Source organism: Komagataeibacter europaeus (assembly GCF_002173515.1).
GTDB classification, from domain to species: domain Bacteria; phylum Pseudomonadota; class Alphaproteobacteria; order Acetobacterales; family Acetobacteraceae; genus Komagataeibacter; species Komagataeibacter europaeus.
Map to the genome: position 1 here is coordinate 3,163,358 of NZ_CP021467.1, position 115,343 is coordinate 3,278,700.

Annotated in this window: 94 protein-coding genes and 1 tRNA gene (2 of these 95 running past the window's edge); 58 read left to right on the forward strand and 37 right to left on the reverse strand. The window is 63.9% G+C overall.

The annotated features are described in order from the left end of the window. Together S101446_RS14580 and S101446_RS14585 are read left to right on the forward strand one after the other, a co-directional pair. Positions 1-285 carry the 3' portion of an Hsp20 family protein gene (locus S101446_RS14580; RefSeq protein WP_010507718.1) on the forward strand. It extends 192 nt beyond the left edge of the window, so only the last 285 of its 477 coding nucleotides appear in the window; its start codon lies off the left edge, out of view; the stop codon is at positions 283-285. Between the two features lie 84 nt (positions 286-369). Further along, complete coding sequence (locus S101446_RS14585) at positions 370-624, forward strand: DUF1150 family protein (protein WP_010507717.1); 255 nt, start codon at positions 370-372, stop codon at positions 622-624. 111 nt (positions 625-735) lie between these two features. Here S101446_RS14585 and hpf read toward each other — a convergent pair whose 3' ends face one another. From hpf to S101446_RS14625, 7 genes are all read right to left on the reverse strand, one after another. Continuing rightward, a complete protein-coding gene (gene hpf / locus S101446_RS14590; protein WP_087608658.1) occupies positions 736-1,362 on the reverse strand; it encodes a ribosome hibernation-promoting factor, HPF/YfiA family in 627 nt (208 codons plus the stop codon). A 282-nt stretch (positions 1,363-1,644) separates the two neighbouring features. Continuing rightward, positions 1,645-2,424 (reverse strand): LPS export ABC transporter ATP-binding protein, encoded by a 780-nt coding sequence (gene lptB / locus S101446_RS14600; RefSeq protein ID WP_010507714.1) that lies wholly within the window; start codon positions 2,422-2,424, stop codon positions 1,645-1,647. Beyond that, positions 2,421-3,716, reverse strand: coding sequence for an LptA/OstA family protein (locus tag S101446_RS14605; protein ID WP_087608659.1), 1,296 nt, complete (start codon positions 3,714-3,716; stop codon positions 2,421-2,423). The genes lptB and S101446_RS14605 overlap by 4 nt, the downstream gene beginning before the upstream one ends. Then, the gene (lptC, locus tag S101446_RS14610; RefSeq protein ID WP_010507711.1) at positions 3,716-4,453 is read right to left on the reverse strand and encodes an LPS export ABC transporter periplasmic protein LptC; all 738 of its coding nucleotides are present in this window, start codon (positions 4,451-4,453) and stop codon (positions 3,716-3,718) included. Before lptC ends, S101446_RS14605 begins: the two co-directional genes overlap by 1 nt. Then, complete coding sequence (locus tag S101446_RS14615) at positions 4,450-5,502, reverse strand: KpsF/GutQ family sugar-phosphate isomerase (RefSeq protein ID WP_010507710.1); 1,053 nt, start codon at positions 5,500-5,502, stop codon at positions 4,450-4,452. The genes lptC and S101446_RS14615 overlap by 4 nt, the downstream gene beginning before the upstream one ends. A gap of 52 nt (positions 5,503-5,554) precedes the next feature. Further along, on the reverse strand, positions 5,555-6,202 hold the full coding sequence (locus S101446_RS14620) for a ribonuclease D (protein WP_019084716.1): 648 nt from the start codon (positions 6,200-6,202) through the stop codon (positions 5,555-5,557). A 250-nt stretch (positions 6,203-6,452) separates the two neighbouring features. Then, positions 6,453-6,539: transfer RNA gene (locus tag S101446_RS14625), tRNA-Leu, on the reverse strand. 223 nt (positions 6,540-6,762) lie between these two features. Here S101446_RS14625 and S101446_RS14630 point away from each other — a divergent pair. The 13 genes from S101446_RS14630 (at position 6,763) to S101446_RS17785 (ending at position 25,763) form a co-directional block, all read left to right on the forward strand. Then, positions 6,763-7,656 carry a complex I NDUFA9 subunit family protein gene (locus tag S101446_RS14630; protein WP_019084718.1) on the forward strand — a complete coding sequence of 298 codons (894 nt, stop codon included), beginning with the start codon at positions 6,763-6,765 and terminating at the stop codon, positions 7,654-7,656. Between the two features lie 166 nt (positions 7,657-7,822). After that, positions 7,823-9,277, forward strand: a complete 1,455-nt coding sequence (locus S101446_RS14635) for an NAD(P)-dependent oxidoreductase (protein WP_087608660.1) — start codon at positions 7,823-7,825, stop codon at positions 9,275-9,277. 2 nt (positions 9,278-9,279) lie between these two features. Next, the gene (gene gltB / locus S101446_RS14640) at positions 9,280-13,812 is read left to right on the forward strand and encodes a glutamate synthase large subunit (protein WP_019084720.1); all 4,533 of its coding nucleotides are present in this window, start codon (positions 9,280-9,282) and stop codon (positions 13,810-13,812) included. A gap of 194 nt (positions 13,813-14,006) precedes the next feature. Further along, positions 14,007-15,860, forward strand: a complete 1,854-nt coding sequence (locus S101446_RS14645; protein ID WP_087608661.1) for a M3 family oligoendopeptidase — start codon at positions 14,007-14,009, stop codon at positions 15,858-15,860. Beyond that, positions 15,841-17,232 (forward strand): ABC1 kinase family protein, encoded by a 1,392-nt coding sequence (locus S101446_RS14650; RefSeq protein ID WP_010507702.1) that lies wholly within the window; start codon positions 15,841-15,843, stop codon positions 17,230-17,232. The genes S101446_RS14645 and S101446_RS14650 overlap by 20 nt, the downstream gene beginning before the upstream one ends. 70 nt (positions 17,233-17,302) lie before the next feature. After that, complete coding sequence (gene uvrB, locus S101446_RS14655; protein ID WP_087608662.1) at positions 17,303-19,549, forward strand: excinuclease ABC subunit UvrB; 2,247 nt, start codon at positions 17,303-17,305, stop codon at positions 19,547-19,549. Between the two features lie 46 nt (positions 19,550-19,595). Next, a complete protein-coding gene (locus tag S101446_RS14660) occupies positions 19,596-20,492 on the forward strand; it encodes an aldose 1-epimerase (RefSeq protein ID WP_087608663.1) in 897 nt (298 codons plus the stop codon). Then, positions 20,486-21,022: a transcription elongation factor GreB gene (greB, locus tag S101446_RS14665; protein ID WP_048849332.1), complete on the forward strand. Its 537-nt coding sequence runs from the start codon at positions 20,486-20,488 to the stop codon at positions 21,020-21,022. Before S101446_RS14660 ends, greB begins: the two co-directional genes overlap by 7 nt. A gap of 112 nt (positions 21,023-21,134) precedes the next feature. Next, complete coding sequence (gene gshB, locus S101446_RS14670; RefSeq protein WP_087608664.1) at positions 21,135-22,145, forward strand: glutathione synthase; 1,011 nt, start codon at positions 21,135-21,137, stop codon at positions 22,143-22,145. Between the two features lie 224 nt (positions 22,146-22,369). Next, entirely contained in the window at positions 22,370-23,083 is a 714-nt protein-coding gene (locus S101446_RS14675; RefSeq protein WP_010507696.1) for a class I SAM-dependent methyltransferase, read from the forward strand. 171 nt (positions 23,084-23,254) lie between these two features. After that, positions 23,255-24,619 carry a cbb3-type cytochrome c oxidase subunit I gene (locus S101446_RS14680; protein ID WP_244184284.1) on the forward strand — a complete coding sequence of 455 codons (1,365 nt, stop codon included), beginning with the start codon at positions 23,255-23,257 and terminating at the stop codon, positions 24,617-24,619. A gap of 2 nt (positions 24,620-24,621) precedes the next feature. After that, complete coding sequence (locus S101446_RS14685; protein WP_087608666.1) at positions 24,622-25,581, forward strand: heme o synthase; 960 nt, start codon at positions 24,622-24,624, stop codon at positions 25,579-25,581. Positions 25,582-25,616: 35 nt separating this feature from the next. Next, entirely contained in the window at positions 25,617-25,763 is a 147-nt protein-coding gene (locus S101446_RS17785; RefSeq protein WP_010507692.1) for a hypothetical protein, read from the forward strand. A gap of 230 nt (positions 25,764-25,993) precedes the next feature. Here S101446_RS17785 and S101446_RS14690 read toward each other — a convergent pair whose 3' ends face one another. From S101446_RS14690 to S101446_RS14715, 6 genes are all read right to left on the reverse strand, one after another. Then, a complete protein-coding gene (locus S101446_RS14690) occupies positions 25,994-26,968 on the reverse strand; it encodes a Tim44 domain-containing protein (RefSeq protein ID WP_087608667.1) in 975 nt (324 codons plus the stop codon). Positions 26,969-27,257: 289 nt separating this feature from the next. Further along, positions 27,258-28,598, reverse strand: a complete 1,341-nt coding sequence (locus S101446_RS14695) for a TldD/PmbA family protein (RefSeq protein WP_010507690.1) — start codon at positions 28,596-28,598, stop codon at positions 27,258-27,260. Beyond that, positions 28,595-29,860: a M16 family metallopeptidase gene (locus S101446_RS14700; RefSeq protein ID WP_087608668.1), complete on the reverse strand. Its 1,266-nt coding sequence runs from the start codon at positions 29,858-29,860 to the stop codon at positions 28,595-28,597. Before S101446_RS14700 ends, S101446_RS14695 begins: the two co-directional genes overlap by 4 nt. A gap of 79 nt (positions 29,861-29,939) precedes the next feature. Beyond that, positions 29,940-31,346: a threonine synthase gene (gene thrC / locus S101446_RS14705; RefSeq protein ID WP_019084731.1), complete on the reverse strand. Its 1,407-nt coding sequence runs from the start codon at positions 31,344-31,346 to the stop codon at positions 29,940-29,942. 77 nt (positions 31,347-31,423) lie between these two features. Continuing rightward, positions 31,424-32,575 carry an L-dopachrome tautomerase-related protein gene (locus tag S101446_RS14710; protein WP_087608669.1) on the reverse strand — a complete coding sequence of 384 codons (1,152 nt, stop codon included), beginning with the start codon at positions 32,573-32,575 and terminating at the stop codon, positions 31,424-31,426. Positions 32,576-32,773: 198 nt separating this feature from the next. Beyond that, positions 32,774-34,294, reverse strand: a complete 1,521-nt coding sequence (locus S101446_RS14715; RefSeq protein ID WP_087608670.1) for a carboxypeptidase M32 — start codon at positions 34,292-34,294, stop codon at positions 32,774-32,776. Positions 34,295-34,392: 98 nt separating this feature from the next. Here S101446_RS14715 and S101446_RS14720 point away from each other — a divergent pair, with 98 nt between their 5' ends. Further along, positions 34,393-36,378: a tetratricopeptide repeat protein gene (locus tag S101446_RS14720; protein ID WP_087608671.1), complete on the forward strand. Its 1,986-nt coding sequence runs from the start codon at positions 34,393-34,395 to the stop codon at positions 36,376-36,378. A 50-nt stretch (positions 36,379-36,428) separates the two neighbouring features. On the opposite strand, the gene S101446_RS14725 is transcribed toward S101446_RS14720, so the two are convergent. From S101446_RS14725 to tsaD, 6 genes are all read right to left on the reverse strand, one after another. Further along, complete coding sequence (locus tag S101446_RS14725) at positions 36,429-39,338, reverse strand: [protein-PII] uridylyltransferase (protein WP_087608672.1); 2,910 nt, start codon at positions 39,336-39,338, stop codon at positions 36,429-36,431. An 84-nt stretch (positions 39,339-39,422) separates the two neighbouring features. Beyond that, positions 39,423-42,032, reverse strand: a complete 2,610-nt coding sequence (gene mutS, locus S101446_RS14730) for a DNA mismatch repair protein MutS (protein WP_087608673.1) — start codon at positions 42,030-42,032, stop codon at positions 39,423-39,425. 59 nt (positions 42,033-42,091) lie between these two features. Further along, positions 42,092-43,654 carry a murein biosynthesis integral membrane protein MurJ gene (gene murJ / locus S101446_RS14735; RefSeq protein WP_087608674.1) on the reverse strand — a complete coding sequence of 521 codons (1,563 nt, stop codon included), beginning with the start codon at positions 43,652-43,654 and terminating at the stop codon, positions 42,092-42,094. 36 nt (positions 43,655-43,690) lie between these two features. Beyond that, on the reverse strand, positions 43,691-44,176 hold the full coding sequence (locus S101446_RS14740; protein WP_010507681.1) for a glutathione peroxidase: 486 nt from the start codon (positions 44,174-44,176) through the stop codon (positions 43,691-43,693). 105 nt (positions 44,177-44,281) lie between these two features. Then, positions 44,282-45,253, reverse strand: coding sequence for an NAD(P)H-dependent glycerol-3-phosphate dehydrogenase (locus tag S101446_RS14745; RefSeq protein WP_087608675.1), 972 nt, complete (start codon positions 45,251-45,253; stop codon positions 44,282-44,284). Between the two features lie 247 nt (positions 45,254-45,500). After that, the gene (gene tsaD, locus S101446_RS14750; protein ID WP_087608676.1) at positions 45,501-46,616 is read right to left on the reverse strand and encodes a tRNA (adenosine(37)-N6)-threonylcarbamoyltransferase complex transferase subunit TsaD; all 1,116 of its coding nucleotides are present in this window, start codon (positions 46,614-46,616) and stop codon (positions 45,501-45,503) included. Positions 46,617-46,687: 71 nt separating this feature from the next. Between tsaD and hemC the strand changes: the two genes are divergently transcribed. Next, positions 46,688-47,770 carry a hydroxymethylbilane synthase gene (gene hemC, locus S101446_RS14755; RefSeq protein ID WP_010507677.1) on the forward strand — a complete coding sequence of 361 codons (1,083 nt, stop codon included), beginning with the start codon at positions 46,688-46,690 and terminating at the stop codon, positions 47,768-47,770. Continuing rightward, the gene (locus S101446_RS14760) at positions 47,757-48,500 is read left to right on the forward strand and encodes a uroporphyrinogen-III synthase (RefSeq protein ID WP_087608677.1); all 744 of its coding nucleotides are present in this window, start codon (positions 47,757-47,759) and stop codon (positions 48,498-48,500) included. Before hemC ends, S101446_RS14760 begins: the two co-directional genes overlap by 14 nt. 124 nt (positions 48,501-48,624) lie before the next feature. On the opposite strand, the gene secB is transcribed toward S101446_RS14760, so the two are convergent. Continuing rightward, on the reverse strand, positions 48,625-49,146 hold the full coding sequence (secB, locus tag S101446_RS14765; protein ID WP_010507675.1) for a protein-export chaperone SecB: 522 nt from the start codon (positions 49,144-49,146) through the stop codon (positions 48,625-48,627). Positions 49,147-49,350: 204 nt separating this feature from the next. Between secB and S101446_RS14770 the strand changes: the two genes are divergently transcribed. The 5 genes from S101446_RS14770 to S101446_RS14790 all read left to right on the forward strand — a co-directional run bounded on the left by S101446_RS14770 (position 49,351) and on the right by S101446_RS14790 (position 54,499). After that, positions 49,351-50,037, forward strand: coding sequence for a Tim44/TimA family putative adaptor protein (locus S101446_RS14770; protein ID WP_026018418.1), 687 nt, complete (start codon positions 49,351-49,353; stop codon positions 50,035-50,037). Between the two features lie 56 nt (positions 50,038-50,093). After that, entirely contained in the window at positions 50,094-51,320 is a 1,227-nt protein-coding gene (mltA, locus tag S101446_RS14775; protein ID WP_087608678.1) for a murein transglycosylase A, read from the forward strand. Positions 51,321-51,355: 35 nt separating this feature from the next. Further along, positions 51,356-52,246, forward strand: a complete 891-nt coding sequence (locus tag S101446_RS14780) for a DNA-methyltransferase (RefSeq protein WP_010507672.1) — start codon at positions 51,356-51,358, stop codon at positions 52,244-52,246. A gap of 82 nt (positions 52,247-52,328) precedes the next feature. After that, positions 52,329-53,741: a cytochrome-c peroxidase gene (locus tag S101446_RS14785; protein ID WP_208620522.1), complete on the forward strand. Its 1,413-nt coding sequence runs from the start codon at positions 52,329-52,331 to the stop codon at positions 53,739-53,741. Between the two features lie 146 nt (positions 53,742-53,887). Further along, positions 53,888-54,499: a Smr/MutS family protein gene (locus S101446_RS14790; RefSeq protein WP_010507670.1), complete on the forward strand. Its 612-nt coding sequence runs from the start codon at positions 53,888-53,890 to the stop codon at positions 54,497-54,499. Between the two features lie 26 nt (positions 54,500-54,525). Here the strand turns inward: S101446_RS14790 and S101446_RS14795 are convergent, their stop codons facing one another. Next, the gene (locus S101446_RS14795; protein WP_087608680.1) at positions 54,526-55,617 is read right to left on the reverse strand and encodes a hypothetical protein; all 1,092 of its coding nucleotides are present in this window, start codon (positions 55,615-55,617) and stop codon (positions 54,526-54,528) included. Between the two features lie 99 nt (positions 55,618-55,716). Further along, a complete protein-coding gene (hemF, locus tag S101446_RS14800; protein WP_010507667.1) occupies positions 55,717-56,625 on the reverse strand; it encodes an oxygen-dependent coproporphyrinogen oxidase in 909 nt (302 codons plus the stop codon). Between the two features lie 175 nt (positions 56,626-56,800). On the opposite strand from hemF, the gene S101446_RS14805 reads away from it, so the two are divergent. Together S101446_RS14805 and S101446_RS14810 are read left to right on the forward strand one after the other, a co-directional pair. Beyond that, positions 56,801-57,622, forward strand: a complete 822-nt coding sequence (locus tag S101446_RS14805; RefSeq protein WP_010507665.1) for a cytochrome c1 — start codon at positions 56,801-56,803, stop codon at positions 57,620-57,622. Next, entirely contained in the window at positions 57,612-58,517 is a 906-nt protein-coding gene (locus S101446_RS14810) for an S-methyl-5'-thioadenosine phosphorylase (protein ID WP_019090548.1), read from the forward strand. The genes S101446_RS14805 and S101446_RS14810 overlap by 11 nt, the downstream gene beginning before the upstream one ends. 52 nt (positions 58,518-58,569) lie before the next feature. Here S101446_RS14810 and S101446_RS14815 read toward each other — a convergent pair whose 3' ends face one another. Continuing rightward, a complete protein-coding gene (locus tag S101446_RS14815; protein WP_087608896.1) occupies positions 58,570-59,232 on the reverse strand; it encodes a dienelactone hydrolase family protein in 663 nt (220 codons plus the stop codon). 478 nt (positions 59,233-59,710) lie between these two features. Between S101446_RS14815 and groES the strand changes: the two genes are divergently transcribed. The 3 genes from groES (at position 59,711) to S101446_RS14830 (ending at position 62,210) form a co-directional block, all read left to right on the forward strand. Further along, the gene (gene groES / locus S101446_RS14820) at positions 59,711-60,001 is read left to right on the forward strand and encodes a co-chaperone GroES (protein ID WP_010507662.1); all 291 of its coding nucleotides are present in this window, start codon (positions 59,711-59,713) and stop codon (positions 59,999-60,001) included. Positions 60,002-60,063: 62 nt separating this feature from the next. Beyond that, a complete protein-coding gene (gene groL / locus S101446_RS14825; RefSeq protein WP_010507661.1) occupies positions 60,064-61,713 on the forward strand; it encodes a chaperonin GroEL in 1,650 nt (549 codons plus the stop codon). Positions 61,714-62,006: 293 nt separating this feature from the next. Continuing rightward, a complete protein-coding gene (locus S101446_RS14830; protein ID WP_010507660.1) occupies positions 62,007-62,210 on the forward strand; it encodes a cold-shock protein in 204 nt (67 codons plus the stop codon). A 41-nt stretch (positions 62,211-62,251) separates the two neighbouring features. On the opposite strand, the gene S101446_RS14835 is transcribed toward S101446_RS14830, so the two are convergent. After that, positions 62,252-65,191, reverse strand: a complete 2,940-nt coding sequence (locus S101446_RS14835; protein WP_087608681.1) for an ATP-dependent DNA helicase — start codon at positions 65,189-65,191, stop codon at positions 62,252-62,254. Between the two features lie 132 nt (positions 65,192-65,323). Between S101446_RS14835 and S101446_RS14840 the strand changes: the two genes are divergently transcribed. From S101446_RS14840 to S101446_RS14850, 3 genes are read left to right on the forward strand one after another with little or no spacing between them, the layout of a single operon-like run. Then, positions 65,324-66,931: a lysine--tRNA ligase gene (locus S101446_RS14840; RefSeq protein WP_048849768.1), complete on the forward strand. Its 1,608-nt coding sequence runs from the start codon at positions 65,324-65,326 to the stop codon at positions 66,929-66,931. A gap of 10 nt (positions 66,932-66,941) precedes the next feature. Continuing rightward, positions 66,942-69,041 (forward strand): lysylphosphatidylglycerol synthase domain-containing protein, encoded by a 2,100-nt coding sequence (locus S101446_RS14845; protein WP_087608682.1) that lies wholly within the window; start codon positions 66,942-66,944, stop codon positions 69,039-69,041. A gap of 36 nt (positions 69,042-69,077) precedes the next feature. Next, on the forward strand, positions 69,078-69,818 hold the full coding sequence (locus S101446_RS14850; RefSeq protein ID WP_087608683.1) for a MarC family protein: 741 nt from the start codon (positions 69,078-69,080) through the stop codon (positions 69,816-69,818). Here the strand turns inward: S101446_RS14850 and S101446_RS14855 are convergent. The 5 genes from S101446_RS14855 to thpR form a co-directional block, all read right to left on the reverse strand. Beyond that, a complete protein-coding gene (locus S101446_RS14855; protein ID WP_087608684.1) occupies positions 69,805-70,434 on the reverse strand; it encodes a uracil-DNA glycosylase family protein in 630 nt (209 codons plus the stop codon). The genes S101446_RS14850 and S101446_RS14855 overlap by 14 nt on opposite strands. 7 nt (positions 70,435-70,441) lie before the next feature. Beyond that, positions 70,442-71,146 carry an NAD-dependent deacylase gene (locus tag S101446_RS14860; RefSeq protein WP_019084751.1) on the reverse strand — a complete coding sequence of 235 codons (705 nt, stop codon included), beginning with the start codon at positions 71,144-71,146 and terminating at the stop codon, positions 70,442-70,444. A gap of 141 nt (positions 71,147-71,287) precedes the next feature. After that, complete coding sequence (locus S101446_RS14865) at positions 71,288-72,694, reverse strand: c-type cytochrome (protein ID WP_019090543.1); 1,407 nt, start codon at positions 72,692-72,694, stop codon at positions 71,288-71,290. 53 nt (positions 72,695-72,747) lie between these two features. Continuing rightward, positions 72,748-74,967, reverse strand: coding sequence for a PQQ-dependent dehydrogenase, methanol/ethanol family (locus S101446_RS14870; RefSeq protein WP_026019545.1), 2,220 nt, complete (start codon positions 74,965-74,967; stop codon positions 72,748-72,750). Positions 74,968-75,429: 462 nt separating this feature from the next. Then, on the reverse strand, positions 75,430-75,981 hold the full coding sequence (gene thpR / locus S101446_RS14875) for an RNA 2',3'-cyclic phosphodiesterase (RefSeq protein ID WP_019090542.1): 552 nt from the start codon (positions 75,979-75,981) through the stop codon (positions 75,430-75,432). A gap of 194 nt (positions 75,982-76,175) precedes the next feature. On the opposite strand from thpR, the gene S101446_RS14880 reads away from it, so the two are divergent. The 5 genes from S101446_RS14880 (at position 76,176) to cyoD (ending at position 81,465) form a co-directional block, all read left to right on the forward strand. Then, on the forward strand, positions 76,176-76,952 hold the full coding sequence (locus tag S101446_RS14880; RefSeq protein WP_010507648.1) for a Bax inhibitor-1/YccA family protein: 777 nt from the start codon (positions 76,176-76,178) through the stop codon (positions 76,950-76,952). Between the two features lie 652 nt (positions 76,953-77,604). Beyond that, positions 77,605-78,531, forward strand: coding sequence for a ubiquinol oxidase subunit II (cyoA, locus tag S101446_RS14885; RefSeq protein ID WP_026019544.1), 927 nt, complete (start codon positions 77,605-77,607; stop codon positions 78,529-78,531). 5 nt (positions 78,532-78,536) lie between these two features. Beyond that, positions 78,537-80,531 carry a cytochrome o ubiquinol oxidase subunit I gene (cyoB, locus tag S101446_RS14890; protein ID WP_010507646.1) on the forward strand — a complete coding sequence of 665 codons (1,995 nt, stop codon included), beginning with the start codon at positions 78,537-78,539 and terminating at the stop codon, positions 80,529-80,531. Further along, positions 80,531-81,136: a cytochrome o ubiquinol oxidase subunit III gene (gene cyoC, locus S101446_RS14895; RefSeq protein WP_010507645.1), complete on the forward strand. Its 606-nt coding sequence runs from the start codon at positions 80,531-80,533 to the stop codon at positions 81,134-81,136. Before cyoB ends, cyoC begins: the two co-directional genes overlap by 1 nt. Beyond that, on the forward strand, positions 81,136-81,465 hold the full coding sequence (cyoD, locus tag S101446_RS14900) for a cytochrome o ubiquinol oxidase subunit IV (protein WP_026018424.1): 330 nt from the start codon (positions 81,136-81,138) through the stop codon (positions 81,463-81,465). The genes cyoC and cyoD overlap by 1 nt, the downstream gene beginning before the upstream one ends. A 122-nt stretch (positions 81,466-81,587) precedes the next feature. Here cyoD and fdxA read toward each other — a convergent pair whose 3' ends face one another. The 3 genes from fdxA to S101446_RS14915 form a co-directional block, all read right to left on the reverse strand. After that, positions 81,588-81,920, reverse strand: a complete 333-nt coding sequence (gene fdxA / locus S101446_RS14905) for a ferredoxin FdxA (RefSeq protein ID WP_010507641.1) — start codon at positions 81,918-81,920, stop codon at positions 81,588-81,590. Positions 81,921-82,109: 189 nt separating this feature from the next. Then, positions 82,110-82,403, reverse strand: a complete 294-nt coding sequence (locus tag S101446_RS14910; protein WP_019084760.1) for an RNA-binding S4 domain-containing protein — start codon at positions 82,401-82,403, stop codon at positions 82,110-82,112. A 5-nt stretch (positions 82,404-82,408) separates the two neighbouring features. Then, complete coding sequence (locus tag S101446_RS14915) at positions 82,409-85,021, reverse strand: helicase-related protein (RefSeq protein WP_087608685.1); 2,613 nt, start codon at positions 85,019-85,021, stop codon at positions 82,409-82,411. 131 nt (positions 85,022-85,152) lie between these two features. On the opposite strand from S101446_RS14915, the gene S101446_RS14920 reads away from it, so the two are divergent. The 3 genes from S101446_RS14920 (at position 85,153) to S101446_RS14930 (ending at position 87,675) form a co-directional block, all read left to right on the forward strand. Continuing rightward, entirely contained in the window at positions 85,153-86,592 is a 1,440-nt protein-coding gene (locus S101446_RS14920; RefSeq protein ID WP_087608686.1) for a leucyl aminopeptidase family protein, read from the forward strand. A 160-nt stretch (positions 86,593-86,752) separates the two neighbouring features. Continuing rightward, positions 86,753-87,169 (forward strand): MarR family winged helix-turn-helix transcriptional regulator, encoded by a 417-nt coding sequence (locus tag S101446_RS14925; RefSeq protein ID WP_019090537.1) that lies wholly within the window; start codon positions 86,753-86,755, stop codon positions 87,167-87,169. Positions 87,170-87,189: 20 nt separating this feature from the next. Next, positions 87,190-87,675, forward strand: coding sequence for a hypothetical protein (locus tag S101446_RS14930; RefSeq protein ID WP_010507636.1), 486 nt, complete (start codon positions 87,190-87,192; stop codon positions 87,673-87,675). A 65-nt stretch (positions 87,676-87,740) separates the two neighbouring features. Here S101446_RS14930 and S101446_RS14935 read toward each other — a convergent pair whose 3' ends face one another. Next, complete coding sequence (locus tag S101446_RS14935) at positions 87,741-88,775, reverse strand: glycosyltransferase family 4 protein (RefSeq protein WP_244184289.1); 1,035 nt, start codon at positions 88,773-88,775, stop codon at positions 87,741-87,743. Between the two features lie 103 nt (positions 88,776-88,878). Between S101446_RS14935 and S101446_RS14940 the strand changes: the two genes are divergently transcribed. The 5 genes from S101446_RS14940 (at position 88,879) to S101446_RS14960 (ending at position 93,553) form a co-directional block, all read left to right on the forward strand. Then, positions 88,879-90,813: a polysaccharide biosynthesis protein gene (locus S101446_RS14940; protein ID WP_087608688.1), complete on the forward strand. Its 1,935-nt coding sequence runs from the start codon at positions 88,879-88,881 to the stop codon at positions 90,811-90,813. Further along, a complete protein-coding gene (locus S101446_RS14945; protein ID WP_010507632.1) occupies positions 90,810-91,946 on the forward strand; it encodes a DegT/DnrJ/EryC1/StrS family aminotransferase in 1,137 nt (378 codons plus the stop codon). Before S101446_RS14940 ends, S101446_RS14945 begins: the two co-directional genes overlap by 4 nt. Before the next feature lie 15 nt (positions 91,947-91,961). Then, complete coding sequence (locus S101446_RS14950) at positions 91,962-92,450, forward strand: hypothetical protein (RefSeq protein ID WP_087608689.1); 489 nt, start codon at positions 91,962-91,964, stop codon at positions 92,448-92,450. Then, positions 92,447-93,034 (forward strand): HAD family hydrolase, encoded by a 588-nt coding sequence (locus S101446_RS14955; protein WP_087608690.1) that lies wholly within the window; start codon positions 92,447-92,449, stop codon positions 93,032-93,034. Before S101446_RS14950 ends, S101446_RS14955 begins: the two co-directional genes overlap by 4 nt. A gap of 249 nt (positions 93,035-93,283) precedes the next feature. Continuing rightward, the gene (locus S101446_RS14960) at positions 93,284-93,553 is read left to right on the forward strand and encodes a hypothetical protein (protein WP_087608897.1); all 270 of its coding nucleotides are present in this window, start codon (positions 93,284-93,286) and stop codon (positions 93,551-93,553) included. 497 nt (positions 93,554-94,050) lie between these two features. On the opposite strand, the gene S101446_RS14965 is transcribed toward S101446_RS14960, so the two are convergent. Next, positions 94,051-95,175: an AI-2E family transporter gene (locus S101446_RS14965; protein WP_010507628.1), complete on the reverse strand. Its 1,125-nt coding sequence runs from the start codon at positions 95,173-95,175 to the stop codon at positions 94,051-94,053. Between the two features lie 283 nt (positions 95,176-95,458). On the opposite strand from S101446_RS14965, the gene S101446_RS14975 reads away from it, so the two are divergent. Further along, complete coding sequence (locus S101446_RS14975) at positions 95,459-96,601, forward strand: MFS transporter (RefSeq protein WP_087608692.1); 1,143 nt, start codon at positions 95,459-95,461, stop codon at positions 96,599-96,601. A gap of 88 nt (positions 96,602-96,689) precedes the next feature. On the opposite strand, the gene S101446_RS14980 is transcribed toward S101446_RS14975, so the two are convergent. Then, positions 96,690-98,576 (reverse strand): ABC-F family ATP-binding cassette domain-containing protein, encoded by a 1,887-nt coding sequence (locus S101446_RS14980; protein ID WP_087608693.1) that lies wholly within the window; start codon positions 98,574-98,576, stop codon positions 96,690-96,692. A gap of 160 nt (positions 98,577-98,736) precedes the next feature. Here S101446_RS14980 and ndk point away from each other — a divergent pair, with 160 nt between their 5' ends. Further along, entirely contained in the window at positions 98,737-99,159 is a 423-nt protein-coding gene (gene ndk / locus S101446_RS14985) for a nucleoside-diphosphate kinase (protein WP_010507624.1), read from the forward strand. Positions 99,160-99,382: 223 nt separating this feature from the next. On the opposite strand, the gene purN is transcribed toward ndk, so the two are convergent. Together purN and purM are read right to left on the reverse strand one after the other, a co-directional pair. Further along, entirely contained in the window at positions 99,383-100,006 is a 624-nt protein-coding gene (purN, locus tag S101446_RS14990; RefSeq protein WP_087608694.1) for a phosphoribosylglycinamide formyltransferase, read from the reverse strand. 8 nt (positions 100,007-100,014) lie between these two features. Beyond that, complete coding sequence (purM, locus tag S101446_RS14995; protein ID WP_019084771.1) at positions 100,015-101,115, reverse strand: phosphoribosylformylglycinamidine cyclo-ligase; 1,101 nt, start codon at positions 101,113-101,115, stop codon at positions 100,015-100,017. A 136-nt stretch (positions 101,116-101,251) separates the two neighbouring features. On the opposite strand from purM, the gene S101446_RS15000 reads away from it, so the two are divergent. From S101446_RS15000 to S101446_RS15045, 12 genes are all read left to right on the forward strand, one after another. Then, on the forward strand, positions 101,252-102,025 hold the full coding sequence (locus S101446_RS15000) for an HdaA/DnaA family protein (protein ID WP_010507621.1): 774 nt from the start codon (positions 101,252-101,254) through the stop codon (positions 102,023-102,025). Positions 102,026-102,235: 210 nt separating this feature from the next. Continuing rightward, the gene (locus S101446_RS15005) at positions 102,236-104,389 is read left to right on the forward strand and encodes an RNA degradosome polyphosphate kinase (RefSeq protein ID WP_231289830.1); all 2,154 of its coding nucleotides are present in this window, start codon (positions 102,236-102,238) and stop codon (positions 104,387-104,389) included. A gap of 45 nt (positions 104,390-104,434) precedes the next feature. Beyond that, positions 104,435-105,931: a Ppx/GppA family phosphatase gene (locus tag S101446_RS15010; RefSeq protein WP_010507619.1), complete on the forward strand. Its 1,497-nt coding sequence runs from the start codon at positions 104,435-104,437 to the stop codon at positions 105,929-105,931. Between the two features lie 5 nt (positions 105,932-105,936). Then, positions 105,937-106,101 (forward strand): hypothetical protein, encoded by a 165-nt coding sequence (locus S101446_RS18085; RefSeq protein WP_167376446.1) that lies wholly within the window; start codon positions 105,937-105,939, stop codon positions 106,099-106,101. Positions 106,102-106,107: 6 nt separating this feature from the next. After that, the gene (locus S101446_RS15015) at positions 106,108-107,505 is read left to right on the forward strand and encodes an amidohydrolase family protein (protein WP_087608695.1); all 1,398 of its coding nucleotides are present in this window, start codon (positions 106,108-106,110) and stop codon (positions 107,503-107,505) included. Beyond that, a complete protein-coding gene (locus tag S101446_RS17790) occupies positions 107,486-107,692 on the forward strand; it encodes a hypothetical protein (protein WP_157684855.1) in 207 nt (68 codons plus the stop codon). The genes S101446_RS15015 and S101446_RS17790 overlap by 20 nt, the downstream gene beginning before the upstream one ends. A 128-nt stretch (positions 107,693-107,820) precedes the next feature. Continuing rightward, positions 107,821-109,269: a xanthine dehydrogenase small subunit gene (gene xdhA, locus S101446_RS15020; RefSeq protein ID WP_244184293.1), complete on the forward strand. Its 1,449-nt coding sequence runs from the start codon at positions 107,821-107,823 to the stop codon at positions 109,267-109,269. After that, complete coding sequence (gene xdhB, locus S101446_RS15025; RefSeq protein WP_167376447.1) at positions 109,262-111,625, forward strand: xanthine dehydrogenase molybdopterin binding subunit; 2,364 nt, start codon at positions 109,262-109,264, stop codon at positions 111,623-111,625. The genes xdhA and xdhB overlap by 8 nt, the downstream gene beginning before the upstream one ends. A 5-nt stretch (positions 111,626-111,630) precedes the next feature. After that, the gene (gene xdhC, locus S101446_RS15030; RefSeq protein WP_048851766.1) at positions 111,631-112,485 is read left to right on the forward strand and encodes a xanthine dehydrogenase accessory protein XdhC; all 855 of its coding nucleotides are present in this window, start codon (positions 111,631-111,633) and stop codon (positions 112,483-112,485) included. Beyond that, positions 112,482-113,438, forward strand: a complete 957-nt coding sequence (locus tag S101446_RS15035; protein WP_010507613.1) for a LysR family transcriptional regulator — start codon at positions 112,482-112,484, stop codon at positions 113,436-113,438. The genes xdhC and S101446_RS15035 overlap by 4 nt, the downstream gene beginning before the upstream one ends. A gap of 171 nt (positions 113,439-113,609) precedes the next feature. Next, positions 113,610-115,067, forward strand: a complete 1,458-nt coding sequence (locus S101446_RS15040) for an NAD(P)-binding domain-containing protein (protein ID WP_087608698.1) — start codon at positions 113,610-113,612, stop codon at positions 115,065-115,067. Positions 115,068-115,110: 43 nt separating this feature from the next. Continuing rightward, a protein-coding gene (locus S101446_RS15045) for a DUF4089 domain-containing protein (RefSeq protein WP_010507611.1) crosses the window boundary here: on the forward strand, positions 115,111-115,343 show its 5' portion. It continues 4 nt past the right edge of the window; the window shows 233 of its 237 coding nt (coding positions 1-233); its start codon is at positions 115,111-115,113; its stop codon lies off the right edge, out of view.

The following is a 115,343-nucleotide window of genomic DNA, read 5'->3' on the forward strand; positions in this document are numbered from 1 at the left end:
CAGAGCGACGACGGGCAGGGACGGATCTTCCTGCACCGTGGCATTGCCGCCCGCCAGTTCCAGAAGGCATTCGTCCTGGCCGAGGGAATCGAGGTCGGTGGCGCGTGGATGGATAACGGCCTGCTGCATATCGAACTGGCCCGCCCGCAGCCGGAAGTCCGTGTGCGCAAGATCGAGATCGGTCGCGCGCCCGCAACCCCGGCGTCGCGCGATCGTGTGGCGCCGGTGGTGGACGTACCCGCCGGACGCAAGCAACGTGTCGTGAGGGTCATTGACGAGGAATAACAGCGTACGCCGTAATGTAACGGCCCATATTGCGATGCGGATGGGAAGGGACGACCGTCCCTTCATGATGCAGGAGATAACGCGATGAGAGTCACAACACAGAATGGCCGGGTGCTGCTGCAGAATGATGTGGTGAATGCCGCACCGGTCATCAGCACCTCGGAACTGCGCGGTCTGGGTATGGAATCGGTGGCCTACATCCGCGCGGTAGAGGTCGAGGGCGAAGCCGGATTTGCCATCCATGCCGCCGATGGCACGCCCATGGCGGTGACGGAAGACAGGGAGACGGCCATAAACGCCATCCTCCAGCACGAAATGATGCCGGTGCCGCTGCACTAGGCACGACGTTACACCAGATAAGGCAATGGCCCTGTCCCGGTTTGCGGGGCAGGGCCATTTGCATTCGTGATGCTGCCAGTCCGCGCGGGGGCGGCGGACTGGCCTGTCGTGTCAGCTGGCCTGGCGCAGGGATGGGTCAAGCCAGCCGATATTGCCGTCCGGCCGACGGTACAGCACGTTGATGGTATCGGTCTTCGTGTTGCGGAAAAGCTGGATCTGGCTATCCGCCAGGTCAAGACGCATCACGGCCTCGCTCACGCTCAGGGCCGGGATCTCGGTCGGGTGTTCGGCAATGATGGTGGCATAGGGACCGGCGGGCGGCAGCGCCGCGTCCTCATCCTCGGCCACGCCGTCTTCCTCGGCGGCGGCAGGCGGCTCGGCCATGCCGGGACGCAGCACATAGCCACGACCGATTTCGGGTACCTGCTGGCGGACCTTGAGATGGCCGTGATTCGTGGCCTTGCGGTGATAGCGGCGCAGGCGCCGGGCAATGTGTTCGGCTGCATCGTCAAAGGCGGAATGGGCATCCGCCGCCTCGCCTTCACCGCGCAGGGTCAGGCCGCGCGTGGCGTGCAGGTTGATGTCACAGGTAAAAAACGAACGTGCGCGGCTGAAGGTAACGCGGGCCTCCATGGCCTGCCCGAAATACTTTTCCGAAATGCGGTCCAGATGGGCGCTTACCCGGTGTTTCAGGGCATCGGACAGGTCGATCTGCTTTCCGGCAACACTGATGTGCATAAGGGGTAACTCCTTACATGATCACAACGCAGTCGCATGCGGGAGACGGAATACGGTCGTTTCAGTCAATGGTCATGAAATAAGGGGGACGATCCTGCTCCCATGCGGGCTGCGTGCTGGTGGCGGTTGCGTTGTGCCTGTCGGGCACATGGTCCCGAACGGGTACATTTGGGCATGGTTGCACCGTTGCTGTCCATGCCTTCCTTGCATAAAAGACCACAGGTTTTTCCATGGCCTTCCCCTTGCACATGCATCCTGTCACACAGGGGCGCGCGTACGGGCCTACAGCGTGAATTTTTCACCCAGATAGACACGGCGCACGTCTTCGTTCGCCACGATTTCCTCGGGCCGTCCCTCGGTCAGCACCTGTCCGCTGTGCATGATGTAGGCCCGGTCGATCACTTCCAGCGTCTCGCGCACGTTGTGGTCGGTAATCAGCACCCCGATGCCACGATCCTTCAGGTGGGCGACAAGGTCACGGATTTCGCCCACCGCAATGGGGTCAATACCGGCCAGCGGTTCGTCCAGCAGGATATAATGCGGCTGGCTGGCCAGCGCGCGGGCGATTTCCAGCCGCCGCCGCTCCCCGCCCGACAGGGCGAGGGAGGATGAATGCCGCAGCCGGGTAATGCCGAATTCCCCCAGCAGCCCGTCAAGCATCGTCTGCCGCCGGTCCCGGTCGGGTTCCACGATCTCCAGCGCCGCCATGATGTTCTGTTCAACATTCAGGCCACGGAAAATGCTTGATTCCTGCGGCAGGTAGCCAATGCCCATGCGGGCGCGGCGGTACATGGGCAACTGGGTGATATCCGCGCCATCCAGCGTGATCGTGCCCATGTCGGGCCGCACCAGTCCCACGATCATGTAGAAGCTGGTGGTCTTGCCCGCGCCATTCGGCCCCAGCAGGGCCACGGCCTCGCCACGCTGGACCTGTAGCGAGACATCGCGCACGACCTGCCGTTTCTTGTAGCTCTTGCCGATGCCGCTGGCGATCAGCCCCGCTTCGGCTGCGGGGATCGGCTGTTCGGTGGTGGCCTGGTCCGCCGGGGATGTCGTGTTCATCTTGCTGATCCCTTGTCACCTTTGCCCGCCTGGTTCGGAATGACCAGGCCGCTGACACGTGAGCCGGGGTTATCGGTCAGCGTCGCGATATCGGTATGCATGTTCACGATGGCCGACGTGCCGCTGACCTGATTTTCCCCACGGGTGATATGCACGTTGCCAACCAGACGGGCAATGCCCGTATCAGGCACATATACGCCCCGGTCCCCGGTTATGGTCTCCGTGCGGGTGCGGATCACGATATGGCCGAAGGCATCGACATGGTCGATCGTCCCGGCCCCGGGTGACGGGCGATCGTCAGCACTGGTGGCGTCCGTCCGGGTTTTGCCATCGGGGTGGCTCGCATCCCAGTCGTGGCGCGGGTTGCTGCGCTGTGCCTTTGGCCTGTCATACCCGACCAGCACATCGGCGCGTATCTGCCGTCCGTCATTGGTGGTCATGGTGGCGTTGCCACGGGCGACCGACATGTGTTCGTGCGAATGGTATTCCAGCACGTCGCGCGCGGTCAGGATATCCTGTGGCGTGGTCATCTTCAGGTGCTGGCCGGTCATGACCAGGATCGCCTGATCCACGTCATACACCGCATGGTCGCCCCATGCCTGGTCATTCGTGTTGAAGGAATGGACGTGGCCGATCGCTTCCAGCCGGTAGACCTCGCTGGCTCCGCCAGATCCGTCGCCGCCACCCGCGCCATTTCCCGTGGCGGTGCCGGGCTGGCCACCGGGAACGCCTGCAGGCGCGGGGGCATCGGGCGTGGGCATGTCCTGCGGCAGGGTATCGGATGTCGTGGCCAGGCTGGTGTCCACATCGGGATCGGTGCCGATGGGGGCCGCTGGCGACGGTGTCGGTATTGCCGGCGTGGCCTGCGATGGCGTGGCGGGCGGGGTATCGCCCGCCGCCTGCGGGGCATTGTCCGTTATGTGGGGGCGGCGGGTTTCCAGCGGGGGGGCAACGCCCAGATGGGCCGCCAGCGGCGCATCGGCCCCTGGCGGCCCGGATGCCGCGGCCCGTGGCGTGGCGGGGGACGTGGTCTTTTCCGGGGTGGTCGCGGCCTTCTTGCGGTAGAAGGCGACCAGTTTGTCCGCCCGCACGGTCACGTCGCCACGGATGGCCTGCGCGCGGTCATAGGCGGTGACGGTCTGCGCGTTCTGGTCCCAGTCGAAGCCACCTGCGGCGGTGACATTGATCTGCTGGCCGTGGGACATGTCCAGTCCCTGCGCCATGACGGGATGTGCCGCCACCAGTCCCACAAGGACGCCGCCAAGCGGCAGGCGGAATGTTGCGCGCGCCATCAGTTCGATCTTTCCGCTGCGTTGAGGATCATGCGGCCCGGCCCGCGAAACAGCATGATGCCACCGCGTGTGTCCAGCATGCCGCCCTGTACGTCAATCTGGCCTATGGGACCCTCGGCATGGATCCAGTCATCGGATACGACGATGTTGTGACGCATGTCCATATCGGCCGAGGGGCTGAGCATGAGGGTCCCGTCATTGCGGTACAGCGTGACATCATGCATCAGGTCCAGGATCTGCGCATGCTGGATATAGACGCCGTCATGCGCGGTGACATACAGCCAGTTGCCGTTATCCATCAATGTGTCGGCGGCCGGGTTGCTCAGGTCAATCCGTTCGGACGAGATCTGGCGCGCCTCGTCCGCGGTGATCATGTAGGGGCGGCCATGGTCATCCAGCCCGCGATAGGTGGGGTTGAGCATGCTGCCGCTTTTCACGCGCACATGGCTCATCTGCGCCATGGTGCCGGTATGCATGATGACCGCGCGCTGCACCGCGGGCCATGCGGCGATGGAACCCAGCAGGATGAGCGCCAGAAGCGGCAGCATCCACTTGGCCGACCGCAGGATGGTCTGCCGCCGCGCCAGGTCGGCGGCATTGGGCAGCAGGCGCGTCCGTGTGGACTGGTCGAATATGCTGCGCTGGCGTTCGATGTCGGCCGCGCTGCGGGCGTAGTCCTCACGCTGGATGTGGTTGGGATCGGTCCCGTCGTCCCTGTCGTCCGGCTGTTCGGTCATGCAACGCCAGCACGCAGCAGGTCATGAAGATGAAGGATGCCGACAGGGTGGTTTTCATTATCCAGCACGAAAATGCTGGAAATGGGGCGGGGACGGTCATTCATGATGCGTAGCGCCTCTGCCGCCAGCATGTCGGGACCAATGATCTGCGGTCTGGCATTCATGATGTCGGCGGCACAGGTATTGTCCAGGTCCTGCTCCAGCGCAAGACGCAGGTCACGGTCGGTAATCAGCCCGGCCAGCCGGTTTTTCGCATCCACCACGCCCATGCAGCCAAAGGCCTTGCGGGTCATTTCCATGATGACCTGCCGGACCGGCATGGTGGGGGGACCCAGCGGCATGCTTTCGCCCGTATGCATGAGTTCACGCACCCGGCGCAACTGCGTGCCCAGTCGGCCGCCGGGGTGGAAAATGCCGAAATCGCTGGCGCTGAACCGACGGCGCTGCAGCAGCACGATGGCCAGCGCATCCCCCAGCGCAAGCTGCATGGTGGAACTGGTGGTCGGCGCCAGCCCGTTGGGGCAGGCTTCGGGCGCATGGGGCAGTGGCAGCACGATATCGGCCGTGCGGGCCAGCGTGGATTCCGGGCGCGATGTCATGGCGATCAGCAGCATGCCAAAACGGCGTGTATGGGAAATCAGGTCGGCCATTTCCGCCGTTTCGCCGGAATTGGAAATGGCGAGTACCGCATCCCCGCGCTGCAGCATGCCCAGATCCCCGTGCGAGGCTTCGGCCGGATGCACGAAAATGGCGGGCGTGCCGGTGGAGGCAAGGGTCGCCTGGATCTTGCGCCCGATATGCCCCGACTTGCCAATGCCCGTTACCACCACGCGCATGTTGTCCGCCAGAATGCGCTCGACCGTTTTGACAAAGGCCGGGCCCAGCCCCTCCTGCCCATCGGGACCGGACGTTTCCATGGCGGTAATCATGGCCTGAAGGCCCGCGGATTCGGTACGCAGCACGCTGCAGGCTTCATTGAGCATGCGGGCCTGTACCTGCGGCACGCTTTCTTCAACGACGGGGAGGGTGGGGGAAAGGCTGCTGTTCATGCCAGGTCTGTATTGTCGTGAAATGGTTTCCGGTCAAACGCCGGAACCATTATCAGGCTGCGCGATGCGCGAAAATGTCCGGATCCACGTAGCCAAGGATATCCAGACGGGCGCGGGTCGGAAGGAAATCGTAACAGGCCTGTGCCAGTTCGCGACGGTTTTCACGGTGCAGCAGCGCCTCCAGCTTTGCCCACAGGGCATGCAGGTACAGTACATCGGATGCGGCATAGGCCCGCTGTTCCGGTGTCAGTTCGGGCGCGCCCCAATCGGAACTCTGCTGCTGCTTGCTCAGTTCCACCCCCAGCAGTTCACGACACAGATGGGCCAGCCCATGGCGGTCGGTATAGGTCCGCACCAGCTTGGAGGCGATCTTGGTGCAGATGTTCGGCGCAACCGTGATGCCAAGGGTATGCTGCAGGATCGCCACGTCAAAGCGGGCGAAATGCATGAGCTTGGGCAGCGTGGGGTCGGTCAGCACGCGCACCAGGTTGGGGCAGTCCGCCGCCGTGACGCCTGCGGGCACCTGAACCAGATGGGCATGCCCGTCCCCGCCCGAAAGCTGCACGAGGCACAGCCGGTCCCGGTGCGGGTTCAGGCCCATCGTTTCCGTATCAACAGCCACGGCGCCAGTGAACGTGACCTCGGCCGGCAGGTCGCCGCGATGGAAATGGATGGCGTCAGGGGCCGGGCTTGCAGCCATATGGAAAATGCTCCGTCACGATATTCGGTTTCACGGTGGCAGGTCTGGAACGCAACCGCAAGGAAAGCCATCCGTTATGTCACGATCCCGTCCCGGTCGGGGCGACGCGTGTGGACCTGCCTGTAAAATGGGTATTCGTGGGCGGTTTACACCAATTTGCGCAGGGAAACAGACAAAAAGATAACGGGGCAGTCCCCAAGAGGGCTGCCCTGACCGTCCCCGGAGGGGAGTTTTACCAGTTTTTGTGTGATGGTGCCCAGAAGAAGACTCGAACTTCCACGACCTTGCGGCCACAGGTACCTGAAACCTGCGCGTCTACCAATTCCGCCATCTGGGCTCAGAGGCTCCCCAGCGGAGGCCGCCGGGGTGGTGTGAGGGGTGTTTAGTCCGGCCCGGCGGTACGGTCAACAGGGTAAATGCATTTTTTTGAAAACAGGCGCATTTTTTCTTTCTTCCCGTCCGGGCGGGTGGCCGTGCAGGGCAGAATTGACTGTCTGCGCGGCAGGTAAAATGGGAAAACGGTGGGCGGCGCAATCATGCGCCACAGGTGGGGACTGGCTATGACACGCAAGGTCGCGACGGTTTTTGGTGGTTCGGGATTCGTGGGGCGATCCGTGGTCGGGCGGCTGGCGCGGGCGGGGTATGTGGTGCGGGTTGCCGGGCGCACGGCCACGGATGCGGCGACACTGCGGATGCTGGGGGATGTGGGGCAGGTGGTGTCCGTCGTCGCGTCCATCACGGATGAAAAGGCATGCGTCGCCGCGATCGAGGGCAGCAGCCTTGTCATCAACCTGGTGGGAATCCTGGCCCCCCACGGCGCCGATACGTTCACGGCCATCCATGTCGAAGGGGCCGCGCGCGTGGCAAGGCTGGCCGCGGCATCCGGGGTCGAGCGCCTGATCCATGTCTCGGCGCTCGGCGCACGTGCCGACAGTCCCTCCGCCTATGCCCGCAGCAAGGCGGAGGGCGAATGCATGGTCGGCCGCGCGATGCCGGAGGCGGTGATCATCCGCCCCTCGCTGATATTCGGGGTGGATGGCGCTTTTCCCGCCATGTTCGCGCGCATGGCGCGGTTCCTGCCGGTCATGCCGGTCTTTGGCGCCACGACCCGTTTCCAGCCGGTCTGGGTGGGCGACGTGGCCGATGGCATGGTCCGCATTGCAACGGGTGCGGACATGGCGGGGGCCATTTTTGAATTCGGCGGCCCGCAGGTACTGACCATGCGGCAGATCGTGGCATGGGCGGCGCGGTGGGGCGGGCATCCGCGCCCGTTATTCGTGGTGCCGCGCTGGCTGGCGACCGTTCAGGGGATGGTGCTGGAACACCTGCCTGGAAAGATGCTGACGCGCGATCAGGTCAGGCTGCTGTATGTGGACAATGTGGTTGCCCCCGGGGCGCGTACGCTCGACATGCTGGGCATTGCACCATCCCCCATGGGGCTGGTGATGGGGTAGGCGGCCCGGAACTTCGGATTTTTCGGGCATTTCTGGTGTTTTCTTTGAATAAGGTCAGTAATGCTGTCTTTTATTCGTCCGGGGTGTTGCGTAGGTCTGTTCCTCGCTTCGGGCGCCTGTCGCGCGCCCGGGACGTCCTTCCATTATGCAGACCAGGGGCAGACCGATGGCCGAGCGCATGCTGAAATTCGTCTCTGTGGCGCAGGAGCAGCCGGACAAACGGCCTGCCGAGGCGCGCCGCAGGGACTTTAACGAGATTTATGCCGAATTCGTGCCCGCAAAGGCCGAAACGCAGGCCTCGCGCTGCTCGCAGTGTGGCGTGCCGTTCTGTTCGGTGCACTGCCCGCTGGGCAACAACATCCCCGACTGGCTGATGATGACGGCGGCGGGCCGGATGGAGGAGGCATACGAACTGTCATCCGCCACCAACACCTTCCCCGAAATCTGTGGCCGCATCTGCCCGCAGGATCGCCTGTGTGAAGGCAACTGCGTGATCGAGGAAGGATTCGAAAGCGTCACCATCGGCGCGGTCGAACGCTACATCACCGACACCGCTTTCGATAATGGCTGGGTCAAGCCGGTGAAGCCGGTGGCCGAGCGTGACGAGAGCGTCGCCATCATCGGGGCAGGCCCCGGTGGCCTTGCCGCAGCCGTGCAACTGCGTGAGCAGGGCTATCAGGTCCATGTCTATGACCGTTACGATCGTATTGGCGGCCTGCTGATGTATGGCATCCCCGGCTTCAAGCTGGAGAAGGACATTGTGCTGCGTCGCCACAGGCTGCTGGTGGAATCCGGCGTTCAGTTCCATCTGGGCAAGGGCATTGGCGATACCGATGGCGCGGACAGCATCGCGTTTTCCACCCTGCGCGCGCGCCATGACGGCGTGCTGATCGCAACGGGTGTGTACAAGTCGCGTGATATCGGCGGCCCCGGCGCGGGACTGAATGGTATCGTGCGCGCGCTGGATTACCTGACGGCGTCAAACCGTGTCTCGCTGGGTGATAAGGTCGCGGAATATGACAATGGTGAACTGAACGCGGCAGGCAGGTCGGTTGTGGTGATCGGCGGTGGCGATACGGCCATGGACTGCGTGCGCACCGCCATCCGGCAGGGTGCGAAGTCGGTGAAGTGCCTGTACCGCCGTGACCGCGCCAACATGCCCGGCTCCGTGCGTGAGGTGAAGAACGCCGAGGAAGAGGGTGTCGAGTTCGTCTGGCTTGCCGCCCCGCAGGCATTCGAGGGCGATGGTCACGTGACCGGCGTGCGCGCCAGCCGCATGAAGCTGGGCCTGCCCGATGCCAGCGGCCGCCAGTCGGTCGAACCGGTGGAAAACAGCACGTTCACGCTGGAAGCCGACCTGGTGGTCAAGGCGCTGGGCTTCGATCCCGAACCGCTGCCCACGCTGTGGGGACAGCCGGAGCTGGAGGTCTCGCGCTGGGGCACGCTCATGGTTGATCGCAAGACGTTCATGACCAGCCTGCCCGGCGTGTTTGCCGCGGGCGACATCGTGCGCGGGGCCAGCCTGGTGGTGTGGGCCATCCGCGATGGCCGGGACGCGGCGGCGCGGATGCACGCATGGCTTGAGGAAATGACGGCCGCGCAGGCCGAGGTGGCGGAGTAAGCATGATGGATCAGTTTGAAAACCAGTCCACCGATTTCGTTCAGGAATGGCAGGACAACGCGCAGGCCATTTCCGGCCTGTACAGCCCCGCCGATGAACATGACGCCTGTGGCGTGGGCATGGTCGCGGCCCTTGATGGCAAGCCGCGCCGCGACGTGGTGGAAGCCGGCATCGCGGCGCTGAAGGCGGTCTGGCACCGTGGCGCGGTCGATGCCGATGGCAAGACCGGCGACGGCGCGGGTATCCATGTCGAGATCCCGCAGGACTTCTTCGCCGATGCGATCCATGCCGGTGGCGCGGAAAGCGGCGTGGACAGCCAGATCGCGGTGGGCATGATCTTCCTGCCCAAGACCGATATCGCGGCACAGGAACGCTGCCGCCAGATCATTGAAAGCGAGATCCTGGCCTTCGGCTACAGCATCTATGGCTGGCGTCAGGTGCCCATCAACACCGACTGCATCGGGGAAAAGGCCAACGCCACCCGCCCCGAGATCGAGCAGATCCTGATCCGCAACCTGCCCGGCAGCACGGAAGACGAATTCGAGCGCGACCTGTATGTGATCCGCCGCAGGATCGAAAAAAGCGCGATCGCCAATCAGGTTGACCTGTATGTGTGTTCGCTGTCGTGCCGGTCGCTGATCTACAAGGGCATGTTCCTGGCCGAACACCTGACGGAATTCTATCCCGACCTGCTCGACCCGCGTTTCGTCAGCCGCTTCGCCATCTATCACCAGCGGTACTCGACCAACACCTTCCCGACATGGAAGCTGGCGCAGCCGTTCCGCAGGCTGGCCCATAATGGTGAGATCAACACCATTTCGGGCAACGTCAACTGGATGAAAAGCCACGAAACCCGTCTGGCCGATCCCATCCTCGATCCGTACATGGATGACCTCAAGCCCGTGGTGCAGGCGCAGGGGTCGGACACGGCGTGCTTTGACAACGTGTTCGAACTGCTGACCTTTGCCGGTCGTGACGCGCCCATGGCGCGGTGCCTCATGATCCCGGCAAGCGTTGGCGGCAATTCCGCCATGCCGCAGCGCCACAAGGACATGTATTCCTACTGCAACGCGGTGATGGAACCGTGGGACGGCCCGGCCGCCCTGTGCGCCACCGACGGGCGGTGGATGGTCGCGGGCCTTGACCGTAGCGGCCTGCGTCCCCTGCGCTACACCATTACCGAAGGCGGCCTGCTGATCGTGGGGTCCGAGACCGGCATGGTGAAGGTGCCCGAGGCCGAGATCGTCAGCCGTGGCCGTCTTGGCCCGGGGCAGTCGCTGGCGCTCGACCTCAAGACCGCGAAGCTGTACAGCAACGAGGAACTGCTTGATGAACTGTCCGGGCGGCAGGATTTTTCCGCCTGGGTCAAGCGCACGCAGGAAATCTCCAGCATTGTCCGCCCCGATGGCAGCGAACCCGTGCTGTATGACGCCGGGATGCTGCGCCGCCGGCAGCTGGCCGTCGGCCTGACGCTGGAAGACCTTGAGACCATCCTGCAGCCGATGGTGGAAAACGCGTCCGAAGCCATCGGGTCGATGGGGGATGATACGCCGCTGGCGGTGCTGTCCACCCGTTATCGCGGGCTTGCGCATTATTTCCGGCAGGCGTTCAGCCAGGTCACCAATCCGCCCATCGACAGCCTGCGTGAAACGCGGGTGATGAGCCTCGTGACCCGTCTGGGCAACCTTGGCAACATCCTCGAGGAAAACGAGAGCCAGTGCGACCTGCTCCAGCTTCCCTCCCCGGTGCTGACCACGGGTGAATTCCAGGCGCTGGTTGATTTCTGCGGCAGGAACGCCTGCATCATTGACTGTACCTTCCCCGCCGCCGACGGGGAGGCGGGCCTGCGCGCCGCCATCGCCCGCATCCGGGCCGAGGCCGAGGACCGCGTGCGTCAGGGCTGCACCCACGTATTCCTGACCGATGAACACCAGTCCGGTGATCGCGCCTATATCCCCATGATCCTGGCGACGGCGGCGGTGCATACGCATCTGGTGCGCCAGTCGCTGCGTACGTTCACCTCGCTCAATGTCCGTTCCGCCGGTGCGCTGGATGTGCATGCGATCGCGGTGACGATCGGGGTGGGGGCCACCACGGTCAACCCGTACCTGGCGCAGGAAAGCATCGCCGACCGCCAGCGTCGTGGCCTGTTCGGGAAGCTGACGCTGAGCGAATCGGTGGAGCGATACCGCAAGGCGGTCAACAAGGGCCTGCTGAAGATCATGTCCAAGATGGGTATTTCCATCGTGGCGTCGTATCGTGGCGGCTATAATTTCGAGGCCATCGGCCTGTCGCGTGCCCTGACGGCGGAATTCTTCCCCGGCATGCCATCACGCATTTCCGGCATCGGCCTGACCGGCATCGCGCGCAATGTCCTGAGCTTCCACCACAAGGCGTGGAACAGGCAGGTGGAAACGCTGTCTGTTGGCGGCCGCTACAAGCTGCGCCGCAGTGGCGAAGTACATGCGTTTGACGGCAACCTGATCCACATGCTGCAGACGGCGGTCTCCACCGGCAGCTTCTCGGTCTATCAGCGTTATGCCGATGCGGTGCGTCGCCTGCCGCCGGTCGCCCTGCGTGACCTGCTGGACTTCCGTGGCGGGCGCACGGCCATTCCCGTGGAATCGGTCGAAAGCATCACGGAACTGCGCAAGCGCCTGATCGCGCCGGGCATCTCGCTGGGCGCGCTCAGCCCCGAGGCGCATGAAACGCTGTCCATCGCCATGAACCGCATCGGCGCCAAGTCCGATTCGGGGGAGGGCGGCGAAGACCCGGCCCGCGCGAAGCCGCGCCCCAATGGCGACAATGCGTCGTCCGCCATCAAGCAGATCGCGTCAGGCCGTTTTGGCGTGACCGCGCAGTATCTGAACGACTGCCGCGAGATCGAGATCAAGATGGCGCAGGGTGCGAAGCCCGGTGAGGGCGGGCAGCTGCCCGGTTTCAAGGTGACCGGCCTGATCGCGAAGCTGCGGCATGCGACGGAGGGCGTGACCCTGATCTCGCCCCCGCCGCATCACGACATCTACTCGATCGAGGATCTGGCCCAGCTGATCTACGACCTCAAGCAGATCAACCCCGAGGCCACCGTGACCGTGAAGCTGGTCGCCCGTTCGGGTATCGGCACGATTGCGGCCGGTGTGGCGAAGGCCAAGGCGGATGCGATCCTGATTTCGGGTCATTCCGGTGGCACCGGTGCCAGCCCGCAGTCCTCGGTCAAGTATGCGGGCATGCCGTGGGAACTGGGGCTGGCGGAGGCGCATCAGGTGCTGATGCTCAACCGCCTGCGCCACCGGGTGAAGCTGCGCACCGATGGCGGCCTGAAGACCGGCCGTGACGTGGTGATCGCCGCCATGCTGGGTGCGGAGGAATTCGGTATTGGCACGGCCAGCCTGGTGGCCATGGGCTGCATCATGGTGCGCCAGTGCCATTCCAATACCTGCCCCGTGGGCGTGTGCACGCAGGATGACGAACTGCGCCGCAAGTTCGAGGGCACGCCGGAGAAGGTCATCAACCTGTTCTCCTTCATTGCCGAGGACGTACGCAACATCCTTGCCTCGCTGGGCTTCACCTCACTGAACGAGATCATCGGCCGCACCGACCTGCTGCATCAGGTGCTGCGCGGGGCCGACTATCTGGATGACCTCGACCTCAACTCGCTGCTGGCGCAGGCCGATCCCGGCCCCTATGGCCGCTATTGCACGCGTGAAGGCCGCAACGAGGTGCCCGAGACGCTGGATGCGCAGATGATCGCCGATGCGCGCCCGCTGTTCGATCATGGCGAGAAGATGCAGTTGCAGTACAACGTGCAGAACACGCATCGCGCGATCGGCACGCGCATCTCGTCCCTGATCGTGCGGCAGTTCGGCATGACCACGCTGGCGCCGGGGCACCTGACGGTGCGGCTGCGCGGTTCGGCGGGGCAGTCGCTGGGCGCGTTCGCGGTGCAGGGCCTCAAGCTCGAGGTGCTGGGCGATGCGAACGATTATGTCGGCAAAGGGCTGTCGGGGGCGACCATCGTGGTGCGGACCTCCCCATCTTCCAGCCTCGTGTCGAATGAAAACGCGATTGTCGGCAATACCGTCCTGTATGGCGCGACTGCTGGCGCGCTGTATGCGGCGGGGCAGGCGGGCGAACGCTTCGCGGTGCGTAACTCGGGTGCGACTGCGGTGGTCGAGGGCTGCGGGTCCAATGGTTGTGAATACATGACCGGCGGCACTGTGGTGATCCTGGGCGAGATTGGTGACAATTTCGGCGCGGGCTTCACCGGTGGCATGGCCTTTGTCTATGACGCCAGCGGCACGTTTGCCGAACGGGTGAACCCCGATACGGTCATGTGGTGCCGGGTGCAGGACCCGAAATGGGAAGCCATGCTGCGTGAACAGGTGGAAACCCATGCCCGCGAAACCGGCAGCCGCTATGCCGAACTGCTGCTGCATAACTGGGACAAGACCCTGCCGCGTTTCTGGCATGTCGTGCCTACGGAATATGCGCGCGTGATCGGGTTTGAAGCGCCCGCCATGGCGCGTGGCGCCTGAATGCAGGGCTGATTTCACTGTTGTCGTGCAGGGTGGGGCCGGGCAGGAATGTCCGGCCCCATCTGTATTCAGGGCAGAATATCGACGGGCGGGGTCGCGCGTCGCGCCGGGACGCACTAGATTCACGACATGGGAATCGCGTCGCAGGCGCATGTGCGCAGGCTTCGCCCGATCTGATGGTTGGTGCTCGATCTATGTCCAAAGCGTATTTTTCCGCCCCCCGGGCCGGTGCAGCCGGTCTTTCCCCCGTGCATGGGGATGCAGGCCAGTCATCAGGCGGCGCATCCGCACTGGCCGGGTTGCCGCGCTGGGACCTGTCAGACCTGTATGACGGGCCGGATTCGCCGCAGCTTGCGACCGACCTCGATCAGGCGGATGAGGACGCGCAGGCGTTCGCGCGCGCGTGGCAGGGGCGGCTGGCCAGTGTGCCGGGTGGTGAACTGGCGCAGGCCATTGCCGAATACCAGCGTATTGACGAAGTGCTGGGCCGGGCGGGATCGTATGCGCAGCTTCTTTTCGCGGCCAATACATCGGATTCCGATGTGGCGCGGTTCGCGCAGTCGGTCAATGAACGGCTGACCGCCATTTCCACGCATCTCCTGTTCTTTACGCTGGAAATCAACCGCATTTCCGATGACGGACTGTCCGCGCAGCTGAGCGATCCGGCGCTTGCGCACTGGGCGCCTTTCCTGCGTGACCTGCGGGTGTTCCGGCCCTACCAGCTGTCTGACGAGGTCGAGGCCGTCCTGCACGAAAAATCCGTCACGGGGGCCGCCGCGTGGAACCGCCTGTTTGACGAGACGATGGCCAGCCTGCGGGTGCGCGTGGGGGGCGAGGACACGACGCTGGGCAATGCGCTGGATACCATGTCCAGCCCTGATCGCACGGTGCGCGAACATGCCGCCCACGCCATTGGCGATGAACTGGGCCGCAACGTGAAGCTGTTTTCGCTGATCACGAACACGCTGGCCAAGGACAAGGCCATCGTGGACGGGCTGCGCCATTACCCGCGCCCGACTTCGGCGCGCAACTGCGCCAACATGGTCGAGGATGACGTGGTCGATGCGCTGGTGCAGGCCGTGACCGAGGCCTATCCCCGCCTGTCGCACCGTTATTATGCGCTCAAGGCCAAGTGGCTGGGGCTGGAAAAGCTGGAATACTGGGACCGTAACGCCCCGCTGACCACGCAGGATGAACCGCTGATCCCGTGGACGGAGGCGACAAAGCAGGTCATGGCCGCGTACGAAGGCTTCGACCCGCGCATGGGCACGGTGGCGAAGCAGTTTTTCGACCATGCCTGGATTGATGCGCCGCCGGTGCCGGGCAAGGCCTCGGGCGCGTTTGCCCACCCTACCGTGCCATCGGTGCATCCCTACCTGCTGCTGAACTATCGTGGGCGCACGCGCGACGTGATGACGCTGGCGCATGAACTGGGCCATGGCGTGCATCAGGTGCTGGCGGGAAAGCAGGGTTACCTTATGTCCAGCACGCCGCTGACACTGGCGGAAACCGCCAGCGTGTTTGGCGAAATGCTGACCTTCCGCGCGCTGCTTGATGCCCAGACCGATCCCGCGCGCCGCAGGCTCATGCTGGCGGCCAAGGTGGAGGACATGCTCAACACCGTCGTACGTCAGATCGCCTTCTACCGCTTCGAGATGCTGGTGCATGAGGAGCGCCGTCGCGGCGAACTGCTGCCCGCACGCATTGGCGAAATCTGGCGCCAGACGCAGGTTGAAAGCCTCGGCCCCGCCTTCAACTTCACGCCAGATTACGATGTGTACTGGACCTATATCCCCCATTTCATCCATTCACCGTTCTATGTGTATGCCTATGCCTTTGGTGATTGCCTGGTAAACGCGCTATATGGGGTGTTCCGGTCCGGTCACCCGGGTTTTCAGGACAAGTACCTCGATATGCTGAAGGCAGGCGGGACGAAGCGGCACCGTGAACTGCTGGCCCCCTTCGGGCTGGACGCGGCGGACCCCGGTTTCTGGCAGAAGGGACTGGATGTGATCGCCGGATTTATTGATGAACTGGAGCGTGTCTGACGTGGCGGATGAACGGAATATCGATAATACCGGCCTGTTTGGTGAATTCCGCCGCATGGTGCGCACGTCCGGGACGGTCGGCGGCATCGCCGCGCGTATCGCCGGGCACAAGATGGGTTTCCGCTCCAACCAGTCCGTCCATGCCGAGGACCTGAAAAGTGTCCTTGGCGGGCTGAAGGGGCCGCTGATGAAGGGCGCGCAGCTTCTGTCCACCATTCCTGGTGCCCTGCCTGAGGAATATGCCAAGGAACTGGCGCAGCTTCAGGCCAATGCGCCGCCAATGGGCTGGAATTTCGTCCGCCGCCGCATGTCCGCCGAACTGGGGCCGAACTGGGAACGTAACTTCCGCTCCTTCAACCGGGAAGCCTCGGCTGCCGCAAGTCTGGGGCAGGTGCATCGCGCCGTGCTGCCCGACGGGCGCGAGGTTGCGTGCAAGCTGCAGTATCCGGACATGAAATCCACCGTCGAATCCGATCTCAAGCAGTTCCGCATGGCGGTGGGGCTGTTCTACAGGCTTGACAGCACGATCTGCCAGGATGACGTGCTGGAGGAACTGCAGGACCGGCTGTACGAGGAACTGGACTACCTGCGTGAAGCCGCGAACATGCGGCTGTATCACCTTATGCTGGCGGAATTCGAGGACATCACCATTCCCCGGCCCGTGGATGCGCTGTGCACCGCGCGCCTTCTGACCATGGAATGGGTCAACGGACGCGGCATCCAGAAAGTGCTGGACACCAACCCCACGCAGGAGGAGCGCAACCGCATGGCGCGCGCCCTGTTCCGCGCGTGGTATGCGCCACTGTACCGGTATGGCGTCATTCATGGCGACCCGCACATGGGCAACTTCACCGTGCGTGACGACTACGGCATCAACCTGCTGGATTTCGGCGCGATCCGGATTTTCCCCTCCCGCTTCGTGCAGGGCATCATCGACCTGCACCGCGCGATCGAGACGGATGACGAGGAACTGGCGATGCATGCCTATGAGGCATGGGGCTTCACCAACCTGTCGCTTGATACGGTGCGTGTGCTGAACGAATGGGCGCGTTTCATCTATGGCCCGCTGCTGGATAACCGGGAACGGTTCATTCAGGAAGACAACGACCCGCAATATGGCCGTGCCGTGGCCGAACGCGTCTATAATGGCCTGAAGCGTACCGGCGGCGTGCAGCCACCGCGTGAATTCGTGCTGGTGGACCGGTCCGCCGTGGGGCTGGGCAGCGTGTTCCTGCGCCTGAAGGCCAAGGTGAACTGGCACGAACTGTTCCAGGAACTGGCAGGTGATTTCAACGAGGCCGCACTGGCCCGCAGGCAGGCCGAAGCCCTGCGCACCGCCCGGGTGCCGGCGCCACTCGGGTCACGGAACTGAGGGAAATGGGGACGCCCCGGTCGCACCGGCCTCTTGCGTCGGGGCGGTTGCGTCCCCACTGTCTGTAGCCATGGCAACAGCATCGCGCAGCAAGAAGAAAAAGACGACTGACATCGATCCGGCGGACATGCCTGTCCTGTTCCAGCCCGAACGTCAGCCCGCAAAACCCAAGACCAATAAATTCAGGGTCTATTCCCCCTATGAACCCGCGGGCGACCAGCCAACGGCCATTGCCGAACTGGTCGGCGGCGTGGAGGGGGGCGAACGTGATCAGGTCCTGCTGGGTGTTACCGGGTCGGGCAAGACCTTCACCATGGCCAAGATCATCGAGGCGACGCAGAAGCCGACCCTGGTGCTGGCCCCCAACAAGACACTCGCCGCACAGCTTTATGCGGAAATGAAGCAGTTCTTTCCCGATAACGCAGTCGAGTATTTTGTCAGCTACTACGATTATTACCAGCCCGAGGCCTATGTGCCCCGGTCGGATACGTATATCGAAAAAGACAGCCAGATTAACGAACAGATCGACCGCATGCGCCATGCCGCGACACAGGCGCTGCTGGAACGCAATGATGTCATCATCGTGGCCTCGGTGTCGTGCATCTATGGTATCGGCTCGGTCGAGACCTATTCGCGCATGGTGGTCAAGCTGGAAGTCGGCGGCGAGATTGACCGCGACAGGCTGATCAAGGGACTGGTCGAACTGCAGTACCGCCGCAATGACGCGGCCTTCCAGCGTGGCACCTTCCGTGTGCGGGGCGAAACGATAGATGTCTTTCCCGTGCAGAACGAGGACAGGGCATGGCGCGTCAGCCTGTTTGGCGACGAGATTGACGAGATCATCGAATTCGACCCGCTGACGGGTGAAAAGACCGGCGACCTCGAATCCATCAGCATCTATGCCAACAGCCATTACGTCACCCCGCGGCCGACGCTGACGCAGGCGATGACGGGCATCAAGCAGGAACTGCGCGAGACGCTTGCCCGCTTCACCGAAGAGGGCAAGCTGCTGGAAGCCGAGCGCCTGCAGCAGCGCACCACCTTCGACCTCGAGATGATCGAGACCACGGGCGTGTGCAAGGGGATCGAGAACTATTCACGCTATCTGTCCGGTCGCGCGCCGGGGGAGCCGCCGCCAACCCTGTTTGAATACCTGCCGGAGGATGCGCTGCTGATCGTGGATGAAAGCCACGTGACCGTGCCGCAGATTGGCGGGATGGAACGGGGGGATCATGCGCGTAAATCCGTGCTGGCGGAATTCGGCTTCCGCCTGCCGTCCTGCCTTGATAACCGGCCGCTGACCTTTGCCGAATGGGATTCCTACCGCCCCCAGACCGTGTTCGTCAGCGCCACCCCCGGCCCGTGGGAAATGCGGCGTGTGGACGGCGTGTTCGCCGAACAGGTGATCCGCCCGACCGGCCTGATCGATCCCGTCACCATTGTCCGCCCGGTCGAGCATCAGGTGGATGACCTGCTGGCCGAATGCCGCCAGACCATTGCCGATGGAGGGCGCGTGCTGGTCACGACCCTGACCAAGCGCATGGCCGAGGACCTGACCGAATACATGAATGAAGCAGGCATACGCGTGCGGTACCTGCATTCGGACGTGGATACGCTGGAACGTATCGAGATCATCCGTGACCTGCGGCTGGGCGCATTTGACGTGCTGATCGGCATCAACCTGCTGCGTGAGGGGCTGGATATCCCCGAATGTTCGCTGGTCGCCATTCTGGACGCGGACAAGGAAGGTTTCCTGCGCTCGCGCACGTCGCTGATCCAGACCATCGGCCGTGCCGCGCGTAACGTGGATGGCCGCGTGCTGCTGTATGCCGACAAGATGACCGACAGCCTTGCCTACGCCATCGAGGAAACCGCCCGCAGGCGCGAAAAGCAGAGCCTGTGGAACGAGGAACACGGCATAACCCCCCAGTCGGTGCGCAAGCATATTGGCGAGGCCATATCCTCGGTATTCGAACAGGATTACGTCACCGTCACGCCCACGGCGGATGGCAGCGTGCAGGAAATGGTGGGCAAGGACTACAAGGCCGCCATTGCCGATCTGGAAAAAAAGATGCGTGCGGCTTCGGCCGAACTGGAATTCGAGACGGCGGCCCGCCTGCGCGACGAAATCCGCAGGCTGGAGGCCCTCGAACTGGGCATGGAGCCACCACCCCTGCCGCAGTCCAGCGCGGGTCGTCCCGGTACCAGCCCGAAGGCCATAGCCCGGCGCAACCGTGGCCCGGTGCCGTTGGGTCCGGGTGGCGGTGGCTATGATCCCGATCAGGCGAAGGGAAGGGGAAAGCGGCGTGGACGATAGGACAGGCGGACAGCCCCGGCCCTGTACCGGGCAGCGGGAACGGAGCATGTCCCCCACGCTGGAACTGACCGCGGGCGGCATGCGCCTTGGCCTGCTGCCCGACCTTGGGGGCAGTATCGCGTTCTGGCACAACGGGGCGGGTATGGAATTCCTCCATCCGGTCAGTGACCCGCATCTGGTGGCCCAGCACGGGCGCGCGGTTGCGGGTTATCCGCTGGTGCCGTTTTCCAACCGTGTGGCGGGTGACCATTTCCGTTTCGAAGGGGTGGACTATCATCTTGACCCCAGCTTCGCGGGGGAAAACTGCGCCATCCATGGCAACGGATGGCAGCGCCGGTGGCGAATCGCGCTGCTGTCCGACAGCAGCGCGACCCTTGCCCTCGATCACACCCCGTCTGGCGCCTATGCGGGCCAGTGGCCGTTCAGCTATCGCGCCCAGCTACGCTATGACCTGCATGAAGCGGGGCTGTCGATCGGAATCCTGCTGGAAAACACCGATACGCGCGACCAGCCGGTAGGCATGGGGTTCCATCCCTATTTCCCCCGCCATTCAGGGCTGAAGATAGGGTTTGTCGCCAGCAGCGTATGGACCAACGGGCCGGACCATCTGCCGCTGCTGCGGATCCCGGCGGAAGGGGACTGGTCATTCGCGCATATGCGGGACGCGGGGCATGCGCCGATCGACAACTGCTATGCCGGGTGGTCGGGCAGCGCCTTCCTGCGCTGGCCACGGGCGGGATACGCCCTGACGGTGGAAGGCAGCCCCGAACTGTCCCACCTCGTGCTGTTTACCCCGCCGGGACTGCCCTATATCGGGCTTGAACCGGTCAGCAACATGAATGATGGCTTCAACCGCGGCACCATTGCCGATAGCGGCGTGCGCGTGCTGGCCCCCGGACAGGTGATGGAGGGACATATCCGCATGACGGTGGCACGATGCTGAAAACCCGGCCGCAATCGGCCACGAAACAGGACGGTCCGGCAAAGGGCGGCCTGTCGTGCTATATTACGCCAGGCGGGATCGCCGCCATGCGTGATGAACTGAATGCCCTGCTGCGCGATGAACGCCCGAAGATCGTGGAAATCGTATCATGGGCCGCGGGCAATGGCGACCGGTCGGAAAATGGGGATTACCAGTACGGCAAGCGCCGCCTGCGTGAAATTGACCGCCGCATCCGGTTCCTGACCAAACGCATCGATAACGCCGTTATTGTCGACCCGGCGGCCCAGCCGCAGCGTGACCGCGTGTTTTTTGGCGCGACGGTCACCTATGTCACTGAACGCGATGCAGAACGGACCGTTACTATCCTCGGCGTGGACGAGGCCGACATGGCGGCGGGGCAGGTCAGTCTTGTCTCCCCCGTTGCAAGGGCGCTCATGCGCGCGGGCGTGGGCGATGAGGTCCGCCTGGTCACCCCGCGTGGCGAGGAAATGATCGAGGTCCTCGCCATTTCCTATCCATCCGCGTCATAAGAAGGGGGCTGGCCGTGGGGGCAAAGGCATATTATGACGTTTGTTCCCGGCTGGCCCCGATCCCTGGCGGCCGTCACGAACCGGTCCTGTTCCGCGTGGAGAAAACCCGCCCATGTCTCGCCCCCTGAAGGTTGCTGTCCAGATGGACCCGCTTGGCGGTGTCGATATCAATGGCGATTCCACCTTCGCCATGATGCTGGAGGCGCAGGCCCGGGGATACGAACTGTTTGTCTATCAGGTCGAGGCCCTGAGCCTGAGCGAAGGCCGGACTGCGGCACAGGGCGGTCAGCGCACCGACCGCGTCACCGCCCGCGCCCGTGCGGTCACGGTGCGGCGCAGGGCAGGCGACCATGCGACCTTCGGGCCGGAACAGGTCATCAACCTGGCGGACATGGACGTGGTGCTGATGCGCCAGGACCCGCCATTCGACATGGCCTATATTACCGCGACCCATATTCTTGAACATATCCACGGCATCGGGCCGGGCCGGGCGCTGGTGGTCAACAACCCCGCCGCCGTGCGTAATGCGCCGGAAAAGATCCTGGTCACGCATTACCCCGACCTCATGCCGCCCACGCTGGTGACATGGGATGTGAAGGCGATCCTGGAATTCCGCGCGAAGTGGCGTGACATCATCGTCAAGCCGCTGTTTGGCAACGGGGGCGCGGGTGTTTTCCGCATCCGGGAGGACGATCCCAACCTGAACGCCCTGCTGGAAATGCATTTTGCCCGGTCGCGGGAACCGCTGATGATCCAGCGTTACGAACCCGCCGTGCGCCGGGGGGACAAGCGCATCATCCTGGTTGACGGCGTGCCGGTGGGCGCGATCGACCGCATCCCGGCGGAAGGGGAGACGCGTTCGAACATGCATGTGGGCGGCAGGCCGGTGCGCGCGGAATTGACCGCGCGTGACCGGGAAATCTGTGATGCGATCGGCCCGATGCTGCGCGAACAGGGACTTATTTTTGTCGGAATCGACGTGATTGGTGAATGGTTGACCGAGATCAATGTCACCTCCCCGACCGGCCTGCAGGAAATCGACCGTTTTGACGGTATCAATACCGCGGGCCTGATATGGGATGCGATCGTGTCCCGTCTGGTCACGGGCGGCGTGGACGCGTAGGAATTGGAAAACGGTGTCCGTGGCAGGCACGATGGTCGTGGCTGTCGTGCCATGTGGCATGGCGTCGGGCAGGGATTACGGGCGGTTGCACGGGCCGGATGGCGCGTGGGCAGGTCAGGTGGAATTGTAATGCAGCAGAACGGGACGGATTTGATCATGGCGGATGCAGCACGGAAGCGGGGCGGATGCGCCGTCTTCCATGGCCTTGGCATGGGAGCAGCCTGATGAGTGACGTTCTGCATGATGAGGCTGCCGAGAAAGTCGTGGAAATACCTTCCCCCAAATCCGCGCTGGACGCGGCTGCGGTCAAGGCGGCGTACCGTCGCTGGGCCAGCGTGTATGATGCCGTATTCGGCAGCATTTCGGCCTTCGGGCGCAGGCGTGCGGTCGAAGCCGTCAACAGCCTGCCGGGTTCACGGGTGCTGGAAGTGGGCGTGGGCACGGGCCTGGCGCTGCCGTACTACCGCAAGGACAAGCATATTACCGGCATCGACCTGTCCGGTGACATGCTGGAACGCGCACGCCTGCGCGTAAGGCGGCAGCACCTGTCCAATGTGGACGACCTGCTGGAAATGGATGCCGAGGCAACGAAGTTCGCCGATGGCACGTTCGATATCGCGGTGGCGATGTTCGTGGCATCCGTCGTGCCGCATCCGCGTGCGCTGCTGGCGGAACTCAAGCGCGTGGTCAGGCCGGGCGGGCATATCCTGTTCGTCAACCACTTCCTGGCGCAGGGTGGCGTGCGGCTGGCGGTTGAACGCGGCATGGCGCGGGCATCGCATTCACTGGGATGGCATCCCGATTTCGCCATTGAATCGCTGCTGCCGCCGGCTGACCTGCGGCGCGCGACGTTGCAGCCAGTGCCGCCCGCGGGGCTGTTCACCCTGGTCACGCTGCCGCGTGAAGCGGATAGCTGCGCCAGTCCCATGGTGGCGTAAGCCCCGCAGGGGTTGCCAGCCCTGTCCATGTGACAGGGCTGAAATGACGATTGCGCGACCACAGGAGCGGCCCACAGGGTCGTTTTTGTGTATAAGGCGCGGTATATGATGAAATCATGGTAACGATTGGCCATGCCAGACACCGGCGCATGGCAGCAGGGAGTACATCGTATGCCCACAGGCACACAGTTCGGGGCAGATGCGGTGCGGGAGGCTGGCGGATCCTGTGGCTACAGGACGGTTGGCATGCTGTACCTCGTCATGGCGATCGTGGCTGGAATGGTCGGTGGCCTGCTGGCTGTTGGCCTTCAGGCCGGATTGCTGCCCCAGACGCTGACCGACGCATGGGCCGGGGGTGATATCGCCGGTGCCGCGGGGCGCATCGGTCGCCGCCATGGCATGATGATGGTGTTCTTCTGTGTGCTGCCCGCCCTGTCTGGCGGCTTCGGCAACTGGTTCGTGCCGCTGCTGCTGCGTGCCCGCGCGCTGGCTTTCCCGCGCATGGCGCTGGTGGGGTGGGGACTGGTCGCCGCCAGCTTCGTGGCTGTCCTGGCGGGGCTGTCTCCCGCCGTGCCCGCGCAGGTCTCGCTGCTGGCGCTGATGGTGTGGTGCCTTGGCATGCTGCTGCAGGCCATCAATATGGTGGCCACCGTCCTGAACATGGGGCCGATGGATCAGCGCCTGCGTGACATGCCCATATTCGTATGGGCGCAGGGCCTGACGGCCATGATGGCTGTCATGGTCATGCCGGTGCTGGCGGGTGGGCTGACGCGCATCGTGCTGTCCGGTGGAGACATGTCCGGGCAGATTGACGGCCTGCTGCATGTTTTCGCCGGTCCTGAAATCGCGCTGCTGCTGCTGCCGTCCATCGGGATCGTGTCACAGGTCATTGAAACATTTTCCCGCGCGCCGCTGCAGATGCCGCGCGTGGTACTGGGTGCGCTGGTCGTGATGTCGGTCGGCGGTGGCTCGGTATGGGTGCATGACCTGCTGCATGGTGGCCTGGCGCATATGGCGGCCCCTGCGGTCAGTGTCCAGCTTGGGCTGATTGTCCTGCCGGTGCTGGCGGTTCTGCTGGCATGGGCGCGCACGGTCCGGGCGGGACATGTGCAGGTCTCGGTTCCCATGGAATGGGGGGCAGGGTTCGTGGCGTTGCTGCTGGTGGGATCTGGCATGTCGCTGCTGCCCGGCGGCATGGCGAATGTGCACGCGGCAACGCTGTATGCCGCCATGTTCGCGCTGTTCGCCGGTTTTTATTACTGGATTGGCAAGATGCTGGGCCATGTCGCCCCGGTGGGCGCAAGTCGTGTCCATTTCGGGCTGACGGTAGGGGGAACGATGCTGTCGCTTATGGCGTTCCATGGTCTCCCTGGCGTCATGGGGGCGGTGCTGATGGGGCTGTCAGTCGTGGTGTTTGCCGGGATCGTCGTCCGCGTTGGCATGGAGCCCGGCACGTCACTGCCTGCCAATTACTGGGGACCGGGTGCACGCACCCCTGAATGGCAGACGCCATCCCCCACGCGTGGAGATGCATGAGCATGAGTGGCGCCATCACAACGCCCGACGCGGCTGATACCGCCCCCGTTACCTATGACGCCGCCCGCGTGGGTACGGAAGCCCGTGACTGGCTGGTGCTGCTCAAGCCGCGTGTCATCTCGCTGGTGGTGTTTACCGGGGCGGCGGGCCTGTATATGGCACCAGGGCCGATCAACCCGCTGGTGGCGGCTGTCAGCATCCTGTGCATATGCATGGCGTCAGGTGCGGCTGGTGCGATCAACATGTGGTATGACCGCGATATCGACGCGGTGATGAAGCGTACGGTGACCCGTCCCATTCCCAACGGGCGCGTAAGTCCCGATGCGGCGCTGGGTTATGGGATCGGCCTGTCGGTGGCGTCCGTCATCCTGATGTGGCTGGCCACGAATGCCCTGGCTGCGGGCATCCTTGCATTTTCCATTTTCTTCTATGCCGTCATCTACACCATGTGGCTGAAGCGTTCGACGCCGCAGAACATCGTGATCGGTGGGGCGGCGGGTGCGTTCCCGCCCATGATCGGGTGGGCTGCCGCCACCGGGTCGATGGCGGTGATGCCGGTGGTGATGTTCGGTATCATCTTCCTGTGGACGCCGCCGCATTTCTGGTCGCTGTCGCTGTATGCGTGCAAGGATTACGGTCGGGCCGGTATCCCTATGCTGCCGGTCGTGCGCGGGGCACGGCATACACGGTGGCAGATCCTGTGGTACACGATCATCCTGACCGCCGTGTCGCTGGTGCCGTCTTTCATGCATCTGGCGGGCTGGCTGTACACGGCTGTGGCCAGCGTGCTGGGCGCCGGGTTCATCTGCTGCGCCATCGGTGTGCTGCGTGACAGGCAGGATGCCAGTGGTGTCAGCCTGACCGGCGATGGCCCGGCACGCCGCTCGTTCCGCTATTCGCTGGCTTACCTGTTTTTCCTGTTCCTTGGCCTGCTGGCCGACCATGCCTTTATCGCCCACTGATCGGGCAGTTTTTATCCATACGGGAGTTCGGGCAGATGGATCAGGCAACAGCGGTGCAGGTTACACCACAGATGGAAGCGCAGGAGGCAGCGCGTCGGCACAAGGGGCGCATTCGTGCCGTGGCGATTACGCTTTCGGCACTGGCAGCCATTCTGTATGCGCTCAGCCTTGCGCCTATATGAAGGCGCGTTTCAAAATAACAGACTGATAAAAATGAAAGTTTCTGGTGAAGCTTTCTTGAAAAAAACTTTGGCAAACGTCGCCTTTCGTGAAGGAAGGCAGTAGCCAGAATCTTCATAATGGACGGGGCGTCAGTCTGCTTGCCCTCGTCCGCAGTCCGGTCATGACCGTCATAAAAAAGGCCCGCATTAGGTGATGCGGGCCTTTTCGCCTTCAGATCATGAACCGCAGGTTAGCGGCGCGGCGTCTGCTGGATGGCGGACAGCAGCCATGTACCCGTCCCGGCCGAACGGACAAACGTCCACAGTTCGGTTACGGTGGTGCGGTTGGCCGGATCGCCATCGATCACGCGGCCCGTCATATCAGTGGTGATGTCGATCATGGAATACTGCATGGCGACGGTGGCGTAATCAAAGCCGTTTTCACGCCAGCTTTCCACCAGGTCGCCACGCTCAAACCGGATATCCGACACCACGTTACGTGCGCCACGGCTGGCCAGATCGTTTAGCTGGCTGCTGAAGTAGGACACCATTTCCGGCGTGGCCATGTGCTGCATGGCCCCGACGTTCTGCTGGCTCCATGCCGTCTGGATATTGATCAGCGCCTGCTGGAACGCCTGGTAATCCGCTGCCGTAATGGCGACGCCCACCGGCTGCTGGCCACCACCCTGTGGCACCGGCCCCGCCGCCGGGCGCTGCATGCCGAAGGGTATGGCATTGCCGCCATTGGCGCGGTTGCCAGCAAAACGGCGGATGGCCCAACGGACGATGAAGAAGACCAGCGCCAACTGGATCAGCAGCCCAAGGAAGCCGCTGCCCCCCATGCCGGAACCGAACATGCCGTGCCCGAACATCATGCCAAACAGGCCTGCGCCGATCAGGCCGCCCATGAAGCCATTCATGAACGGATGGCGGGGCCGCGCCATGGCCATGGCACCCGCGCCAAACGGCGCCTGCGCACCATAGCCGGGCGTGGGCTGCGGGCGGGGTGTCATGGTGCGCTGGAACGGGGTCGCGCCAAACGGTGCGGTCTGTGATGGCGCGGGCGCGCTGTAGGTGCGTGAGCCACGGCTACCCATGGAGAAGCCACCACCCGCACGGGCGTCAGCCACATCGGGATGGGCCAGCAGCGGCAGCATGGTCAGGGCCGCGCTGGCAGCAAGGACGATGCTTTTACGCGGCATCTGGCGCGAAGAATTCTGTTTCATCTGGGTCAGGGTATCTGCAATCCTGTGTCGGAACCATCATTATCCTGTGGCCGCCATGATTTCGGGCCACTTGTTACAGATATAGGTAAGCCCGCGCGTCCATAACAGGGGCAACGGGCTTACAGACACATGAAATCACGGAAAGGGCAAGAGACTGCTGGAAACGTCAGTCCCGCAAGCATCCTTCAACCACAAGAAGGTTTTTGGCAAGGAATGCCGCCTTTTTGGAAAAGCGGCACCCAAAACCTTTGCCATTTTGTCAACAACCTGTTTCCAGGCAGTCTTTGGCTTATGAACCCGCAATAACCATGTCATCGATACGGATGGTCGGTGCATTGGTGGACTGGCGGAAGACCAGGTCACTGGCAGGCACCAGCCGGGCAAACATGTCATTCAGGTTGCCCGCGACCGTCAGTTCCGACACCGGTTCCGCCAGCACGCCATCGCGGATCATGAAGCCTGCGGCCCCGCGGCTGTAATCGCCGGTAATGCCGTTGATGGCGGATCCCATCATCTCGGTTATGTAAATCCCTTCCTTTATGTCCGCCATCAGGGCTGCGGGCGTAAGGCTGCCCGGTTGCATGAACATGTTGCCAAGCGACGGCGCAGGCGGTCCCGACGTGCCCCGGCTGGCGCAGCCATTGGGCTTCAGCCCCAGCTGCCGGGCGGTGCGGGAGTCGAGCGCCCATGTCTTCAGCACGCCATCTTCCACCAGCGTGCGCGTGGCGGTCAGCATGCCCTCGCCATCGAACGGGCGCGCGCCGGGGCCACGCACGCGGCGCGGGTCATCAATGATGGTGATGCCGGCAGGCATGATGCGGCTGTCCATCTTTTCCTTGAGGAAGGAAGTGCCACGCGCGATGGCGATACCATTGATTGCCCCCGACAGGTGGCCGAGCATGCTGGTGGAAACGCGCGGGTCCAGCACGATGGGCATGCGCCCCGTGCGCGGACGCACCGGGTTCAGGCGCGCGACCGTGCGTTCCCCCGCGCGGCGGCCGATCAGGCCAGCATCCTCAAGGTCGGACAGGTGAACGGCGGAATGGTAGTCGTAATCCCGCTCCATCTTCGTGCCGCTGCCCGCAACCGCGCTGGCGGAGACGGAATGGCTGGTCCGCGCATACCGCCCCGAAAACCCGGCCGAGGTCATGAGGATGATGTCCGACAGCCCGAAGCTTGCGGATGCCCCGTTGCTGTTGGTGATGCCCGTTACCGCCAGCGCCGCTTCTTCCGCCACGCGCGCACGGGCCACGAGGTCGGTGGTGGGCACTTCGGTCGGGTCGAACAGGTCCAGGCCGGCAGCATCGGTAAAGCTGGTCGCGGCCTCGGCGCATAGTCCGGCAAAGCGGTCCTCGGGCACCACGCGGGCCATGGCGACGGCCCGTTCGGCCAGCGCGTCAAAGCGTTCGGGATCCAGCGCCGTGGCCGAGACAATGGCCGAACGCTGCCCCACGAACACCCGCAGGCCAAGATCGCAGGTTTCGGATCGTTCGAGGTCCTCGGTCTGGCCATTGCGTACCTGCGCGCCATGGGCGACGCGGGTGGCGTAGATCGCATCCGCCGCATCGGCCCCTGCAGTACGGGCGCGGGTGATGAGGGTGGAGATCAGGTCGAGTGGGTCGGTACTCATGCTGCCAGCGCCCCGGTAATGCTGTCGAGGGAAGGAATATGGCTGACCGGCCCGAGGGAGGCGAGGGTCGGCCTGCCGCTGAAGATGCGTGTTGCGACACGCTGCACGTCGGCAATGGTCACGGCGTCGATCCGGCGCACGGTCTCCGCCGTCGGGATCAGGCGACCGAAGACCTGTAGCTGCCGGGCCAGCTGTTCGCACCGGCTGCCCGTGCTTTCCAGTGACATGAGCAGGGAGGATTTGAGCTGCGCCCGCGCACGCGCCAGTTCGGCGTCCGTCACCGTGTGACGCACCTTGCGCAGTTCCTCCAGCGTGACCGGCACCAGATCGGCCACCTGTGCCTCCCCCGTGCCGGCATAGATGCCGAACAGGCCACCCTGACGGAAGGGCGCGTTGAAGGAATAGACGGAATAGACCAGCCCCCGCTTTTCACGGATTTCCTGAAACAGCCGCGACGACATGCCACCGCCCAGCAGCGTGGACAGCAGCAGGGCCGGGTAATAGTCCGGGTCGCCATAGGGCATGGACGGAAAGCCCAGCACGATATGGGCCTGATCCAGTTCGCGTTCGCGGGTAAACGCGCCGCCCACGTAATTGACGGCGGGCTGCGGCGGGACCGTGCCGGTAGGCAGGTCGGCGAAATGCTGCTGCACCAGGTCCACCACGCGGGCGTGTTCCAGGTTGCCGGCGGCCGCGATGATGGTGTTGCCCGCCCGGTAATGGGTGCCCATGTAGTTGACCAGCGTTGCGCGCGACATGGTCTGGATGCCCGCTTCGGTGCCCAGCGTGGGGCGACCCATCGGCTGGTCGGGAAAGGCGGTTTCCTGGAAATGGTCGAACACGATGTCATCAGGGGTGTCGTTCGCCTGCCCGATTTCCTGCAGGATCACGCCGCGTTCGCGCTCCAGTTCATCGGGGGCGAGGGTGCTGTGGGTCAGGATGTCACCGATGATATCCGCGCCCAGCGACAGGTTTTCCTTCAGCAGCTTGACGTAATACGCCGTGTGCTCACGTGCGGTATAGGCGTTGATATGGCCGCCCACGTTCTCGATTTCCTCGGCAATGCCCACGGCGGTGCGGGTGCTGGTGCCCTTGAACGCCATGTGTTCCAGAAAGTGGGATACCCCGTTTTCAGGCGCGGTTTCATTGCAGGTGCCCGCGGCGACATACGCCCCGAGGGACACGGTCTCCACCCGGTCCATCCGTTCGGTCACGATGGTCAGGCCGGAATCCAGTCGGGTCACATTGATCAGGTCGGTCATGCTGGTCCTGCGGACGACGTGGCGCATCATGGCCCCACGCCGCCCCTTGCTTGCGTAAGATGGAAAAAGGGTAGGGAGATCAGCCCGCTTTGCTGTTGGACAGGACGGCCGCGCGCACCCTGTCCTCGATCACGTTCAGGTCGGCAGGCACCACGCTGTACCGCTCGGGCCGGTCATACAGGTCGGCCAGTGACGCGGGCAGGGCAGGGCGGATGCCGGTCGCCTGCGCCATGGCATCGGGGAACTTGGCCGGGTGGGCGGTGGACATGGCCACCATGGGAATCCCCGGTTCACGGAAGGCGCGACCGGCAGCGATGCCGATCGCGGTATGCGGGTCGGCAAGATAGTGGCTGCGGGTGTTCAGCGTGCGGATTTCCGCCTCCGTCGCGGCATCATCCAGCGAAATGCCATGGAACAGCGCATTGGCGCGGTCCCAGACCGGGGTTGCGACCTTCATCACGCCGGTCTTGCGGAACTCGGTCATGATGCGCGCGCATTCGGCGGCGTTGCGGTCCAGCAGTTCGAACAGGAGGCGTTCGAAGTTGGACGAGACCTGAATATCCATGGACGGCGACAGGCTGGGCACCACGCCATGGATGCTCATGTCGTTTTCATTCAGGAAGCGCGAGAGGATGTCATTGCGGTTGGAGCCCACGCACAGCGCGCGGATGGGCAGGCCCATGCGGCGTGCCACCCATGCGGCCAGCACATTGCCGAAATTGCCGGTGGGCACGGCGAACGAGACCTCGCGGTCCGGCGCGCCCAGCGCAAGTGCCGCATAGACATAATACGGCACCTGGGCCGCGATACGCGCCCAGTTGATGGAATTGACCGCGGACAGGTGCATGTCGGTGCGGAAGGGCCCATCGGCGAACATCGCCTTGACCAGGTCCTGGCAGTCGTCAAACGTCCCCTGCACCGCAAGGTTGGTCACGTTGGGTTCCAGCACGGTGGTCATCTGCCGGCGCTGCACTTCCGACGTGCGGCCCTCGGGGTGCAGGATCACCACGTTCAGGCGCTCACGGCCCCGGCATGCCTCGATCGCGGCCGACCCGGTATCGCCCGAGGTCGCGCCCACGATGGTGACCTTCTCGTCGCGTTCGTTCAGCACATGGTCGAACAGGCGGCCAAGCAGCTGCATGGCCATGTCCTTGAACGCCAGTGTCGGCCCGTGGAACAGTTCCTGCACGAACAGCCCGTCTTCCACCTGTGTCAGCGGGACGATGGCCGGGTGGTCGAATCGGCTGTAGGCGTCGCGGCACAGCTTCAGCAGCACGTCATGCGTGATCGACCCTTCGGCAAAGGGGGCGATGATGCGGGCGGCAAGTTCCGGATAGGGCAGGCCACGCAGGTCACGCCATTGGGCCACCGACAGTTCAGGCCAGCTTTCGGGCAGGTACAGGCCACCGTCCTCTGCCAGCCCCGCCAGCAGAACGGACGAAAAATCGCGGACGGGGGCGTTCCCCCGGGTAGAAATATAGCGCATTACACCATCATAATCCCAACCGCCCCCCGCGCGAAGGGGGCGGATGCGACGCGCGACGCAATTCCGCGCGTGGTGTGTCAGAATTTCGGCGGCGGCAGGCTGCCGATATTGATGCGGTAGATATGGACCGGCCACTGGATGGCGTTGTGCCCGCCATTCAGCGGTGCGGTACGGTCAAGCTGGGATGCGGGGACATAAAGCTGCCCGTCCCTGGTCGCGAACGACCCGCCGGGCCAGTGCAGGCGCGGGTCGGTTACGATTTTCTGGTAAACCCGGTCGGGCATCAGGCGGAAGATGCTGCCGGTGGACACGTCATTGAAATACAGCGTGCCATCCGGCCCGGCCGTGATGCCACCCAGCGGTGGCGTCTTGTACCACAGGGTGGGGCCTTCCTCCAGTTCGATGGGGGTGACCTTGGGGTCCACCAGCAGGTCGGTATCCAGCTTGTAGACGGGACCGCAGAGCGGCTCGAAATACAGCCACTGCCCATCGGCGCTTATGTCCATCTGGCTGATATTGATGATGGCGGTGTGGCCTGCCGGGTTGGTCGCCACCTTGCCGTCAACCGTAATGGGCTGGTGCGCGGTCAGGGCCGGGGTGTGTTCCATGAGGCGGCGCTGGATGTTGGTGTCCAGCCGGACCACGATCATGGCCGGGATGCCGGAATCCCCGATGAAGGCATGCCCGCGCGCAATGCGCATGGTGGCGGCGTAGCTGCCCGCACGCAGCATGCCGGGATTGAGCGGCCATGTCTGCATGACCTGGCCGGTATGGCTGTCGATCTTCACGATCTTGGGGCCACCGTCCACCGGTTTGCCCGCGGGGTCTGGCTGTCCGCTATCGAGTACCCACAGCGTGCCATCGGGCTGGAGCTGTATGTCGGACGGGGCGACCAGCCGGCTTGCCGCGGGCGTGGCGGGGTCGTTCCATGAATTGTCGGGATAGGGATGGGGCGTGTTGTCCCCGTCCACCAGCGCCAGCCCCGGCCCGGTATTGCCCGCCCAGCGCGGCAGTTCCACCAGCAGCCGCCCGTCGGGCAGCACGACCACCCGGTCCCATGCGGCGGTCGAGGATGAGGCCACTTCCTCCAGCGCCGCGGGCGGGTTGAGCGGCGGCGCGGGTTTGGCGGCATGGGCGGCATGACCCGCGCCCAGCAGGCAGGTGCCGCAGGCAAGGAGAAAACCCGCGAAACGCAGGCGACGGATGGCAGATGGAGATTTCGCGTACATCGCGCGTTATCTCGTCACGAACCGCAGCGATTGGCAAGGGGGACATGCGGCATGTCCGCCCTGTCGTACAGGACTGTTTTGGAAAGGCGGCCCGCCAGGGAAGTTTCTGGCGAAGCTTTTTTCAAAAAGCTTCGGAGAATGCCGCCTTTTTGGAAAAAGGTGGCACCCGGAAACTTCTGTTATCTTTTGATCAATATTTCAGGCCAGCGCACAGTAGCGCTGGCGCAGGTGCCGCAGGTATGGCCCCGTATTGGGCACCGCCCCCGTGGCGTCGCGCACGATCTCGCTGGTGGATGCACCACTGCCACGGGCATGGATACGCGGGCGCAGCCACGCCAGCAGGGGCGCGAAATCGCCTTTGCCGATGCCGGGCATGATGGTGGGGTCATCACGCTCCGCCGCCGCGCGCAGTTGCGCCGCGATCACGGCGCCCAGCGTATAGGTGGGGAAATAGCCCCATGCGCCCGATGGCCAGTGGATATCCTGCAGGCAGCCCAGCCGGTCTTCGGGCACTTTCAGGCCCAGCAGGTCATGGATGCGGGCGTTGAAGGCTTCCGGCAGGTCGGACAGCTTCATTTTCCCTGCGATCAGCGCGGTTTCCATTTCGTAACGCACAAGGATATGCGCGGGGTACGTGACCTCATCGGCGTCCACGCGGATGAAGCCGGGGCGCACGCGGGTGACCAGGCGGTGCAGGTTGTCCGCCTGCCAGGCGGGATCGGTATCAGTCCCCCCGAACGCACCGCGCAGGCGCGGCGCCATCCAGTCCATGAAGGGCTGTGAACGCGCGACCTGCATTTCCATAAGCAGGGACTGGCTTTCATGCAGGCTCATGCCGCGCGCCTCCCCCACGGGCTGGGCGCGCCATTCGCGTGGCAGGCCCTGTTCATACAGCGCGTGCCCGGTTTCATGCACGATGCCCATCAGCGCGTTGATGCAGTCCTGCTCCTCATACCGGGTGGTGATGCGCACATCATCCTCCGCCCCGCCGCAGAAGGGATGCAGGCTGACATCCAGCCGTCCGCGCTGCATGTCGAACCCCAGCGCGCGCATGGTCTCGTGGCCCAGTCGCGCCTGCGCGGGCACATCGAACGGGCCGGAAAGGGGCACGGTGGCGGGTAGCGTGGCCTGATGCGCCAGCGCCGTGTGGATCAGGTCGGGCAGTTCGCTGGCCAGTTCGGCAAAGACCGGGTCGATATCCGCCTGTCGTGTACCCGCGTCATACTGGTCCAGCAGCGCGTCATAGGGCGAAAGGCCAAGGGCCTGCGCCTTGGCCGCCGCAATTTCGCGGGTAAGGGACAGCACGGTTTCCAGTTCCGGCAGCAGGCTGGCGAAATCACTGTTCTGCCGTGCGGTGCGCCATGTCATTTCGCAACGCGAGGACGCACGCGACATCGCCTCCACCAGATCCGACGGCACGGCGGCGGCATGGGCATGCTGGCGGCGCATTTCATGCAGGTTGGCCCGCGCCATGGCGTCATCGGGGGCCTGCGCGCGGGCCAGAAGGTCGCCCATGTCCGGCGCGGTCATGAGTTCATGTGACAGGACGGCCAGGGTCGCGATGCTCTCGGCGCGGCTGTCGCTGGCCCCGGTCGGCATCATGGTGTCCTTGTCCCAGCCGAGGATTCCCAGTGCATTGCGGATATGCCCCATGCGGGCAAAACGCTGCCGCAGCGTGTCATGGGCCTGCTGGCCGGCCATGCCGGAGGGAATGTTCATGCGGGTTCCTGATCGAAATTCTTAACGCTCTGTCGCGTATGGATAACGGGATGAGTGTGCGGGACCATCCCCCGCCATGCAAGGGAAGGCCGGATGAGATGAACGCGAACAGCGCGGACAGGCATGACACGGACAGGCGGGACATTCTGGCGCGTGGCCATGCGGCCCTGCGCGCGGGGAATATCAGTGCCGCGCGGGCGTGTTTCGCGACCCTGCGGGCATGCCGGGCGGATGATCCCGACGCCCTGCATGGCCTGGCCTGCGTGGCGCTGGCGGCGGGGCGGCCGGACCTGGCCATAAGCCTTGCCGGGCAGGCGCTGCGGCTTGCGCCCCATGGGCCGTTCCATGAAGTGCTGGCCCGCGCGCTGCTGGCGCAGGGGCACCGTGTGGCAGCGCAGGCCGCGATCCGGGCCGCATGCCTGTGTCAGCCTGATGACGTGCCCGTGCTGCTGGCCTGTGCTGAAATCATGGAGGCGACAGGTGATACCTGGGCCGCGGCACGGGCCTATGGGCGGGCGGTCACCCTGTCCCCCGCGCGTGCCGTGCAGGCCCGCAGGCTGCATGCCCGTTTCCTGTGGCGGCGGGGGCAGCGTGACGCCGCCATACAGCAGATGCGCGATGTTGCGCGACGGGTGCCTGCCCCCGTCCATAGTCATGAACTGGCCGAAATGCTGCTGGCGCATCACCAGCGTGAACAGGCCGAAGATGTTTTGCGGGCGGCGCTGGTCCATCGGCCCGATGACGGCGTGGCCCTGTCGCTGCTGGGTGCGCTTCTGTTTGCAGGCGGGCGGATGCGCCCGGCGGCGGCTGTGCTGGAACGTGCCATGGCGCATGATCCGACAGCGGAAACCTGCAGCAACCTTGGCCTTGCCCGCATGGCGCTGGGGGACATGGCCGGGGCGGAAAGTGCCTTTGCCATTGCGATGCGGCTGCGACCCGATGATGTGCGTATCGCCCTGAACCACGCGACCGGCCTGTTTGAAGGCGGCAGCGTAACGCAGGCCGCCATGGCCTATGAAACCATGCTGGCGCGGAATCCGCCGCCTGATCGCGATACGCAGGCCCGGGCGCGGTTCAACCTTGGCGTGGCCCGCCTGGCGCAGGGAAGGCTGCGGCAGGGATGGGAGATGTGGGAATCCCGGCTGGACTTCCTGCCCCCGCATCCCGCCGCCAGCCGCCTGCCACGATGGGATGGGCATGTGCTGCGCGCGGGTAAAAAGCTGCTGGTGCATATGGCGGGACAGGGGCTGGGGGATGTGGTTCATTTCCTGCGCTATGTGCGGCTTGCGGCCCGGCGGGTGCCGGTGGTGCTGGAAGTGCCTGCCACCCTGCGGCGATTGGCCGGGACACTGGCTTGCGATGCATTTTATTCCATAGATATTATCACCCATAATACAAATGAAAATCGCGATATCGTGGCGCAGTGTGACCTGTTCAGCCTGCCGCACCTGCTGGGCGCGGACAGCGTGCCGCCCTTCATGCCGTATCTGGGTGAAGGCCCGTGGCGACAGGCCGCGTTGCGCAAAGGGAAACCGCGGGTTGGCCTGTGCCACGCGGGTAATCCCGCCTATCGCTTTGACGCGCGGCGTTCCATGGCAGTGCAGGACCTGTCGGCATTGGGCGAAATGGCCGGGATCGAATTCGTTTCCCTGCGGCCAGGGGGGATGGATGGGGTGGACCCGGCCTTTGTCCGGCACGAACTGCCGGATGACCCGGATCTGCTGGATACGGTGCGCCTGATTGCGACACTCGATCTGGTCATCAGCGTGGATACGCTGGTGGCCCATCTGGCCGGGGCCATGGGCTGTCCGGTCTGGCTGCCGTGTCGTTTCGGGGGAGACTGGCGATGGTCGGCGGCGTTTGACCTGCCTGTACCGGCAGGCGGGCCGGTATCTGGACCGTCACCAATCGCAAATGGCATGCGTGACGGTACGCTGCCCGTTTTGCAGCCTGCCAGCCAGTGGTATCCAACCCTGCGCCTGTTCCGTCAGGCCAGCCTGCTGCCCCCGCAACAGGCGTGGACACAGGTCATGGCCGAAGTGTGCTGCGCCCTGCGGGCATGGGCGGCAGGGCAGGAAAGGTAGTAGGGGTTATGTATTGAAAAGCTTTTTTATCAATGGACTGAAGCGATCTGTCAGATCGTAATCGATTCCAGTTCAGACGACTGGCGCTGGGCTGCGGCTTCCGCTTCCTGCAGGCCGGCCAGCAGGGTCGTGCGGATACGGTCCAGGCGGCCCTTGTCGGTAATTTTCAGCCCGAACAGATCCTTGACATAGAAAACGTCCACCGCCCGCACGCCATAGGTGGTGATATGGGCGGATGCGATCTGCAGTTTCTGCTCGCTCAGTGCCGCCGTCACGTCATGCAGCAGGCCGGGACGGTCGCGGCCGTTGATTTCCACCACCGTGCAGGTGTTCGATGCGCGGTTGTCGATCACCACGCGCGGCGGCACGTGGATCGCGCGCATGCGGCGGCCGCTCAGCCTGCGGCCGCACTGGGCGATTTCGCGGTTGATGTTGATGCGGCCCGTCAGCGCCTGTTCCACCAGCAGCGACAGGCGGGCAAGCTGCTGCGGTTCCTCGAACGCCGCGCCACCCGCATCCTGAATCCACAATGTGTCCAGCGCCATGCCATTGGTCATGGTATGAATGCGCGCATCCACGATCGAGGCCCCGGCAATCGCCACGGCCCCCGCGATCTTGGAAAACAGGCCCGGATGGTCGGCGGCGTAAATCGTGACTTCCGTCACCCCGCGCGCGGGCAGGGGCTGGGTTTCCACCGTAAGCGGCGAATGCATGCGTTCCGATTCGCTGATCAGCCGGGCATGGCGGGCATGGGTGTCATGGTCGAACGATAGCCAGTAACTGCCATAGCCCAGCCCCATGAAGTGCTGGACATCGGTCTCGTTCATGCCGTCTTCCACCAGCCACTGGGCGGTGGCGGCCTTGGCGCGTTCGACGCGTACGTCGCGCTCGGTGGTGGCAAGACTGCCTTCCAGCACCTCGGCCACGCGCATGTACAGTTCGTTCAGCAACGTCGCCTTCCACGCGTTCCATACGCGTGGTCCCACCGCGCGCATGTCCACGATGGTCAGCAGCAGCAGCAGCCGCAGGCGTTCAGGCGACTGGATGATGTCGGCCAGGTCAAGGATGGTCTTGGGGTCGTCAATGTCACGCTGGAACGCGGTGTGGCTGAGCAGCAGGTGATGCAGCACCAGCCAGGACACGGTCTCCGTCTCCTCACTGTCCATGCCCAGTTCGGGGCAGACATACAGTGCGATCTGCGAGCCGATTTCCGAATGATCGCCGCCACGCCCCTTGGCGATGTCATGCAGCATGACCGCGACATACAGCGCCCGGCGGGAATGCAGGTTGCGCGCAAGGTCATAGGCGACGGGTATTTCATCGGCCATGTGCCCATGTTCCACCCGGCCAAGGATGCGCAGCGCGTCGATGATATGCTCGTCAACGGTGAACACATGATAGGTGTCGAACTGCATCTGCCCCACGACGCGGGACCAGTCGGGCAGCAGGCGGCCCATAAGCCCGGTTTCGTTGAGGATATGCAGCCAGTAGGCATTTCCCTTGCGTCGTCCCTCATCCATCAGGTGGAAACTGGGGGAGGCATCGGGCTGTTCGGCAACCTCGCCACGTGACGCGCGCTGCGGGCGGTCGGGCGGGTCGCCGCACATGAGGTCGAGGAAGATGCGCGCGGTTTCCGGGTCGCCGCGCAGGCTGGCGGCCTTGCGTTCCCAGCGGATCAGCTGGTGCATGGCCATGGGGTGGATGGGCAGCTTGCGCTTCTTGGCCCAGTCCAGCAGGCGCATCATCTGGATGGGTTCATCCTCGAACGACGTGCCACGCTGGGGCAGGATGCGGCCATCCAGCACGGTAAAGCCCGCGTCACGCATCTGGCTGTCGGCTTCGGGCGCGTTGGCCACGGGGCCAAGCGCCTGCCGCAGCACGGCGGGTTCCAGCACCAGCGTCAGGCGCATGACCTCGCGCACGGTCAGGAAGTAGTGGCGCATGAAACGCTCCACACCCACCTGCCGCCCGTGGCGGGTATAGCCCATGCGGCCACCCACGACCGGCTGCACGTCGAATGTCAGGCGTTCTTCCGCCCGGCCCGATACGTAATGCAGGTGGAAACGCACCCGCCACAGGAAGTCCCACGCCCGCCGCGCGCGCTTGGCTTCGGGTTCGGTCAGCAGCCCCAGTTCACTGAAGCCCGGCGCCAGCAGGTCGGAGACATGGCGCGTGCCAAAGGTATAGCGGCACATCCAGTACAGCGTCTGCAGGTCACGCAGGCCGCCGCGGCCTTCCTTTATGTTGGGTTCCACCAGATAGGGGCTGTCGCCAAAACGGTGGTGGCGGGCGGCGCGTTCCTTGCGCTTGTCGGTAATGAAGCGGTCGGCGCCCGCGCGCACGCAGGCCACGATATAGCGGGCCTGGAACATGGAAAACAGCGATTCGCTGCCGGTCAGGGCGCGGGCGTCCAGCAGGGTGGTCCGCACGGTGGTGTCGGCTTCCGCCTCGGCAATGCATTCGTTGATGGTGCGGGTCGCATGCCCGACCTTCAGCCCCAGGTCCCACAGGAAATACAGGATGTATTCCACGCAGGCGCGTACGTCCTCGCCCTGTCCCTCCGGCACATCGGGGATCAGGAACAGCAGGTCGATATCACTGAACGGCGCCAGCAGCCCGCGTCCGTACCCGCCGGTGGCGGCAATGGCGAAGGGCGCCTCGGGTTGCGAATCGATATCCGTCTGCTGCATGGCGAAAGCGGCCAGCACGCGGATCATGCCATCGGTATAGGCGGCCAGCAGCTTGCCTGCCTCAGCCCCGCCCAGGCGGTGATGCTCGAATTCCTCGCGCACGTGGGCCTGGTAGCGCGACAGGTGGCGGCGGACCAGACCGATTGCGTCCTCCCGCGGCAGGGCGCGTGCATCGCCACCGCCATCCCCGGACGGGAAAAGGGCGGTATGGAGGGCGTTTGTCATGGCCTCGACCGAAGCGGAGGCGGAAGGGGGGGCAGCGTTCGACATCGTGGTCAGATGGCGTCCTGTGTATGACGGTAAAGATCCGGGATGGAGTGTGCCGCCCAAGATGGGCTCAGGTCCAGAGCCGTATCAGGGTTTCAGCAGTTTTTTGAGTTTATATAACATTTCCAGCGCCGTGCGCGGGCTTAACGCATCGGGGTCCAGTTCCGTGATCAATTCCATCGCGGCGGGCGGCAGGGCGGGGGCGGACGGGGCGTCCGGCACGTCGGCGGCGGCCTGTTCAAACAGCGGCAGGGGCGGGGCCTGCCGGCCGCGTTCCTTCTCCAGCATGGACAGGAGGCGGCCCGCGCGGCGCACCACGGGTTCGGGCACGCCAGCCAGACGCGCGACATGCACGCCCCAGCTGCGGCGGGCGGAACCGGGTACGACCTCATGCTGGAAAATGACCTGCCCCTTCCATTCGCGCACGCTCATGGTGTGGGGGGACAGGCGGGGCATGCTGTCCGCCAGCTCGGCCAGTTCATGGAAATGCGTTGCGAATATCGCGCGGCAGCGCAGCGTGGAATGCAGGGTTTCCAGCACCGCCCATGCAATGGCCAGTCCGTCCAGCGTGGAGGTGCCACGCCCGATTTCATCCACCACCACCAGCGACCGCGGACCAGCCTGGTTCAGGATGGCGGCGGTCTCGGTCATTTCCACCATGAAGGTCGAACGCCCGCGCGCCAGGTCATCGGATGCGCCAACGCGTGAAAACAGCCGGTCCACCACGCCGATGCGCATGGATTGTGCCGCGACCGGCAGGCCTGCCTGCGCCAGTATGACCGCCAGCGCCGTCTGCCGCAGGAAGGTGGACTTGCCCGCCATGTTGGGGCCGGTCAGCAGCATGACGCGGTGATCGGGTTCAAGGTCGCAGTCATTGGGGGTGAAGCGCGCGTTCCTGGGCAGGGCGGCTTCCACCACCGGATGGCGGCCCGCGCGGATGACAAAGGACGTATCCGTGCCGACAGCAGGGCAGCACCACGTGCCGCCACCGGCCAGCACCGCGCAGGACTGCGCGATGTCGATGCACGACAGGGCGGCCGCCATGTCCGGCAGGGCGGCTTCGTCCAGTATCCTGCCCACCACCTGCGTAAACAGGTGGCGTTCGCGCAGGCCCGCGTTTTCGGCGGCCTGCGCGATCTGCTGGTCAAGGCTGACCAGCCGCTCGGTCGAAAAGCGGCTGGCGCTGGCGGTGCCCTGCCGCATGATCAGGTCCTCGCGCCCACGCAGGCGCGCACCGGCTGCGGCGGGCACCTCGATCACGTAGCCAAGCTGGGCATGGTGGCGGATCTTGAGGTTGGCAATGCCGAATTCGGTGGCGTATTCCTGCTGCAGGGCCGCAATCACCCGCCTGCTGCCGTCACGCAGTTCGCGCTGGGTATCGAGTTCCGCATCATAGCCGCTGGCGATGATGCCGCCATCATCCATGCGCGCGGGCGGATTTTCGCTCAGCGCGCGGCCCAGCAGGTCCTGCAGGTCATGCGCGCGGTCAAGGTGGCGCACCGCCTGTTCCATGATGGGGGGCAGGTTTTCGTGCCGGTTCAGGATGGTCCCGATTTCGCGCGCCACACCCAGGGCAAGGCGGATGGCCACGGCGTCGCGTGGCTGCCCGCGTCCCAGTGACAGCCGGCCCAGCGCGCGCGCCATGTCCGGGGCGGCGCGCAGGCTGGCGCGCAGGTCATCGCGTATCCCCGGCTTGTCCAGCAGCCATACCCATCCGGCCTGCCTGCGGGCGATGCGCTCGGGGTCGGTCAGGGGGGCTGCGATCCAGTCCGCCAGCATGCGGCTGCCGGCGGCGGTGACGGTGCGTGATACGGCGGCGAACAGGGTATGTTCGGTCTCGCCATCACGCGTGCGCAGCAGGTCGAGGCTGGCGCGGGTGGCGGGGTCAAGGCCAAGGATGTCGCTGCTGTCGCTGGGGCGGGGGTGCGACAGGCGTGGCAGCAGGCCCGCCTGGCTGCGGCGGATATAGTCTATGGCCGCCGCCGCCGCCATGACTTGCGCGTCGCTGAAGGTGCCAAAGGCGTCAAGGCTGGCCACGCCAAACGCCTCGGCCATGCGCTGGCGGGCAGCGTCCGCGCTGGCGGGCGGGACGATGGGAGTGCGCCGGGCCGCGAAATCACCCAGTTCCACATTATCCGCGCACAGGATTTCCGCCGGGTCCAGACGGCCCAGCAGGTCGTTCAGGTCACGCGCGGGAACAGCGGCGGTTTCAAACAGGCCGGTGGAAATGTCGATCCACGCAAGGCCGGGATCGCTGGCGTCGCGCCCGGTGGGGCAGACGATGGCGGCCAGCAGGTTCTGCCGTCCCGCCTCCAGCAGTTCATCTTCGGTCAGGGTGCCCGGCGTGATCAGGCGCACGACCTCGCGCCGCAGCGGCCCCTTGGATGCGGGGCGTCCCTTGCGGGGCTGTTCGGTCTGTTCGGCCACCGAGACACGGAACCCGCGCCGGATCAGCCGCGCCAGATAGGCCTGCGCCGCATGCACCGGCACCCCGCACATGGCGATGGGTTCGCCCCCATGCGTGCCGCGCGCGGTCAGCGATATGTCCAGCGCCGCCGCCGCCGCTTCCGCATCATTGAAAAACAGTTCGTAGAAATCCCCCATCCTGAAGAACAGCAGGGCGTCGGGGTGTTCGGCTTTCAGCGCAAACCACTGCGCCATGGCGGGTGTGGCACCCTCGGGGGATGGGAATGTCATGTCCGGTGTCTAGCGGCGGGATGGGGGATTCGCCAGTGCGGATTCATGGCCCCTGTTCCCTATGCCGTCCGGTTGCGGCGCAGGCGGCGGCTGATCGCGGCCATGGCCTGGCGCATGTCCGCGATCCCCAGGACCTGCAGCGCCAGCAGGTAGATGCCCACGCCCAGCGTAACCATCGCGCCCACATCCACGATCCGCATGACCGGGCCTGCCTGCATGGCATCGCCCAGCGGCGTATGGCCCAGCATGAGCAGCCCCATCGCCATCATCACCGCGCAACCCGTCATGCCCGTCAGTTGCCGGACCAGGGTCGGGTCGGGCACCAGCGCGCCGCGCCGCAGCAGCAGGAACGCCAGCACCCCTGCATTGACCATCGCCGCAAGGCTGCTGGCCAGTGGCGGGCCGATATGGGCCAGCCAGTGCATGAAGCTTATGTTCAGGATGAAATTCAGCACCAGCGTGCCCATGCCCACCAGCACCGGCGTGCGCGTATCTCCGCGCGCGAAGAACCCCGGCGAGAGCACCTTGACCAGCACGAAGGCGGGCAGCCCCAGCGCATAGGCCCGCAGCGACTGCGCCGACAGCACCGCGTCATGCGCCGAAAAATGCCCATGCCCGAACAGCGCCATCATGACGGGCGCCGCAATGACCAGCAGTCCCGCCGCCGCCGGCAGCGTCAGGATCAGGGCGTAGGAAATGGCCCGGTTCTGGATATGGTGCGCCCCGTCGAGGTCATCCGCCGCAAGGTGGCGTGTCAGCACCGGCAGCAGCGTGGTGCCCGCCGCCGCCCCCAGCACGCCCAGTGGCAGCTGGTTCACCCGGTCGGCAAAATACATGAGCGAGACACTGCCCGCGGGCAGCAGGGTGGCGATGATGGTATCGACCAGGAAATTGATCTGCGTGATCCCGCTGCCCACCAGCCCCACGCCCATGCGCGCCAGCAGCGTGCGGATGCGCGGCGTAAGGCAGGGCGTGACCAGGCGCAGGCGCATCCCCGCGCGGCCCGCGGCATACAGCAGGATGCCAAACTGCACCACGCCCGACGCGGTCACCCCCCATGCGGCGGCATGCGCGACATCACCCGCAAGCGGCGGCAGGATGAGGATGGCGGCAATGCCAATGACGTTGAAGCTGACATAGGCCGCCGCCGCCACGCCAAAATGGTGCATGCCGTTCAGCACGCCGGAAACCAGCGCCGCCCCGCAGATCATCAGCAGGTAGGGGAATGTGATGCGGCTGAGGGATATGGCCAGCGTATCCCGCACGTCACCATGCGTGAACCCGGGTGCTATCAGGCGCAGCACGCCGGGCATGAAGATTTCCCCCAGCACCGTCAGCAGCAGCAGCCATGACAGCAGGACGCTCATCGTCTCGCTGGCGAACTGGCGCGCGGTGTCTTTCCCCTCGCGTTCCAGCAGGGCGGAAAACAGTGGCACGAAGGCGGCGTTCAGCGCGCCCTCGCCAAACAGGCGGCGGAACATGTTGGGCAGGCGGAAGGCGATCTGGTACGCATCCTGCGCCGCCCCCGTCCCCAGCAGGGCCGCAAGCAGCTGGTCGCGCACCAGCCCCAGCACGCGGCTGATCATGGTCCAGCCGCTGACGGTCAGGAAACCCTTCAGCATCGTGTCAGCATGACGCGCGCGGGCATGATGGGGGCATCAGTGATCCATCACCGCCCGTTCGACCGCCATGCGCACGCGCCGCGATTCGGGCGATGTGACGGAGGTGAACCAGTTGACCAGCTGCCCGTCGCGTCCGATCAGGTATTTGTAGAAATTCCATCGTGGCAGCGACAGGAACCCGCCCTCGCGCGCAAGCCACCGGAACAGCGGGATCGCCTGCGGTCCCTTCACATGGCTCTTGGCGGTCAGGGGAAAGGTGACGTTGTAGTTGCGCTGGCAGAAGGTGGTGATCTGTTCGGGCGTGCCCGGCTCCTGGTTGCCGAAATCACTTGATGGCACGCCAATCACCATCAGGTCATGGCTGCGCCATGTGGTCCACAGGCTCTGCAACCCTTCGTACTGCGGCGTGAACCCGCATTTGGACGCCGTATTGGCGATCAGGATCGGCTTGCCCCGCAATTTGGACAGGTCGATGTCGGGACCATTCAGGGCAGGCAGGACAAAGTCATAGATCGTGGTCATGGGAATGCTCGGTTTCATAAGCGCGCCGGAGTAACCGGATTGCCGGGTCACATGCCGGGGGTCAAGCCGCCTGTTTGCAGATGTGGGATGTGGCGCAGGGTCCGGTCAGGCAAATTCATGCCCGACCGGGCGTGACAGCAGCAGCTGGCTGGCGTCATCCATGTCGATCGTGCCCGCCAGCAGGCTGGTGACGGTGGCGATGACCGGCGTGCCGACGCCATGCTGGCGGGCAAGCTGCAGCAGTGCCGGGGCGGTCGCCCGGCCTTCGGCCACGCCCTCCAGCGCATCCGCCGCCTGCTGCGCGGGGATGCCCTGACCAATGGCCAGCCCAAGGCGGTAATTGCGTGACGCGGCACCGGTGCAGGTCAGCAGCAGGTCCCCGATTCCCGCAAGGCCCGACAGGGTTCCGGGCCGGCCGCCCAGCGCGTGGGACAGGCGCGACAGTTCGGCAATGCTGCGGGTAATCAGCGCCGCGCGGGCATTTTCCCCCAGCTTCGCCCCCATGGTGGCCCCCGCGGCGATGGCCACCACGTTCTTGGCGGCCCCCCCCAGTTGCACGCCCGTCGGGTCGTCGCTGGCATACAGCCGGAAGGCGGCCGTGGTCAGCAGGTCCGCCAGCCTGCGGGCCTGCGTGCGATCCGCACTGGCCAGCACGGCGGCGGCGGGCAGGCCGGCTGCGATTTCATGCGCGAAATTGGGGCCGGACAGGACCCCCAGCACGCTGTGGGGAAATATTTCCTCCAGCACCTGCAGCGGCATGAGGCCGGTCGCCTGTTCGATCCCCTTGCAGCACGCGATCAGCGGCGCGCAGGGTGGCACGGTGCGGGCGGTGGCGCGCAGGTGCTGCATGGGACAGGCCAGCAGGATCAGGTCGGCCTGACGCGGCATGATGTCACTTACGGTAATGCTGGATGGCAGGGCGTAGCCGGGCAGGCGGGGCATGACGCGGCCTGCCGACATGGCGGCGGGATTGCGTGCCCAAAGGCTGACTTCGGCGCCCGCGCGCGCGGCCTGCAGCGCCAGCGCCGTCCCCCATGCGCCTGCGCCGATCACGGCAATCCGTGCGGTATGGGTCATCCGTTTGTTCCCCGACGGTTATGTGCCGTATCCGGCATCTTTGTTGTTTGCTTATCAGCCTGCTAACAAAACGGCCTGCAAATCATAAAGAAGTTTTTGGTGAAGCTTTTTTCAAAAAGCTGCCCGAAACGCTGCCTTTATTGAAAAAAGACGCTGTCCGGAAATTTTTATCTTTTCTTATCAAAAGGTTATTTTCAAACAGGCCGCCTGACCGCAAGGGCCGTCCCGACGCGTGGGGTGCATGCGATCAGGCGGGCAGGCTGTCCGCATCCGCCGTCATGCGCTGCGCCATTTCCGACAGCGGCCAGCGCGGGCGCGGGCGCATGGCGATGTCATTGGGTATGGGCAGGCCCAGGGCCGCGCGTGCGCGCATGGTCTCGATCGCGGCCCATGCCACCATGACCGCATTGTCCGTGCATAGCCGCAGCGGCGGGGCGGCAAAGGGCAGGCCATGCGCCGTGGCGAATTCCTGCAGCCGTGCGCGCAGGACGCCATTGGCGGCCACCCCGCCCGCCACGACCAGCGTGGTCGGGCGTTCCATCATGTCCAGCGCGTGACCAAGGCGGTCGATCACGATGTCGCTGACCGCCTGCTGGAAGCTTGCGGCGATATCGGCGGCCTGCTGCCGGGGCAGGGCGGCGCGGACCTCGGTCGGCAGTTTCTGCGCCACGGCGGTCTTGAGGCCGGAGAAGGAAAAATCACATCCCGGCCGCCCCATGAGCGGGCGCGGCAGGGACACGGCATGCGGGTCGCCCTCACGCGCAAGCTGTTCCACTGCCGGGCCACCGGGCCAGCCAAGGCCAAGCATCTTGGCCACCTTGTCGAAGGCTTCGCCCGCCGCGTCGTCAATCGTGCCGCCCAGCCTGCGGTAATGGCCGACCCCTTCCACCGCGATGCACTGGCAGTGCCCGCCCGATACCAGCAGCAGCAGGTAGGGAAACGGCGCACCATTGCCGGCGACACCGGGCAGGCGCGCGGTCAGGGCGTGGGCTTCGATATGGTTGACGGCAATGAAGGGCCGGTCCAGCGCGATGGCCATGCCCTTGCCCATGTCGGCGCCCACGATCAGGCCGCCAATCAGTCCCGGCCCGCAGCTTGCGGCAATCGCACCCAGTTCATGGGGCCGCATGCCGGCTGCGCGCAGCGTGTCGCGCACCAGTGCGGGCAGCGCGCCAAGATGGGCACGGGCGGCGATTTCGGGCACGACCCCGCCAAATGGCACATGGCCGGATTGCGATAATGTCGCTTCTGCCAGGATCTGGCCCCCTGTCGTAACGATCGCGCAGGCCGTGTCATCGCATGAAGATTCAATGGCCATAACGGGAGTTGGCAGATCGGGGCATGTCGGTTCGGTATGGGGCATGGCGTAATTTACAATCCGGATGTGCCGAATGTCATCTTTCCTTTATCGCGGTGCGGTAATAGACACGCGATATGGAGTCCGCAAAGCCATCAGCCCCGTTTCCATCGTCCGCGCTACAGAAAGTCGCGGCCGAGGCCGCTGCACGCCAGCGAAAGGAAGCCACACATCCCGAACCCCACCGCCGGCAGCTGCCGCTGAAGGTCGGGACGCGCGCTTCCCCGCTGGCGCTGGTGCAGACACGGGCGTTCCTGACGCTGCTGACCCGTTTCTGTCCCGTGCTGCGCGACATGGGCGCGTTCCAGGAACACCAGATCAGCACCACCGGCGATCAGGTGCAGAACCGCAAGCTGGCGGAAATTGGCGGCAAGGGCCTGTTTGCCAAGGAAATTCATGATGCGCTGCTGGATGGCCGGATCGATTTCGCCGTCCATAGCCTGAAGGATCTTGAAACCACGCTGCCGCCGGGGCTGGTGCTGGCCTGCACCCTCAAGCGCGAGGATGCGCGTGACGCCCTGATCCTTGGCCCGGGCTGTGGGGAGCCTGATCCCGCCGATCCATATGCGGTCCTGCCACACGGCGCGCTGGTGGGCTGTGCCTCCGTCCGGCGTCAGGCGCAGATGCTGCATGTGCGTCCCGACCTGAAATTCGGCCTGCTGCGTGGCAATGTGCAGACGCGGCTGGACAAGCTGGCGGCACGGCAGTGCGATGCAACGCTGCTGGCCTATGCCGGGCTGCGTCGCCTTGGCATGGAAGACCGTGCCGATGTGATCCTTGATCCCACCATCATGGTGCCTGCGGCGGGGCAGGGCATTGTCGGGGTCACGGTGCGCGAAAGCGATATCGAGTTGCGTGAACTGCTTTCCGCGATCGAGGATTACGAAGCGCGCGCCGTCGCCACGGCCGAACGCGCGCTGCTGGCGGAACTCGATGGTTCGTGCCGTACGCCGATCGGTGGCTATGCCCGCCTGATCCCGGTCGTGGCCGGTGGCGCGCCCGAACTGCACCTGACCGGCCTTGTCGCGCGTGAAGACGGGACCTTCCTGCTCAAGCGTTCGATCAGCGGCGCGCCGGCCGATGCCGCGCGTCTGGGCCGTGACCTTGGCCGCAGTCTGCGTGCCGACAGTCCCGCCGATATTTTTGTTGAACAGCCGTAACCTGTCTCCATCCCCCGCCCTGTGTGCGGGGGTGATCGTGACCCGCCCGCCGCCGGGGCTTGGCCCCACCATGGCGGCGGTGGCGGCGCGGGGGCTGCACCCCATTGCCGCCCCCATGCTGCATGTCAGGCAGTGCGCGCTTTCCATCGGCGCATTCCGTCCCGACGCCATCGTCCTGACCAGTGGGCAGGCCGTGGGCAGCCTGACCGACCCGCAACTGCATGATATTCCCTGTTACGTCGTGGGGGCCGCCACCGCGCGGCGCGCCCGTGCGGCGGGTTTTTCCCATGTCACCGCCGCATCCGGCACGGCGGATGACCTGACGACGTTGTTGCAGGCCGTCATGCCGCCCGCGTCCCGGCTGCTGCTGGCGGTGGGGCAGGGTTATGGGCACGAAATGGCCGTGGCGCTGCGCGGGCAGGGATACCGGGTGCTGCGGCGCTGCGTTTATGCCGTGCGGCCTGCACCATGCCTGCCGCCGGATGCCGTCGCGGCCCTGCGGGCGGGGCAGGTGGCGGCAGTGATGTTCTATTCCACCCGCACGGCGGAAGCCTTCATCGCGGCCCTGACGCCCGCGCTTGCGCCCCTGCTGGGTGTGGTGGAGGCCATCGCCATGTCGGATGGGGTCGCCGCCGTCCTTGGCGCGGGTGCGCACTGGCATGGCCTGCGCGTGGCCGACCGTCCAGACCAGGACGCCATGCTGGCCTGCCTGCCCCATGGTGGTGCCTGAACCCGGTAATGAAAAAGGCCGGGAGCATATGCCCCCGGCCCGTTCATTAGAGACCGTTTCAAAAGTCCCGCAGAGTGACAGGAACGTTTCCTATCAATGGTTTATCCTGAAACGGCCTCTGGTATCAGGCGTGGCCAGGCGTCTGGTCGAAGGAGTTGCGCTTGGCCTGCCACAGCGCCACGAAGTCGATCGGCTGCAGCACCACGGGCGGGAACCCGCCATCGCGCGTGACTTCACTGAGGATGTTGCGCACATACGGGAAGATCAGGCGCGGCACTTCCACCAGCAGGATCGGCTCGATCAGTTCGGCCGGCGGGTTGTTCAGGGTCGCGATCGCGGCATAGGACAGTTCGGCAATGAAGACCGGGCGACCGGCGGGGCCACCTTCCTGCTGCGGGGCTTCGCTGGCTTCGGCCTTTACGGTCAGGACCACCTCGAACACCGGCTGTTCCTGTTCCAGTCGGTTGGCCTGCACGTCGATGTTGACCGAAATCTGCGGGTTCGTGCGCAGGGTTGCGAAGATTTCCGCGCCAGCGGGCACTTCAAACGAAAGGTCCTTGATATACTGCAGGTTGATCGCCAGCGGCAGCGCCGGGGGGGCGCTCTGGCCGTTTTCAGGGGTGGGCGGCTGAGTCGTGTCGGACATGCTTGTCTGTATTCCCCAGAAGATATGCGGAAAAAAGAAATGAATACCGTATTCTCTGGCCGTAGCATGGGTCTGCGGGCGATGCCATACCAGCTGTCGGAATTTTAACGGTCCTTGCGCATTGTGCTGGCTCCGGCCGTTGCCTATGTTGTTGCGCAGGGTAATCTAGGCAGGGGACCCGCCTGCATTATGGACGCGCGCGGCATGAATTTTTCTTTTGGTCATTTTCCGCTGGATCTGATTGTTCTGGGGCTGGTGGCTGTATTCCTTGTTCTGCGACTGCGCAGCATTCTTGGCCGCCGGGTTGGTGCGGAACCCGCCCCGCGTCCCATGGCGCCGCCGCCCATGGCCGCGAATGTCGTGGAACAGAAGCCCGAACCCCCGCCGCCCGCCATCAACTATGACATTCCCACACCCGATACACGGGTGGGTGGCGTGCTGGCCCGTATCGGCGCGCTCCAGCCCGGTTTCACCCCGCAGGATTTTGCAAGGGGAACCGAGGCCGCCTTCCGCCAGATCGTCGGCGCGTACGCGGCGGGCGACCTGAACGTGCTGCGCCAGCACCTGACGGCCGCGACGTTTTCCGCTTTCGAGGCCGCGATCCAGTCCCGCCAGCAGGCAGGCGAAGTCCTGCGCAGCGAAATCAGGGATATTACCGATATCGCCATCATCGGCGCGGACATTGACGAGACGACCGGCCCGCACCCGCTGGCCCGGATCGAGGTACGGATCGTGTCCGACCAGATCAGCCTGACCGTGGACAGCAACGGCCAGCCCGTGGCCGGTGTCGATGCCGTGACGGAGTTTTCGGATCTGTGGACGTTCGAACGTCTGCTGGGCGTCAACACCGATGGCGCGGGCTGGCGTCTGGGGGCCAGTCGCAGCGCCTAGGTCACCGTGCCATAATTTTTCGATAAATCCGTGATCAGTCTGTGTGTATGAAAGTAATGAAGCGTCTGGCGCCGTTGTGCGCCGTTCTCACCTTATGCGGATGTCATATCGGGGAAGCCCCCAATCTCGGGGCGCCCCAGGCCCCACGGGGACATCATAAATCAAGCCATGCCCGGCCCGTTTCCTTCAATGCCCTGCCGGGATGGAAGGATGATGCGCTGGAAGATGCCCTGCCGGTTTTCCTGCAGGACTGCCATCAGGTCGGCAGCCTGCCTGCCGACAGTTCGCTGGGCGGCGCAGACATCGGTTACCCCGGACGGCAGGTTGGTGACTGGCAGGCTGCCTGTAACGCGGCGCGCAGCGTGCCCGCAGGTGATCGCGCCGCGGCACAGGCATTTTTTGAACAGTGGTTCGTGCCCTATACCCTGCCCGCGGGCAAGCGGGCGGATGGCACGCTGTTCACCGGGTATTATGAACCCGAAATCCGTGGTTCCCTGCATCGTGGTGGCATTTACCAGACGCCGGTCTATCGCCGTCCGCCCGATCTGGTGCGCGAACGCGACGCGCAGGGCAAGGTCGTGACCGGCCGCAGCCAGGATGGGCAGATCGTGCCATACTGGAGCCGCGCGCAGATTGACCGGGGCGAACTTGCGCATAAAAAGCTTGAACTGCTGTGGCTGGCGGATCCGGTTGATCTGTTCTTCCTGCAACTGCAGGGCGCGGGCAGGGTGCGCCTGCCCAATGACAAGGTGATCCGCCTTGGCTTTGATGGCCTGAATGGGCGGCCTTACGTGCCGCTGGGCCGCGTGATGGTGGCGCAGGGCCTGTTGGGCGCCGATGACGTGAGCATGGCGTCCATCCGTGGCTGGCTTGAGGCGAATCCGGACAAGGCGAGAGACATGATGGAACAGAACCCGAATTATGTCTTTTTCCGTGAACTGGATCAGGACGATACGCAGGCCGGTGCGCCGGGCGCGCTGGGTGTGGCGTTGACGCCGGGCCGTTCCATGGCGGTGGACCGGGATTTCATTCCGCTGGGCAGCCCGGTATGGGTGCAGGCGCAGGTGCCGGTGGATGGACACCCCGTGACATGGAACCGGCTTGATTTCGCGCAGGATCTGGGAACCGACATCAAGGGGCCCGACCGTGCCGACCTGTATATGGGATGGGGGCCGGAGGCGGCACAGGCGGCTGGCAACCTGCGTTCGACCGGGCAGATGATCGTACTGGTGCCCCGTGCTGCGGCCGAACCGGCAAAAAAGACACACAAGCCCACACACTAGATCCGCATGAGCGGAGTGAAGAGCGTAGTAGCATCATGACAGGGCGACCTCGCGCGGGGCAGGCTTGCGCACCCCAGACCCGCCTGCCGCGGACTGTCCGCTATACCGAGGGGCCGCACCTGCTGGTGCGCGGCGACTGCGTCCGGGCCATGCGCCGCATGGAACCCGACAGCGTGGACGTGGTCGTGACCTCGCCCCCATACAATATCGGCCTGAAATACCGCACGTACCGCGACCGGCTGGAGGAAGACGGTTATCTGGACTGGATGGTTGATGTCGCGCGTGAGGTGCGTCGCGTCATGCGCCCTGACGGGTCGTTCTTCCTCAATGTCGCCGGTTCCTCGGCACAGCCATGGCTGCCGTTTGAACTGATGGTCCGGCTGCGCGAGCTGTTCGTGCTGCAGAACCATATCACCTGGGTCAAGTCGATTTCGGTGGGAACGGAAACGCATGGGCATTTCAAGCCGGTCAACAGCCACCGCTACCTTAACCGCAATCACGAACATCTGTTCCACCTGACGCGTACGGGCAATGTCGGGCTGAAACGCCTGGATATCGGCGTGCCCTACATGGACAAGTCCAATATCGTGCGCCGGGGCCACCGGCAGGACCGGCGCTGCCGGGGCGACACATGGTTCATCCCGTATGAAACCGTGCAGGGCAAGGCGCAGAAATTCCACCATCCCGGCACATTTCCCGTGCTGCTGCCACAGATGTGCATCCGCCTGCATGGCAAGGCGGCACCCGTGGTGCTGGACCCGTTCATGGGAACGGGCACCACGCTGGTCGCCGCCGTGCGCGAAGGGGGGCAGGGCATCGGAATCGACCTGGATACCATCTATGTCAATGTCGCGCGGCAAAGGGTACGGCAGGCCATGCAGACGCAGGTGGATGGCGCGGCCGGGACAGATGATCGAAAACTTTGATGGTTTTCATTTAAACGATTATTTTGACAGATAATCCCTGAATCGGCCAGAAACCCACTCAAGCAAGGGACAGGGGGTATGGATGTCGGTTAAAACAGCAGTGGCAGGGTTGGTGGCCGCGGGTATCGTGGCGTATGGGGGAACGGTCGCCTATCTGACCCATTTCGATCATGCGGGCGCACCTGCGCCAGCGGGTGCAGGGGTGGACCCCACATCGGCGGCCGCACTGAATGTCATACGTGAAGCCCGGTGTGACTACTGCCACGCGGCCAAGGTCGATCTGCCGTTCTATTTCAGCCTGCCCGTGGCCAATACGTTGATGAGCCATGACCGGGACCAGGGGCTGCGGCATTTCCGTGTGGAACCGATCATAAACGCCCTGCAGAACGGTGGCGTGCCCGATCAGGAACCGCTGGCCCGCATTGAAGAAGTCATCAACCAGAACCGCATGCCGCCCACGCTGTACCTGCTCATGCACTGGCATGCCCACCTGTCGGCGGCCCAGCGTGAAAGCATGCTGACATGGATTGCGCAGGTGCGCCGCCAGCATTACGCGACACCGGGCGTTGCCGACCGCTTTGCCGCCGAACCGGTACAGCCCGTGCCCGAATCCGTGCCGGTGGACAGCCATAAGGTCGCGCTGGGCCAGCGCCTGTTCTTTGACCGCAAACTGTCCGGTGATGGCACGCTGAACTGCGCCAGCTGCCACAGCCTGCAGCATGGTGGCGTGGACGGGCTGGTCACCGCCACCGGCATTCATGGACAGAAGGGGCCGATCAATGTGCCCACCGTCTATGATGCGGTGTTCAACAAATGGCAGTTCTGGAACGGCCGCGCGGGCACGCTGGCGCAGCAGGCGGCCGGCCCGGTCATGAACCCGGTCGAGATGGGATCGCATGACTGGACATCGGTTGCGGCCCGCCTGCGTGAAGACCCGACCTACGGCCCGGATTTCCAGGCTGCGTATGGCAGCGACACGATTGATGAAAACACCATCACCGACGCCATTGGGGAATATGAAAAGACGCTGGTGACGCCCGACAGCCGCTTTGACCAGTATCTCAAGGGGGATGACGCGGCGCTGAACACACAGGAAAAGCACGGTTATGCGCTGTTCAAGCAGGTTGGCTGTTCAGGCTGCCATACCGGCCCGTCCATGGGTGGGCAGGCGTTCGAGCCGCTGGGGCTGGAAGGCAATTATTTCTCGGCCCGTGGCGGCAAGCTGACGGATGCGGACAAGGGACGCTTTGAAGTGACCCACGATCCCGCCGACATGGAACGTTTTAAGGTGCCCAACCTGCGCAATATCGCGCTGACCGGTCCCTATTTCCATGACGGCAGCATCAAGACGCTGGACGGCGCGGTGCGTGACATGGCGCGTTACCAGACGCCCGACCATGACATTTCCAATCAGGACGTGGCGGATATCGTGGCGTTCCTCAATACGCTGACCGGGCGTTATCAGGGCGAGACCCTGCGGAATACAACGCCGTAACACGGTTCCTGTCCGTGCGGGAACGCAGGCCCTGCCGCCCATGCGGCAGGGTTTTTGCGCATGGGGCGATGCCTGAAAACATGGACCTGTCGGGCGGGGTATGATTCTATGGCCACGGACAGCGGCCCGGAGAAAGGAATCATACCGTGAGGCAGCGCAGACTGAACGAGGAGGAACAGGCCCTGTGGGCGGCCTTCGCGCATGGGATCGCGCCATTGCGGACCGCCCGGCAGGCAAAACCCGTCGCCCTGCCGCCGGAACCGCCCGCCATTCCTCCCACCATCCCGGCAAAACCCGGCATGAGCCGCGCCGCCATCATGCAACGGCTGACAGCGGGTGGCGTGCATGCGGTGCATGGTACCGCCAGCCACAGCCTGACCGTGCAGAAAGGCAGGGGCGGGGCGTTTGAAATCGGCGTGCGCAGGCCGGGACTGGATGACACAAGCTGGCGCGGGCTGGTCAGTGGAAAGCTGCGCCCGGCCCGCAGGCTGGACCTGCACGGGCAGGTGGCGCAGACGGCGTTTCACCGCCTGCATGGCTTCCTGATCCAGGCGCATGCGGACAATGTGCGCTGTGTCGAGATCATAACCGGGCTGGGCAGCGGCCATAATGGCGGCATCCTGCGCCGTGAACTGCCGTTCTGGCTGGGGCGTGGCGATCTGGGGCGACTGATCCTTGCGGTCGTGCACCCGCATGCCGCCAATCAGGGCGCGGTGCGTGTGCTGTTGCGCCGGTCGGTGCGTGGCAACGGTTTGTGAAAGACTGTCTGAAACGGCTGGTGGCGTCAGCCCAGGCGCCATGTCGGCAGGTTCGCGGCCAGCCAGCGGCGTAGCGTCATGATGGTGGACGTATCCCCTGCCGCCAGCCGCAATGCCTCGGTCGCATCGGTGCCGGTCAGCAGGATACGGCCGGTATCCTGCGCCATGGTATGCACGGCGCTGTCGCGTATGGCCTGTGTCGTTGCCGCGCGCCACCGGGCCAGTGTCGCGGGTTGGGTCAGCATGGGCAGCACAAGGGCCAGATCCACGCCTGCCGCCGCCGCCAGCGGCTTCCATGCGGCGTAAAGCAGGCCATGCAGGGCGGAATGCGCGTCCTGCTGCAGGCGGCTTTGCATGCTCATGACCTGCTGGTCGGACAGGGTAAGTGGGTTCGCCTGCGTGCCGAGGGTGAACAGGGCAGGAAAACCGGCCTGCGCCAGGCTGCTGATCAGTGCGGAGGTCTCGGGCGTGCCCAGCGGGTCGGTGATCTGTATGGTATCGACCTGGTTGTCACGCAGGGCGGCTGCCGCGGCCTGTGGCGTGGCAAGTCCGGTGACGGGAATGGGACGCAGGCCGAACAGGCTCATGGCCAGTACGGTCGGCAGTTCAATGCCCGTCAGGGTCGATACGGCAATGCGTACGGGCCGGTCACGTATGAAGCTGCCCAGGCCGCGGTGCAGTTGCGCGCGCCCGATCACCACCGGCATCGTCGTGCTGAGCAGCAGGGGCACCCAGCGGCTGTAGTCGAAATGCGCGCGCGGGTCGCCACACAGGGAGGCGACAAGCGCCGAACCGGGTGCTGCCAGCGCCATCATGCCATCGGACGCGAACTGGGAATCGAACAGGTTGGCCCCGGTCACGCCGTCCTGTCCCACCGTATCACGCACCGGCAGGGGGGCGGGCAGGCCCAGCCCCTGCGCCAGCGCGCCGGGCAGGACCGGTTTCCACCGGTCGGCCATGGCGCTCTGGTTTCCCGCCATCAGCAACCCGGGCCCGCCCGCCGTGCCCGCGGGCATGGGCAGGCGCTCACGCGGGAGTTCGGACGCGGCCCCCCGCCGCATGGGCGCTGCTATCGCCCCACCAGCCAGCAGGGTCAGAAGGGCCCGTCGGCCGATCATGACCGTGCCCGCGCAGGCGCGGCCCCGTCCATCCGCATGGCGCGGCAGGGGATCGGGACAGGTCGGGACGGGAGGCGTGAGGCAGGCATGGGCCTATTCTTATGGCCAGTGGACTTCCGGGGGAAGACTCATGAGGATGGCTTCGGTATTTCCGCCGGTTTTCAGGCCAAAAATGGTGCCGCGGTCATGCAGCAGGTTGAACTCCACATACCGCCCGCGGCGGACAAGCTGCGCCTTGCGCTGTTCGGCGGTCCACGGTTCCATCATGCGGCTTCGCACGATGTCGGGATAGGTTTCCAGGAAACCCAGCCCCACATCGCGCGTGAAGGCGAAGTCGGCGTCAATGTCGCCGGTATTGAGGCGGTCATAGAAAATGCCGCCCAGGCCGCGCGCTTCATCACGGTGGGGCAGGTAGAAATACCGGTCGCACCATTCCTTGAAGCGCGGGTAATATTCCGGATCATGCTTTTCGCATGCCAGCCGGAAACCGTCATGGAAACGGGCGGCGTCGCTGATGGCCTCGGCGCTTTCGGGGAACATGGGCGTAATGTCGCCGCCGCCGCCAAACCATCCCTGCGTCGTGACGATCATGCGGGTGTTGAAATGGGCGGCGGGTACCAGCGGGCTGCACATATGGGCGACAAGGCTTATGCCCGTGGCGAAGAAACGCGGATCTTCCGACGCGCCGGGAATCGAGTCGCGAAAGCCGGGACTGAATTCCCCGCTGACGGTGGAAACGTTGACCCCCACCTTTTCAAACACGCGTCCGCGCATGAGGCTGATCACCCCGCCGCCGCCGGGCGTGCCGTCATCATTCGTGCGGTTCCATGGCGTGCGTTCGAAACGGCCGGGCGCATCCTTGCCCGGCAGGGTCGGGCTGCCCTGTGCCACGGCGTCGTCCTCGATCTTTTCGAAGGCGTCACATATCCGGTCGCGCAGGTTTTCAAACCAGGCCCGGGCCGTGTCCTTCAGTCCATCGTGGGCAACTGGGGTGCGGGATGTTGTCATGGTTGTATCGTTCTGCCCGTTCTGGTCATTCGCAATGGGTATTACGGGTGCCCGTTTGTTCCGCTTATTGCAAGACGGGCGATTGCAAGACCCGTTACGCAACCGCTAGGAAGGGGGCACGCTTTTGGCGGGAACGCGAAAAGGAACACGTAATTGCGGCGGGAACGTAGCGGACATGCATGAACGGGGTCATCAGCAGGGCAATGCGCCATCTGCGCGTAATTTGTTGCGACGTGGCATGCTGCTGGCCTGTCTTGTCATCCCGACATCCATGGTCGGTGGCGGGGCAATGGCGCAGGCGCATGACTATCGTGAACCGCCCCGGCAGGACTGGAGCTTCACCGGGCCGCTGGGCCATTTCGACATGGCGTCGGTCCAGCGCGGCTATACCGTTTACGCACAGGTCTGTTCCGCCTGTCATGGCATGAAATCGGTTACCTATGGCGACCTTGCGGGACTGGGCCTGAAGGAGGCGGACATCAACGCCATAGCCGGCGCGCACCGCGTCCCGGCGGGGGTGGACGCCAGTGGCCATCCGGCCACGCGCCCGGCCAACATGGATGACCACCTGCTGTCGCCCTATCCCGACACGCACACGGCCGCCGCCGCCAACCATGGCGTGGTCCCCCCGGACCAGTCGCGGCTGGCGGTGGTGCATCCCGGCGGCGTGGACCGGATCTATGCCTTCCTGACCGGGTACGGACAGACACCGCCACCGGGCACGGTCGTGCCGCCGGGACTGTTCTACAACCCCTATGCCGCGAACGGGCAGATCGCCATGCCGCCGCCGCTGTATGATGGCGCGATCACCTATCCCGACGGGACGCCCGCAACCGTGGCGCAGCAGGCGCGCGACGTCACCACCTTCCTGGCATGGGCCGCCAGCCCGCATCTGGTGGAACGCCACCGTGCGGGTGTCGGGGCGGCCGTGTTCCTGCTGATCCTGCTTATTCTTTCCATCTGCCTGAAACGGAGAACGTGGTCCAATGTCCACTAAGCCTGCCACCGAAGAACAGATCGAGCCGGTCATCGGCCTGATTGGCGGTTCCGGCCTGTATGATATCGAAGGCCTTGAAGACAAGGAATGGCGCACGGTCGAAACCCCGTGGGGCAAGCCGTCCGACCAGCTTCTGTTCGGCAGGCTTGATGGCGTGCGCTGCGTGTTCCTGCCGCGTCATGGTCGGGGCCATCCGCTGCCGCCCTCGCGCCTGAACTACCGCGCCAATATCGACGCGCTGAAACGTTCGGGCGTGACCGATATCGTGTCGCTTTCGGCTGTCGGTTCGCTGAAGGAAGAACTGCCGCCGGGCCACTTCGTGGTGATCGACCAGTTCATCGACCGCTCGTTCGCGCGTGAAAAGAGCTTTTTCGACACGGGCTGCGTGGCCCATGTCGGCATGGCCGACCCGCTGTGCCCGCGTATTGGCGACGTGCTGGAAGGCCAGTGCCGGGAACTGGGGCTGGATGTGACCCGTGGTGGCACATATCTGGTCATGGAAGGCCCGCAGTTTTCCACCCGCGCCGAAAGCAACCTGTACCGTTCATGGGACTGTTCCGTGGTGGGCATGACCAACATGCCCGAAGCCAAGCTCGCCCGTGAAGCCGAGATCTGTTACGCCACCGTCGCCATGGTCACGGATTACGACTGCTGGCATGACGATCATGACAGCGTGACGGTAGATGCCGTGGTCAAGGTCATGCAGGAAAACGCCAGCCGTGCCCGCGCCCTTGTCCGTTCGGTCATCCCGAAGCTGGGTGCGAAGCGTGGCCCCTGTTACGCCGGTTGTGACCGCGCGCTGGAACACGCCATCATCACCGCACCGGACAAGCGCGACCCGGCCCTGCTGAAAAAGCTGGAAGCCATTGCGGGCCGCGTGCTGAACCGGGTTTGACCTGAAAAAGCGCCCATGCCGGAAGGCACGGGCGTTTTTTTATGCGGGCATATTACAGCCAGTGTTCAAAAAAGCTTAGCGTGCGCTGCATCGCCAGGGTTGCGGCGGCCTCGTTATAGGAAGGGCGGTCGGTGCAGCCAAAGCCGTGATCGGCGCCTTCATACGTGAAAATCTCGATATCCTCATGCGCGGCACGGATCGCGTCCACCTCATCGGCGGGGATATGCGCGTCTTCGGCGCCAAAATGCAGTTGCACGGGGCAGTTGGGCACCTGGTTACGGGTCTGGGCGATGCCGCCGCCGTACCATGCCACCGCCGCCGCGAACGCTTTGGTATGGCACGCCGCTTCCCACGCCAGCTTGCCGCCCCAGCAGAACCCGACAATCCCCTTCTTTTCCGTCGGAAGCATCTCCGCCGCGGCGACAAGGTCCTTCAGCGTGTCGGCCTGTGCAATCTCGCTGCGCAGTTTCAGGCCTTCGTGCATGCCGGCGTTGTCATAGGGCAGGATGGCGTCGCGCTTCACGCGGTCAAACAGGGCGGGGGCGATCGCCTGATACCCCTGTGCCGCAAAGGAATCGCATACGGCGCGGATATAGGGCGTGACCCCGAATATTTCCTGCACCACCACAACACAGCGCGCGGCATCCGGCCGACCAGCCCGGTAGGCGGAAAACGTATGTCCGTCCGCCGCTGTAACGGTGATGACTGCGCCCATGGCCTTTACTCCATTCGTTCCTTCGTTGCCCGCCACACAATGATGCCGTGTCCTGCCGCGTCAATATGAAACCCGCGTGATGAGACGGTTTATAAGAATTTTTTCCCTGTCGCGCCGGTCTGTAACGGGGCGGCAGCCAGCGTTCCGGCAGTCTCCTGACCGACGGTCGGGAATCGGTACGCGCATTCATCATGCGCTGGGGTGACGGCTGGGCTTCCGCTTTTGACTGGGCTGCACTTCTTCATGCAAAACATTGATATTAAACAATAAAGTTTCGATATCCCGCTTTCTTGTCTGCGGGGTGCGAATTATGCGCGCCCAGCCCCGTTCCGCTTCTTGACACCTGTCGGGGGGCTTCCTATCTGGTTCTTAGCACTCTCATGAGGGGAGTGCTAACGCGATGCGGCCTGGCGCGCGCGCCAACCGGTGGCGTTGCTTGATTCAAGGGCGTTACCTTTTAAGAGATTTGGAGCGATCCATGACGAAATTTCGTCCCCTGCATGACCGTGTGGTCGTCCGTCGCCTCAAGAGCGAGGAAAAAACAGCAGGTGGTATCATCATCCCTGAGACCGCCAAGGAAAAGCCGATGGAAGGCGAGGTGATCTCGGTGGGCGCAGGTGCCCGTAACGAGCAGGGGCAGATCGTCCCCCTCGACGTGAAGGCGGGTGACCGCGTCCTGTTCGGCAAGTGGTCGGGCACGGAAGTGACGATCGACGGTGAAGAACTGCTGATCATGAAGGAAAGCGACATCATGGGCGTGGTCGCCTGACCCACCCGGTGCTTTCCTGACCGAGTAACCTTTTAGAACTTTCCATATCGGAGAAGAAGAAAATGGCAGCCAAGGACGTAAAGTTCGGCGGTGAAGCCCGCCAGCGCATGCTGCGTGGCGTGGACATTCTTGCAGACGCGGTAAAGGTGACGCTGGGCCCGAAGGGTCGCAACGTTGTCCTGGACAAGAGCTTCGGCGCACCGCGCATCACGAAGGACGGTGTCTCCGTCGCCAAGGAAATCGAACTGGCCGACAAGTTCGAGAACATGGGCGCGCAGATGGTCCGTGAGGTCGCATCCAAGACCAACGACATCGCAGGCGACGGCACCACCACGGCGACCGTGCTGGCGCAGGCCATCGTGCGTGAAGGTGCCAAGGCTGTTGCCGCCGGCATGAACCCGATGGACCTCAAGCGCGGCATCGACAAGGCGGTTGGCGTTGTCGTTGAAGAGCTGAAGAAGAACGCGAAGAAGATCACGACCCCGGCCGAGACGGCGCAGGTCGGCACGATTTCCGCCAATGGCGAGCATGAAATCGGCGAGATGATCTCCAAGGCGATGCAGAAGGTCGGCTCCGAGGGCGTCATCACGGTGGAAGAGGCCAAGGGCCTGCACACCGAGCTGGACGTGGTCGAGGGCATGCAGTTCGATCGTGGCTACATCTCCCCGTATTTCGTGACGAATGCGGAAAAGATGACCGTCGATCTGGACAGCCCCTACATCCTGATCCACGAAAAGAAGCTGTCCTCGCTGCAGCCGATCCTGCCGCTGCTTGAAGCGGTCGTGCAGTCCGGCCGTCCGCTGCTGATCATCGCGGAAGACGTTGATGGCGAAGCGCTGGCGACCCTGGTGGTCAACAAGCTGCGTGGTGGCCTGAAGATCGCCGCCGTCAAGGCGCCGGGCTTCGGTGACCGTCGCAAGGCCATGCTGGAAGACATCGCGATCCTGACCGGTGGCCAGGTCATCAGCGAAGACCTCGGCATCAAGCTGGAAAGCGTGACGCTGGACATGCTGGGCACCGCGAAGAAGGTGCACATCGACAAGGAAAACACCACCATTGTCGAAGGCGCCGGCAACACGGACGGCATCAAGGGCCGCTGTGCGCAGATCCGCGCGCAGATCGAGGAAACGACCTCCGACTACGACCGTGAAAAGCTGCAGGAACGCCTGGCGAAGCTGGCAGGCGGCGTTGCCGTGATCCGCGTCGGTGGCTCCACCGAGATCGAGGTGAAGGAACGCAAGGACCGCGTTGACGACGCCCTGCACGCGACCCGTGCGGCGGTTGAGGAAGGCATCGTCCCCGGTGGCGGCACGGCACTGGCCCGCGCATCGACCAAGCTGGGTGGCCTGCACTTCCATAACGACGACCAGCGCGTCGGTGCGGACATCATCCGCAAGGCCCTGCAGGCTCCGCTGCGCCAGATCGCCCACAACGCGGGTGAAGATGGTGCGGTCATCGCTGGCAAGGTTCTGGAAAACGACACCTACACCTTTGGTTTCGATGCCCAGATCGGCGACTACAAGGACCTGGTGGAAGCCGGCATCATCGATCCGATGAAGGTTGTCCGCACGGCGCTGCAGGATGCGGCATCGGTTGCCGGCCTGCTGATCACCACCGAAGCGATGGTGGCCGAGCGTCCGGAAAAGAAGGCCCCCGCAATGCCGGAAGGTGGCATGGGTGGTATGGGCGGCATGGGCGGCATGGATTTCTGATCCGGCCGGGCATGTCACGGTCCCCGCGCAGGTGGGGACCGGCGCCACGAAAAAAGGGGGAAGGGCCGGTGGCCTTTCCCCCTTTTTTTGTACACATGGCTGGGATGTGCGCGGCGGGCATGTCAGGATGATTTGACACGGGCGGTCATTTCATGCTGCCCCTAGGGAGCACGAACGACGTGAAAGTGGCAGGGTGTTTTCCGGATGCCCCGTTTTTTTCATGGCCGTAAAGGCACGCGCCCGGATTGCCGGTATTAGGACCGGCAAGGATGGCGCTGGAGAAGAGACTGGCTATGGCTACCGGAAAAGTAAAATGGTTCAACGCAACCAAGGGTTTTGGCTTCATCATGCCTGATGATGGCGGCAAGGACGTGTTTGTGCACATCACCGCGGTGCAGGCCGCCGGCCTGCGTGGCCTGAACGAGGATCAGGCGGTCAGCTACGACATCGCCATGGAACGTGGCAAGGCCGCCGCGACCAACCTCAAGGCGCTCTGACGTCCTGCCCCGTAGCGGGGCGGCCCATGGGGGAGCGGTGATCAGGAAAGCTGGTCCACGGATGTATCCTGCGCCTGCAGGAAGGCCGTGATCTCCCGCGCTGCGGCGCTCAGGCCAAGGCGGCGGACCGCCACCCCTTCGGGGAAGGCGGACAGAAGGCGTGACGGGGTGCGCCTGTCCAGCAGGACAAATACACCCCTGTCCTGTCGGCTGCGGATCAGGCGCCCGAACGCCTGGCGCAGGCGCAGGCGGGCGATCCTGTCGTCATAGCGCCCCGGCGCGCCACCAGACAGGTGAATGCGCCGTTCACGGTGCAGGATATCGGGACGCGGCCATGGCACGCGCTCGAACGCCACCAGGCGCAGGGCATTGCCCGGCACGTCCACCCCATCACGCATCGCATCGGTTCCCAGCAGGCAGGCGTTGCGCTCACTGCGCAGGATGTCCACCAGCGTTGCATTGTCCATCGGGTCCACATGCTGGGCAAACAGCGGCAGGCCCGCGGCCTCCAGCGGGGTTACGATGCGGCGATAGACTTCGCGCAGGCGCGATATGGCGGTAAACAGCCCCAGCGCGCCGCCGTTCGATGCCATGAACAGCGTGCGGTAGGCCCCCGCCAGCGCTGCCGGGTCATCATGCGCCACGTCGGTGATGATGAAGGCGCGACTCTGTTTCGCGTAATCGAACGGGCTGGGAAATGACGACCGGATCGCGGGGGATGGCAGGTGGATTGCGCCCGACCGGGCTTCGGCTGCGTCCCATGCGCGCTCGGCGCTATCGTTTTCCGTGTCCTCCCCCGTTTCGTCACGCAATGTGGCCGATGTGACCAGCACGCCATGGGCCGGGGCCGCCAGCACGCTGGCAAACGGAATGGTCGGGTCCAGCCAGTGGCGGTACAGGCCCACATCCCGCTCGCCGGGGTTCTGGCCCTCGCGCCGGTCCATGCGGATATAGTCGATATATTGCGGGGTCTCGCCTTCTGGCGGCGGCGCGCCCGCCTGCATGGTGCCCAGCATGGCGCACCAGCCATCCACGCGTGACAGCGCCCGCCTGCGGATGGAGCGGATGGCGGCGGCAATCCGTTCGCGCATGGGGGTGTCCAGCCAGTCGGCTTCGGTTTCCAGCGCTTCATCCAGCCGCGCGATCAGGGTGCGCAGCGGTTCGGCCAGCCGCCGCAGCGCACGCTCCAGCCCCTGTGCCGCTGCATGCAGGGATTCGGGCATGGGGTGCAGGTCGCATTCGCTGTCGCTGCGGCGACCGCCCCCCTCGGGGCTGCCATGGGTGCGGGCCAGCACCTGCTGGCGCAATTCGTGCAACAGGACTTCGGACGGGTTGGACAGGACGGGCTCACCCGCTTCCACCGGGGTATCGGCAGGGGGCGCCGTCCTGTTGCCGGGGTCGAGCGCGGCAAGGCGGGCGGACCATCCCGGCGCGGGCAGGGCGCGGGCGGCCATCAGCGCCGTATCCAGCGGTGTCTCGATACGGGGAATATGCACCAGCAGGTCTTCCAGCCTGCGCCGCAGGCCGCGCGCGCGCGACCGTGCGCCCTCGGCCCCCAGCAGCCACCGCCGCAGTTCGGCCGCCTCCAGCCCCGACAGTTCCAGGGCGAAGGCGCTGTCGGCGGCATCGGCGATATGATGTCCCTCATCCATGATGTAGCGGGTGGGTGTGTTGTCCTCGTTATTGGTGTCCGCGCCATCCATGGCGTGCCATGCCGCCTGTGACATGACCAGCGCATGGTTGGCGATCACCAGGTCCGCCGTGCGGGCGCGACGGATGGAGTGTTCGACCATGCACTGCTGGTAATGCGGGCACGCGCCGTGAATGCATTCGCCGCGCCGGTCGGCGATGCTGGTCAGCAGGCCGCGCCCGAACAGGTCCGCAAACCACCCCGGCAGGTCACCGCCAAACAGGTCGCCATCACGCGTATGCGCCGCCCATAGCGCCACAAGCGCCAGCCCGATGAAGGACGCATTTCCCGCCTGCCCACGCGACAGCGCGATATTCACGCTTTCTTCCATGTTCAGCAGGCACAGGTAGTTCTCCCGTCCCTTGCGCACCACCACATGGCTGCGCCGGATGTCCGGGTCGGGATAGACGCGGGCCAGTTCCGATTCGATCTGGCGCTGCAGGTGGCGGGTATAGGTGCTGACCCATACGGCCCCGCCATTGCGCTGCGCCCAGATGCTGGCGGGGGCGACGTAGCCAAGGGTCTTGCCTGTTCCCGTTCCCGCTTCCGCCAGAACCATGTGCGGGTCGCCCTGCGTCGTGCGCGGGGCGAAGGCGCGTGCGGCAACGTGGCTGAAGGCTTCCTGTGCCGGGCGATGCTCCGCCCCTTCTCCAAGGATGGCGCGCAGGTTGGCGCGTGCTTCCTCCCCCGTGACCGGATGCGCGGCGGGTGCGGGGCGGGGGGCGGTTTCTTCCCATTTGGGCAGGCGCGTCCACACCTTCAGCGCCTCGTTGGGCTGGATCATGCCTGCGGGCAACCCGCCGGTGGGGGACAGCCCCAGTGCGGCGCAGACCGATGGCCCCCATGCCCATCCGGCGCGGCGCATGCCCCAGGCCAGCGTGGCCTTTATGCTCCCTTCGGGTGTGTTGCGGCTGGCTGCGATCCGGCGCAGCAGTTCAAACACCAGATCGGGCAGCAGGTCGGCTTCCGGCGCGTCCAGCCTGGCTTCGGCAATGCCAAGTGCCGTTCCCAGCCCGCGTGCGGTGGGCGGCGCGCTGTGGGCGGGCAGGGCGAAGGCGAACAGTTCCAGCAGGTCCAGCCACGGGCTGGGGCGTGGCGGCGGCGGCAGGTCCAGCCTGCGCGCGGTCGCGGGCGCATGGATGACCATGGGGGCCGGCCACTGGGGCAGTTCACGCCGTATGTCGTCGGCCGACATGGACAGGATTTCCCCGTCCGGGGTCAGGACCGACCATGCGCCGTGCCGGGGAATGAGCGCCGGCGCACTGTCCGGCAGGGGCGGGGTGTCTGGCATGTCGGTAAATGATATAGGGTACGGGCGGACGAATGTCGCCCGTCGTGTGTCATGTCATTATTATTGCTGTACCCCCGGGTGTGGAATAGGATAGATTGACCCGCGCCCCTCCTGTCCATAGCTTGCCGGTCCATGTCAGAACAGCATCGTCCCCTTATCTCGCCCCTTCCCAAATCCTGGCCGTTTGAGGAGGCCGCCAAACTGTCCACGCATGTTGGCGCGCGTGATGTCACGACTGAACGGCCCGTCCTGCTGGAAACCGGCTATGGCCCGTCGGGGCTGCCCCATATCGGCACGTTTGGCGAGGTCGCGCGCACATCATGGGTGCGTCAGGCGTTCACGAAGCTGACCGGCCTGCCCACGCGGCTGCTGGCGTTTTCCGATGACATGGACGCCCTGCGCAAGGTGCCGGACAACGTTCCCAATCAGGACATGCTGCGCCAGTATATCGGCAAGCCGCTTTCGCGCGTGCCCGATCCCTTTGGCACGCATGAATCCTTTGCCGCCCACAACAATGCCCGCCTGCGCTCCTTCCTCGACGGGTTCGGGTTTGAATACGAATTCGCATCCTCCACGCAGTATTACGAAGGCGGTCGCTTTGATGCGGCCCTGAAGCGCGTGCTGGAGGTGCATGACAAGATTGTGGCCGTGATCGCCCCGACACTGGGGGAGGAACGCCGCGCGACCTATTCCCCCGTGCTGCCCATCCACCCGCGCACCGGTCAGGTCATGCAGGTGAAGATGGACGCCATCGACCCCGTGGCGGGCACGGTGCGCTGGACCGATGAGGACGGCGAGACGTTCGAGACCCCGGTCACCGGCGGCCATGCCAAGATGCAGTGGAAGGCCGACTGGGCCATGCGCTGGTATGCGTTGGGTGTCGATTACGAAATGTCGGGCAAGGATCTGATCGACAGCGTGCGCCTGTCGGGCAAGATCTGCCGTATCCTTGGTGGCCAGCCGCCTGCGGGCCTGACGTATGAACTGTTCCTTGACCAGAACGGCCAGAAGATTTCCAAGTCCAGGGGCAATGGCATCTCGGTCGAGGAATGGCTGCGCTACGCCCCGGCGGAAAGTCTCGGGCAGTACATGTTCAATGCGCCGCAGCGCGCCAAGCGCCTGTTCTTTGACGTGATCCCCAAGGCGACGGACGAATATCTGGCCCATGTGGCCAAGGCGAAAACGCTGGCGGCGGAAGATCCCGCCCTGCTGACCAACCCGGCATGGTTTATCCACAAGGGGGAAATCCCGGCGGATGCTGGCAGCCCGGTCACGTTTGGCATGCTGCTCAACCTCGCCTCCGTCGCCAATGCCGAGACGCCGGACGTGCTGTGGAAGTTCATCCAGCGTTATGATGCGAAGGCCACCCCCGAAAGCTGCCCCATGCTGGCGCGGCTGGTGGATCATGCCATCGTCTATTACGCCGATTTTGTCCGCCCGACGAAGCACTACCGTGCCCCCGACGCGCATGAACGTACGGCGCTGGCTGCTCTGGCCGAAGCCCTGCGCGGGCTGGAGGGGGAGGATGTCTCCCCCGATACCTGCCAGAACCTTGTGTTCGAGATCGGCAAGACCCATGGTTTCGAGCCGCTGCGGGCGTGGTTCGGCTGCCTGTATGAAGTGCTGCTGGGGCAGAAGGAAGGCCCGCGTTTCGGGATTTTCGTGGCGCTGTACGGGATCGCGGAAACCGTGGCCCTGATCGAGGCGGCGCTGACCCGTGGCGAAGGGGTCGTGGCCTAAGGGCCAGCCCATGTCCGACCGTTCGTTGCACGATCCCCCCCCACAGCAGGTCGGGGATGACAATGCGGCCGGGGGAAGCGTGCCGTCACCGCCAAAACACTCGTTGCTGCGGCACCTGCCGCATGTGTTGGGCCTGCTGCTGCTGGTCGGCGCCGTGGTCGTGGTGCAGCGCGAGGTGCGCCACCTGCACTGGCGCGACATCAGCCATGCGCTGGCCGCCATCCCGGTGGGCACATTATGGGCCGGGGCGGGTTTTACGCTGCTGTCCTATCTTGTCCTGTCCTTCTACGACTGGCTTGCGGTGCGGCAGGTGGGCTGCCCGCTTGGGTTCAGGCGCACGGCGTTCGCCGCGTTCTGTTCCTACGTGCTGTCGCACAACCTTGGTTTTTCCGCCATTTCCGGTGCGGCGGTCCGTTTCAGGCTGTACGGCAACTGGGGGCTGAAGCCGTTCCAGATCGCGCAGATCATTGCCTTCTGTTCGGCCACCTACCTGCTGGGGGCAGCGGTGCTGATCGGCAGCGTGCTGGTGCTGGAACCCGGTACGGTGCCCTTCGTGGGCCATATGCTGCCCGGCTTCCTCATGCGGCTGGTGGGAATCGTGCTGTGGGGCGGGGTCGTCGCCTATGTCGTCATGGGCCGGTATGTGAACGAAATCCGGCTGTGGCGATGGCAGATCACCTTTCCCTCCTCGGGCATGGCGATCATGCAGACGGTTGTCGCGACGCTGGAGGTCGCGGCCACGGCGGCCATTGCCTATACCTTCCTGCCTGACGCACCCGGTCTGGATTACGGCACGTTCCTTGCCATTTATATCGCGTCCTACACGGCGGGCCTTGTGGCCAGCGTGCCCGGTGGCCTTGGTGTATTTGATGGCGCGATGATGTTCGCGCTGGGGCCGTACGTGCCTGCGACCCGCATCGTGACGGCCATCCTGATCTTCCGCCTGTTCTATTATATCGTACCGCTGTTCGTGGCGGGCATCATGTTTGCAGCCCATGAACTGTTTCTGCGCGGGGATGCCGCCCTGTCGCGCAAGGTCGGCGCGCGCAGCCCGGTGCGGGGACCGCGCATGGGTCGTCCCAGTCAGGTCATACGTGAAAGCGAGGCCGATTTTTCCGTGGCGGTGGCTACCGGCGCGGTTTCACTGTGTGGCGGGCTTTTGCTGGCGCTGACCCTGCTGGACCCGGAAAACTGGCTGAATGCGGGCCGCATGCAGCCCCTGTTCGCGACGGTGGGGGATTACCTGCTGTCACTGATCGGGGTGGTGCTGATCGGTCTTGGCATCGGCCTGTCGCAGCGTGTGACCCTGGCGTGGAAGGCCACGATGGTGCTGCTGGCGGGGGCGTGCGGGCTGACGTTGCTGCGGGGATCGCCCATGGCGGTGCCGGGGCTGCTCATGCTGGTCTGCATGCTGATCGCGCCATTTCGCGGGTCGTATTACCGCCATGCCCGGATCATGAGCGAGCCGCTTTCTTCCAACACCATCGTGTCGCTGGTGCTGCTGATCAGTTCCATCGTGATTCTGGTCATGGCGGGACCGCATGATTCCGCAGGTGGCAGCTGGTGGGAAATCATGCTGTTCGCCACGCGTCCCGGCATTGCGCAGTGGACGCTGGGGCTTGCGGTCATGCTGGCGCTGATCATGATCGTGCGGCTGGTACGGCCGGGTCGTGTTCACGTCATGCCATGGAATGCGCAGACGAAGGCCCTGTATCACAGCTTTGATCATTCGCTGGATGGACTGGGACAGATGACCCCGGTGCCGGTGGGGCTGATACCGGGCGCGCGCAGGCGCGCGCTTCTGCCGTTTGTACGGCTGGGACCGTATCTGGTCGGGCTGGGTGACCCGGCGGGGAAGGCAGATGACTGTACATCCGCCATATGGTGGTTGCGTGACCTTGCGCTGCAGGAAGGGTGTCAGCCGGTTTTCTGGCATGTCGGGATCAGCCTGCTGCCGGTCTATAACGAACTGGGGCTGACACCATGGCCCCTGACGGAAGAGGGACATCCGACCCATCCCGGCTACCTGTGCGCCGCGGCGGAGGACCTGACCATGGTCCGCAGCCTGATGCGCCCGTCATTCCATGTCCCATCCCACGCAGGGGACTAAGCGCATGCAGGGACCGCGTGGCAGGAAGGGGCGGTCATGACCAGTCATGCGGGATTACTGCTGACCCATTTTTCCACCGTGGTGGGGCTGCCCAGCCTGTCCGGTGCCTTCCTCATGGCGTTTCCGGCGCTGTTTTCCATTGTCAATCCGCTGGGGGCCGCGCTGATTTTCGCGCAGGTCACGGCAGGACATGACCGGCGTATCTGCATGGCGCTGGCACGGCAGGTGGCGTTCTATTCCGCGATGCTCATGCTGGCCTCGATCTGGATCGGGGGGCTGGTTCTTTCATTTTTTGGCATCACCATCGATGCCCTGCGTATCGCAGGTGGGCTGGTTGTGGCGGTGCGGGCCTGGTCCCTGCTGCAGGCCCCTGAAACGGAAGAAGCCCGCAAGCAGGCCCAGGCCAGTCAGGGCAGTAACGCGCAGGCCAGCAGCAACATGATGGGACAGGCATTCTTTCCCCTGACCATGCCCTTCACCGTTGGTCCGGGCACGATTGCGGTCGCCATTGCGCTGGGGTCGGAAGGGCCGCCGGGCGGGCACCACATCATATTCTATGGCGTGCTGTCACTGGCGGCCATGCTGGTGGCTGCGATCGTATGGGCGGCCTATACCTATGCCGATCAGCTTCTGTGCCTACTGGGCACGACCGGCACGCGCATTGTCTCGCGCCTTGCCGCCCTGATCCTGCTGTCGATTGGCGTGCAGATCCTGATTACCGGCATACAGGGCGTCATCCTGTCCAGCGCGCGCGCTGTCCTGCTCATGGCTGGCTGAAGGCCGGGGATAACGGCGGGATGTCCGGCAGGTCGTCACCCGCCAGTATGGCCCGCACGCAGGCCCGTAGCGCAGGCAGCACATCGGCGCCAAACCGGGGCGTGCGCCGTTCCCACGCCCCCGTGCGCCATGACGGGTGGGGCAGGGGGAAATACCGGGGCAGGTAACGCCGGAAATCAAGGCTGCGGTCACTGACGCGCCCCTTGCCCAGAATATGCAACTGCGCATAGGACCCGACCACAAGTGTCAGCCTGATATCGGGCATCTGCGCCATGATGCGCGCGCGCCATTGCGGTGCGCATTCGGGCCGGGGTGGACAGTCACCACCCTTTGGTAGCCTGCCGGGATAACATAGCCCCATGGGAACCAGTGCGACGCGGCTGGAATCATAGAATGTCGCCCGGTCGATTCCCATCCAGCCACGCAGCCTGTCGCCTGATGCATCATTGAAGGACTGCCCGGTCTCATGCACGCGCGTGCCGGGCGCCTGGCTTGCGATCAGTAGCCGCGCCGTGCGCGAGACATGCAGCACCGGACGCGGCCCGAGCGGCAGGTGGGCGGCACAGGTCTGGCACGCGCGGATGGCGTCCAGAAGGTCTTCCAGTGTTTCGGCCATGGCCCATTTACGCTTCCAGCAGGTCACGTGTCCATGCGGGTACGGTGCGTGTCGCGGGACCCGCAATGGCCTGGTCAAAGGCGGAGGGACCGGATGGGATTTCCAGGTTGAACAGCATCGTATCCGCATGTCCGGCCACGCTGTCCACAAAACCGGCGGCAGGATAGACCACGCCGGATGTGCCGATGGCAACAAACAGGTCACATGCCGCCAGATGCCGGGAAATGGCCTCCATATGGTAGGGTATTTCCCCAAACCAGACGATATCGGGCCGTAATGTCGGCTGACCACAGGCAGGACACGGCGTATCGGGGAAACAGTCCGTGCGCCATGCCGGGGTTGCGCGGCAGGCGGTGCAGCGCAGGCGCAGCAGTTCACCATGCATGTGGATGACGTTGCGGCTACCGGCGCGTTCATGCAGATCATCGATATTCTGGGTGACGATGGTGACCTGTCCGTCCCAGCGTCCCTCCCGTCCCGCGCGTTCCAGTTCCGCCAGCGCCAGATGGGCGGCGTTGGGATGGACGGTGGGTAACCGGGCCCGCAGGCCGTTATAGAAACGGTCAACGCGCAGGGGATCGCGCTGGAAGCCCTGGGGCGTGCAGATGTCCTCAATCCGTTCATGGTTCCACAGGCCGTCCGCACCCCGGAAGGTCTGCAATCCCGATTCCTGGCTTATGCCCGCCCCGGTCAGGACCACGATGCGTTGCATGATGGCATTTCCCCCTGTTGGTTGCCCGCCCCAGTGTGGGGGAACGCCGTACATAAGAAAACCGCCATGGGCGGAACCCATGGCGGTTTTCAGTAACTGTATCAGGAGAAGGTGGTTCCGGTGGGGAACCACCCATCCGCCTTACTGTGCGGCGTCCTGACCGGTGTGCGTCTGCGGGGCAAACGTCCAGCCCGAGCCGTAAGGCTGCGGCAGGAAGACCGACCAGCCGCTGCTGACGCTGTTCCAGCCGGAGCTGGAAACCGGGGCGCCCGTGTCGCGCAGCTTGGTGACATCCGCAGCCGTAACGGTGCCGGGCGCCTTGTTGCCCCAGCTGGTGCGGATGAAGTTGACCACATCAGCAATCTGCTGGGCGGACAGCGACTTGCTGTAACCCGGCATTGCCACTGCGGACGGTGCCCAGTTGCTCGGCGGCAGTACGCCACCATGCGCAATCACGTTCACCAGCGAGGTCGGGTTCTCGGTCACGACAACCGGGTTGCCAGCCAGCGGCGGGAACATGCGGGCCACGCCACCACCGTCGTTACGGTGACAGATGGCGCATTCCTTCACATACGTATCAGCACCCGGAACGCTGGCGGTATTACCCGAAGCCAGCATGTTCGCGGTGGACGGATCGTAGGTGTAGTTGCCCTGTGACGGCGGCACCGGCGGCAGGCTCTTCAGGTACTTCGCGATGGCGTGCAGGTCGTCATCGGTGAAGTACTGGGTGCTCCATGCCACCACATCGCCCATGCCACCGAACACGGCGGAATGATCGATACGGCCGGACTTCAGGAAGGTGTAGATGTCATCCTCGGACCAGCGGCCCAGACCAACGACAGGATCGTTGCGCAGGCTCGGCGCGACCCAGTTGTCGATCGGTGCGCCACCGGACAGGAAGTCAGGACCACCGGCAGCGTCCAGCGCCTTTTCCTGCATGGCGAAGCCACGCGGGGTATGACACGCACCGCAATGGCCGGGGCCGGTAACCAGATAATCGCCACGTGCGATTTCAGGATCCGTGCCTGGCGCCGGCGTGAAGTCCTTCGGCGAAGGCGAGAACATCATACGCCAGATGCCCAGCGGCCAGCGCATGGACAAGGGCCAGGAAATGTCCGGCTGCTTGTCCGGCTGCGCGACCGGCTTCACCCCGTGCATGAAGTACGCATACAGCGCCTGCATGTCTTCCTTCGTCATGCGCGAGAAGGAGGGATACGGCATGGCCGGATACAGCGTGGAACCGTCCTTGCGGATACCATGGCGCACGGCTTCGTCGAATTCGGCGAAGGTGTAGCGACCGATACCGTAGGTCGGGTCCGGTGTGATGTTCGTGGAGTAGATCGTACCGATCGGGCTCTTGATTTCAAGCCCGCCTGCGTACGACTGTCCATGGAGAGCGGTATGACATGCTACGCAGTCACCCAGTCGCGCGACATATGCCCCCTTCTGGACCAGCGCGGAGTCAGCATCTGGCGTCTGTGCCAATGCCGTCCCTGCCAGCAGACTAAACGCTGCCGCGCTGAATGTCACCTTAAGTCTGTTGATCATTATGTTCACCATCATGCGTCGCGTTGATGCGAAAAATTGTCAAAACCGGGAGATTACGGCAGCTGCTCGGGGATACCGTCAGCGTTCTTCCGGGCATCAACTTCCCTCTGATAGGTCTCGTTCGCACGCTTGATCAGGAACTGGCGGATGTCCTCAATCTCGGTCGGGTTCATGTTACCGTCGAAGCGATCCATACCGTAGGCGGTAAGCGCGCCGCGGCCGACAACATTGTAGAACGCGTCCTCATGACGGATGGACCCGGACCAGCGCAGGTCAGGCAGCACACCGGCACCTTCTGCGTTATCGCCATGACAGGCGGCGCAATAGGTCTGGAACTGGAAGTAACCGTTATCGGTACGCTTGCTGTCGAACTGTGCCGGCGGCTTGACGGGCAGGAAGCCCTGGTCATTCTGCTTGGGCAGCGGGCCGGACTTGCCATCGAGCGAGAAGGCAATGATGCGCGAGTGGTTGACGGTCCAGCCGCTGGTACGGGCCAGGCCACCAAGGAAGAACGGATAGATGCCGCCCCAGCCCACTTCAACTGCAACATACTGCTTGCCATTGGCAAGGTAGGTCACAGGCGGTGCGATGATGCCGCTGTCCGCCGCGAAGTGGAACAGGTCGGAACCGTTCGTCGCGTCATAGGCATGGAATTCGCCGTTCGCCAAGCCCTGGAACAGCAGGTCGCCGCCAGTTGCCAGGATACCGCCGTTCCACGGCCCCTTGTGGTCCACGCGCCATGCTTCAGCCTGCTTCTGCGGATCCCAGGCCACGATCCAGCCCTTCAGGTCCTTCACGAAGGCCTGCTTGGCTTCAGGCGAGTCGGGAATACCGACCTTGTTCATGTCCAGACCCAGGTTCCAGCTGTCGGGATGCGGCGTGAAGCCACCGACCTGGTTGGTGTACAGGAACGGAACCTGCTGCGCCGGGATATAGACCAGCCCGGTCTTGGGGCTGAACGCCATGGCCGCGAAGTTATGGCCGCCAAGGTCACCCGGAATGCCGTACCATTCCTTGCCCGTAAGGGTGTAGAGCGCATCGGGGTTGTAGATCGGACGGCCGGTCTTGGGATCAAGGCCGCTGGCCCAGTTCACATAGACGTAGTTCTTGCCCGAGATGAACTCACCGGTCTTCGCATCGATGATGTAGAAGAAGCCGTTCTTCGGTGCATGAACGATGACGTGGCGGGTTTCACCATTGATCGGCAGGTCAAGCGTCATGATCTGCTGGACCGAGGTGAAGTCCCACTGGTCCATCGGCGTTTCCTGGAAATGCCAGACGTATTCGCCAGTTTCCGGCTTCAGTGCGACGATGCTGCCCAGGAACAGGTTGTCGCCCTTGCCTTCGGAACGGTACTTGTAGTTCCACGGCGAACCGTTGCCTACGCCCAGGTAGACCAGGTCGGCCACGGGGTCATACACGATGGAATCCCATACCGTGCCGCCGCCACCCTGGCGGGTCCAGGCGCCGGTCGGGCTCCAGGTCTGGTAGGCCTTGTTCATCAGCACGCTGTCGGATGCAGCGTGGTCCGGTTCGTTCTTGGGGTTCGGAACCGTGAAGAAGCGCCAGTCGACCTTGCCGGTTTCCGCATCGAACGCCGTGACGAAGCCACGGGCACCGAATTCGGAACCACCGTTACCGATGATCACGCGGCCCTTGGCGATACGGGGCGCGCCGTCAACCGTATAAGAACGCTGCTTGCCCAGTTCCGCTTCGGGCGGAATGGTGTTGACGCTCCAGACCAGCTTGCCGGTCTTGGCGTCCAGCGCGATCAGGCGACCGTCGAACGTGCCGAAATAGACCTTGCCATTCCAGTATGCTGCGCCACGGTTGACCGTGTCACAGCAGCCCTTGTCGGCAATGTTGCCGGGCACGCGCGGGTCATAGGACCACAGCAGCTTGCCGGTTGCGGCGTCGACGGCTTTCATCATGCTCCAGTTGGTGGTGGCATACATGACGCCATCAACAACCAGGGGCGTGCCTTCCTGGCCACGGTTGGTATCAAGGTCCAGATACCAGGCCAGCTTCAGGTTGCCGACATTGGAACGGTTGATCTGATCCAGCGGGCTGTAGCGCTGTTCAGAATAGGTGCGGCCATAGGTCATCCAGTTACCGGGGTGATCATCGGCATGGATGATCGCTTCCCCCGTGGCGCCCTGCCCGTCATCTGCGGATGCCATGGTGGCATACCCGGAGATGAGAGCCGCACATATCGTTCCGGCTGTAAGCGTTCTGCTCAGAGAACGTCTTTTTCCGAAAACGGCAGAAATCATATGTGATGTCCTCAGAAAACTAACGGTTTCGAATTCAGGATGCCGCCGCTGCAACTTTCTGCCCGGAGCAGCTTTCTGAATGTATCCGGCAAAAAAAACGCGCTAGCGCTTCTTTTCCGGCCAGACAGGAAACCGGCTTCAGGCAGGAAAGACAAAGCAGGTGGTCCGTTTCATCCGAACATACTGAGGCTAGCACGCTCGTCTCCTGACATTTTAGTGTTCAGCCTCACTAAAACGTGAACATGCTGTCGCATAAGCAATGAAACGGATAGTTCGGAATTCCGCAGATTTTCATAAAATCTGTTGATATTTCAGGAAGAATGACAAGATGTGTCTACCGCGAACATGCAGGTGGTTCACAATGATTGATAAGAAAAATATTTTTATTATTCACAAATGGAATAGATGCCGGGCCGCGGAAGACTCCTGTTTGCGTCCATGTCGGATGGGTGGAGCAGAGAATCAGAACTGTAACGGATAATGTTCCAGCGGCTCGTAAAACGGCCCGTCTGCATGGCGTATGGACCGGAACAGGGTGAAATGCCCCATCGTCTGGGCCTCCGCCGCGGGAACGGTGGTCGCAAGCCAGCGTTGTCGACGTTCCTGGTCGGGATGTTCCATCCGGCCGACAGTGACATGCGGGGTGAAATGGCGGCTGTTCCGCTCGGTTCCCGCCGGAATCGCCCGGTTCAGGCCCTTGCGCACCTTCTCGCGCAGTGTGGTCAGGGCGTCGTCGGGTGCGCAGCCAATCCATAATGTGTCCGACCCGTTCGGACGGGCCGATGTGAACAGCCCCGTGCCCGCCGGTTGCAGTACAGGCGGTGTGGCGCGGATGGCGGACAGGACATGATGGATTTCCTCGTGCAGGTGGGGATGGGTGACCTCCCCGATGAAATGCAGCGTGAGGTGGTAGGATTCAGGCGATTGCCACGTAACATCCGGCAGGCCGCCACGTAATTCGCCTATCGCGTGAAGCAGCGGAAGCGGGAGTTCAAGACCAACGAAAAGACGCATGACGAATACCTGTGGACAAGGGAAAAAGGCATATGCCGTGATGGGCGGTGTACAGTATATATAGGGTGATGTACCCGCGGCATGCTTGCCGTATTGTAATGTATTGGACACGCTCCCGATCTTGAACGTGTTCTAACATGTTCCCACATGCTGGGAGAGGCACGTCAGTCAAGGACGTGGAGGAAGGAAACACAATGGCTTTTGGCCCTGATTCGCGGAGTTTCATCCGCCCCGCCGCTGATAGTGTCGCAGGTTCTGTCGATATGGGCCTGCGTGCCTATATGCTGCGAGTCTATAACTGGATGGCATCCGGACTGGTCCTGACCGGGCTGGTTGCCTATCTGATCGCAAATACCAGCCTGCAGGCTCTGTTTTACCAGCATGTGCCAACCCCGATGGGCATGGCGCTGAAACCGACGGCGCTGTCCATGCTGGCCATGATTGCCCCGCTGGGCTTTGTGCTGGTCATGTCGTTTGGCGTGTACCGGCTGTCCACGCAGGCGGTGCAGACCCTGTTCTGGCTGTTCTGTGGCGTGATGGGCGCCAGCATGTCCAATATCTTCCTGGTGTTCACCGGGGTGTCGGTTACGCGGGTATTCTTCATTACCGCCGCGACCTTCTGCACCATGTCGATCTGGGGTTACACGACTCGTACCGACCTCAGCCGCTTTGGCTCTTTCCTGATGATGGGGCTGTTCGGCCTGATCATCGCGGGCGTGGTGAACATGTTCCTGCACAGCCCGGGTCTGTATTTTGTCTACAGCGCAGTGGGCGTGCTGCTGTTTGTCGGGCTGACCATGTTCGATACACAGCAGATCAAGGCGAACTACCAGCAGTTTGCCTATGCCGAGGGGCCGGACCAGGCCGCCAAGCGTTCGGTCTATGATGCGCTGAACCTTTATCTGAACTTCATCAACCTGTTCCAGTTCCTGCTGCAGTTCATGGGCGTGCGCAACAACAGCAACGACTGAGGATGCAGGAGTCCTGCGGAATCTGTACCACTACGGTCTGGTATGAGAATATGGAGGGGTCGCCACGCAAGTGGCGGCCCTTTTTGCATGGAAAGGGTTGCCATCCATGCATGCAGGTAAAAAAGATAAGACTTATTCATATATAGAAAATATAAGATGACATGAGTGTGAGGTTCATGACACTCAGACAACTCATTGTAAAAAAAGGATTTTTCTAGATAAATTTTTAGCAATGAAATCTATTGAAATATTATGTGAAGGCTTGCCTCTGAGGCCATTCAGGTCGGATAACCCTTGAATAGAAAAACTATATGAAAGGGTATGCGGCACAGAACATGCGCTTCAGCACACAGGACGGCGTCGCGATTTATGGTCCGATCTGCCCTGACAGTAATAATTACGTAAGGTCTGGCGGGCCGTATTGATCAAGATCATGGTCAGCCGGTCGGCAACTAACTCATGACGGATGCAAACCGAAAAAGGCCGTGTGTCGATTTCGGAAGTCGACGTAGGCGCGATGTCGCTGGGTGCCAGGGGAAAGTCGGATGCATTTTTCCTGCCAAGCGTATAACGTGGCCGTTGTTGTCTAAGCCCGTGGATGAAGCGAGGATGTGAGCAAAACAGGGTGATGTCGAAACCAACGAGGCGTGAGATGAAGAAAAAAATCTTGCCAAGATTAACGAAGCTGATGAGCCTATCTTCGGCAGCGCTGCTAGCAGGCTGTTCGTGGGATACGCTCGACCCCAAAGGCGTGATCGGTGCTCAGGAAAAAAGCCTGATCCTGACCTCGACCTACGCGATGCTGCTGGTCGTGATACCGGTATGTATCCTGACGCTGCTGTTTGCATGGCAGTACCGTCAGTCCAACACTGCGGCGGAATACCTGCCGAAATGGTCGCATTCCAACAAGATCGAGGTGGTTATCTGGGCCGTTCCCAGCCTGATCATCCTGTTCCTGGCGGTGCTGACCTATCAGACATGTCATTCGCTTGACCCGTACAAGCCGCTTGAGGCTGAAGCCAACGTCAAGCCTATTCATGTCGATGTTGTGGCACTGGACTGGAAGTGGCTCTTTATCTATCCGGATGAAGGGATCGCGACCGTCAACCAGATGGCCATGCCGGTTAACACGCCGGTTGATTTCCGGATCACCTCTGACTCCGTGATGAACTCTTTCTTCATCCCGCAGCTCGGTACGATGATCTACGCCATGGCCGGGATGCAGACACAGCTGCACCTGATCGCGAACGAAGCTGGTGATTTCCAGGGTGAATCCTCCAACTTCAGCGGCCGTGGCTTCTCCGACATGCGTTTCCGTGCGCTGGCAATGCCTGCGGACCAGTACAGCGCGTGGGTCGAGAAGGTGAAGGCTTCTTCCGAACAGCTGGACAGCGCAAGCTATCCGAAGCTGGCCGCGCCGAGCGAGGCCAACCCGGTTGAATACTTCTCGCATGTCGATGCGGGTCTCTTTGATGACATCGTTGCCAAGTACAACAACGGCATGGTCATGGATAAGAGCACCGGCAAGATGCTGCATGTGCAGCAGTCCGCGATGTCCGACATGAACATGAAGGAATAGGACAGATGTTAGGCAAATTAACTTTGTCGGCCATTCCTTATGATGTGCCGATCCTTGTTGGGACGTTCATCGGTGCGGCCATTGCTGGCCTGGCCGTTGTCGGTCTCATCACCTATTACGGTAAATGGGGCTACCTGTGGCGTGAATGGCTGACCTCGGTCGACCACAAGCGCATTGGTGTCATGTATATCGTTGTCGCGCTCGTGGCGCTGTTCCGTGGTTTCGCGGACGCGATCATGATGCGTTCCCAGCTTGCGCTGGCCTATGCCGGTAACCCCGGCTACCTGCCGCCGCACCATTATGACCAGATCTTCTCCGCACACGGCACGATCATGATCTTCTTCATGGCCATGGCGTTCATGCAGGGTCTGATGAACATCGTGGTGCCGCTGCAGATCGGTGCGCGTGACGTGGCCTTCCCGTTCGTGAACACACTGAGCTTCTGGATGACGACCATCAGCTTCCTGCTGGTCAACGTCTCGCTGTTCATTGGTGAGTTCTCGCAGTGCGGCTGGCTGGCTTACCCGCCCCTGTCCGAACAGCAGTTCAGCCCCGGTGTCGGTGTCGACTACTACATCTGGGCGGTGCAGCTGTCCGGTGTCGGCACGCTGCTGACGGGTGTGAACTTCTTCGCGACCATCGTGAAGATGCGTGCGCCGGGCATGACCTACATGCGTATGCCGGTGTTCACCTGGACCATCTTCTGCACGACCGTGCTGATCATGGTTGCCTTCCCGATCCTGACCGTGGCCATGGGCCTGCTGGGTCTGGACCGTTACCTGGGCATGCACTTCTTCACCAATGACGGCGGCGGCAACCAGATGCTCTATCTGAGCGTGATCTGGGGCTGGGGCCATCCGGAAGTGTACATCCTTGTCCTGCCTGCCTTCGGTGCTTTCTCCGAAATCACGCAGACCTTCTCCCGCAAGCCGCTGTTCGGCTACAAGACCATGGTCTACGCGACCGCTTCCATCATGGTCCTGTCGCTGGTGGTTTGGGTTCACCACTTCTTCACCATGGGTGCCGGCCCGAACGTCAACGCGTTCTTCGGTATCATGACGATGGTCATCGCGGTTCCGACCGGGGTGAAAATCTTCAACTGGCTGTTCACGATGTACAAGGGGCGTATCGAATTCCACGCGACCATGTACTGGGTGATCGGCTTCATGATCACCTTCTCCATCGGTGGTATGACCGGTGTCATGCTGGCAATCCCGGCGTCTGACTTCGTTCTCCACAACAGCCTGTTCGTTATCGCCCACTTCCATAACGTGATTATCGGTGGTGTGTATTTCGGTTACGTCGCTGCCATGAACTTCTGGTTCCCGAAGGCTTTCGGCTTCAAGCTGAACGAAGCCTGGGGCAAGCGCGCGTTCTGGTGCTGGTTCATTGGTTTCTATGTTGCGTTCATGCCGCTTTATGTCCTCGGTTTCGAAGGCATGACCCGTCGTATGAACCACTACGACAACCCCGAATGGCATCCCTGGCTGCTGATTGCTGAAGTTGGTGCGGTTCTGATCGCATGCGGTATCGTGTGCCAGCTGACCCAGCTGTATGTCTCGATCCGTGATCGCAACCTGGCCGAAAACCGTGACCTGACGGGCGATCCCTGGAACGCACGTACGCTGGAATGGTCCACGTCTTCGCCGCCGCCGTTCTACAACTTCGCCATCCTGCCGGAAGTCCACGAACTGGACGCCTTTGCCCATGACAAGGAAGCCGGTATCGACACGCGTCAGGCCGGTGGCAACTATCAGCCGATCCATATGCCGAAGAACACGGCATGCGGTTTCCTGATCGGTGCCTTCAGCTTCGTGCTTGGCTTCGGTGCGGTCTGGTACATCTGGTGGCTGGCGGCTGTTGGTCTGATCGGTGTCATCGCTACGGTGATCGCCCGTTCGTCCGACAACGACGTCGATTACTATGTGCCGGTGTCCGAGGTGGTTCGCATTGAGCAGGAGCACACCCATAACCTTATGGCAGCACAGGCAGCGGAATAATGGCGCAAAACATGACTGCTGATGCAGCCCATGCCCATGATGAACACCACGAATCTCCCGTGGTGTTCGGGTTCTGGCTGTATCTGATGACGGACTGCATCATCTTCGGTACACTGTTTGCAGTGTTCGCGGTGTTGCGTGACCAGTTTGCCGGCGGTCCGACCGGCCACGAAGTGTTCGAACTTTCGGGTGTTGGCATTGAAACGGCAATCCTGCTGTTCAGCTCCATCACCTACGGTTTCGGCATGATTGCCGCCCACGAGAACAAGGTCAGCACCATGCGGACCTGGCTCGGGGTGACCTTCCTGCTGGGGCTGGGCTTCCTGTTCATGGAAATCCGTGAGTTCTCTCACATGATTGCCGAAGGCAATGGCCCGGATCGCAGCGCGTTCCTGTCCGCCTTCTTCACGCTGGTTGGCACGCATGGTCTGCATGTCACCTGCGGCCTGCTGTGGATGGCTGTCCTGCTGTTCCAGACGGCTGGCAAGACCGAGCTGAACGAACGCATGATCGGCAAGCTGACCTGCCTCAGCCTGTTCTGGCACTTTCTGGATATCGTCTGGATCTGTGTCTTCACCTTTGTCTATCTGATGAGTGTGATCTGATGGCAGACCATATTTCTTCCTCGGGAGAGAGCCACGGGAGTGTAGGGTCTTACCTTACCGGGTTCGTACTTGCCGTTATCCTGACGGTTGCATCCTTCGGTCTGGTGATGTCGCATGCGATGTCGCCGGCCGGCACCGGCGGGGCGATTGCCCTGCTGGCGGTGGTGCAGATTGTTGTTCACCTCATTTACTTCCTGCACATGAACGGTTCGTCCGAACAGCGCTGGAACGTCATGGCATTTGTCTTCACGGTGCTTTCGGTCCTGGTCCTTGTGGCCGGCACGATGTTCATCATGCATGACACGGCCATCAACATGATGTCGCGCTAAGCGGTGTCATGTCAGGGTGCGGGGGCAGGCAACTGCCCCCGGACCAGACGGCATAAAAAAAGACCGGCACGAGAAATCGTGCCGGTCTTTTTTTATGGTGCAACCCGATGGGAAAGGCGGGATCAGCCTTTCTGGGGTTCGGGGGAAAGCAGCTCTTTCTTGTTGGGCTTGTCTTTCCATTCCTCGGCATCGGCCGGGGCGTCGATCTTGCGCGTGATGTTGGGCCACACGGCGGCGTATTTGGCGTTCAGTTCGGCCCACGGGGTCGCGCGGTCGTCGCTATCGGGGAAGATGGCCTCGGCCGGGCATTCTGGTTCGCACACACCGCAGTCGATGCATTCATCCGGGTTGATTACCAGAAAGTTTTCGCCGGCGTAGAAGCAGTCAACCGGACAGACTTCGACACAATCTGTGAATTTGCAGCGAATGCAGTTTTCGGTGACCACATAGGTCATCGCCTATCTCCGATCATTATTTGTTCGGCCTGCGGCAATAGGCCCGGCCATTAAAAGGGATGAGGTGCCGCATGGCGCACGACCTCATCAGGAATGGCGGAAGATATGAGAGTGTTTTCCGGCCGTGGCAAGCCCAAGACGGCGGCTAATGCATAATCATGGTCTGTATTGGCCTGTTGGCCACAATATTCAGACAGTTTCCGGAACAATTTCATACAGAAGTTGTGCAAGTGGGGCGGATTGCCGCCGCTCGGTACAGGCCACGACACGTATGACAATCACGGTCTGCCGGTCCGGGGATGGCAGGGTCAGGATATCGCCCACATGCACCTGTGCATGCGCCTTCGTCACGCGCTGGCGATTGATGCGGACATGGCCGCCAGATGCGATTTTTGCACAGATGCCGCGGCTGCGACCAAAACGGGCATGCAGCAGCCACAGGTCCAGTCGCTGGGTCATGATGGGATCAGGGGTCTGTGTCATGGCGGTCAGGGACGATTGAACAGGGTCGCCAGGGCGGCGAAGGGGCTATCGGTCCGTTGCGGGCGCCGGGGTGCTGCCGGTCGCCTGCCATTGCGGGCGGATGCCGTCCGCACGGTTTTTTCCCGGCTGGCATTTTCATGCTCGGACGCGAAGCGGATCATGACCGGGGCGGGTGGACCGTAGCGGTTGGCCGCCATGGGGCGCGGATGGTACACGCGCATGTTCAGCCCTTTCATCACCGCAGGCAGCATTTCGCGCCGTATCCCCAAGCGGGACGCCAATTGGGGTGGCAGCGGTATGGGGGCCCGACGTGTCATGCGCGCCAGTTCAACGACAAATTTTTCCGCGATATCCAGCCTGATCCGCACCGGCCCGGCATCCAGCCAACCCATCCGGTCCATGAAGGTGGGCGGCAGTGCATCCGGCGGCAGGGTAACGCGTCCCATGGCGGGCAGGGGCGGGCAGGGCATGTTCAGGCTGATCGCCACGAGCCAGGCCCGTAACTGCATGGGGCGTTCCTTCAGGATCGCCGGCATGAACAGGCTGTAGTGCCCGACCCGCACGCCCAGCCGCCTCAACCGCTGGATCATCTCGTGCCCGGGGCGTTCGCCACGATGGAGCGGAGCCACCCCGGCACCTTCCATAAGGCGATGGATGATGCCGCGCAGGTCCGGCGTGCCGGCCACCGCAGCCTGAACGGCAAAAAGCGGCGCAAGATGCTCGCGCACGACCTGTCCCAGCCATGTCTGAAGGCGATTGCGGATTCGTTCGCGCTGGGCATTGTCCAGCAGCGGGTTGTCCAGCACCTGCGGGCGTGGCGATAGCAGGTCACTGCCCGGCAGCATCCGCGCAATGGGCATGTCCTGCCACAGGATATGCGCCCCATCGGCGGAAAAGGTGAACTGCTGGTCATCATCCTGCACCAGGGCCGCGACACGGCGCGGGATTTCGCTGCGTACCGCCCGCCGCGCCGCGCGCATGAGCAGGCGCCCGTCCTCCGCATCGGTATGTTCGCCCGCGATCAGGTCCAGCCCGGCAATACGGCCGACCTCATGACCTTCCACCACGACATTGCCCTGTGCCGTCACGGCGGAAAGCAGGTTGTCATGCCCGCCTTCATCCAGCCTGCGGATAAGGGTGGTGGCGCGACGGTCCACGAAACGCGCGGTCAGTTGTTCATGCAGGACATCGGACAGCCTGTCCTCCGCCTCCCGCGTGCGGGCCTGCCAGTGTTCGGCATTGGCGATCCAGCCGGGGCGGGCGGCGATGTAACTGCACACGCGGATACCCGCCAGACGCTGCATGAGCGAGTCTATGGTGCCCGCCGTCTGGAAAAAATGGGTAATCTGGCTGTCCATCCATGCCGACGGGATGCGACCATCGTGGATCAGGTGGGTAAAGATCCGTCCGCACAGGCGGATATGGCTGTCATCGCCCAGCTTGCGGAAATCGGGTATCTGGCAGCTTTCCCACAACAGGCGCGTGGCGGCGCGGGAATGGACCAGTGGACGGATTTCGCTATTTCCCGCCAGCGCGGACAGGGCGAGCACGTCGCTTGCCTCATGCCCCGCGATCAGTTCGACACGGGGGGAGGGACGGTTGAGGCTGGACAGCAGCCGGTCAGGCGATGAAAAATCCAGGTCGCTGTTCCGCCACGCCAGACGGGTCAGCGGGTCGAAACGGTGTTCCTCCACCGCTTCGGCCAGTTCCTCGGACAGGGGCGGGCAGGTCCCGGTGGTGCCGAACGTGCCATCACGCAGCCCGCGTCCGGCGCGGCCCGCCACCTGCGCGATTTCCCCCGCCGTAAGCGGCCGGATGCGCGTGCCGTCGAATTTGGACAGGCTGGCAAAGGCCACATGATTTACGTCCATGTTCAGGCCCATGCCGATCGCATCGGTCGCGACCAGATAGTCGACCTCCTTTTCCTGATACAGCGCCACCTGCGCATTGCGGGTGCGGGGCGAAAGCTGCCCCATGACAATGGCGCATCCCCCCCGCCTGCGGCGCAGCAGTTCGGCAATGGCGTAAACCTCGCCCGCGGAAAAGGCGACAATGGCCGAACGCGGCGGCAGGCGCGTCAGCTTGCACGCCCCCGCATGCGTCAGTTGCGACAGACGCGGGCGATGTTCGATCTCGATGCCCGGCACAAGGCGGCGGATCAGGTTGCGTATGGTATCCGCACCCAGAAACATGGTTTCCGACAGGCCACGCGCATGCAGCAGCCGGTCGGTAAAGATGTGGCCGCGATCGGGATCGGCACAGAGCTGGATTTCATCCACCGCCACGAATTCCACGCGGCGGTCCAGCGGCATGGCTTCCACCGTGCATGAAAACCAGCGTGCCTTTGGCGGGATGATCTTTTCCTCGCCCGTGATCAGGGCGACGGCATGCGCGCCCTTCTGCGCCACCATGCGGTCATAGTTTTCGCGCGCCAGCAGCCGCAGGGGAAAACCAATGATACCGCTGGAATGCGAAAGCAGCCTTTCTATGGCCAGATGGGTCTTTCCGGTATTCGTCGGGCCGAGCACCGCCCGGACCAGCGTATCGGAATGGGGGCCGGAACCATGTCCGGCCGCTGCGCGATAGGGGCCACCAGTGCCCTTGGGTACACCCGTCATGAATGCATGCTCCGGCCAAGTGGCGGCAAATGCAAGCAAAACCACATGCCGGTCGCGATGGGGTGTTGCGTTGCCCGGACGGGGGACGCACCCTGCTGGAAATAGGAACATATGCAGGGAAGGGACGTGCAATGAACGCGTTGGAAATGCAGGACTGTCTGGTCGCGGCGGCCGATATGCGGGATGGGACCGCAGGTATGGTGCATGCCATCCGTCCCTCCGCGCTGGGGGAACTGGATGCGGTGGTGGGCGAAGTGGCGGCCCGCTTTGCCCGTCAGGCCGGTTTTGCCGCCCGTTATGGCCAGGTGCTGCTGCTGCCCGGCGCGGATGGCACGATCGCGACAGCCCTGCTGGGCATTGCGGAACAGGCGGATGGCGCCGACCCGTTCGTGTTCGGGGCGTTGCCCGACTCGCTTCCCGCCGGATCATGGCGGGTCAGCGCACCTGCGGATGTGCAGGCGGGCGACATCGCACTGGGTTTCTGCCTTGGCGCCTATCGCATGCCCGCTTTTGGCCGCGACACCGCCCCCGACGCCCCGCCTGCGCGGCTGGTGGTGGATGCGGCGGGGCAGGCGGCGGCCAGCATGGCGCGCTGCATCAACCTTGCCCGGTCGCTGATCAATACGCCGCCCAACCTCATGGGGCCGGATGACCTGGCCAAGGCGGCCGAGATGGCGCTTGCCCCGCTGGGGGCGGATGTATCGGTCATTCGCGGGGCGCGGCTGGCGCAGGAATTCCCGACCGTACTGCATGTCGGCGTGGGGTCGGACCGCGCGCCCTGCGTGGTCGAGGCCCGCTGGCAGGGCAGCACCGCCACTGAGACGGCGCCACTGGTGTCGCTGGTGGGCAAGGGCGTGTGTTTCGATACGGGCGGGTATGACCTCAAGCCGCCCTCCTCCATGCTGCGGATGAAAAAGGACATGGGCGGGGCCGCCATCATGCTGGCCCTTGCGCGCCTGGTTATGCTGCGTGACCTGCCAGTCAGGCTGGAACTGCGCTTGGGCTGCGTGGAAAACAGCGTATCGGGCCATGCCATGCGGCCATCGGACGTGGTGAAGACCCGCGCCGGGCTGACGGTGGAAATCGGCAATACCGACGCCGAAGGCAGGCTGGTCCTGTGTGACCTGCTGCACGCGGCGTGCGAACGCCAGCCCGACCTGCTGGTGGATGCCGCGACCCTGACCGGGGCGGCCCGCGTGGCGCTGGGGCCGGATGTGCCCGCCCTGTTCACCAACCATGACGCGACGGGGGCCGTGCTGGTGGCGTCCGGTCTGGCCTGTGGGGACCCGCTGTGGCAGTTGCCGCTATGGCCGGGTTACCGGAAATGGCTGCGCAGTCCGGTGGCAGATATGAACAATATTTCATCCAAACCCATGGGTGGGGCGATCACGGCGGCGCTTTTTCTAGAGAATTTTGTCAAAACTGATGTGCGCTGGGTTCATATCGATACGTATGGATGGAATGATTCGTCGCGGCCCGGACGGCCAGAAGGCGGAGAAAGTCTTGGTTTAAGAGCAGTTTACGAAGGAATGTTAAAAATATTTAATATCGAGGACAGAATGCATCACTAAAGAAACAATGCCGGATGCGAACTAATTTGGTTGGTGCGACTTATATATGCCGTAAATGCCAATTATATAGGCAGAACGAGAACGCACCATTCCAGTCCACCCGATTCCGCATCCATGCGCGCCGGCGTGCAGGCTGATTTCTGACAGAGGATTTTCACCGATGAGCAAGTCATCAGACGCTAACACGGATCAGATGATCAATTCGCTGCGCGACACCATTGTCGCGATGGTCCGCCGTGACGGGCCCGACCTGTCGGCACGGCAGCTGGCCGTGTTCCTGACCTGCTACCTGCGCGGCGACGGTTCGCATACCGTGCGTGGTCTTGCGGCTGAACTGAACGTGTCCAAGCCCGCCATCACCCGCGCGCTGGACCGGCTGAAGGCGCTGGATCTGGCCCGCCGTGCGCCTGACCCGATGGACCGCCGTTCCGTGCTGATCAAGCACACGATCAAGGGCAAGGCCTACCTGCGCGACCTGTGCAGCATCGTGAATGAAGCGGCGACGCAGGAAAAGGCGGCACCCGTGCGCAAGACCACGCGTACCCGCCGGACCGAGGAACAACGCCGCGCTGGCTGAGTTACATGAGGGTTCACTTCATGCTCGAACGGACAGAAGGTTTCAATTCCATGCGCATCTCACGACGTCTGGTTGCCCTTGCCATGATCATGGCGCCGCTTGCGGCGGCGCCGACACTGGCCCGGGCCGCGGAATCATCGCTTGGCACGCCGTCGGGGCATGTCACGATGAAGTTCAAGTCGCTTGATATCGGGGTTGGCCACACATGGGGCACGGGCAAGCTGGTGTTCCAGAACCACACCTACCGTTTCAAGATCGAGGGCGGTTCGCTGGCGGCCGTAGGCTATGCCAACATCAGTGGCCAGGGGGAGGTCTATAACCTCACCAAGGTCAAGGATTTTGAAGGCAGCTATGCCGCCGTCAACGGGGATGTCACGGCCGGTACCGGCGTGGGCGCCGTGCTGCTCAACAACCCCGCAGGTGTCCGTATCCGCCTTGATACGTCCAGTTCCGGTGGTCGCCTGGCCGCCGCGGCACAGGGCATGAAGATTACCCTGCGCAAATAAGATCCGCTGTCAGGACAAAGGAAACAGGGGGAATGGCCGACAGGCTGCTCCCCCTGTTTTTTTGGCTACCATGACAGGCCGGGCGCACGTCCCACCCGGCGTATGACGGCGGTAATCCAGACAAGCTGGATTAAACTGACCGCCAGCACGACCGGACCGGGCCTGACCCATCCCATGCCCATGACCACGGCCCCCATGCCGCCGCATACGGTGCTGGCCCATGTCACGACCGTAATATCGGCCGCCTGCATGCCGCTGCGATGGGCCATCTGATAGAAATGTTCCCGGTGCGCGCGCATGACGGGACGGCGACGGTACATCCGCCGCAGCAGGGTTGCGATGACATCCACCAGCAGCCCCGACAGCATGAGCGGCATGAGCCACGCCCCATGGACCAGTTGCGGCATGCCCGCCATGCGCAGGCCCAGCGCCCCCAGCACCAGCCCGCAGCACTGGCTTCCCACATCCCCCATGAACAGCCGCGCATGGGGAAAGTTGAAGGGCAGGAACCCGGCACAGGCGGCCGCCAGGATCAGGGCGCTGCCCCATGTTTCGACCCCGCCGCCCGCCAGCATGAACAGCCCCGCCGCGATCACGCCCGCGATCAGCGTGCACCCGCTGGCAAGTCCGTTCAGCCCGTCCATGAAATTGAGACAGTTGCACAGGGCCACCAGCCACACGACCCGCAGCCCCAGGCCGCCTGTTGTCAGCGCATGCACCGTCCCGCCAGCCATGTCGCCCCACGCGACCAGTAGGGCGGCTGCAATCTGCGCCCCCAGTTTCCACAGGGGCGGCATGGGGTGCATGTCATCGCGCCATGAAAACAGTCCCAGCCCCACCGTGGCCAGCAGCAGCGTCACGTCCGTCATGTCCGCGTGGCGGTGGCAGATCATCTGCCCCAGCGGCACGCCCACCACGAATACGATCAGAATCGCAAGTCCGCCGCCCTTTGGCACCGGCATGTCATGGGCGCTGCGCCCGGTCGGGTAATCCAGCACGCGCATCGCAATCACCCGTCGCGACAGCACGGCGGACATCAGGGCCGCGGCCAGCAGGAACAGCGCGAAAAAGGCGGTTTCCGCATGAAATGGGTGGGACATGGTCATGAAAGCTGGAAGGGGCGCATGATCTCTCCTTCTTGCCCTGCATCTGCTCGGCTATAGGGGGAGGGTAATGGTTACGCAATCCTCAGACAGCGGTGGCATGGCGGAGTGTCTGCGCAAGATACGGACACTGGCCGTAAACAGCGCCCTTGATACGGTCATGGGCGGCCTTGCCGCAATCGTGGCGACGGGATTGAGCGCCTGTCGTGACGCCGCATGGCCATGGTGGGGCCTGCCCGCGCTGGGCATGGCCGCCATCGGGGTTGCGGGCTGGCCGTTCCGGGTGTTCCAGCAGCACTGGCGTTTTGCGGGCCGGTCCGATTTCTGGCGGCTGGCGGGCGCGTGCGTGCTGGCGGGCATGGTGGTCACGGGCGTGCTCGACCTGTCGGGTGTGATGCGCGCGGCAGCGTTCGGCGTGGCGTACGCCATGGTGGCCTTTGTTATCATGGCGGGAGCGCGCGCAGGCTACCAGTTCTGGCGGTCCTGTCGGGATGGTCGCGACAGGGGCGGGCGACGGCGCGTGATCCTGCTGGGGGACGGGGAGGACGCCAGCCGTTTTCTCAGCCTGATGCCGGATATGGGCGGGCTAGTCGTGGGCATGGTGGTCGAAGGCCGCCAGCGCCGACCCGGCCGCAGGCTGCGTGGCGTGCCGGTGCTGGGGCAGGTGGCGGATCTGCCCTGTATCCTGTCGGCTTTCAGGGCGGAAGATGAACTGCTGCTGGTGGTGGCCGATCCCCGCTTTCGTGGCGAACGCCTGTCTGCCGTTTTGCGGATGGCGCAGGAAACCGGCACGCAGGTACGCTGCATGCCCGATCTGTCCGGTATCGCCGGGGGGAGCATGGCGCCGCTGCACCCGGTCAGGCTGTCGGACCTGCTCAACCGTCCGGCTGTGGCGCCTGACGGGCAGGGCATTGCCGATATGCTGCGCGGCAGGCGCGTGCTGATTACGGGGGCAGGCGGGTCAATCGGCAGCGAACTGGCCCGCCAGATCGCGGGCCACGCCCCTGATCAGCTGGTTTTGGTGGATATTGGCGAATTCCCGTTATGGCAGGTGGATATCGACCTGGCGGAAAAGGCCCCTGACATTACGCGCCACCTTGTTCTGGCCGATATACGCGATGCGGGAAGGATGGAGCGTGTATTCGCCCGTTTCCGCCCCGAACTGGTGTTCCATGCCGCGGCGCTGAAGCACGTGCCCATGGTGGAGGAAAACCCGTGCGAGGGACTGCTGACCAACGTGACCGGCACCCGCATCGTGGCCGATACCGCCGCCCGGCACGGGGTCAGGGCCATGGTTCTGATTTCGACGGACAAGGCGGTCAACCCCGCCAGTGTGATGGGGGCGTCCAAGCGCATTGCGGAAATGTACTGCCAGGCGCTGGATGTGAAAGCCCGAAACCGCGACGACGGGCACGCCATGCAATGCGTGACCGTGCGGTTTGGCAATGTCATGGGATCGACGGGGTCGGTCATTCCCCTGTTCCGCCACCAGCTGGAATGTGGTGGCCCGCTTACGGTGACCGACCCGCGCATGACGCGGTATTTCATGACCGTGTCGGAAGCGGTCGGGCTTGTGCTGCAGGCCAGTGCCCGGGGCACAGGGCGACAGGCGGACGGCATGGCGGTGCTGCTGCGTAGCGGGGGGGTGTTCGTGCTGGACATGGGTACGCCGGTGCGCATTGTCGATCTGGCGCGCCAGATGATCGTGCTGGCCGGGTTGCGGCCCGACCGGGACGTGCAGATCCGCTTTACCGGGCTGAGGCCGGGGGAAAAGCTGGCCGAGGACCTGTTTTACAAGCAGGAAATCCTGCAACCCACCGACTGTCCCGGCCTGCGGATGGCAACGCCGCGTACGGTGGACCTTGCGCAGGTGGCCAATATCATGGATGCACTTACATTGGCATGCCGGGATGGTGATGGCGCGCGCGCGCTGGACCTTGTCCGCAGGCTTGTCCCCGAATTTGCCCATAACCCGCATGGTGTGGCCACTCCGGACACAGCGGGGCAGATCGATGTGGAAAGGAATGCATCATGAACGCTCCGGCGGAAGCACCCATAGGTTTTCTGAACCTGCCCCAGCAGCAGAGCCTGATTTCCAACGAAATCCGGCAGCGTGTCGATGCGGTCATGAAACACTGCCGCTTTGTCATGGGGCCGGAAGTCACCGAACTGGAAGGGCGGCTGGCCAGCTATAGCGGGGCTGCGCAGTGTGTTGGCGTCTCATCCGGCACGGATGCCATCCAGATCGTCCTGATGGCCGAGGGAATCGGTGCGGGTGACGCCGTGTTCCTGCCCGCCTTCACCTATACCGCCACGGCGGAGGTGCCGCTGGTGCTGGGGGCGACCCCGGTTTTCGTGGATGTGGACCCTGCCACCTTCCAGATCGATCCCGCCAGCCTGCGCAGACGCATTGCCGATGTCCGCAAGGCAGGAAAGCTGCGCCCGCGCGCGGTGATTGGCGTGGACCTGTTTGGCCAGCCCGCCCCGTGGCCCGAACTGCGTGCGATCGCGGCGGAGGAGAAGCTGTTCCTCATGGCCGACTGTGCGCAGGCATTCGGTGCGACGCTGTCGGGCCGCAGGCTGGGGCGCGAAGCGGTGGCGACCACCCTGTCCTTTTTCCCTTCCAAGCCGCTGGGTGCCTATGGCGACGCGGGTGGCATCCTGACCGATGACCCCGAGCGGGCCGAACTCTACCGCTCGCTGCGCACACATGGCGAAGGCAAGACCCGCTACGAGGTGCTGCGCACCGGCATGAACGCGCGGCTGGACACCATCCAGGCCGCGATCCTACTGGCCAAGCTGGATGTGTTCGACATGGAACTCGAACGCAGGCGCGCCATTGCCGATGCGTATGACGCGGGCATCGCGGGCCGCGTGATCCCGCCCGCGCGCGTGGCGCACAGCCATGGTTCGTGGGCGATCTATTCCGTGCTGACGAAGGGGCAGGAAGACCGCGCCGCCCTGCAGCACAAGCTGAAAAGCCATGGCGTGGCGTCGGCCATCTATTATCCGCTTCCGCTGCACCAGCAGCCTGCCTATGTCGCCGCCCATGATGGCGCGGCGCTGCCTGTGGCGGAAGACCTGTCGCGCCGGATCATGGCGCTGCCGCTGCATGCGGAACTGTCGGATCATGACGTGGGCCGGGTCGTCGCGGCCGTGCGTGCATAAGGAGATCATACGCAAATGAGACGCGAGACAGCCCTGCTGATCGGGTTCCTGGTTATCACGATCGGTACGGCGGCGGGGCTGTGGCTTATCGCCCTGCCCAATTTCCGGCCCCTCAGCTTTCCCACCATGGAAACGGGCACCATTGCCGTCGGGCCGATGCGCAGGGAACGCACGCTGACGGCGGCACAGGTCCATACGCTCAATGACTGGCTGCAGGCCCATACCGCGGGCTGGGGCCCGCTGGGGCAGACCCCGCCATCCAGCGGGGATGCGGTGCTGGAAATGCAGGTCGAGCACAAGGGCCAGCAGCCTGCCGGTGAGTCGGCGGCCCCCTACCGCATCACGCTGTGGACCGGTATCAGCGCCGCTGACTGGAACAACACCGTGTTTGTGGAGGAAAGGCCCGGCGCGGTCATCCGCTTCCACCATTTCAAGGACAGGGACTTCAACGCCCTGCGTGACCTGGTCAACCAGTACGACTATCCCCGGTCCGCCTTTCCATGAGCCCGGTGCGCGCGGATACGGCGGGCCTGATCTTTGACTGTGACGGCACGCTGGTCGACAGCCTGCCGTTATACCGCGAGGGCTGGATCGCGGCCCTTGAGGACGCCATAGAGCAGAGCGTGCCGCCCGAATGGTTCCACGGCCATGGCGGCATGTCCGAACACATGGTGCTGGATATTGTCGAGGCCAGGCTGGGCCGCAGCGTGAACCGCCACGGCATCATTTCACAGGCGCGCGACAGCATGCTGCGCAGGCTGCATGTGCTGCGTGAAATTACCGTGGTGGCGGACATTGCCCGCCAGTACCACGGTCGCCTGCCCATGGCGGTGGCGTCCAACGGGTCACGGCAGATCGTGACCGCCTGCCTGCGCCACCTTGGGCTGGAACGGCTGTTTGACGCCATCATCACCATAGATGACGTGGACAATCCCAAGCCCGCGCCGGACATGTTCCTGCTGGCGGCGGGCAGGCTGGCGCTGCCGCCTGCGTCATGCCTTGTATTCGAGGACAGCCGCGAGGGCATGCTGGCCGCCACCCGCGCGGGCATGGCGCATGTGGATGTGAATACCCTGCTGACCGGATAAGGATAACCGCGCCCCGACCCGGCTTCGTTTGTCCGGGGCGCATCGACACGGGCGGGTGCGATGCACCGGGGTGTGGTCTGGCTACAGCCCCGGATATGATCGGGGGCATGGTCGGAACAGGGCATGCAGCCCTTGCGGCAGATGTCTGCCTGCTCTTTTTCATAAATAATATAGACAGGGTGGTATTATAATGTGTTAGGGCAGGTATGCCTTGTCCATATGGAAACATTCGTACGCAGGAATCGGAACGTGACAGAGACGCCTTCCACCTACAAGATAGTCCTGCTCTACCTGCTGGTGGGGGTCATGTTTCAGGTATTCATCTTTGGATTCCATGGTATTCAATACATAACGTTCCATACGTTTCTGCATGTTCTGCTTTGGCCACTGTTTGTGGCGTACTATTTCGTCATAGCGGCTCTGGCCCTTGCGGTAATATGGATAGCCGGGGCAATTATCTACTTCTTTATGGTCGTCTGCGCTCCTCGCGATCCCCGTTACAGGTGGTATGATGATTAATCATGCGTATGAAACCCTGACCATCGGGGAAGCGCAAAATGTTAATAATATATCAGAAATATAATAATACTATATTGATGAATCTGAATTATTAATTCAGTTTATCATGATTTATGTATTTTATATAAATAAAAATAATATACATATAAATAACTATTTATGATTTATTAAAATAACACTTCATTGAATCAATAATATTATTATAGAAAATACCGTCATTCATCGGACTCTGCTGAAAACGGTCAAACTGGACGCCTGACGCGCAATGCCAGTCGTCCGGGGTGGAATGTCGCTGGTCACAAGTGCAGCGATGTCCCGTTTCTGAAACGGGCCGTCCGTTCCGGGTCAAGAAAAATCAGGTGGCTGGTCCTTGCATCCCTACATCCGGGTCCAGCCGTTTTGCCGCTGCCAGAGTTTTCCGGGTGCCCCCTTGTTTTCCTGAAAAGGGGCACCCGGAAATGGTGATTCATTATCAATCCATTGTCGTGAGGGGGCGTTCAGACCCGCTCGTCGTCCTTCAGCTTCGGGGTGGCGCGGTCGGCGGTCGCCAGCAGGGCCGCCGTCAGCGGTGACGCCAGGATAAGCCCCGGAATGCCCAGAATGGTGCCAAAGATCGTCTGGGACAGGATGGTCAGGCCCGGCGGCATCTTCACCGCGTGGCGCTGGATCAGCGGGGCCATGACATTGCCCTCAAAGAACTGGATGGCGGCATACAGGCCCAGCACCATGACCCCTTCGCGCGTGCCCTGTGACAGGCCGATCAGCACGGCGGGCACCGCGCCGACGAATGCGCCGATATAGGGGATGAAGTTGGCCATGCCCGCCACGACCCCCAGCGCCAGCGCCAGCGGCACGCCAATGCACCACAGCCCGATGAAGGACAGCAGCCCCACCACGGTCATGTCCAGCGCCTGTCCCGCCGTCCATGCCCACAGGGTGCGTCCTGCCGTCAGCAGCAGTTCGCGCGATGTGCGACGGTATTCATGCGGGATCAGCCGCAGCATGCCGTTGACATACAGTTCGGGCGAGATGGCGAAATACAGTCCCGCGATCAGAATGACCGCCAGCGTGCCCGCAGCCCCGAACGCGGAGGAGACGAAACCGGTCATGGATCCCGCCAGCGAACCGAATCCGCTGCTGCTGGCTGACTGCTCGTTTCCCCCCAGCGTCGTGGGCAGGTTGTCGAGGATCATGCGCCCGGTGGAGGAATGGCCCATGCTGTCACGCAGGTTATGCGCCTGCTCGCTCAGTGCGGTGCGCAGCTTTACGGCCTGTTCCGATATTTCGGGCCCGCTGCTCCAGATCAGTCCGGTCAGCGCGCTGATGATGACCACGACCACCGCCGTAAGCGACAGCCAGTAGGGCATGCGCGTGTGGCGTTCCACAAGGCCGGCAAGGTTATGCAGGATCACGGCGACAAGGGTCGCCGCGAAAATGACCATCAGCACGTCGCCCACCACCCAGATCAGCATGACCACGATGGTGATGACCAGTGTCAGCCGCAGCAGGGCGTAGATGCGCGCCAGCTGCTGGGCACGGGGATCGGGTGTTTCGTCTTTTTTCGGGGCAGGTCGGGAAGCAGGTGCGTCAGGCGTGGGATCCAGCGGGGAAGAGGCTGTCATCTATATGTCCGTATGGTGGCCATGAAAGGGGCTGCGTGGAACGTGAACGCCAGCACAGCCGCAGCCGGGATAACGTCCGGGAAGGGGATATGGATTGCGTTGGCCTAAAATTCCACTAACTGGCGGCAGGCCAGGGCGTGGGATCCAGCGGGAGCGTTCCCTTCGTGACCGTTTAAGGCGTAAGCCAATATCTGCTGTCGGAAAAGGGCGGACATTGAGTACTCCAGATATTTCTTCATCACATCCGGCCCCGCCCGTGCGGCCCGGGCGGACAGGATGGGCATTGGCTGTCGCTACCTTTGCCATAGGCACGGGGGAGTTCGCATTGATGGCGATGCTGCCCGGTGTCGCCCGTTCGCTTGGTGTGTCGGTACCGGTGGCGGGACATGTCATCAGTGCCTATGCGGTGGGTGTGGTGATCGGTGCCCCATTGGCCACGCTGATTGGCGCGCGCCTGTCACGCTACCGGTTGCTGCTGGCGCTGCAGGCCATGTTTGTCGTGGGCAATGCGGCATCAGCGCTGTCGCCGGGTTACGGGACGCTGCTGGTCATACGTTTCCTGACCGGGTTGCCGCATGGGGCCTTTTATGGCGTGGCGGCACTTGTGGCCGCGGGCATGGCCGATCCCGCGCGAAGGGGACGGGCGGTGGCCGGCGTGTTCGTGGGGTTGACGGTCGCCCATGTCGTGGGGGTGCCGCTGGTGACCTGGGCGGGGCAGATGCTGGGCTGGCGAGCGGTTTATGCCTTCATCGCGGCCATGGAACTGCTGGCGCTTGTCATGATCGCGCGCACGGTGCCCGCCATGATGCCTGATCCGCAGGGTTCACTGTTGCGTGAACTGGGTGCGCTGCGGCGGCCACAGGTATGGTTCACGCTGGCGACGGGGGCGGTCGGTTTTGGCGGCATGTTCTGTGTCGGCACCTATCTGTCGGAGGTGCTGCTTACGGTGACTGGCGTGCCGGCCTGGATCGTGCCGCTGGCGCAGTCATTGTGGGGCGTGGGCATGGTGGCGGGAAACATGGCCGGTGCCCGGCTGGTGGATATCAGCCCCGCGCTGGCGGTGGTGGTGACGCTGGTGGCCAGTACCGTCATGTTGTGCCTGTTTTCCGTATGCGCGGGAAACATGGTTCTGGTGCTGATCGTGACCAGCCTGATGGGGGGCATCATTGCCCTGCTGCCCGCGTTGCAGACACGGCTTATGGATGTGGCGGCGGATGCGCAGGGACTGGTGGCGGCGCTGAACCATTCCGCCGTCAACGTGGCCAATGCCTCTGGCGCCTGGCTGGGCGGGGCGGTGATTGCTGCGGGCCACGGCGCGCAGGACGTGGGATGGGCCGGGGCCGGGCTGTCAGCCATGGGACTGGTGATTTTCCTGACCGGACTGCTGGCCCAACGTGGGAAACGGCACGCGCCTGACCCGGTTTAGAACAGGCTAAAAGATTGATATAAAATAATAAAAGTTCTCGGGTGCCGCCTTTTTTAAAAAAGCTTCATCAAGAACTTTTGGGCAATGTCTACTCCGTGCTGGCAGCTTCCAGTTCCGTTTCGGCTTCCAGCCAGTCTTCTTCCGCGCTGTCATGTTCGCGTCCGATGGCGGCCAGCCGGGTGTTCAGTGCGGTGACTTCATCCGCCTTGCCGCTTTCATACAATTTGGGATCCGCCAGACGGGCTTCCAGCTTCGCGCGCTCGGCCACCAGCCGGGCCATAAGCTGTTCCGCGTCGCGGATGCGCTTGCGCAGCGGGGCCGTGGCCTTGCGGGCTTCGGCGCGTTCGCGGCGGTCATCGCGCCTGGGGGCCGCGACGGGACGGGCGGGATCGTTGTTCGAGACCGCGCGCGCCCGTTCGGTCAGCCATGTGCGGTATTCGGCCATGTCGCCCTCGAACGGGCGGACCGTGCCATCGCCCACCAGCCACAGGCGGTCGGCCACCAGTTCAACCAGATGCGGGTCATGGCTGATCAGCAGAACCGCGCCCTCGAATTCCGCCAGTGCCCGGATCAGCGCGTCACGTGCGTCAAGGTCAAGGTGGTTGGTCGGTTCATCCAGAATCAGCAGGTGCGGCGCATCGCGCGTGGCCAGCGCGAGCAACAGGCGGGCTTTCTCCCCCCCCGACAGGTCGCGCGTGGGTGTTTCCGCGCGTTCCGCATCCAGCCCGAAACGGGCCAGCTGCGCGCGCACGGCGGGCGGCGTGGCGTCGGGCAGGGCGCGGGCCATGTGGTCCACCGGGGTTTCGTTCGGACGCAGTTCCTCGGCCTGATGCTGGGCGAAATAGCCGACCTTCAGCTTCGGGCTGTGCTGGATCGTGCCTGACTGGGGTTCCAGCCGTCCCGCCACCAGCTTGGCGAAGGTGGATTTGCCGTTGCCGTTGGCGCCCAGCAGGGCGATCCGGTCTTCCATGTCGATGCGCAGCGACAGGTTGGACAGAATGGTGTGATCGCCGTAACCGGCTGAAACACGCTCCATCGTCAGCATGGGCGGCGGCAGGGGGGAGGGTTCGGGAAAGGAGAAGTGGCTGGGCGTATCTTCCACCACGCTGTCGATCTGTGGCAGTTTTTCCAGTGCCTTGATGCGGGCCTGCGCCTGCTTGGCCTTGGTGGCCTTGGCGCGGAAACGATCCACGAAGGACTGCATGTGCGCGCGCTTGGCGTTGATGCGTTCGGCCATGCGGGCCTGCTGCAGGGCCTGTTCGGTGCGGATGCGCACGAATTCCTCATACCCGCCCGGCGTCAGCGTCAGCTTGCCGTGGTCCAGATGGGCGATGGCGTCCACCGCGCGGTCCAGCAGGCCGCGGTCATGGCTGACGATCAGCGCCGCGCCCGAAAACCGTGCCAGCCAGTTTTCCAGCCAGATCGTGGCCTCAAGATCCAGGTGGTTGGTCGGCTCATCCAGCAAAAGCAGGTCGGGGTTGAGGAACAGCGCGGTGGCCAGCGCCACGCGCATGCGCCAGCCGCCTGAAAAGTCCGAGACCGGGCGGGTCTGCGCCTGCGCATCGAACCCCAGCCCGGACAGGATGGCCGCAGCCCGCGCCGGCGCGCTGTGGGCGTCAATCGCCAGCAGGCGTTCATGGATGTCGGCAATGCGGGTGGGGTCGGTCGTGGTTTCGGATTCGCGCAGCAGGTCCGTCCGTTCGGTATCGCCCGCCAGCACCGTATCCAGCAGCGAGCCATAACCCGTGGGCGCTTCCTGCCTGATCCGCGCCATGCGCGCGCGCGCTGATATGTGGATCGTACCGCCATCGGGCGCGATATCCCCCGCGATCGCGGTCAGAAGGGTCGATTTGCCCGCCCCGTTGCGACCGACCAGGCCGACCTTGCGGCCCGGATCAATGCTCAGGCTGGCGCCATCAAGCAGGGTGCGGCCTGCGATGCGCAGGGTCAGGTCGGATATGACGAGCAGGCTCACGGGCGGAAAACTCCGGCAATATGGGGTGCATGGCTGGTTTCGTGCGGGTTGTACCTACCAGTCTGCGGCGATATGCTCTAGATGGCGCTTGTAAGGTGATGTCGGCTTATGTCCAATGCCGCCTCGTATATTTCAGAACCCGTTTGAAAGGAGCTGTCCCATGGCAGTCGAACGTACCCTCTCGATCATCAAGCCCGATGCGACCCGCCGTAACCTGACCGGCAAGATCAATGCCGTGTTCGAAGGCAATGGCCTGCGCATCGTCGCCCAGAAGCGCATCCAGCTGACGAAGGCGACCGCTGGCGCGTTCTATGAAGTGCACAAGGAACGCCCGTTCTACAACGACCTGGTGTCCTTCATGATCTCCGGTCCGGTCGTGGTGCAGGTTCTCGAAGGTGAGAACGCTGTCCTGAAGAACCGTGAAGTGATGGGTGCGACCGACCCGAAGAAGGCCGAAGCCCACACCATCCGCGCGCAGTTTGCCGAAAGCATCGAAGCAAACTCCGTCCACGGTTCCGACAGCCTTGAAAACGCGAAGAACGAGATTGCCTTCTTCTTCGCCGGCACGGAAATCCTGCCCTGATCCGCATGGATCATGGTGGCGGGGTTTTTTGTCCCCGCCAGTGGAAAAGCCGGCCTTCGGGTCGGCTTTTTTCATGTCCGGGGGCATTTGGAAAATACAGCCTCCGGGGATCGCGCGGATCATGAAAAGTTTCTGGTGAAGCCTTTTTCAGGAAGCTTCAAAGAACGCCGCCGTCTTGAAAAAAGGCGACACCCGAAAACCGCGGTTCTTATTTCATCATTGATCAGACCGACAGCAGGCAGTCTGATGCAGTGGCGGCGGGTGCTGCGTCGGGCACCAGAACGCGGTGCAGGGCGGCGGGATACAGGCGGTGTTCCTGCTGCAGTACGCGCGCGCCCAGCACATCGGGCGTGTCATCGGCCAGTATGGGCACGGCGGCCTGACCGATGATGGGGCCTTCATCCATGCCCTCCGTCACCCAGTGGACGGTGCAGCCATGGATGCGCGCGCCACTTTCCAGTGCCCGTTCATGCGTATGCAGGCCGGGATAGGCCGGTAGAAGGCTGGGATGGATGTTCAGCATCCGCCCGGCCCATGCCGTGGTCAGGAACGGCGTCAGCAGGCGCATGTAGCCCGCAAGGCAGACATATTCCACGCCCGCCGCGCGCAGGGCGGTGTCCAGCGCGCGTTCATGCGCTGCACGGTCCCGGCGGTAGTCACGGTGGTCGATGGCCTGTGTCGCAAGCCCCGCCGCCCGGGCGACAGCCAGCCCCGGCGCATCGGGGTTGTTGCTCAGCACCAGGGCGATGCGGGCGGGATAGTCGGGGCAGGCACACGATTCGATCAGCGCGCGCATGTTGCTGCCGCGCCCGCTGATCAGGATGGCGATGGGTGTCTTGTGGATCACGGGTCGGTTCAGTCGCGTAGTTCAGGCAGTTCGTCAAAGCTCAGCGTGGCCGGGCTGTCGGGGCTTTCACCCGCAACAATCGTGCCGATGACAAAGGCCTGCTGTCCACGCGCATCCAGCCGCGCCATGGCGGCATCACTGTCACGCACCACCAGCACCATGCCCACGCCGCAGTTGAAGACGCGCAGCATTTCCTCGGTCGTGACATCGCCGGTGCTGGCCAGCCACGGGAACACCGGCGGGATCGGCCATGCCGTGCCATCGACCACCGCCCGCACGCCCTTCGGCAGCACGCGTGGCAGGTTGCCCGGCAGGCCGCCACCCGTAATGTGGGCCGCCCCCACCAGCAGCCCCGCGTGATGCAGGTCCAGCACGGGGTGGACATACAGGGTGGTGGGCGTCATCAGCGCTTCACCCAGCGTCTGCCCATCGGCAAACGGGCACGGCGCGTCCCATCCCAGCCCGCTGCGGGCGACGATATTGCGCACCAGAGAAAAGCCATTGGAATGCACCCCTGCCGATGGCAGGGCGATCAGCGTATCACCGGGGCGGATGTCACCGGGCAGCAGCGCCGTGCGTTCCGCCGCCCCGACCGAAAACCCGGCAAGGTCGTAATGGCCGGGCGCGTACATGCCCGGCATTTCCGCCGTTTCCCCGCCCACCAGCGCGCAGCCGGAATCGGCGCAGCCCCTGGCGATGCCGCGCACGACCTTGGCCGCGTCCTCGACGGACAGTTTGCCAGTGGCGAAATAATCCAGGAAAAACAGTGGTGTCGCCCCCTGCACCACCAGGTCGTTGACGCACATGGCGACAAGGTCGATGCCTACCGTCTCATGTAATCCGCTTTCGATGGCGATCATGAGCTTGGTGCCCACGCCATCGGTGCAGGAAACAAGGATGGGGTCGGAAAAACCGGCCGCCTTCAGGTCGAACAGCGCCCCGAAACCGCCCAGGCCGCCCATGGTGCCGGGGCGGTCCGTGGCCCGGGCTGCGGGCTTGATGACTTCGACAAGCGCGTCACCGGCTTCGATGTCCACCCCGGCATCCCGGTAGGTGGCGCCGGACGTGGTGGGGGAAGACGCGTTGGGCGGGCAGGGGGCGGATGTCATGCGGGGGCCTTTTTTTCCGTAATCAAACTATCACTTTCCCGGACTCCCGCACGCGGGGTATGAAAACCGCCATGCGGGACCGGGGTCAGAGGGACTTCCGGCCTTCTTACGTCAAGGCGGGGCAACGCACAAAGCGGTGGTTGAGCGCACGAAGCTGAAAACGGATGAAAACGCGGTTGCGGGCATGATCGGGCAACTGGTGTTGCCGTTTGCCCACACGCCACGTTTCGCTGCGGGGGATTTTGTCTTTTCCGCTTCCAACGCCGCCGCACGCAGCTGGCTGCTTGGCCCCACCCCGTGGCCCGAGCGCAGGCTGGCGCTGTGGGGGGCGGCGGGAACGGGCAAGACCCATATGCTGGAAATATGGGCCCGCATGCATGATGCGGTGCTGCTGCATGGCGGCAGCCTGTCGCATGCCCATGTCACGGCGCTGTTCGCAGCCCGCGCCACCGGGGTGCCGGTCATGGCCATGGCGGTGGACCGGGCCGATGAATGCGCGGATGAACGTGCGCTGCTGCACCTGCTGAACACCGCGCGTGAACAGGGGATCGCGCTGCTGCTGGGCGGGCGCACGTCACCGGCGCGCTGGCCCGTGGCGCTGCCCGACCTGGCAAGCCGGCTGCGGGCGACCATGGCGGTGGCCATACGCCAGCCCGGCGATGGGCTTTTGCGCGTGCTGCTGCTGCGCCTGCTGGCGGAACGCCAGATTGTCGTATCGCAGCCGGTCGTGGAATGGCTGCTGCGCCACCTGCCGCGCACGGCCGTGGCCATGCAGGAAGCCGTGGACCGGCTGGACCATGCCGCCCTTGCGTCCGGCCGCCCCGTGACCCGCGCCCTTGCCACGCGCGTGCTGGCCGACATGCTGATGGGGGACACCATGGCGACCACGGACATGGAACCTGACGCCTGAACGGGCCGCCTGCTCTGGCCAAGTGGCGTGTCACTGGCCTAGGGTCGTACGCAACAAGGAATATCACCCCCGAACGGGAGATCGAATCCATTGGCCAGAACGCCCCGTAAAGCCCCCGACGGCACAGCCCCCAAGCCCCGTGCCCGCGCGCGCAGCCGCAGGACGGCTGCGACCGGGCGACAGGTCGCGGTGCGCGCGCCGGTGGAACCCATGCCCGACGCGACATCGCCCAAGCGCTTCATCAACCGTGAACTGTCATGGCTCGATTTCAACCAGCGCGTGGTGGATGAAGCCGACAATCCCCGCAACCCGCTGCTTGAACGCGTGCGTTTCCTGTCGATCAGCGCCAGCAACCTTGATGAATTCTATTCCGTGCGCGTGGCGGGGCTGGTGGGACAGGTGCGCGAGGGGCTGGTCAAGACCTCGCCCGACGGGCTGACGCCACAACAGCAGCTTTCCGCCGTGCGCGAACGCACCGGCCGCCTGCTGCAGGAACAGCAGCGCATCTGGCGCGACCTGCAGCGCGAGCTGGAGGGGGCGGGCATTGTCGTATGCGACGAAATCTCCTTTACGGAAGAAGAACAGGCCTGGCTGGAAACCTGTTTCATGGAACGGGTCTTTCCCGTCCTGACGCCGCTGGCGATCGACCCGGCCCATCCGCTGCCCTTCATCCCCAACATGGGCATTGCGCAGGCCCTGCGGCTGATGAATGCCGAAACCGGGCAGTTCGTGATGGAGGCGCTGATCCTGCTGCCCGCGCGGATCGAACGCTTCATCCGGCTGCCCGTCGCCCTGTCGCCGCCGGGGGTGACGCGCTTCATCCTGCTTGAACGCCTGATTGTCATGTGTATCGACCGCCTTTTCCCCGGCCTTGTGGCGGGGGACTGGGGGGTGATGCGCGTGGTGCGCGACACGGACGTGGAATTCGAGGACGAGGCCGAGGATCTGGTCCGTTCGTATGAAAGCGCGCTCAAGCGCCGCAGGCGTGGCGTGGTGATCCACCTCGATATCGAATCCCGCATGCCCGAGGACCTGGCCCGGTCAATGGCGGAAGGGCTGGCCCCGCCCCCTGACGAGGTATTCGTGCAGTCCGGGCTGATCGGGGTGGTCGATCTCAAGCAGCTGATTGTCGATGACCGGCCGGACCTGCTGTTTCCGCCCTATACCCCACGCTTTCCCGAACGGATCGTTGACTGCGGCGGTGACTGCTTCGCCGCGATCCGCGCGCGCGACATGATCGTCCACCATCCGTTCGAAAGCTTTGACGTGGTGGTGCAGTTCCTGCGGCAGGCGGCCATTGACCCCGCCGTGGTGGCGATCAAGCAGACGCTGTACCGCACGTCGCGCGACAGCCCCATCGTCAAGGCCCTGATCGAGGCGGCGGAGGCCGGCAAGGCCGTGACCGCCATGGTGGAACTGCGCGCCCGTTTTGATGAGGAGGCCAACATCCGCCTCGCCCGCGCGCTGGAAGCGGCGGGCGTGCAGGTGGTCTTCGGTTTTTCAGACCTCAAGACGCATGCCAAGCTCAGCCTTGTCGTACGGCGGGAGGGCGGCGCGCTGCGGTCCTACGCCCATTTCGGCACCGGCAACTACCACCCGATCACGGCGCGGATCTATACCGACCTGTCGTTCTTTACCTGCAACCCGGAACTGGCGCGGGATTCGGCGCGGCTGTTCAATTACATGACCGGCTATGCCGTGCCCGCGCGGATGGAGGCGATCGCGTTTTCGCCCGTGACCATCCGCCGCACGCTGGAAGACCTGATCGCGGGCGAAATCGCCCATGTGCAGGCAGGGCGTCCGGGGCAGATCTGGCTCAAGATGAACTCCCTGGTGGATCCCGACCTGATCGACCGGCTGTATGCCGCGTCGTGCGCGGGGGTAAAGGTCATGGCGGTGGTGCGCGGCATCTGCTGCCTGCGGCCCGGCGTGCCGGGGCTGTCGGAAAACATCCGGGTCAAGTCGATTGTGGGGCGGTTCCTGGAACACGCGCGCATCTATGCCTTTGGCGACGGGCACCGGCTGCCCAGCAGGCAGGCGAAGCTGTATATCTCATCGGCGGACTGGATGCAGCGCAACATGGACTGGCGGGTGGAAAGCATGGTCCCCATGCTGGACCCGCAGGTGCATGCCCGCGTGCTGGACCAGATCATGATGATCGACCTCAAGGACAACCTGCAGTCATGGATTCTACAGCGCAATGGTGTATGGCGGCGTCTGGAGCCGGGGCGCAGGCCATTTTCGTCGCATGAATATTTCATGGAACATCCGGTTCATGCGGGGCGCGGCGCCACGGCGGGGGAAGCCCCGATCCGGGTCAGCGCGTCACAGCCATGGCATGCGGAACAGACTATTGAGGACTGAGGATTACGGTATGGACGCGGTCATGGCAGTATGGGCGGACGACGTATGGGGCCGGATGTGACGGGTCTGGGCGGGTTTCGCCGTTCGGCGGTCATAGATCTGGGATCGAATTCTGTCAGGCTTGTGGTGTTTGACGGGATTTCACGCAATCCGGCCCCCATTTTCAATGAAAAGGTGGTCCTGCGGCTGGGCCGGGGCCTGAACGCGACGGGGCGCCTGAATGAAGAAGCCGTGCCGCTGGCGATGGAGGTCATGGCCCGTTTCAACGCCATTGCGCGTGGGATGGAGGCCAGTCCCTTCGAGGTGCTGGCCACCGCCGCCGTGCGGGACGCCAGCAATGGGCCGGAATTCGTGGCGGGGCTGAAATCACGCCTGCCCGGCGTGCCGATCCGTATCCTGAGCGGGGAGGAGGAAGCCGATTATTCCGCCACCGGCGTGCTGTGCGGCATACCCGATGCCAATGGTCTGGTGGCCGATATCGGTGGCGGGTCGCTGGAACTGATCCGGCTGGAAAACGGGCGCAAGCTCAATGCCTGCACCCTGCCGCTGGGTGTGATCCGGCTCAACGACCGTGCCGATGGCGACCTTGCCCGCGCGCGCGCGCTGGTGGATGAGGATCTGGCCCGCGTCGGCTGGCTGGATGATGTGCAGGACCAGGACCTGTACCTGGTGGGCGGCGCATTCCGTGCACTGGCGCGCATGCAGATCGCGCGCACGGCCTATCCGCTGAATATCGTCCATCTCTATCGCCTGGCCCCCGATACGGGGCGGGAAATGGCGGACTGGATCATCGGCGCGGGCAAGCGTTCGCTTGAACGCCTGCCGGGCGTGCCGCGCAAGCGGCTGGAGGATGCACCCTATGCCGCAACCGTGCTGCGCAGGCTCATGCGGCGCACGCGTTCGACGGGGCTGGTGTTCTGTGTCGATGGCCTGCGTGAAGGGTGGTACATGCGCAATGTTGCCGCAAGTGTTGCCGATAACGACCCGCAGGATGCCGTGGCGCGGGAGATGTGCTGCATGCTGGGCCGCAGCGTGACCCTGCCGGAACGGCTGGCGGAATGGACCGCGCCCCTTTTCCCCGATGAAGGGCAGGTGGCGACCCGCCTGCGCGGGGTTGCGTGCTGGCTGTCGGATGTGGGCGCGCATGACCACCCCGAATACCGGGCGGAACAGACCTACCTGCGTATCCTGCGCATGCAGGGCGTGGGCTTTACCCATCAGGCGCGGGCCTTCCTGTCGTTGACGCTTGCGGTGCGGTACGGGGCCGATCTGTCGGTGGCGTACCTGCAGCCATCGCGGCAGTTGCTGGATCAGGTGCAGTTTGGCCGCGCCGTGGCGCTGGGGCAGGCGTTGCGGCTGGCCTATACCGTCAGTGGCGGGACCGAGGCGCTGCTGGATGGCACGCGGCTGGAATGTGAGGATCGTGTCCTGTCCCTGCATTTCGCGCCCGGGCGTGACGTGGTGCAGGGCGAAAGCGTGCGGCGCAGGCTGGAACGCCTGGGCAATGCGCTGGACATGACGGTCCGGATCCGCGACCACTGACCCGTATGGGGCTGGAAACAATAAAAGTTTTTGCTGAAGCTTTTTTCAAAAAGCTTCAGGGGAGTGTTGCCTTTCTGAAAAAAGGCGGCGCGGCAAAACTTTTTGTAATTTGCACGATGCCGCAAGGACGGGCTTTTCAGGCGGTCTCTTCAGGTATGGGCAGGACATAACGCAGCATGGGCACACGGTATGGACACACGCGCGACCTGCTGCTGATCCGTGGCGGGACGGTGGTGACGGCGCAGGCGTCATTCCGGGTTGACGTGCTGTGCGGTGGCGAGGGCGAGATCCTGGCCGTTGGCCCCGACCTGGACAGGCCGACCGGCTGCACGGTGGTGGATGCGGGGGGTCTGCTGGTCATGCCCGGCGGGGTGGACCCGCAGGTTGGCATTGGCGCGGATGAAGCCGGTTTCGCCCGCACGGTGGCGGCGCTGTCCGGGGGCACCACCACCATACTCGACACCATGCGTCCCGACGGGAGCGGACTGGATGCGGCATGGCGGGACTGGCGGCATGCCGCACGCCATGCCCATGTCGATGTCGGGCTGCATATGGCGCTGCCCGATGCCAGTGCATCCGTGCTGCGGCACATGGATGAACTGGTTGCGGACAGGGGGGTGAATGCCTTCCGCCTGTCCATGGCGGATGGACTGTCTGATCGCGATATCCTGCAACTGACCCGCCATGCCGCCGATTATGGCGCCCTGTGCATGATCGAGGCCCAGAACGCGCAGGCCGTGGCTTACCTGCGGGCGGAACTGGATCATGCAGGCATTACCGGCAACGAGGCCTGCCTGCTGTCCGCCCCGCCGCAGGTCGAGGGCGAAGCGGTGGGCCGCGCCATCATGCTGGCGGGACTGGCCGGGGGGCCGGTGCACGTGGGGCCGGTATCCACCATTGGCGCCACGGACATCCTGGCGCATGCGCGCCTGCGCGGGCAGCGGGTGGAGGGTCATGTGCTGGCCCCCCATCTGGTGGTGGATGAAGCGGTCTATGATCCCGAGGGCGATGCTGCATCGGATCCCTGCGTCACCCTGCCACCCTTTCGTGACGGCACGCATCGGCGGGCGTTATGGGGTGGGCTGGCATCAGGCAATATCGGCATGGTGGCCAGTGGCTTCCGCCCGTCCGGTGCTGCTGGAAACGGGGTGACTGACGGGCTTGCGCAGCGCATGCGCGTGGTCTGGCAGCACGGCGTGCGCGCGGGCATCCTAACGGCGGAGGAATTCGTGGCCGTCACATCGCAGGCGGCGGCCCGCGCCTTCAACATCTACCCCCGCAAGGGCGCGATCATGCCGGGGGCCGATGCCGATATCGTACTGTGGGATCCCGATGCGCTGGAAACGTGCGCATCCGGCCTGTATGCCGGGATCACGCTGGGTGGCAGGGCGGTGCGGGTCATTCGCGGCGGGGTGACGGTGTGGCAGGACGACATGCCGTGCGAAGGCATGGGATATGGGGCCTATGTGCCATGTCCGGCCTTCCGCCCCGGACTGTCGGAACGGATGCGCAGGGCGGCGCACCTGTCCATGCGTGACGGCGAAATACAGGATCGTGGCCCTGGAGCATGTTGATAAAAAACAACAAAAATTTTTGGGTGTCGCCTTGTCTGAAAAAGGCGGCGTTTCAGGAAGCTTTCTGAAAAAGCACCACCAGAAACTTCCCGATAATTGGACGGATATCCCAAGGACGGGCTTTTCAGGCCGTCTCCTGTCCTTTGCCGGGGTGACAAGGCCGGACCGGGTTCCATATATTACATAGATCAGAATGAAAGGCTGTTCCGGCTGTCTGCCTTGAGGGGGGTGAGGCAGTCCGTGGCCATGATAGAGGGAACAGATTTGACGGGGATCAGACACGGTATCCGTTTCTATGTCGGAAACGAATGCCATATGTTGGCCGATGTCGCGCCAACGCGTACGCTGCTGGACTGGCTGCGGGAAGATCGCGGCCTGACCGGCACCAAGGAAGGCTGCAACGAAGGCGATTGCGGGGCCTGCACCGTGCTGGTGGTGCGGCTGGAAGGGGACCGTCTGGTCTGGCGCGCGGTCAATGCGTGCATCCAGTTCGTGTCCATGCTGGACGGTGCGCAGGTCCTGACCATTGAGGACATGCGCGCGCCCGATGGCAGCCTGCACCCGGTGCAGCAGGCCATGGTGGACCAGCATGGCTCGCAATGCGGCTTCTGCACGCCCGGTTTTGTCATGTCCATGGTGGCCGGGCGCAAGGCCGACGGGCTGGCGCAGGATGAACACGCGATTGACGACATGCTGGCCGGTAACCTGTGCCGCTGCACCGGATACGCGCCGATCGTGCGCGCCATGCGGCAGGCCATGCAGGCGGGACCGGACCATTTTGACGCCATGGCTGGAGAAATCGCCGACCGGCTGCGCGCCCTGCGCGATGGGGCCACGGTCGAATGCGATGGGCCTGCGGGCCGCCTGACCATTCCGGCAAGTGCTGACGCATTGGCGCAGGCCATGATGGCGGATCCCGATGCACGGATCGTGGCCGGGGCGACCGATGTGGGCCTGTGGGTGACCAAGGGGATGCGGCACCTGCCGCACGTTGTCGCCATCGGGCAGGTGCCCGACCTGCGCCGGATCGAAAGTGATGAGGATGGGGTGTATCTCGGCGCCGCGGTGACATGGCAGGAGGCCCGCGCGGTACTGGCCGACATCCTGCCGCAGCCGGATACGGAGGTCATCCGCCGCATCGGCTCGGTGCAGGTGCGCAACAGCGGCACGGTATGCGGCAATATCGCCAACGGATCACCCATTGGCGACGGGCCGCCGGTGCTGATCGCTGCGGGGGCGAAACTGCACCTGCGCCGTGGCGACGCGCGGCGTGTCATCGCGCTGGAAGATTTCTTCATCGACTACGGCAGGCAGGACCGTGCGCCCGGTGAGTTTGTGGAAGGTGTAAGCATTCCCCGTCCCGGCGCGGAGACGGTTGTGCGTGCCTGGAAAGTTTCCAAGCGGTTCGATCAGGATATTTCCGCCATTCTGGGGGCATTTTCCCTGACGTTTGCGCCGGATGGCGCCATTGCCAGCGCCCGCGTGGCCTTTGGCGGCATGGCGGCCACCCCGCGCCGCGCCACCCGGACGGAGGCGGCACTTGAAGGCCATGTGTGGGATGAAACCACGCTGGCGGCGGCGCGTCAGGCCATCATGGATGACTTCGCCCCCATTACCGACATGCGGGCCAGCGACTGGTACCGCCGCACGGTTGCGGCCAATCTGCTGACCCGGCTTTATGCCGATTGCGGGCCGGAGAGCGCACGCGCCGATATCAGCGTGCGCGCGGCCTGCGCCAATGCGGGAGGACACGCCCATGGCTGATGGAAACGGCTTTGCCAATGCATCCCCAACGGCGGGCGACGGCATTGTGCCCGGTGGGGCATCAGGCAGCCTGCGGCATGAAAGTGCTGCCATGCATGTCCAGGGCAGCGCCGCCTATATTGATGACCTGCCCGAACCGCGCGGCACGCTGCATCTGGTTCCGGGACTGAGCACCCGCGCCCATGCCCGGATCCTGTCCATGGACCTTGAGGCCGTGCGGCAGGTGGATGGCGTGGTGGGCGTCTATACCGCCGCCGACATTCCCGGTGACAACCAGATCAGCCCCGTGGGCAAGGGGGACGAACCGCTGCTGGCAACCACCGAAGTCTTGTTCTATGGCCAGCCGATGTTCGTGGTTGCCGCCACCACCCGTGGCGCGGCGCGTCGCGCCGTGCGTCTGGCGAAGGTGGAATATGAGGACCTGCCCGCCATCCTGAACGTGGCCGAGGCCCGTGCCGCCGGTAGCCCGCTGGTCTGGCGGCCAATGGAAATGAAGCGCGGCGACGTGGAGGCGGGACTTGGGCACGCGCCCCGCAGGCTGTCGGGCCGCGTGACCGTGGGCGGGCAGGAACATTTCTACCTTGAAGGGCAGGTCGCGCTGGCCCGCCCGGGTGAAGAGGGGGAGATGCATGTCACCTCGTCCACCCAGCACCCGACCGAAACCCAGCATATGGTCGCCCATGTGCTGGACCGTCCCGCCAATCTGGTCACGGTCGAGGTCCGGCGCATGGGCGGTGGCTTTGGCGGCAAGGAAACGCAGGCCAACGCCTGTGCCTGCCTTGCCGCCCTGGTGGCCGACCGGACGGGGCGTGCGGCCAAGATGCGGCTGGACCGTGATGACGACATGACCATGACCGGCAAGCGGCATGATTTCGTCATTGACTACGATGTCGGCTTTACCGACGAGGGCCGGATCGTTGCCGTGGACATGGTGCTGGCGGCGCGGTGCGGGTGGTCGGCCGACCTGTCCGGCCCCGTGATCGACCGCGCACTGTTCCATGCCGATAATGCCTATTTCTATCCCGACGTGCGCCTGCGTTCCGAGCCACTGCGCACCAATACGCAGTCCAACACCGCCTATCGCGGTTTTGGCGGCCCGCAGGGCGTTGTCGCGGCGGAACGCGTGATCGAGGAAATCGCCTTTGCCACCGGTCTTGACCCGCTGGAGGTCCGCCAGCGCAACGCCTATGGCACGCATGATCGCAACGTCACGCCCTACAACATGGTGGTCGAGGACTCGATCACCGCCGAACTGCTGCCCGAACTGGCGCGGCGCTGCCATTACGTAAAACGGCGCCAGGCCTGCCGCGCATTCAATGCCGACAGCCCCTACCTGCGGCGCGGCATCGCGATCACGCCGGTCAAATTCGGCATTTCCTTTACCGCCACCCATTACAACCAGGCCGGTGCGCTGGTTCATGTCTATACCGACGGGTCGGTGCAGGTGAACCACGGCGGCACGGAAATGGGGCAGGGCCTGCATACCAAGATGGTGCAGGTCGCCATGCGTGAACTGGGCCTGGGCACGGATCAGGTACGCATTACCGCTACTACGACCGGCAAGGTACCCAATACGTCGGCCACGGCGGCGTCCTCGGGCGCGGACCTTAATGGCATGGCTGTTCTGGACGCGGTGCGCCGCATCAAGCGCAGGCTGGTGGAATTCGCGGCCGCCCACTGGAACGTGGGCGAGGACGAAGTCCGCTTCGCCCCCGATGGCGTGCATGTGGGGCACAGGGTCATCGCGTTTGCGCACCTGACGCGGCAGGCCTATTTCGCGCGCGTGTCCATGTCCGCCAACGGGTTTTACAAGACGCCGAAGATTTCATGGAATGGCGATACCGGGCAGGGCCGTCCGTTCTATTACTTCGCCTATGGCGCGGCCTGTTCGGAGGTGGTGATCGACCTGCTGACGGGTGAGATGAAGATCGACCGCGTGGATATCCTGCATGACGCGGGGCAGTCCCTGAACCCCGCGCTGGATATCGGCCAGATCGAAGGGGGATTCGTGCAGGGCGCCGGGTGGCTGACGTGTGAGGAACTGGTCTGGGACAAGGCGGGCCGCCTGCGCACGCATGCGCCCAGCACGTACAAGATCCCGGCCTGTTCCGACCGCCCGCGGGTGTTCAATGTCGAACTGCTGGAAAACGCGCCCAACCGCGAATACACCATCTTCCGTTCCAAGGCGGTGGGGGAACCGCCCTTCGTCCATGGTGTGTCGGTGCTGCAGGCGGTGTCCGATGCGCTGGCCAGCCTGGATGGCTATCGCACATGTCCCCGTCTGGACGCGCCCGCCACGCCGGAAATGATCCTGCGCGTGGCCGAACGCATGCGGCACGGCAACCCGCCCGCCTGAGTGCCATGAGCATGGAAATGCGCGCGGATCTGGTGCGCTGGCGGCTGTCAGGCCAGCCGGTCGCCCGGATCAGTGTATCGGAAGCGCGCGGGTCCACCCCGCGTGAGGCCGGGACCTTCATGCTGGTCACGCCCACCGAACAGTCCGGCACGATCGGTGGCGGCGATCTGGAATGGAACGCGATCCATCAGGCGCGCAGGCTGCTGGATGCGGGGGGGCGGATGCTGGTGCAGCGCATAAGCCTTGGCGGCAGTTCGGGGCAGTGCTGCGGTGGCGAGGTGCAGTTGACCCTTGATGTGCCGGATCCGTCGGGGCTGGATGGCATCATGGCACGGCTTGAACACCTGCGCCGCACGCAGCCGCTGCTGCTGCTGTTTGGCGCGGGGCATGTGGGCCGCGCGCTGGCGCATGTGCTGGCCCCGCTGCCGCTGCGGCTGGCATGGTGCGATTCGCGGCCCCATGAATTCGGCCCCTCCGTTCCCCCGGGTGTTACGGTGCATGATGATGGTGCATGGGAGCCGCTTGTGGCCCAGGCCCCGCCGGGTTCCGGTGCGCTGGTGCTGACACAGAGCCACGCGCTGGACAGCCTTATTGTTGCATCCCTCCTCGAACGGGGTGATTTTCGCTATGTCGGGCTGATAGGCTCGCACACGAAACGCCGCCGGTTCGAGGCAGGCTTCCGTCGGATTGGCCTGCCCGAGGACCGGATTGCCGCCATGGTCTGCCCGATCGGGGGGCGTGACATACGCGACAAACGGCCTGCCGTCATTGCCGCACTGGTCGCGGCGGAAATCGTCACCCGCTTCCTGCATCCGGCGCAGGCAGGCGGTCATGCAAACGGGGATGACACCAGCCCATGAATGATCCGCTTTCCCGTACCCCCCGCATGATGCGGCTGCATGCGCGGGGCATTTCCTATTTCAATGCCGTGCGGGAATGCCGGTCGATCCGCGAGGCCGCGCGCAGGCTGAATGTCACGCCATCCGCCCTGACCCGCCAGCTTGCGCAGATGGAAGCCGAAATCGGCGCCCCCCTGTTCGACCGCCTGCCCGATGGCATGGTGCTGACGGAAGTGGGCACGATCATGGCCCGTCATATCGTGACCGTGATGCAGGATGCCGCCCGCACGGAAGAACAGATCAACGCCCTGTCCGGCCGGCATGACGGGCGGCTGCGCATCATGGCGGTGGAAGGGATCGCGGGGCAGTTGCTGCCCGCCCTGCTGGAACGCATCATTTCCGCCTATCCGTCCGTGGAACTGCATGTGGAGGTCGGCGCGCCCAAGACCATCGTATCAGCCCTGCAGGACGGGCGGGTGGATCTGGGCATTGCATTTTCGCTGGCGCTGTATCCCGAACTGCGGCGCGTGGCGGTCGGGCATTTCCCGGTGGGGGCCGTGGTGCGCGCGGATCATCCGCTGGCGCATCTGCGCACTGTCACGGTGGAGGAATGCATCGCCTATCGCCTGATCCTGCCCACGCGCACGCTGTCGCTGTACCGTGTCATGGAACCCATGCTGCGTCCGTGGCAGGACAGGCTGAACGTGGTGCTGCAGACCGGATCGATCGAACTGACCAACCGCATGGTGCAGGCGGGGGCGGGGCTGGCGTTCCAGTCACCGCTGGCGGTGGGCGTGCAGCCGGGACAGGACAGCCTGCGCCATGTGCCGCTGCGTGACACGCGCGCGGTGACGGACCTGGGGGCCTATGTGCGCGAATCCCGCTGGCTGCCGCCCCTGCTGGAAACGGTGATCGAGGAACTGCGCCTGGAACTGCGTCGCGTGCAGGGGGTCAGCGACGAACGGGTGGTCTGACCCCGTGTTGCGTTTTGGGCAACGGAACGGTCAGATCATTATACTAGACGAAACAGGTAGCGGGCTGATTAGATTTACCCATCATGGTGCGGTTGGGGACTATCCGCATGGCGTCGGGGGACGCCATGCGGGCTGCATCGACAAACAGTAAAACATGATGGGAACCCGCAGATGGACACCACAACGCCGCCGAATGCCCGGATGGACAGCGGGCTTGCAGCACTGGATGCGGCGGTGCGCCGGGATCTGGAAATCATCCGCTATCCCCGCAAGGAATGGGTTCCCCCCATGGAACGTGACGGCCAGCGCGTGCTGGACGTGGCCATTATCGGGGCGGGGCAGGGTGGTCTTGCTACGGCCTTTGCGCTCAAGCGCAACAACATCACCAATGTCCGGATTTTCGATCGTGCGGCGAAGGGCGGCGAAGGCCCGTGGGTGACATTCGCGCGCATGATCACGCTGCGCACGCCCAAATACGTGACCGGCCCCGACCTGGGCGTGCCCTCGCTTACGCCGCGTTCATGGTATGAAGCCCAGCATGGGGCCGAGGCATGGGAAAAGCTGGACAAGATCCCGCGCGGGCAGTGGCAGGACTATCTGGACTGGTACCGTGACATCCTGAAGCTGCCGGTTGCCAATGACCATGATTTCCAGGGTGTTACATGGGAAGACGGCCTGCTGCGCCTGACCTTCCGCCGCCCCGATGGCTCTACCCATGTGCATTATGCCCGCAAGCTGGTGCTGGCCACCGGGATTGAAGGCTGCGGTTCGTGGCATGTGCCCGACTTCATCCGTGATGGCCTGCCGCGCGCGCGGTATGCCCATACGTCGGAAAACATCGACTTCGCGGCGCTGAAGGGCAAGCGCATTGGCGTGCTGGGGGCCGGGGCGTCCGCGTTCGACAACGCGGCCACGGCGCTGGAAGAAGGCGCGGGCAGTGTCACGCTGTGCCTGCGGCGCAAGGAAATCCCCTCCATCAACCCCTACCGGTGGATGGAGAACACCGGCTTCCTCGCCTACTACCCCGCCCTGTCCGATGACCTGCGCTGGGGTTTCATGCGCCGGATATTCGAACTCAACCAGCCGCCGCCGCAGGATACGTTCTGGCGCTGCCGCCGCCATGAAAACTTCTCCTTCCGCACCGGATGCCCGTGGACGGGCGCGCGCATGGATGGGGACGAGATCGTGGTCGATTCGCCCACGGGTGAAATGCGCTTCGATTTCGTGATCATCGGCACCGGGTTCACGACCGACCTGTCACGCCGGCCGGAAACAAAATCCTTTGCATCTTCTGTCGCCCTGTGGGGCGATCGCTATACCGCGCCCGTGGGGGCGGAAAGTGCCGTGCTGGAAAGCTATCCCTATCTGGGTGAAAACTACCAGTTCCTGCCGCGCCGGGCGGATGACGCGCTGGCGCCCATGCTGGCGAACATCCACAACTTCACGTTTTCGGCAACGCCCAGCATGGGACTGTCGGGGGCGTCGATCAGCGGCATGCGCTTTGGCGTGGAACGCCTGGCCCGCGGGCTGGGGCGTGACCTGTATGTGGCTGATGGCAGGCAACACCTTGAAAGTCTGCTGGCCTATGACGTGCCGGAACTGGTCAGTCTCGATCCTCCTGTTGCATGATGCGCCCCGGGTAGATTGATCCATCCGGGAGAGAGTTGAGTAGATGAGCAGCGCAGCACGCCTTTCCCCCCCGTCGCCGGGTCTTTCCGGCGCGGGGGGGCATGATGACCGCAAGGTTCCCCCCGTGGCCGACATGGCGCGGATTATCGGCCTGTCCATACCGGCCGCCTGCATGCCCGACGTGGTGGCGAATACAGCCCTGCTGCACGGTTATGCCGATCTGGTCGGCAGCTTTGCGCTGCCGGATGACTGTGAACCTGCCTATGAGTACGTGCC

Coding starts and splice junctions, on each gene's coding strand:
- S101446_RS14585 (WP_010507717.1), top strand. CDS start 370: ATGAGAGTCACAACACAGAATGGCCGGGTGCTGCTGCAGAATGATGTG.
- hpf (WP_087608658.1), bottom strand. CDS start 1,362: ATGCACATCAGTGTTGCCGGAAAGCAGATCGACCTGTCCGATGCCCTG.
- lptB (WP_010507714.1), bottom strand. CDS start 2,424: ATGAACACGACATCCCCGGCGGACCAGGCCACCACCGAACAGCCGATC.
- S101446_RS14605 (WP_087608659.1), bottom strand. CDS start 3,716: ATGGCGCGCGCAACATTCCGCCTGCCGCTTGGCGGCGTCCTTGTGGGA.
- lptC (WP_010507711.1), bottom strand. CDS start 4,453: ATGACCGAACAGCCGGACGACAGGGACGACGGGACCGATCCCAACCAC.
- S101446_RS14615 (WP_010507710.1), bottom strand. CDS start 5,502: ATGAACAGCAGCCTTTCCCCCACCCTCCCCGTCGTTGAAGAAAGCGTG.
- S101446_RS14620 (WP_019084716.1), bottom strand. CDS start 6,202: ATGGCTGCAAGCCCGGCCCCTGACGCCATCCATTTCCATCGCGGCGAC.
- S101446_RS14630 (WP_019084718.1), top strand. CDS start 6,763: ATGACACGCAAGGTCGCGACGGTTTTTGGTGGTTCGGGATTCGTGGGG.
- S101446_RS14635 (WP_087608660.1), top strand. CDS start 7,823: ATGGCCGAGCGCATGCTGAAATTCGTCTCTGTGGCGCAGGAGCAGCCG.
- gltB (WP_019084720.1), top strand. CDS start 9,280: ATGATGGATCAGTTTGAAAACCAGTCCACCGATTTCGTTCAGGAATGG.
- S101446_RS14645 (WP_087608661.1), top strand. CDS start 14,007: ATGTCCAAAGCGTATTTTTCCGCCCCCCGGGCCGGTGCAGCCGGTCTT.
- S101446_RS14650 (WP_010507702.1), top strand. CDS start 15,841: ATGAACTGGAGCGTGTCTGACGTGGCGGATGAACGGAATATCGATAAT.
- uvrB (WP_087608662.1), top strand. CDS start 17,303: ATGGCAACAGCATCGCGCAGCAAGAAGAAAAAGACGACTGACATCGAT.
- S101446_RS14660 (WP_087608663.1), top strand. CDS start 19,596: ATGTCCCCCACGCTGGAACTGACCGCGGGCGGCATGCGCCTTGGCCTG.
- greB (WP_048849332.1), top strand. CDS start 20,486: ATGCTGAAAACCCGGCCGCAATCGGCCACGAAACAGGACGGTCCGGCA.
- gshB (WP_087608664.1), top strand. CDS start 21,135: ATGTCTCGCCCCCTGAAGGTTGCTGTCCAGATGGACCCGCTTGGCGGT.
- S101446_RS14675 (WP_010507696.1), top strand. CDS start 22,370: ATGAGTGACGTTCTGCATGATGAGGCTGCCGAGAAAGTCGTGGAAATA.
- S101446_RS14680 (WP_244184284.1), top strand. CDS start 23,255: ATGCCCACAGGCACACAGTTCGGGGCAGATGCGGTGCGGGAGGCTGGC.
- S101446_RS14685 (WP_087608666.1), top strand. CDS start 24,622: ATGAGTGGCGCCATCACAACGCCCGACGCGGCTGATACCGCCCCCGTT.
- S101446_RS17785 (WP_010507692.1), top strand. CDS start 25,617: ATGGATCAGGCAACAGCGGTGCAGGTTACACCACAGATGGAAGCGCAG.
- S101446_RS14690 (WP_087608667.1), bottom strand. CDS start 26,968: ATGAAACAGAATTCTTCGCGCCAGATGCCGCGTAAAAGCATCGTCCTT.
- S101446_RS14695 (WP_010507690.1), bottom strand. CDS start 28,598: ATGAGTACCGACCCACTCGACCTGATCTCCACCCTCATCACCCGCGCC.
- S101446_RS14700 (WP_087608668.1), bottom strand. CDS start 29,860: ATGACCGACCTGATCAATGTGACCCGACTGGATTCCGGCCTGACCATC.
- thrC (WP_019084731.1), bottom strand. CDS start 31,346: ATGCGCTATATTTCTACCCGGGGGAACGCCCCCGTCCGCGATTTTTCG.
- S101446_RS14710 (WP_087608669.1), bottom strand. CDS start 32,575: ATGTACGCGAAATCTCCATCTGCCATCCGTCGCCTGCGTTTCGCGGGT.
- S101446_RS14715 (WP_087608670.1), bottom strand. CDS start 34,294: ATGAACATTCCCTCCGGCATGGCCGGCCAGCAGGCCCATGACACGCTG.
- S101446_RS14720 (WP_087608671.1), top strand. CDS start 34,393: ATGAACGCGAACAGCGCGGACAGGCATGACACGGACAGGCGGGACATT.
- S101446_RS14725 (WP_087608672.1), bottom strand. CDS start 39,338: ATGTCGAACGCTGCCCCCCCTTCCGCCTCCGCTTCGGTCGAGGCCATG.
- mutS (WP_087608673.1), bottom strand. CDS start 42,032: ATGACATTCCCATCCCCCGAGGGTGCCACACCCGCCATGGCGCAGTGG.
- murJ (WP_087608674.1), bottom strand. CDS start 43,654: ATGCTGAAGGGTTTCCTGACCGTCAGCGGCTGGACCATGATCAGCCGC.
- S101446_RS14740 (WP_010507681.1), bottom strand. CDS start 44,176: ATGACCACGATCTATGACTTTGTCCTGCCTGCCCTGAATGGTCCCGAC.
- S101446_RS14745 (WP_087608675.1), bottom strand. CDS start 45,253: ATGACCCATACCGCACGGATTGCCGTGATCGGCGCAGGCGCATGGGGG.
- tsaD (WP_087608676.1), bottom strand. CDS start 46,616: ATGCCCCATACCGAACCGACATGCCCCGATCTGCCAACTCCCGTTATG.
- hemC (WP_010507677.1), top strand. CDS start 46,688: ATGGAGTCCGCAAAGCCATCAGCCCCGTTTCCATCGTCCGCGCTACAG.
- secB (WP_010507675.1), bottom strand. CDS start 49,146: ATGTCCGACACGACTCAGCCGCCCACCCCTGAAAACGGCCAGAGCGCC.
- S101446_RS14770 (WP_026018418.1), top strand. CDS start 49,351: ATGAATTTTTCTTTTGGTCATTTTCCGCTGGATCTGATTGTTCTGGGG.
- mltA (WP_087608678.1), top strand. CDS start 50,094: ATGAAGCGTCTGGCGCCGTTGTGCGCCGTTCTCACCTTATGCGGATGT.
- S101446_RS14780 (WP_010507672.1), top strand. CDS start 51,356: ATGACAGGGCGACCTCGCGCGGGGCAGGCTTGCGCACCCCAGACCCGC.
- S101446_RS14785 (WP_208620522.1), top strand. CDS start 52,329: ATGTCGGTTAAAACAGCAGTGGCAGGGTTGGTGGCCGCGGGTATCGTG.
- S101446_RS14795 (WP_087608680.1), bottom strand. CDS start 55,617: ATGATCGGCCGACGGGCCCTTCTGACCCTGCTGGCTGGTGGGGCGATA.
- hemF (WP_010507667.1), bottom strand. CDS start 56,625: ATGACAACATCCCGCACCCCAGTTGCCCACGATGGACTGAAGGACACG.
- S101446_RS14805 (WP_010507665.1), top strand. CDS start 56,801: ATGCATGAACGGGGTCATCAGCAGGGCAATGCGCCATCTGCGCGTAAT.
- S101446_RS14810 (WP_019090548.1), top strand. CDS start 57,612: ATGTCCACTAAGCCTGCCACCGAAGAACAGATCGAGCCGGTCATCGGC.
- S101446_RS14815 (WP_087608896.1), bottom strand. CDS start 59,232: ATGGGCGCAGTCATCACCGTTACAGCGGCGGACGGACATACGTTTTCC.
- groES (WP_010507662.1), top strand. CDS start 59,711: ATGACGAAATTTCGTCCCCTGCATGACCGTGTGGTCGTCCGTCGCCTC.
- groL (WP_010507661.1), top strand. CDS start 60,064: ATGGCAGCCAAGGACGTAAAGTTCGGCGGTGAAGCCCGCCAGCGCATG.
- S101446_RS14830 (WP_010507660.1), top strand. CDS start 62,007: ATGGCTACCGGAAAAGTAAAATGGTTCAACGCAACCAAGGGTTTTGGC.
- S101446_RS14835 (WP_087608681.1), bottom strand. CDS start 65,191: ATGCCAGACACCCCGCCCCTGCCGGACAGTGCGCCGGCGCTCATTCCC.
- S101446_RS14840 (WP_048849768.1), top strand. CDS start 65,324: ATGTCAGAACAGCATCGTCCCCTTATCTCGCCCCTTCCCAAATCCTGG.
- S101446_RS14845 (WP_087608682.1), top strand. CDS start 66,942: ATGTCCGACCGTTCGTTGCACGATCCCCCCCCACAGCAGGTCGGGGAT.
- S101446_RS14850 (WP_087608683.1), top strand. CDS start 69,078: ATGACCAGTCATGCGGGATTACTGCTGACCCATTTTTCCACCGTGGTG.
- S101446_RS14855 (WP_087608684.1), bottom strand. CDS start 70,434: ATGGCCGAAACACTGGAAGACCTTCTGGACGCCATCCGCGCGTGCCAG.
- S101446_RS14860 (WP_019084751.1), bottom strand. CDS start 71,146: ATGCAACGCATCGTGGTCCTGACCGGGGCGGGCATAAGCCAGGAATCG.
- S101446_RS14865 (WP_019090543.1), bottom strand. CDS start 72,694: ATGATCAACAGACTTAAGGTGACATTCAGCGCGGCAGCGTTTAGTCTG.
- S101446_RS14870 (WP_026019545.1), bottom strand. CDS start 74,967: ATGATTTCTGCCGTTTTCGGAAAAAGACGTTCTCTGAGCAGAACGCTT.
- thpR (WP_019090542.1), bottom strand. CDS start 75,981: ATGCGTCTTTTCGTTGGTCTTGAACTCCCGCTTCCGCTGCTTCACGCG.
- S101446_RS14880 (WP_010507648.1), top strand. CDS start 76,176: ATGGCTTTTGGCCCTGATTCGCGGAGTTTCATCCGCCCCGCCGCTGAT.
- cyoA (WP_026019544.1), top strand. CDS start 77,605: ATGAAGAAAAAAATCTTGCCAAGATTAACGAAGCTGATGAGCCTATCT.
- cyoB (WP_010507646.1), top strand. CDS start 78,537: ATGTTAGGCAAATTAACTTTGTCGGCCATTCCTTATGATGTGCCGATC.
- cyoC (WP_010507645.1), top strand. CDS start 80,531: ATGGCGCAAAACATGACTGCTGATGCAGCCCATGCCCATGATGAACAC.
- cyoD (WP_026018424.1), top strand. CDS start 81,136: ATGGCAGACCATATTTCTTCCTCGGGAGAGAGCCACGGGAGTGTAGGG.
- fdxA (WP_010507641.1), bottom strand. CDS start 81,920: ATGACCTATGTGGTCACCGAAAACTGCATTCGCTGCAAATTCACAGAT.
- S101446_RS14910 (WP_019084760.1), bottom strand. CDS start 82,403: ATGACACAGACCCCTGATCCCATCATGACCCAGCGACTGGACCTGTGG.
- S101446_RS14915 (WP_087608685.1), bottom strand. CDS start 85,021: ATGACGGGTGTACCCAAGGGCACTGGTGGCCCCTATCGCGCAGCGGCC.
- S101446_RS14920 (WP_087608686.1), top strand. CDS start 85,153: ATGAACGCGTTGGAAATGCAGGACTGTCTGGTCGCGGCGGCCGATATG.
- S101446_RS14925 (WP_019090537.1), top strand. CDS start 86,753: ATGAGCAAGTCATCAGACGCTAACACGGATCAGATGATCAATTCGCTG.
- S101446_RS14930 (WP_010507636.1), top strand. CDS start 87,190: ATGCTCGAACGGACAGAAGGTTTCAATTCCATGCGCATCTCACGACGT.
- S101446_RS14935 (WP_244184289.1), bottom strand. CDS start 88,775: ATGTCCCACCCATTTCATGCGGAAACCGCCTTTTTCGCGCTGTTCCTG.
- S101446_RS14940 (WP_087608688.1), top strand. CDS start 88,879: ATGGCGGAGTGTCTGCGCAAGATACGGACACTGGCCGTAAACAGCGCC.
- S101446_RS14945 (WP_010507632.1), top strand. CDS start 90,810: ATGAACGCTCCGGCGGAAGCACCCATAGGTTTTCTGAACCTGCCCCAG.
- S101446_RS14950 (WP_087608689.1), top strand. CDS start 91,962: ATGAGACGCGAGACAGCCCTGCTGATCGGGTTCCTGGTTATCACGATC.
- S101446_RS14955 (WP_087608690.1), top strand. CDS start 92,447: ATGAGCCCGGTGCGCGCGGATACGGCGGGCCTGATCTTTGACTGTGAC.
- S101446_RS14965 (WP_010507628.1), bottom strand. CDS start 95,175: ATGACAGCCTCTTCCCCGCTGGATCCCACGCCTGACGCACCTGCTTCC.
- ndk (WP_010507624.1), top strand. CDS start 98,737: ATGGCAGTCGAACGTACCCTCTCGATCATCAAGCCCGATGCGACCCGC.
- purM (WP_019084771.1), bottom strand. CDS start 101,115: ATGACATCCGCCCCCTGCCCGCCCAACGCGTCTTCCCCCACCACGTCC.
- S101446_RS15005 (WP_231289830.1), top strand. CDS start 102,236: ATGCCCGACGCGACATCGCCCAAGCGCTTCATCAACCGTGAACTGTCA.
- S101446_RS15010 (WP_010507619.1), top strand. CDS start 104,435: ATGGGGCCGGATGTGACGGGTCTGGGCGGGTTTCGCCGTTCGGCGGTC.
- S101446_RS18085 (WP_167376446.1), top strand. CDS start 105,937: ATGGGGCTGGAAACAATAAAAGTTTTTGCTGAAGCTTTTTTCAAAAAG.
- S101446_RS15015 (WP_087608695.1), top strand. CDS start 106,108: ATGGGCACACGGTATGGACACACGCGCGACCTGCTGCTGATCCGTGGC.
- xdhA (WP_244184293.1), top strand. CDS start 107,821: ATGTTGGCCGATGTCGCGCCAACGCGTACGCTGCTGGACTGGCTGCGG.
- xdhB (WP_167376447.1), top strand. CDS start 109,262: ATGGCTGATGGAAACGGCTTTGCCAATGCATCCCCAACGGCGGGCGAC.
- xdhC (WP_048851766.1), top strand. CDS start 111,631: ATGAGCATGGAAATGCGCGCGGATCTGGTGCGCTGGCGGCTGTCAGGC.
- S101446_RS15035 (WP_010507613.1), top strand. CDS start 112,482: ATGAATGATCCGCTTTCCCGTACCCCCCGCATGATGCGGCTGCATGCG.
- S101446_RS15040 (WP_087608698.1), top strand. CDS start 113,610: ATGGACACCACAACGCCGCCGAATGCCCGGATGGACAGCGGGCTTGCA.